The 115343-nt window shown below is 51.7% G+C and carries 106 protein-coding genes, 1 tRNA gene and 2 pseudogenes; 40 read left to right on the top strand and 69 right to left on the bottom strand.

Features of this window, described 5'->3' with window-relative positions; genetic code table 11:
• Positions 1–241 precede the first annotated feature (241 nt).
• The 5 genes from NNO04_RS05325 to NNO04_RS05305 all read right to left on the bottom strand — a co-directional run bounded on the left by NNO04_RS05325 (position 242) and on the right by NNO04_RS05305 (position 3403).
• Positions 242–562: a TA system toxin CbtA family protein gene (locus NNO04_RS05325; protein WP_271443789.1), complete on the bottom strand. Its 321-nt coding sequence runs from the start codon at positions 560–562 to the stop codon at positions 242–244.
• A gap of 36 nt (positions 563–598) precedes the next feature.
• Complete coding sequence (locus NNO04_RS05320) at positions 599–922, bottom strand: type IV toxin-antitoxin system YeeU family antitoxin (RefSeq protein WP_258925794.1); 324 nt, start codon at positions 920–922, stop codon at positions 599–601.
• 12 nt (positions 923–934) lie between these two features.
• The gene (locus NNO04_RS05315; RefSeq protein WP_271443788.1) at positions 935–1405 is read right to left on the bottom strand and encodes a JAB domain-containing protein; all 471 of its coding nucleotides are present in this window, start codon (positions 1403–1405) and stop codon (positions 935–937) included.
• A gap of 70 nt (positions 1406–1475) precedes the next feature.
• Positions 1476–2297 (bottom strand): DUF932 domain-containing protein, encoded by an 822-nt coding sequence (locus NNO04_RS05310; RefSeq protein WP_271443787.1) that lies wholly within the window; start codon positions 2295–2297, stop codon positions 1476–1478.
• A 149-nt stretch (positions 2298–2446) separates the two neighbouring features.
• Positions 2447–3403 (bottom strand): hypothetical protein, encoded by a 957-nt coding sequence (locus NNO04_RS05305; RefSeq protein ID WP_271443786.1) that lies wholly within the window; start codon positions 3401–3403, stop codon positions 2447–2449.
• A 543-nt stretch (positions 3404–3946) separates the two neighbouring features.
• On the opposite strand from NNO04_RS05305, the gene NNO04_RS05300 reads away from it, so the two are divergent.
• Together NNO04_RS05300 and NNO04_RS05295 are read left to right on the top strand one after the other, a co-directional pair.
• Positions 3947–4594 (top strand): inovirus Gp2 family protein, encoded by a 648-nt coding sequence (locus NNO04_RS05300; RefSeq protein WP_271443785.1) that lies wholly within the window; start codon positions 3947–3949, stop codon positions 4592–4594.
• 91 nt (positions 4595–4685) lie between these two features.
• On the top strand, positions 4686–4904 hold the full coding sequence (locus NNO04_RS05295; RefSeq protein ID WP_271443784.1) for a helix-turn-helix transcriptional regulator: 219 nt from the start codon (positions 4686–4688) through the stop codon (positions 4902–4904).
• Positions 4905–5121: 217 nt separating this feature from the next.
• On the opposite strand, the gene NNO04_RS05290 is transcribed toward NNO04_RS05295, so the two are convergent.
• The 10 genes from NNO04_RS05290 to NNO04_RS05245 all read right to left on the bottom strand — a co-directional run bounded on the left by NNO04_RS05290 (position 5122) and on the right by NNO04_RS05245 (position 19212).
• Positions 5122–5907, bottom strand: coding sequence for a hypothetical protein (locus NNO04_RS05290; protein ID WP_271443783.1), 786 nt, complete (start codon positions 5905–5907; stop codon positions 5122–5124).
• A 12-nt stretch (positions 5908–5919) separates the two neighbouring features.
• Positions 5920–6924, bottom strand: coding sequence for a GTPase family protein (locus tag NNO04_RS05285; protein WP_271443782.1), 1005 nt, complete (start codon positions 6922–6924; stop codon positions 5920–5922).
• A 38-nt stretch (positions 6925–6962) separates the two neighbouring features.
• On the bottom strand, positions 6963–7646 hold the full coding sequence (locus tag NNO04_RS05280; RefSeq protein ID WP_271443781.1) for a WYL domain-containing protein: 684 nt from the start codon (positions 7644–7646) through the stop codon (positions 6963–6965).
• An 817-nt stretch (positions 7647–8463) separates the two neighbouring features.
• Positions 8464–9279, bottom strand: a complete 816-nt coding sequence (locus NNO04_RS05275; RefSeq protein ID WP_271443780.1) for a hypothetical protein — start codon at positions 9277–9279, stop codon at positions 8464–8466.
• Between the two features lie 2 nt (positions 9280–9281).
• The gene (locus tag NNO04_RS05270) at positions 9282–11087 is read right to left on the bottom strand and encodes an AAA family ATPase (RefSeq protein WP_271443779.1); all 1806 of its coding nucleotides are present in this window, start codon (positions 11085–11087) and stop codon (positions 9282–9284) included.
• 14 nt (positions 11088–11101) lie between these two features.
• Complete coding sequence (locus NNO04_RS05265) at positions 11102–13090, bottom strand: restriction endonuclease subunit S (protein ID WP_271443778.1); 1989 nt, start codon at positions 13088–13090, stop codon at positions 11102–11104.
• The gene (locus NNO04_RS05260; protein ID WP_271443777.1) at positions 13087–14865 is read right to left on the bottom strand and encodes an N-6 DNA methylase; all 1779 of its coding nucleotides are present in this window, start codon (positions 14863–14865) and stop codon (positions 13087–13089) included. The genes NNO04_RS05265 and NNO04_RS05260 overlap by 4 nt, the downstream gene beginning before the upstream one ends.
• 31 nt (positions 14866–14896) lie before the next feature.
• Positions 14897–17302 carry an EcoAI/FtnUII family type I restriction enzme subunit R gene (gene hsdR / locus NNO04_RS05255; protein ID WP_271443776.1) on the bottom strand — a complete coding sequence of 802 codons (2406 nt, stop codon included), beginning with the start codon at positions 17300–17302 and terminating at the stop codon, positions 14897–14899.
• A 346-nt stretch (positions 17303–17648) separates the two neighbouring features.
• Positions 17649–18929, bottom strand: coding sequence for a tyrosine-type recombinase/integrase (locus NNO04_RS05250; RefSeq protein WP_271443775.1), 1281 nt, complete (start codon positions 18927–18929; stop codon positions 17649–17651).
• A gap of 198 nt (positions 18930–19127) precedes the next feature.
• Positions 19128–19212, bottom strand: a tRNA-Leu gene (locus tag NNO04_RS05245).
• Positions 19213–19442: 230 nt separating this feature from the next.
• Between NNO04_RS05245 and ahr the strand changes: the two genes are divergently transcribed.
• Together ahr and NNO04_RS05235 are read left to right on the top strand one after the other, a co-directional pair.
• Positions 19443–20462 (top strand): NADPH-dependent aldehyde reductase Ahr, encoded by a 1020-nt coding sequence (gene ahr / locus NNO04_RS05240; protein ID WP_271443774.1) that lies wholly within the window; start codon positions 19443–19445, stop codon positions 20460–20462.
• A 134-nt stretch (positions 20463–20596) separates the two neighbouring features.
• Positions 20597–22099: a helicase HerA-like C-terminal domain-containing protein gene (locus tag NNO04_RS05235; RefSeq protein WP_271443773.1), complete on the top strand. Its 1503-nt coding sequence runs from the start codon at positions 20597–20599 to the stop codon at positions 22097–22099.
• A gap of 42 nt (positions 22100–22141) precedes the next feature.
• Here NNO04_RS05235 and lptG read toward each other — a convergent pair whose 3' ends face one another.
• From lptG to NNO04_RS05220, 3 genes are all read right to left on the bottom strand, one after another.
• Positions 22142–23224, bottom strand: a complete 1083-nt coding sequence (gene lptG / locus NNO04_RS05230; protein WP_271443772.1) for an LPS export ABC transporter permease LptG — start codon at positions 23222–23224, stop codon at positions 22142–22144.
• Positions 23224–24324, bottom strand: coding sequence for an LPS export ABC transporter permease LptF (lptF, locus tag NNO04_RS05225; RefSeq protein WP_271443771.1), 1101 nt, complete (start codon positions 24322–24324; stop codon positions 23224–23226). The genes lptG and lptF overlap by 1 nt, the downstream gene beginning before the upstream one ends.
• A 63-nt stretch (positions 24325–24387) precedes the next feature.
• Positions 24388–24438 carry a hypothetical protein gene (locus tag NNO04_RS05220; RefSeq protein WP_223307023.1) on the bottom strand — a complete coding sequence of 17 codons (51 nt, stop codon included), beginning with the start codon at positions 24436–24438 and terminating at the stop codon, positions 24388–24390.
• A gap of 154 nt (positions 24439–24592) precedes the next feature.
• On the opposite strand from NNO04_RS05220, the gene pepA reads away from it, so the two are divergent.
• The 4 genes from pepA to NNO04_RS05200 all read left to right on the top strand — a co-directional run bounded on the left by pepA (position 24593) and on the right by NNO04_RS05200 (position 30199).
• Positions 24593–26104: a leucyl aminopeptidase gene (gene pepA, locus NNO04_RS05215; RefSeq protein WP_162382959.1), complete on the top strand. Its 1512-nt coding sequence runs from the start codon at positions 24593–24595 to the stop codon at positions 26102–26104.
• A gap of 117 nt (positions 26105–26221) precedes the next feature.
• Positions 26222–26665, top strand: a complete 444-nt coding sequence (gene holC / locus NNO04_RS05210; RefSeq protein WP_271443770.1) for a DNA polymerase III subunit chi — start codon at positions 26222–26224, stop codon at positions 26663–26665.
• Positions 26665–29520 carry a valine--tRNA ligase gene (gene valS / locus NNO04_RS05205; RefSeq protein WP_271443769.1) on the top strand — a complete coding sequence of 952 codons (2856 nt, stop codon included), beginning with the start codon at positions 26665–26667 and terminating at the stop codon, positions 29518–29520. Before holC ends, valS begins: the two co-directional genes overlap by 1 nt.
• Positions 29521–29695: 175 nt before the next feature.
• Positions 29696–30199 (top strand): GNAT family N-acetyltransferase, encoded by a 504-nt coding sequence (locus NNO04_RS05200; RefSeq protein WP_271443768.1) that lies wholly within the window; start codon positions 29696–29698, stop codon positions 30197–30199.
• A 35-nt stretch (positions 30200–30234) separates the two neighbouring features.
• Here NNO04_RS05200 and miaE read toward each other — a convergent pair whose 3' ends face one another.
• Positions 30235–30993, bottom strand: a complete 759-nt coding sequence (gene miaE / locus NNO04_RS05195; protein ID WP_271443767.1) for a tRNA isopentenyl-2-thiomethyl-A-37 hydroxylase MiaE — start codon at positions 30991–30993, stop codon at positions 30235–30237.
• Between the two features lie 59 nt (positions 30994–31052).
• Positions 31053–31469 carry a ribonuclease E inhibitor RraB gene (rraB, locus tag NNO04_RS05190; protein WP_162382964.1) on the bottom strand — a complete coding sequence of 139 codons (417 nt, stop codon included), beginning with the start codon at positions 31467–31469 and terminating at the stop codon, positions 31053–31055.
• 98 nt (positions 31470–31567) lie between these two features.
• On the opposite strand from rraB, the gene argL reads away from it, so the two are divergent.
• Together argL and argF are read left to right on the top strand one after the other, a co-directional pair.
• Positions 31568–31663, top strand: coding sequence for a putative translational regulatory protein ArgL (gene argL / locus NNO04_RS22870; RefSeq protein WP_407649620.1), 96 nt, complete (start codon positions 31568–31570; stop codon positions 31661–31663).
• Entirely contained in the window at positions 31633–32637 is a 1005-nt protein-coding gene (argF, locus tag NNO04_RS05185; RefSeq protein ID WP_271443766.1) for an ornithine carbamoyltransferase, read from the top strand. Before argL ends, argF begins: the two co-directional genes overlap by 31 nt.
• Positions 32638–32682: 45 nt before the next feature.
• On the opposite strand, the gene NNO04_RS05180 is transcribed toward argF, so the two are convergent.
• Together NNO04_RS05180 and NNO04_RS05175 are read right to left on the bottom strand one after the other, a co-directional pair.
• On the bottom strand, positions 32683–33135 hold the full coding sequence (locus NNO04_RS05180) for a YhcH/YjgK/YiaL family protein (RefSeq protein WP_271443795.1): 453 nt from the start codon (positions 33133–33135) through the stop codon (positions 32683–32685).
• Positions 33136–33326: 191 nt separating this feature from the next.
• Positions 33327–33416 (bottom strand): annotated as a pseudogene (locus NNO04_RS05175) (hypothetical protein); the annotation flags it as partial.
• Between NNO04_RS05175 and pyrL the strand changes: the two are divergent.
• The 4 genes from pyrL to ridA all read left to right on the top strand — a co-directional run bounded on the left by pyrL (position 33396) and on the right by ridA (position 35437).
• Entirely contained in the window at positions 33396–33497 is a 102-nt protein-coding gene (gene pyrL, locus NNO04_RS05170) for a pyr operon leader peptide (protein WP_042289418.1), read from the top strand. The pseudogene NNO04_RS05175 and the gene pyrL sit on opposite strands and share 21 nt — an antisense overlap.
• A gap of 35 nt (positions 33498–33532) precedes the next feature.
• Positions 33533–34468 (top strand): aspartate carbamoyltransferase, encoded by a 936-nt coding sequence (gene pyrB, locus NNO04_RS05165; RefSeq protein ID WP_192610889.1) that lies wholly within the window; start codon positions 33533–33535, stop codon positions 34466–34468.
• 11 nt (positions 34469–34479) lie between these two features.
• Complete coding sequence (pyrI, locus tag NNO04_RS05160) at positions 34480–34941, top strand: aspartate carbamoyltransferase regulatory subunit (RefSeq protein WP_192610888.1); 462 nt, start codon at positions 34480–34482, stop codon at positions 34939–34941.
• A 109-nt stretch (positions 34942–35050) separates the two neighbouring features.
• A complete protein-coding gene (gene ridA, locus NNO04_RS05155) occupies positions 35051–35437 on the top strand; it encodes a 2-iminobutanoate/2-iminopropanoate deaminase (RefSeq protein WP_000047540.1) in 387 nt (128 codons plus the stop codon).
• Between the two features lie 416 nt (positions 35438–35853).
• On the opposite strand, the gene NNO04_RS05150 is transcribed toward ridA, so the two are convergent.
• The 3 genes from NNO04_RS05150 to mgtA form a co-directional block, all read right to left on the bottom strand.
• Positions 35854–36258 carry a hypothetical protein gene (locus tag NNO04_RS05150; protein WP_271443765.1) on the bottom strand — a complete coding sequence of 135 codons (405 nt, stop codon included), beginning with the start codon at positions 36256–36258 and terminating at the stop codon, positions 35854–35856.
• Positions 36251–36916, bottom strand: a complete 666-nt coding sequence (locus tag NNO04_RS05145) for a hypothetical protein (protein ID WP_271443764.1) — start codon at positions 36914–36916, stop codon at positions 36251–36253. Before NNO04_RS05145 ends, NNO04_RS05150 begins: the two co-directional genes overlap by 8 nt.
• A gap of 132 nt (positions 36917–37048) precedes the next feature.
• Complete coding sequence (gene mgtA, locus NNO04_RS05140) at positions 37049–39778, bottom strand: magnesium-translocating P-type ATPase (RefSeq protein ID WP_271443763.1); 2730 nt, start codon at positions 39776–39778, stop codon at positions 37049–37051.
• 353 nt (positions 39779–40131) lie between these two features.
• Here mgtA and treR point away from each other — a divergent pair, with 353 nt between their 5' ends.
• From treR to treC, 3 genes are all read left to right on the top strand, one after another.
• Positions 40132–41079, top strand: coding sequence for a trehalose operon repressor TreR (treR, locus tag NNO04_RS05135; protein WP_271443762.1), 948 nt, complete (start codon positions 40132–40134; stop codon positions 41077–41079).
• A 142-nt stretch (positions 41080–41221) separates the two neighbouring features.
• The gene (gene treB / locus NNO04_RS05130) at positions 41222–42640 is read left to right on the top strand and encodes a PTS trehalose transporter subunit IIBC (protein WP_271443794.1); all 1419 of its coding nucleotides are present in this window, start codon (positions 41222–41224) and stop codon (positions 42638–42640) included.
• A gap of 50 nt (positions 42641–42690) precedes the next feature.
• Positions 42691–44346 (top strand): alpha,alpha-phosphotrehalase, encoded by a 1656-nt coding sequence (gene treC, locus NNO04_RS05125; RefSeq protein WP_271443761.1) that lies wholly within the window; start codon positions 42691–42693, stop codon positions 44344–44346.
• Positions 44347–44448: 102 nt separating this feature from the next.
• On the opposite strand, the gene NNO04_RS05120 is transcribed toward treC, so the two are convergent.
• Genes NNO04_RS05120 through NNO04_RS05100 form a run of 5 tightly spaced genes read right to left on the bottom strand, consistent with a single transcriptional unit; the run spans position 44449 to position 49632 of the window.
• Positions 44449–44874, bottom strand: coding sequence for an ion channel (locus NNO04_RS05120; RefSeq protein WP_271443760.1), 426 nt, complete (start codon positions 44872–44874; stop codon positions 44449–44451).
• Position 44875: 1 nt separating this feature from the next.
• Positions 44876–45898 carry a DUF2955 domain-containing protein gene (locus tag NNO04_RS05115; RefSeq protein ID WP_271443759.1) on the bottom strand — a complete coding sequence of 341 codons (1023 nt, stop codon included), beginning with the start codon at positions 45896–45898 and terminating at the stop codon, positions 44876–44878.
• 11 nt (positions 45899–45909) lie between these two features.
• Complete coding sequence (locus tag NNO04_RS05110) at positions 45910–47004, bottom strand: HlyD family secretion protein (RefSeq protein ID WP_271443758.1); 1095 nt, start codon at positions 47002–47004, stop codon at positions 45910–45912.
• Positions 47001–48527: an efflux transporter outer membrane subunit gene (locus NNO04_RS05105; RefSeq protein WP_271443793.1), complete on the bottom strand. Its 1527-nt coding sequence runs from the start codon at positions 48525–48527 to the stop codon at positions 47001–47003. Before NNO04_RS05105 ends, NNO04_RS05110 begins: the two co-directional genes overlap by 4 nt.
• Complete coding sequence (locus NNO04_RS05100) at positions 48517–49632, bottom strand: AI-2E family transporter (RefSeq protein ID WP_271443757.1); 1116 nt, start codon at positions 49630–49632, stop codon at positions 48517–48519. The genes NNO04_RS05105 and NNO04_RS05100 overlap by 11 nt, the downstream gene beginning before the upstream one ends.
• A gap of 1056 nt (positions 49633–50688) precedes the next feature.
• Between NNO04_RS05100 and nrdD (NNO04_RS05095) the strand changes: the two genes are divergently transcribed.
• The 3 genes and pseudogenes from nrdD (NNO04_RS05095) (at position 50689) to nrdG (ending at position 53780) form a co-directional block, all read left to right on the top strand.
• Positions 50689–52827 carry an anaerobic ribonucleoside-triphosphate reductase gene (gene nrdD / locus NNO04_RS05095; protein WP_271443756.1) on the top strand — a complete coding sequence of 713 codons (2139 nt, stop codon included), beginning with the start codon at positions 50689–50691 and terminating at the stop codon, positions 52825–52827.
• A 65-nt stretch (positions 52828–52892) separates the two neighbouring features.
• Positions 52893–53048, top strand: a pseudogene (gene nrdD, locus NNO04_RS22865) (anaerobic ribonucleoside-triphosphate reductase); the annotation flags it as partial.
• A gap of 267 nt (positions 53049–53315) precedes the next feature.
• Positions 53316–53780: an anaerobic ribonucleoside-triphosphate reductase-activating protein gene (gene nrdG, locus NNO04_RS05090; protein WP_271443755.1), complete on the top strand. Its 465-nt coding sequence runs from the start codon at positions 53316–53318 to the stop codon at positions 53778–53780.
• Positions 53781–53885: 105 nt separating this feature from the next.
• On the opposite strand, the gene NNO04_RS05085 is transcribed toward nrdG, so the two are convergent.
• From NNO04_RS05085 to pmbA, 11 genes are all read right to left on the bottom strand, one after another.
• The gene (locus NNO04_RS05085; RefSeq protein WP_271443754.1) at positions 53886–55799 is read right to left on the bottom strand and encodes a BglG family transcription antiterminator; all 1914 of its coding nucleotides are present in this window, start codon (positions 55797–55799) and stop codon (positions 53886–53888) included.
• Between the two features lie 25 nt (positions 55800–55824).
• Entirely contained in the window at positions 55825–56565 is a 741-nt protein-coding gene (dagF, locus tag NNO04_RS05080) for a 2-dehydro-3-deoxy-phosphogluconate aldolase (RefSeq protein WP_271443753.1), read from the bottom strand.
• The gene (locus NNO04_RS05075; RefSeq protein WP_271443752.1) at positions 56562–57680 is read right to left on the bottom strand and encodes a DgaE family pyridoxal phosphate-dependent ammonia lyase; all 1119 of its coding nucleotides are present in this window, start codon (positions 57678–57680) and stop codon (positions 56562–56564) included. The genes dagF and NNO04_RS05075 overlap by 4 nt, the downstream gene beginning before the upstream one ends.
• Positions 57664–58797, bottom strand: coding sequence for an amidohydrolase/deacetylase family metallohydrolase (locus NNO04_RS05070; RefSeq protein ID WP_271443751.1), 1134 nt, complete (start codon positions 58795–58797; stop codon positions 57664–57666). The genes NNO04_RS05075 and NNO04_RS05070 overlap by 17 nt, the downstream gene beginning before the upstream one ends.
• Before the next feature lie 44 nt (positions 58798–58841).
• Positions 58842–59486: a DUF4310 family protein gene (locus NNO04_RS05065; protein WP_271443750.1), complete on the bottom strand. Its 645-nt coding sequence runs from the start codon at positions 59484–59486 to the stop codon at positions 58842–58844.
• Positions 59487–59497: 11 nt separating this feature from the next.
• Positions 59498–60274, bottom strand: coding sequence for a DUF4311 domain-containing protein (locus NNO04_RS05060; RefSeq protein ID WP_271443749.1), 777 nt, complete (start codon positions 60272–60274; stop codon positions 59498–59500).
• 22 nt (positions 60275–60296) lie between these two features.
• Positions 60297–60596, bottom strand: a complete 300-nt coding sequence (locus NNO04_RS05055; RefSeq protein WP_271443748.1) for a DUF4312 family protein — start codon at positions 60594–60596, stop codon at positions 60297–60299.
• Positions 60597–60598: 2 nt separating this feature from the next.
• Positions 60599–60961 (bottom strand): SFCGS family glycine-rich protein, encoded by a 363-nt coding sequence (locus NNO04_RS05050; protein WP_002437459.1) that lies wholly within the window; start codon positions 60959–60961, stop codon positions 60599–60601.
• Positions 60962–60971: 10 nt separating this feature from the next.
• Positions 60972–61310: a glycine dehydrogenase gene (locus NNO04_RS05045; RefSeq protein ID WP_271443747.1), complete on the bottom strand. Its 339-nt coding sequence runs from the start codon at positions 61308–61310 to the stop codon at positions 60972–60974.
• Positions 61311–61641: 331 nt separating this feature from the next.
• A complete protein-coding gene (gene cybC / locus NNO04_RS05040; RefSeq protein WP_271443746.1) occupies positions 61642–62031 on the bottom strand; it encodes a cytochrome b562 in 390 nt (129 codons plus the stop codon).
• A 57-nt stretch (positions 62032–62088) separates the two neighbouring features.
• Complete coding sequence (gene pmbA, locus NNO04_RS05035) at positions 62089–63441, bottom strand: metalloprotease PmbA (protein ID WP_271443745.1); 1353 nt, start codon at positions 63439–63441, stop codon at positions 62089–62091.
• A gap of 96 nt (positions 63442–63537) precedes the next feature.
• On the opposite strand from pmbA, the gene yjgA reads away from it, so the two are divergent.
• A complete protein-coding gene (yjgA, locus tag NNO04_RS05030; protein WP_192610868.1) occupies positions 63538–64089 on the top strand; it encodes a ribosome biogenesis factor YjgA in 552 nt (183 codons plus the stop codon).
• Positions 64090–64129: 40 nt separating this feature from the next.
• Here the strand turns inward: yjgA and NNO04_RS05025 are convergent, their stop codons facing one another.
• From NNO04_RS05025 to mpl, 4 genes are all read right to left on the bottom strand, one after another.
• Positions 64130–64654 (bottom strand): GNAT family N-acetyltransferase, encoded by a 525-nt coding sequence (locus NNO04_RS05025; RefSeq protein ID WP_271443744.1) that lies wholly within the window; start codon positions 64652–64654, stop codon positions 64130–64132.
• Positions 64655–64711: 57 nt separating this feature from the next.
• Positions 64712–66055, bottom strand: coding sequence for an APC family permease (locus tag NNO04_RS05020; protein WP_271443743.1), 1344 nt, complete (start codon positions 66053–66055; stop codon positions 64712–64714).
• Between the two features lie 282 nt (positions 66056–66337).
• Positions 66338–68068 carry an amidohydrolase gene (locus NNO04_RS05015; protein WP_271443742.1) on the bottom strand — a complete coding sequence of 577 codons (1731 nt, stop codon included), beginning with the start codon at positions 68066–68068 and terminating at the stop codon, positions 66338–66340.
• Between the two features lie 124 nt (positions 68069–68192).
• Positions 68193–69560, bottom strand: coding sequence for a UDP-N-acetylmuramate:L-alanyl-gamma-D-glutamyl-meso-diaminopimelate ligase (gene mpl / locus NNO04_RS05010; protein ID WP_271443741.1), 1368 nt, complete (start codon positions 69558–69560; stop codon positions 68193–68195).
• A 175-nt stretch (positions 69561–69735) separates the two neighbouring features.
• On the opposite strand from mpl, the gene fbp reads away from it, so the two are divergent.
• Positions 69736–70734, top strand: coding sequence for a class 1 fructose-bisphosphatase (fbp, locus tag NNO04_RS05005; RefSeq protein ID WP_162382984.1), 999 nt, complete (start codon positions 69736–69738; stop codon positions 70732–70734).
• An 86-nt stretch (positions 70735–70820) separates the two neighbouring features.
• Here the strand turns inward: fbp and yjfF are convergent, their stop codons facing one another.
• The 4 genes from yjfF to ytfQ form a co-directional block, all read right to left on the bottom strand.
• Positions 70821–71813: a galactofuranose ABC transporter, permease protein YjfF gene (yjfF, locus tag NNO04_RS05000; RefSeq protein ID WP_271443740.1), complete on the bottom strand. Its 993-nt coding sequence runs from the start codon at positions 71811–71813 to the stop codon at positions 70821–70823.
• Positions 71800–72822: a galactofuranose ABC transporter, ATP-binding protein YtfT gene (gene ytfT / locus NNO04_RS04995; protein WP_271443739.1), complete on the bottom strand. Its 1023-nt coding sequence runs from the start codon at positions 72820–72822 to the stop codon at positions 71800–71802. Before ytfT ends, yjfF begins: the two co-directional genes overlap by 14 nt.
• Positions 72823–72835: 13 nt before the next feature.
• Positions 72836–74338 carry a galactofuranose ABC transporter, ATP-binding protein YtfR gene (gene ytfR, locus NNO04_RS04990; protein ID WP_271443738.1) on the bottom strand — a complete coding sequence of 501 codons (1503 nt, stop codon included), beginning with the start codon at positions 74336–74338 and terminating at the stop codon, positions 72836–72838.
• Positions 74339–74481: 143 nt separating this feature from the next.
• Entirely contained in the window at positions 74482–75438 is a 957-nt protein-coding gene (gene ytfQ / locus NNO04_RS04985) for a galactofuranose ABC transporter substrate-binding protein YtfQ (RefSeq protein WP_192610860.1), read from the bottom strand.
• 308 nt (positions 75439–75746) lie between these two features.
• On the opposite strand from ytfQ, the gene ppa reads away from it, so the two are divergent.
• A complete protein-coding gene (ppa, locus tag NNO04_RS04980) occupies positions 75747–76277 on the top strand; it encodes an inorganic diphosphatase (RefSeq protein WP_162382989.1) in 531 nt (176 codons plus the stop codon).
• A 102-nt stretch (positions 76278–76379) separates the two neighbouring features.
• On the opposite strand, the gene NNO04_RS04975 is transcribed toward ppa, so the two are convergent.
• Genes NNO04_RS04975 through tamA form a run of 3 tightly spaced genes read right to left on the bottom strand, consistent with a single transcriptional unit; the run spans position 76380 to position 82236 of the window.
• Positions 76380–76724: a gamma-glutamylcyclotransferase family protein gene (locus tag NNO04_RS04975; RefSeq protein ID WP_271443737.1), complete on the bottom strand. Its 345-nt coding sequence runs from the start codon at positions 76722–76724 to the stop codon at positions 76380–76382.
• Between the two features lie 2 nt (positions 76725–76726).
• Positions 76727–80506: an autotransporter assembly complex protein TamB gene (gene tamB, locus NNO04_RS04970; RefSeq protein ID WP_271443736.1), complete on the bottom strand. Its 3780-nt coding sequence runs from the start codon at positions 80504–80506 to the stop codon at positions 76727–76729.
• On the bottom strand, positions 80503–82236 hold the full coding sequence (gene tamA, locus NNO04_RS04965; protein WP_271443735.1) for an autotransporter assembly complex protein TamA: 1734 nt from the start codon (positions 82234–82236) through the stop codon (positions 80503–80505). The genes tamB and tamA overlap by 4 nt, the downstream gene beginning before the upstream one ends.
• Before the next feature lie 216 nt (positions 82237–82452).
• Between tamA and msrA the strand changes: the two genes are divergently transcribed.
• Positions 82453–83091: a peptide-methionine (S)-S-oxide reductase MsrA gene (gene msrA, locus NNO04_RS04960; RefSeq protein WP_271443734.1), complete on the top strand. Its 639-nt coding sequence runs from the start codon at positions 82453–82455 to the stop codon at positions 83089–83091.
• 13 nt (positions 83092–83104) lie between these two features.
• On the opposite strand, the gene NNO04_RS04955 is transcribed toward msrA, so the two are convergent.
• Positions 83105–84160: a LacI family DNA-binding transcriptional regulator gene (locus tag NNO04_RS04955; protein WP_271443733.1), complete on the bottom strand. Its 1056-nt coding sequence runs from the start codon at positions 84158–84160 to the stop codon at positions 83105–83107.
• 190 nt (positions 84161–84350) lie between these two features.
• Between NNO04_RS04955 and NNO04_RS04950 the strand changes: the two genes are divergently transcribed.
• From NNO04_RS04950 to NNO04_RS04920, 7 genes are all read left to right on the top strand, one after another.
• On the top strand, positions 84351–85511 hold the full coding sequence (locus NNO04_RS04950; RefSeq protein WP_271443732.1) for a Gfo/Idh/MocA family protein: 1161 nt from the start codon (positions 84351–84353) through the stop codon (positions 85509–85511).
• A gap of 10 nt (positions 85512–85521) precedes the next feature.
• On the top strand, positions 85522–86706 hold the full coding sequence (locus tag NNO04_RS04945; protein WP_271443731.1) for a Gfo/Idh/MocA family protein: 1185 nt from the start codon (positions 85522–85524) through the stop codon (positions 86704–86706).
• Positions 86703–87770, top strand: a complete 1068-nt coding sequence (locus tag NNO04_RS04940) for a Gfo/Idh/MocA family protein (RefSeq protein ID WP_271443730.1) — start codon at positions 86703–86705, stop codon at positions 87768–87770. Before NNO04_RS04945 ends, NNO04_RS04940 begins: the two co-directional genes overlap by 4 nt.
• A 12-nt stretch (positions 87771–87782) precedes the next feature.
• Entirely contained in the window at positions 87783–88805 is a 1023-nt protein-coding gene (locus NNO04_RS04935; protein WP_271443729.1) for a Gfo/Idh/MocA family protein, read from the top strand.
• 78 nt (positions 88806–88883) lie between these two features.
• A complete protein-coding gene (locus tag NNO04_RS04930; protein ID WP_271443728.1) occupies positions 88884–90428 on the top strand; it encodes an MFS transporter in 1545 nt (514 codons plus the stop codon).
• A 10-nt stretch (positions 90429–90438) separates the two neighbouring features.
• Positions 90439–91509 carry a 1,4-beta-xylanase gene (locus NNO04_RS04925; protein WP_271443727.1) on the top strand — a complete coding sequence of 357 codons (1071 nt, stop codon included), beginning with the start codon at positions 90439–90441 and terminating at the stop codon, positions 91507–91509.
• A gap of 148 nt (positions 91510–91657) precedes the next feature.
• Entirely contained in the window at positions 91658–92995 is a 1338-nt protein-coding gene (locus NNO04_RS04920) for a hemolysin family protein (RefSeq protein WP_271443726.1), read from the top strand.
• 80 nt (positions 92996–93075) lie between these two features.
• Here the strand turns inward: NNO04_RS04920 and NNO04_RS04915 are convergent, their stop codons facing one another.
• Positions 93076–93282: a DUF1107 domain-containing protein gene (locus NNO04_RS04915; protein ID WP_192610851.1), complete on the bottom strand. Its 207-nt coding sequence runs from the start codon at positions 93280–93282 to the stop codon at positions 93076–93078.
• A gap of 321 nt (positions 93283–93603) precedes the next feature.
• On the opposite strand from NNO04_RS04915, the gene NNO04_RS04910 reads away from it, so the two are divergent.
• Positions 93604–94161: a YtfJ family protein gene (locus tag NNO04_RS04910; protein WP_271443725.1), complete on the top strand. Its 558-nt coding sequence runs from the start codon at positions 93604–93606 to the stop codon at positions 94159–94161.
• Here NNO04_RS04910 and cysQ read toward each other — a convergent pair.
• Positions 94151–94891: a 3'(2'),5'-bisphosphate nucleotidase CysQ gene (cysQ, locus tag NNO04_RS04905; protein ID WP_271443724.1), complete on the bottom strand. Its 741-nt coding sequence runs from the start codon at positions 94889–94891 to the stop codon at positions 94151–94153. The genes NNO04_RS04910 and cysQ overlap by 11 nt on opposite strands.
• A gap of 188 nt (positions 94892–95079) precedes the next feature.
• Between cysQ and NNO04_RS04900 the strand changes: the two genes are divergently transcribed.
• The 3 genes from NNO04_RS04900 (at position 95080) to NNO04_RS04890 (ending at position 99151) form a co-directional block, all read left to right on the top strand.
• Complete coding sequence (locus NNO04_RS04900) at positions 95080–97023, top strand: bifunctional 2',3'-cyclic-nucleotide 2'-phosphodiesterase/3'-nucleotidase (protein WP_271443723.1); 1944 nt, start codon at positions 95080–95082, stop codon at positions 97021–97023.
• A 262-nt stretch (positions 97024–97285) separates the two neighbouring features.
• The gene (locus NNO04_RS04895) at positions 97286–98110 is read left to right on the top strand and encodes an AraC family transcriptional regulator (protein ID WP_271443792.1); all 825 of its coding nucleotides are present in this window, start codon (positions 97286–97288) and stop codon (positions 98108–98110) included.
• Positions 98111–98185: 75 nt separating this feature from the next.
• On the top strand, positions 98186–99151 hold the full coding sequence (locus tag NNO04_RS04890) for a DMT family transporter (RefSeq protein WP_271443722.1): 966 nt from the start codon (positions 98186–98188) through the stop codon (positions 99149–99151).
• Between the two features lie 65 nt (positions 99152–99216).
• On the opposite strand, the gene NNO04_RS04885 is transcribed toward NNO04_RS04890, so the two are convergent.
• Positions 99217–100788, bottom strand: coding sequence for a methyl-accepting chemotaxis protein (locus NNO04_RS04885; RefSeq protein WP_271443721.1), 1572 nt, complete (start codon positions 100786–100788; stop codon positions 99217–99219).
• A 245-nt stretch (positions 100789–101033) separates the two neighbouring features.
• On the opposite strand from NNO04_RS04885, the gene ytfE reads away from it, so the two are divergent.
• Positions 101034–101696 carry an iron-sulfur cluster repair protein YtfE gene (gene ytfE, locus NNO04_RS04880; RefSeq protein ID WP_271443720.1) on the top strand — a complete coding sequence of 221 codons (663 nt, stop codon included), beginning with the start codon at positions 101034–101036 and terminating at the stop codon, positions 101694–101696.
• 87 nt (positions 101697–101783) lie between these two features.
• On the opposite strand, the gene cycA is transcribed toward ytfE, so the two are convergent.
• Complete coding sequence (gene cycA, locus NNO04_RS04875) at positions 101784–103193, bottom strand: D-serine/D-alanine/glycine transporter (protein ID WP_271443719.1); 1410 nt, start codon at positions 103191–103193, stop codon at positions 101784–101786.
• Positions 103194–103511: 318 nt separating this feature from the next.
• Entirely contained in the window at positions 103512–104132 is a 621-nt protein-coding gene (gene fklB, locus NNO04_RS04870) for an FKBP-type peptidyl-prolyl cis-trans isomerase (RefSeq protein ID WP_271443718.1), read from the bottom strand.
• A gap of 219 nt (positions 104133–104351) precedes the next feature.
• On the opposite strand from fklB, the gene NNO04_RS04865 reads away from it, so the two are divergent.
• The gene (locus tag NNO04_RS04865; protein WP_271443717.1) at positions 104352–105005 is read left to right on the top strand and encodes an OapA family protein; all 654 of its coding nucleotides are present in this window, start codon (positions 104352–104354) and stop codon (positions 105003–105005) included.
• Positions 105006–105047: 42 nt separating this feature from the next.
• Here the strand turns inward: NNO04_RS04865 and NNO04_RS04860 are convergent, their stop codons facing one another.
• The 6 genes from NNO04_RS04860 to NNO04_RS04830 all read right to left on the bottom strand — a co-directional run bounded on the left by NNO04_RS04860 (position 105048) and on the right by NNO04_RS04830 (position 108489).
• Positions 105048–105980, bottom strand: coding sequence for a DMT family transporter (locus tag NNO04_RS04860; RefSeq protein WP_271443716.1), 933 nt, complete (start codon positions 105978–105980; stop codon positions 105048–105050).
• A 137-nt stretch (positions 105981–106117) separates the two neighbouring features.
• Positions 106118–106567 carry a 50S ribosomal protein L9 gene (gene rplI / locus NNO04_RS04855; RefSeq protein WP_192610838.1) on the bottom strand — a complete coding sequence of 150 codons (450 nt, stop codon included), beginning with the start codon at positions 106565–106567 and terminating at the stop codon, positions 106118–106120.
• A 39-nt stretch (positions 106568–106606) separates the two neighbouring features.
• Complete coding sequence (gene rpsR, locus NNO04_RS04850) at positions 106607–106834, bottom strand: 30S ribosomal protein S18 (protein ID WP_002210155.1); 228 nt, start codon at positions 106832–106834, stop codon at positions 106607–106609.
• Positions 106835–106838: 4 nt separating this feature from the next.
• Complete coding sequence (gene priB, locus NNO04_RS04845; RefSeq protein ID WP_042321531.1) at positions 106839–107153, bottom strand: primosomal replication protein N; 315 nt, start codon at positions 107151–107153, stop codon at positions 106839–106841.
• Between the two features lie 6 nt (positions 107154–107159).
• On the bottom strand, positions 107160–107555 hold the full coding sequence (rpsF, locus tag NNO04_RS04840) for a 30S ribosomal protein S6 (RefSeq protein WP_162383006.1): 396 nt from the start codon (positions 107553–107555) through the stop codon (positions 107160–107162).
• Positions 107556–107724: 169 nt separating this feature from the next.
• Positions 107725–108489, bottom strand: coding sequence for a TSUP family transporter (locus tag NNO04_RS04830; RefSeq protein ID WP_271443715.1), 765 nt, complete (start codon positions 108487–108489; stop codon positions 107725–107727).
• A gap of 303 nt (positions 108490–108792) precedes the next feature.
• Between NNO04_RS04830 and yjfY the strand changes: the two genes are divergently transcribed.
• A complete protein-coding gene (gene yjfY, locus NNO04_RS04825) occupies positions 108793–109068 on the top strand; it encodes a DUF1471 family protein YjfY (protein WP_271443714.1) in 276 nt (91 codons plus the stop codon).
• Positions 109069–109215: 147 nt separating this feature from the next.
• Here yjfY and yjfP read toward each other — a convergent pair whose 3' ends face one another.
• Positions 109216–109965, bottom strand: a complete 750-nt coding sequence (gene yjfP, locus NNO04_RS04820) for an esterase (RefSeq protein ID WP_271443713.1) — start codon at positions 109963–109965, stop codon at positions 109216–109218.
• A gap of 183 nt (positions 109966–110148) precedes the next feature.
• Between yjfP and bsmA the strand changes: the two genes are divergently transcribed.
• Positions 110149–110478 carry a biofilm peroxide resistance protein BsmA gene (bsmA, locus tag NNO04_RS04815; RefSeq protein WP_271443712.1) on the top strand — a complete coding sequence of 110 codons (330 nt, stop codon included), beginning with the start codon at positions 110149–110151 and terminating at the stop codon, positions 110476–110478.
• 146 nt (positions 110479–110624) lie between these two features.
• Entirely contained in the window at positions 110625–110900 is a 276-nt protein-coding gene (gene yjfN / locus NNO04_RS04810; RefSeq protein ID WP_271443711.1) for a DUF1471 family protease activator YjfN, read from the top strand.
• A gap of 58 nt (positions 110901–110958) precedes the next feature.
• Here yjfN and NNO04_RS04805 read toward each other — a convergent pair whose 3' ends face one another.
• The 4 genes from NNO04_RS04805 to NNO04_RS04790 all read right to left on the bottom strand — a co-directional run bounded on the left by NNO04_RS04805 (position 110959) and on the right by NNO04_RS04790 (position 114887).
• Positions 110959–112581: an isovaleryl-CoA dehydrogenase gene (locus NNO04_RS04805; protein ID WP_271443710.1), complete on the bottom strand. Its 1623-nt coding sequence runs from the start codon at positions 112579–112581 to the stop codon at positions 110959–110961.
• An 84-nt stretch (positions 112582–112665) separates the two neighbouring features.
• A complete protein-coding gene (locus NNO04_RS04800) occupies positions 112666–113832 on the bottom strand; it encodes a glutathionylspermidine synthase family protein (RefSeq protein ID WP_271443709.1) in 1167 nt (388 codons plus the stop codon).
• 2 nt (positions 113833–113834) lie between these two features.
• A complete protein-coding gene (locus NNO04_RS04795; protein ID WP_271443708.1) occupies positions 113835–114479 on the bottom strand; it encodes a DUF1190 domain-containing protein in 645 nt (214 codons plus the stop codon).
• A gap of 9 nt (positions 114480–114488) precedes the next feature.
• A complete protein-coding gene (locus NNO04_RS04790; protein WP_271443707.1) occupies positions 114489–114887 on the bottom strand; it encodes a DUF350 domain-containing protein in 399 nt (132 codons plus the stop codon).
• Positions 114888–115343 lie beyond the last annotated feature (456 nt).

Genomic DNA, 115343 nt, shown 5'->3' with positions numbered 1-115343 from the left:
GCACAAATCTGCTGGCGACGTTTCTCAGTCTGTGATTGTCTGGAATATCAACCGGTGACAATCCGTTCGATACTAGTCGAAAGGATGAGTTCATTGGGTTCCGTTAACACGTCGGGTTCTGTTTGCATCGTTAATCGTCCATTAAAGCAAACACGCCTGCCGGGAGTGGCAGGCGCATTATGCGATGAATAAAAAAGGTGGGAAGTTCAGAAGTAAAAATCAGGAATGAGACTTGAAGAATTCAAGTATTTATTAATCCAGTAGCTCGCCTGGCTCTAAGAATGTCGGTGGCGGTCAGGAACGGTGTCTGCTCCTGCCAGGTGAATCCTTTGCGATCAATGCGTACCAGTTCATAACGTTCCACTAGGAAATTAACCGCATCGGCGAGCGTGATTCCCGCATCAATATGCTCCTCAATGGCGGCGTCGTTATGGAATGGCGTGTCGTTTAGTGTGAGGCCGTAATGGTGTTCCAGCAGATACGTTAAAAGTTGCTGCCACACCATTACGGGCGACAGGCGTGACGAAACCGGCACCGTGGCCGGTACAGATGAAATGTGCATGGGTTGAGTCCTGAGAAAAGGAGAAGAGAGAAGGTGTTATGGGGTTGGATAAATAGAAATGTAAACGTAGCCGCAGCTACCTCGGGTATCAGCTATACAGGTTAGACTCGCAAGTTGAATGGTCACCTGATGTTGCTGCTGTGGATTTAGCTCGCCAGAACGCAGCATTGCTTCCAATTGACTGATAAACAGCGGGAAAGCTTGATCCAGTTTCTGCAGTTGCTTCGGGGTAAATTCCCCCGTCAATTCAGCCCTGTCAGCCAGATAATGCAGACGGTTGCTTTCCTGGACTAATCTAGCGCCAAATCGTGGGGTGATATCGCTTTGTAGCCCCCATTCATAGGGTGGTGTGAATGGCATGAAAACCTCCGTTTAAAGCAAACCCTGCTCAGCGAAAGAAACCACTTCATTCCCAACAACCAAATGATCCAGCACTCGCACTTCTACCAGTGCTAACGCTTTCACTATCCGCTGAGTAATGTGTTTATCCTGCTGACTGATTTCTATCGTACCTGACCGATGGTTATGCGCCAGAATTACCGCAGCGGCATTGTGTTTTAGGGCCAATTTAACCACTTCGCGGGGATGCACTTCGGTATGGCTGAGTGTGCCGGTAAACAGTGTTTCGCATCCCAGCAGGCAGTGTTGATTGTCGAGATACATCACGATAAAAACTTCACGTTCCTGATGAGCCATCTGTAATTGCAGCCAGGTTTTAGTAAAGCTGGTGGAGGTAAATGGCTCACTCGGTTGACGCTGGTATTTCTCCAGCAGACGTAATGCACGACGAATGACGCGTTGCTCGTTTGCAGGAAATACCGGGGATAAATTAAATACAGACATATTTGTTCCTTGAAACAAAAAGCCTCGCCGGTTTATTGGCAAGGCCTGAGGGAAGGGATAATAAAAAGGTTCATGAGGCAAGCTGCAGCATATTCTCAGCCATCACCCACAGAGCACGGTTAAGCCTCACATCACCGTCGATACTTTTTACAGCGCGTGTATGGGCGTGTTTACCTTTGGTGGTTCGTCCAGACAGACCGCCTTTAATCAGGTTTTCCTGAATGCGCTGATAAGTGGTCCACAGGTCGTTACTTTCATCCTGCCAGCGGCGCGGGGATAGGATCTGCGATTCCGTCACCGGCTGATGCTCTTCACCAAAACGATAAGTTAATGCCGCTTTCGCCATCGCCTGCTGTGCTGTTGGTGGTAACAAAAGCGACTGCATGGCATCGCGCTTCTCTTCTACTCGGTCAAATATCCCCAGCACTTCGTAAGCCCCTTCAATGACTTTTTCCACAACATTGCCTTTATGCGGCACCCGCACCTCACCAAAACTCTCACCGCAAATTAGTCCATTCTGGCAAACCGATCTGAATAATCCCGGTAGCATCTGGTATGAGCTGGAGCCGTCGTGGCTATTAAGCAGTATGATTTCAGGCACCTGCTTGCCAGTGATCTGGCCTTCGCGACGCAGACGTAACATGTGCTTAGTATGTTCGCGTTTGCTCTGGTCTCGGACTCTAGTCTGGCATGCAAAGAATGGCTGAAAGCCTTCACGTTGCAGGTTATCAAGCAGGGTAATGGTCGGAATGTATGTGTACCGATCGCTGCGGGATTCATGCTTTTCTTCGCTGAATACACTCGGCACATAATGCGCCAGTTCATCGCGGGTTAGCGGGCGGTCGCGTCGAACAAGATTGACTGCGCCGAAGCGGCTGGCTAAACGTGTCATTATTAGTTCCTTATTGAGATATGAAAAAAAGACCATGCCTCAGAGTGAGGCATGGTCTTTTCTGAAAGTGAATGGTGAAAAAAGATTGTGTTAAATTCGGGTGAGATCACACGGATAGTACAGAGATAAAAACGACTGTAATTTAAATATTACCAGCCAGCATTCTGCTTCCTGATAGCCCGGTTGAGCGTGTCCAAATCTTGTATAGTTTTTTCTTTTACTGTGTAGGTGGTTCCATTCGGGTCAATAGTGACTGATTTCGGAAAATGATCCTTTATGATTTTAACCGTTGATGGGTGACTAAAAAATCGATATCTGAGACCTGTGCTGCTAATAAAGTCTCCCTCTAATGGGGTAGCCAGTTCATCTGGTGATTGCGGCTCATACAAAACCCCGACAAAAAAACCGCCCCCACGCATGCCTTCCAGACCATTAATATACAACTGGTGTGAATGTTTTTTTCTGTTCCATCCATTTTTGGCCATGTCATGAAATGTTCTGTACTTAATGTTGTTCAGATCGAACAAAAGCGCTTCATCGTCGTTTGATCTTTTAGTATGTACAGGAATCACCTTGCATGAATAATCAATTTTCACTTCGAGGCCATCAGCGGTGTGCTGTCTATATTTTACTGTTACCTTTCCGATGAAAAATAAAAATAACGCCGGTTTGAATTCACTATTATCAGGGACATGAAGTTTTGTCTGTAGGTATGCAATTACTCTTCTGAGTATATCCCTCTTGTTTATCGCTTCCGCAGGCTTTGGCACGTCACTAAACATGATGTAAGGAAGCGTTTCGATAAAACTATCTCTCTGGAACAAACGATGAAACGCATCGGTTACTCCCCTGACTATTCCATCAATAGTCAAATTATTGATTTCAAAACCTGCATTGAAAACCTTTTCCGGCACCAGATTTTTATTCGCCACCAGTTTACCTGAAGGTAAAAGTGAATCGTTTTCCATCCTGTACTTCAAGGCATCCAAAATCATGTCCTGAATCACAGCTGAACTACTACTACCTGTTCTCTTCGCCAGACCCACTATCATCTGATGAAGTTCAGGATAGGAAAGATTAACCGTTATCCTTTTTTTACTTACCATCACACATTCCTTATAAGGTGCAGCACTTTTTAGATTTTAACAGTGCGGCACCTTTTTAAAAACTGCTTTAAATCAAGAGAGTGTTTCATACAAAAGCAACTGCTTTCGGCAATATCCGCTATGGTTGCATGAGCGCCAGTAAAATGTTCATCCGCAAATCGGGGCAAGAAATAGCTCCGTAGTCAGCGTACCGGGATAACTTAAGAGTGGTTTTAGTCCGAATGGGAGGAGTAATAACAGCCAGAAACCCGATACAGCTGGGGTATACGGAGTGACAGGCGGTGACTTCAGTGATTATTTACTGCCGGATACTAATTATATGTTTATTGTTGTTCCCTACAGTATGAACAGTACCTTACAGATATAGGGCATACAGAGATCCACAGGGAAGTGGGTATAGAACCGTTAAGAGAGAGTAAAGCTATCAGCAGAGACTCAAGCCAGTTATAGAGTGAGGCAGTGTTTTCTTTGATCGTCCTGTACCTACGTTAAAAGTTACCAAGGCTCTCATGGGTATGTTACCCACAACATGAGAGCCCTGAAATGATACTCAAAGAATGTAACAGCGAGAAGAATGCTTATCATATGCAGCGTCTTGAAGCGCTGACAGCCTTCGTGATGAATGAACATGCCCGTGTTCTAGCCTTCGGGCTAGATTTAAGCCTGCCGCAGCATAACCAACATAAGGGATATGAATCTGCGGTGATAACCCGTTTTATTGCCTCTCTTAAGGCACAAATAGTCGCTTATCTGAAGAGACGCAGCAGAGAAGGTAAACGCATATACCCTTGCCCGATGTATTACGCATGGGCCAGAGAGTTCGGTGAGCTTAATGGCAATAAGCATTATCACCTGGTGCTGCTGGTTAACCGTGAGGTGTTCAGTTGCATGATGCTGAAACTCGGGGTTAAGGGTACCGGAAGAGGATTATTGCTAACGATGGCAGCTAAGGCGTGGTCCCATGCGCTGAAACTGAAGGGTAAAGCGAAGGAGAAGGTCAGTTATCATCTGGCGGGTGTATTTGAGCTGAACCGCAAAGAGGGAACCCACAGTTCTGATTATGAGGGTTACCTGAAGAGGATCTGCTATCTCGCCAAAAAACGCTCCAAAGAAAATGATGACGGTGAGCGTAATTTTGGCTGTAGTCAGTTTAAGGCCAAAGCGAAAAGTAATTTATTACCGGAGAAGTGATTGTAATGACGGAGCACGCAACATGACCTTAAATCAAAAGGTTAGTTCTGCTCCTGTCTTTTACCCACTCAAAGACAGAAGGACAATCGTCATGAACAATCTTCCGACTCCCGAGACCGAGCTGATGAACGATAAGCTAGTGGACATGATATTTATCACCACATTTACGGGCCTAACCGATAAGTGGTTCTACAAGCTGATTAAGGACGGTCTGTTCCCGAGACCCATCAAGTTTGGCCGCAGTTCCCGCTGGCGGGAAAGTGATGTCAGGCGCTGGCTGATGGAGCGCATAGAAGAATCCCGCAAATAATGCCCTTGAGGCCACTACCACGCGCCCTTATCCGTAACACTAACCCGACACAAGCGCTATGTCAGTAAACGTCTGGCAGGGCTGTTGTTGCGCGTTATTTTTACGGGGCGCTGTAGGGGTGAAATGAATGACATCCCGGTGGGGTTAAACATAATTAAAAGGAGGAAGTGTCGGATAATTGACTGACACTTACTCCCCGGACTCACCATAGTTAAATTTAATTATTGAAGGTCCAGCTGCCGGAATCGGTCGCAATACTGGCTTCGATAATACGGTCACATTTCATATATTTGAACGTGGCCACATCACCGAAATGATATTTGGCTGGCAGGGTTCTGTTACCGATGCTCTCCATTTTACAGTTCCCCCGGTTAACCCGAATGGATTTCAGTACCACGTTGTCATCAGTGATAGTGAGCTGAATAACGCCATATCTGGTATTCCAGCCTTCATTGCTGACTGTGCTGCCGAACTGTACTTTAAACGGAGGTGTTGTAGGTTGCTGTGCCTGCTGTTGTTGAGAAGGTGCAAGTTTATTCGCCTGCTGGCTACCCACGCCATTAATACCGTTCTGGAGGAGATTCCTGGAAACGTTAATCGTACCCGGTTTGCAGGATACGGTGCTGGTTTCCTGCCCGAGTGAATTCATGGCCGTGTAATAAGCATCGCCTGTACCATCATATTCCGAATAATTGACAGCAACAGCGCCTTCGATATCGTCACTTTCTCCGCGCAGAGTGAAAGAAGCGGTTCCCGCCTCTGATTTAGCGATGACAGTTTGCTTCGCCTCACCGGAAGGAATGTCCAGTTTAATGACTGAACCTCCCTCTTCGGAATCACCACCGGGCCTTTCAAAACTGATATAAACAGTATGACTGGCATGACTGAGCGTCATTTGCTCGCCGTTTTCAAGCATGCACTGCAAGTCGTAGCCTCCGCCTGCATAAGCAGACTGGGCAGCAAATAACGATATAAACAATGCAGGAACAACTAGTAGTTTCATTAAATGCTTTCCTTATCCAAAAAAATGGTCCCAGACGTTACCCGCCCACTCAATAACCCTATCTTTCCCCTTACGGGCCAGCTCTTTGACGGGACCAGGTAACGGAACAGAATCAATAACGTCGTCAAGTATTCCGGAGAGCACGCTGGCAAAGCCGCCTTTCGCCTCCGTCTTTACGTCATCGGTTTTGTACTCTTCCTTAAACTGCGAGGCTGTGCTGCTTTTAGCTCGATCAGGCAAAGCGCGGATCATCGTTTCGACAAGACGAAGGATGTTGTAGCCCTCATCGGCGGAAATAGGGATTACCGGATATCGCGTAAAGCCAAAACGTTCAGTAATGTAAGATTCTTTCTTTTCGATGTTAATGCGCTGTGCCGGGGACGGCTGATGCAGGTATGTATCCCACTCACGGAAGGGCTCGATTTTATCAACCTGGTTGAGGACGAACAAAACGCGCTCACCACCACCTGCTGGGAGCAGAACATTGTTGTAGAAATACTCATCTGCAGAAAAAGCTCGATCGTCGCCTTTTATCACCCAGAGGATGAGATCCAGTGAAGGAAGCAAATTGCGGTATAGATCTTCGTACTCTTTATCTCGTAAAACATTTTCACCGACACCAGGGATATCGATGATCTTCAGCGAACGTTTACCAAAGTGTATGCGCAGTTCCTGGACCTCACGCGTACAGGCTTCAACGTCACTGATCGCACAAACTTCGCCCTGGAATAGCGCATTACACACGCTTGATTTACCTGCGCCGGTCTTTCCCATAACACCAATAACGGGTTCATAGTCGATAGCTTCACTGATTTTGTTAACCAGGTTTTCCCGCAGCGACTGAGGGAAAACATCGAGAATATCCCTGATGTCAGGTATGAGCGGCGGGCTGTCGGCTTTTATCGCATTGCTATCATTAAACATGTTGTCCCATACCACTGAAATCCCCCCTTCTCTTCTGGTGATGCCATTAGCATCAGTAATCATCCGGCCTTCGCCCTTTACCGGGTCATCCATAAAGGTCTCCTTGTTTATGTTTAAATGAACGTTGCCAGTTACTCTCTGAAGGTCTGAATAACGTCACTGATGAAACGAAAGTGTGGAAGAGCCGAAATAAATTCCTCACTGGCGGTGAGCGCATCAAGTTCAGGCTTTCTACGAAAAGAGGTATCAAGAACAGTCACAGCGTTAACGTCTTCCATCCGAAACACCTGTAGCTTTCTCGCTCGAGTAGCCACAAGAAACCAGTTTCTTGACTGGAAAATCAGGCGGCGAGGAGCCACTCCTTCGTAGCTTTTACCATTGACTAATAGCGTGACGGTTCGGTAGTCACGGATCGCTTCGGCCAGCTCCAGAAAGCAGGTGGTTTGGGTGATTGGCGATGGCAATCCTCCATGTCCGATAAGACATGGTGAGCACCCAGAGCTACTGGTAATGAGCCGGATTAATCTGCGGTTCTGGGCCGGAATGATCCCCGAAATCCCAGAATTGAGGATAAACGTAAAGGTATTAGGTAAATGCTCTCGACCAGTTCGCCGGATAAGTCGGTAGCACCCATTGGAATGTTCAAGATCTAGATGGATTAGACGCTGCTGAAAATCCCGCTGTAGAGTGCGCTCTGAGACACCAAACTCATTAGCCAGCGCTTTCAGCTCCAAGGATTGGCCAGCCAGTAACCGGCTGATAATGACCGATAGCCTTACAGAAAGACGGTCATAATGATCATGTTGTGTTTTCATGGTGAGAACAGTCCTGAACTCCCAAAATAACCAGATATTGATATGGGAGATTATGACGTACTAGTTCGACACGTTATGTCGTACCAAAGGAAGGTGGATTGAAAAAATGGTAGGGGTAACTACAGCCATCTAATGCTTTGAAATATAAGTTAATTAGTTGGCTCCTGCGCGAAGTCATCATCAAAAAAACGACACAACCTGTCGCATTCCGCATTGTCAGAAAGGGAATATCTGCTGCTCACGAAAATGATTTAGTTCTGAAAATAGTTATAAACTAATACATAACTGTGCATTGATTACATTGCTGTAGCAACTGAAGCTGGTAGTTCTGAGGCTTACTTTTACGAAGGTGAAAGTACGAGGAAATGAAATGATTACAAAAGTGAAGGAGACTAAAATCTGATACAATGAGATTGACATGCGGTAATAACCAGTAACTACCTGATTAGGTCAAAATTCATACACAAAAAGTGCTGGTTACTGATTCACATCTAGCGGCCAGGTCAGAATAATTTACAGACTCGAAATTCACTTGTTAAGCTTTCAACAAGGTATGCCACAGATTATCTTGCCTATAATACTTTTTGCACGAGTGTGCTCAACCGATTGAACTCCACTTTGCTCTAGAACCGCATGGTGATACTAAAATTATGTAATGTGTATAGGCTTAATTATGAAACTACGCTAATTTTGCATTTCACTATATAACATTTTTGTAGGCATTTTTATTAATCGCAAATAACCGCTTGATACTATATCAAGCAATTGCATACTCAACTTATGATTCAAGCGACAAGACACCTTTACCCCTGAACCTTTAGCGTTCAAATACTGCTGCTATTACTGCTTCTGGGGCTTGCTTACGAATACATGCTTCAGCAACCGATGAGAACTCCTGATCGTACCTAACTTTTTCTTTTAAGCGTGCAATCGACATTTCTTTCATCATCCAAACTAGTGCTTGCGCTCCATGTGCTTTAGCACCCCGATAATCTTCAATAGCTGATAGGCACTCATCCCACTTTTTTCCGCGTTTTTGGTTGAGCCGATCAATTCTATTCAGCCCAAGAATTTCGATTGTTTTCTCTGCTTTGAATTTTTCAAATTCATCAATGCCGCCTGCTAATACAGCAATACAACCATCATCATCTCGATCATATGAAATTAACCGAGTCTGATCCGTTAATGGATCAATTAACACAGCTCCTTCCAGTTTTAGTTGCATTTCTAAGCAATGCACTGGCGCGCGGTGCTCCCCATCCATTATTGGAAATTGATCACTTTTCTTGGTATTTATCAAATGCCCAGCGATCACGTAATTTTTCCAGTTAAAGGTAAGCCACCAATAACCATCTTCATAACTCCCATCTAGATTTTTTACACGACCCTTTGGACGGAAATGATCAACGTGAATCGGTGAAATTGATTCCTCTGCTTCGGTATACCAACATTTGTTAGCAAATTGGCCCATAAGCCAATCGCGTATACGAGCATCACGCCAGAAGCCGTCATATTTATCGAGTATTAATTGTCTAGCCGCTTCATCAGCGGCAGCTTTTAATGACGCAGTAATAGCATCAGCCTCGGCAACCCAGTCAGCTGGTGGTGTACCCTTAATAATTACTTTGCGCATGCTTACCTCTTCAACCTTTCAGCCAGCTCTTGAGCAAGTGATGACAAGTCATCCATTCGTTGAGCCTTTACTAACTGTTCCATGATTTTCTCAGCAACGGCATTTTGTTCTTTAAGTTCATCATCACTAAGCAACTCGTCAAGTGGCTTTCTCCTAACCTTGTACATCTGCTCAATAAAAAGCTGATACATTGGGTCGCGATATTCTCTTGAAAAACCTAAGTCATCCAAGCGAACTACTAAATGGTCCAGCTCTTGCTGCTCGTTTTGATTCAAGCCTTCATGTTTACGCTTGGCTAGCAGATCGTTGCGACGTTGAAGAGTATTTAAAGTGTGATGGTCTAGTGTAGAAGGTAAACCAAACATTTCGCTTTTTAGTAAGCCAGAAACTCCCATACCTTGGGGATGCTCGTCAGGTTGTTCGACCAAAGTTCTACCATCAATATTACGAATAATGTGGACCTGTTCTTTTCTGAGTGAACCGATCATCATTGGGTCGTGAGTGGTGATCAATATTTGCGATTCACCTTGTGCAACAGAACCCTTTTCGGAACTTAATACACTCTCAATGTCCTCGAAGTACCGTAATTTCCAGAGGGGATTCAGGTGTGTATCGGGTTCATCCAACAAAAAGAGACAATGGTCATCGCGTGTGATACGCATTAGCCCCAATACGGTAAGCATTTGCAACTCACCCTCAGAAAGGTTAGTAAAACTTACCTTACCGCCGTGTTCATCACTTTTCTTGACCACTATACGTACTTCTTCGATCAAATCACCGATATAAGCTCCTTCAGCGTAGCGGAAGAAGCTATCAGGTCCGCCTACCAACTCTCCTAATTGTTTGAGTTTTTCTTTATTCGGCACAAATAAATACAACTGTCGTTGTTTTTCTGTGCGACCACGAAAATCAATTTGCTTACTAGCCTCTTGTTCAATAGGAGCCCAAGCCACTTGCCAGAGTTTGTCTAGGAACTCACTCACTACGTTGCCGCGCGCATACCAGAAGCGAGGATCTCCTTCATTAAGTTCCGTCTCATCGAATTTACTATTACGACGTTTTTCACGCAGCCGGTGAGGCTCTTTCAAAACAAATATCGCTGATTCTAATGATTCGATATGCAGGTTTTTCAATACCTTTTGAAATATCGGATCATCAGATAGCAAGCATGCCAACAGTACCAATTGGCTATGGCCACCACGACAGTAGAAAAGGCGACGCAGACGATCATCTCCAGCTTGCTTTAAACGTAAATCTCGGCGACGTTTAGCTTCTTCCAGTGCACGAATGTCAGCATCGCTGGCGCTAAAATTCTCCAGCAATCGTTCGGAGAGTACTTCATCAGTAGTTATTTCCTGACGCAATGTAAAACGTCGCTGGTGCTCTTGGAACAATTGCTCTATGCGCTCATTACGACCGGAGTAATAAGCAAAAATATGTGACGGCAATAGTTCACGGTTTCTCAGTAAATAGCCTTGGGATTCACTTATTTCATTAACCCACACATAGGGGCGTTTTTGTTTAGCGGTGTCTGCGTGGATGCGCACAACCTGGCCACGAATTTCGTATTCCAGTGCGTAATCAAAACCAGCATCGCGATCAAGATCGACGTCGCGAAACAAGGTAATTAACGCTTCGATAAAATTTGACTTACCCATGCCATTCTGACCAATCAGAGCATGACTGCGAATGTGTTTAAGTTCGGCGTCAGAGGCTCCCCCCTCCATAGGGTCTAACTTTGAGGCAAAGTTCACTTCTAGATTGCGGAGGTTGCGAAACTGTGGAATAGATATATATCGAAGTTGCATGCAAATTCCCTTTTCTATTTTTCCAACATTTCAGCAGGCTTGGGCTCTTGTAACCAGCCTTGAGCTACTTCAGATTTCAATTGTGCATAGAAAACATCGATTTCACTTCCAAAACGCTGCCATAAATCCTTTGCACTCATCTCACCATTGTGGCGGGCAAGTATGGTGGCCAGTGGTGCCAGGGATTTGACGTCAGGTGTTGTATTCAAGCGTATAGGAGCTAAAAGTTCAGTTATTGGAGCTTTCAAAGGTTCCTCTTCTTGTTCGACGGCAATGCCGGTAAGGGTGGAAACAACGCTTGTAGCAAGATTGGCTGCTATGCATTGCTTCTGAGAAAGCTGATCCGCGTAACGGTCACATATACGGAAAAAATCATCAATAATGGAAACAATCCGGTCTTGTTCAGACTTTGGTGGAACAGGGACAACCAAATCTTCAACACCTCCAACCCGAAGATGCTTAACGGTCATGCCTATAGCTGATTCGATCATCCGAGATTGAAAACTAGGGCTTTGCATGACATAAAGCAGAAAACGATTGTTGAATAAATCATGATATAGGCGAACTAGCATCGAACGCTGTCCGAGGCAAACCTTCTCTCCTTCTGGCACAATGGCGGCTTCTCCCATAGGAGCTTCTCGAGTTAAAAAAATGTCACCACTCTTGGGCGGCATCCGCCTTGACCAGTAATTATAGGTTTCCACAGAAATCTTTCTTGTCTTGGTCAGATCCATGATGCCATTGCGTATGTCAGTTGTGCGAATGAGGTGAATGCCGTCACTGACATATGGTGCCGTTTTGTTGTGGCAATCAACCACTGCCTGCGATACCTGCAGTAAGGATGCCCATTCCCAATGCTTCGGTATGACATCTTCAGGTATGGAGATCCGCTGGATACGCAACTTTTTCAGCATTGCCAAAGCTTCTTTTTGCTCTTGCCCATCCGACAAGTTCGCCCACTCGGTACGTTTAGCCGCAATGCTTTCAAGCAAATCGGCACCGGTTGAAACATTATTATGATCAATGTTCAACAATTCACCGGAAACAGCCAAGTCGAGAATCAACCCCTTAAATGCAACGATATCCTCCGGCATATGAAACATCCGCGCGAAGTTTTTGTCCAGGCGCGACCAAGCGGTTTGTAGTTCGTGTGGACTAGTCGCGCTGGTAACAGCTCGCAATGTGGACTGCCGAAGAGCATTTTGCAGAGTACGGCGAGTTCGCTGTTGTGCTTCCAGCTTGTCACATAAGGCCATTAGTTCATCGACTTTGGCGACAATGCGGGCTTGTTCAGTCGTTGGTGGCAATGGCATGGCGCAAAGTGCGAAGTAATCTGTTGGTAAGCGTTTTTGCCCTGCGGTACCAGTCATGCTGGCCTCGCCCTTTGCCCGAAACAATGGCGAACGTATGAACAGGTACACGTAACTTGGATTTATACATTCACTAATTGGGCGAAAAACATGGAATTCAGTCGAACCTGCACCTAACCCATATTTAAGGCCACTAACAACAGCTGATTTACCGTTTTCAAAACATGGCGTGATTTTGGCGAGTAAGACGTCGCCATTGGCGAAATGGGTATAGCCTTTGTTGATTTCAGACCAAGGCTTTACTTCCCCAACAATTCTCTTCGAGTGTGTTTCAGACACGCCCGCCATGGGAACGAATGTCGCCATAGAAGCGGCTTCAGCTTGATTACGAGGGTTGATTTCACCAAGATCAAGCAATCTACTCCAGCGCCAATTAGATGGAATCTGAATAGTTGGAGGAACAAGGGGAGCTGATTCCAATTTTAGAGTGCGCTTATATTTCTTTTCGCTGATACGCTGCTGGCGGATACGAGCAACATTTTCAAGAACAACATCTGCGTTACCATCTTTCTCTGTCTGAGGAATCAGTCTACCAGTTACGGCAAATTGATAAATCAACTCTCTCAATCGTGCCACGCCCTCTGGCGCATTAGCGATATGACCAAACTCAGCCAAAAACTGTTGTGCATTCATTTGGCATTCTCATCAGAAAAGTGGTGAGCAAGTGCTGCTGCTAGCTCACTCTTAAGCTGATTTTCTGTTTCTTCAATTTCGCCTAACAGCTTTTTGTACTTAATCAAAAGTTCGTCAGGGTCAAGGTTTTCCTCCTCTGGAGCATTGGGATTTTTCAGATCAAGATTAAAAATTGGCCAATAGAGGCGATCACCACTCGCTTGGGCATCACGTGCTTTTAAGCGGAGGCCCTCGCTTTCGTTGCGCAAAATTTCAATATCGTCCTCAACAATTTGTCGCTGAGCCTTATCGTTGATTCCTTTAATGGATTCCCGCAGATCGCGGATACGGTTATCCAACCTACTGGCCTGATTACCCAGTTCTTCGGCATGCTGCCAGTGAGGTTTTGCGGCTGCTTCTGCTTGCTCACGCTTACTCTTGAAATCTATTTTCCAAGCGAATTCGTTTTCGACTCGGTCAGCAAAATCGTTATCTTCGCTTCCCCACCATTCTTGTTCAGGTTTAAATTCTTCTAAACGAATTGGCTTGGTTTTACTGTAACTTTTGTACCCCGGTGGGTACGGGTGTTCGTAAAACCAGATAGTATCGGTATGAAAGTGCTCGCTACCATCAGCAACTGTAACGCCCTTGGTAAAGAAAAGTAAGTTGGTTTTGATAGTGGTATAAGGTGCAAACACCCCTTTGGGCAAACGGACAATGGTATGTAGTTTGCAGTCACGCAACAGCATTTTTTTTAGTGTGCCTTTAATGCCGTCACCAAACAAAAAACCATCAGGAAGAACTACAGCAGCGCGACCATTTTCCTTAAGTAACTTTTTAATAATCAGCGCCATGAACATATCGGCGGTCTCACGGGTTTTGAGGTCCGTGGGGTAGTCACTACCCACACCGTCATCTTCATAGCCACCAAAAGGCGGATTGGTAATTATACAATCAACCTTCTGACTGGCGCTCCAATCGTTCCAACCAATACCTAACGTATTTTTATGCTCAATTTGACTAGGTACATCAATACCATGCAACAACATATTAGTAGTGCAAAGGAGGTGTGGCAGTTGTTTTTTTTCAATACCCCGAATTAACTCTTCGATGGCACGCTTATCCTCACTACTTGATCGAGTAGTTAGCTGGTTTCGGAAGTGGTCTATGGCTGCGGTTAAGAAACCACCAGTACCACATGCTGGGTCCATTACCATTTCACGCTTGTCCAAGCGAGGAGCTACCCGATCAACCATAAAGGCTGTTATGGCTCGTGGAGTGTAGAATTCTCCTGCATTACCTGCACCACGTAAATCATTGAGTAATTGTTCATAAACATCCCCAATATTGGCGCGGGTTTTAAAGTCATGGAAGTTTATGGCGTCTTCGAGCTTCTCGATCACGGCCAGCATCTGTGGGCCGGATTTCATGTAGTTATTAGCATCCTCAAAAACACTGCGGATTACTTTATGCTGAGGACTTTTATTAGCATCAATGTTTTTAAGGGCCGGGAAAAGCTCGTTGTTGACGAAGCTAATCAATTCGCTACCAACAATTTGCGGTTTCTTTTTCCCATCGGCACCGCCTACATAAGCAGCCCAGTTACGCCAGCGGTACTCCGCAGGTAGAGGTGACTTATAAGCAGGATCATCATCCGCCCACTCCTCCTCACGCTGATCGAACACCTTGAGGAACAACATCCATGTGAGTTGCCCAAGACGCTGCGCATCGCCATCTACACCGTCGTCCTTGCGCATAATGTCTTGAATGGATTTGATTGTACTACTTAGATTCATCTTACTATTCGCTTATTGATGACTTGCTTAATCAAGCCTGTTTTTGTTCGGAGATATCGTAGAGTGCTTGTTCCAGCTCTTGTACTGCTTGAACGTACTGCTCTAGGCTACCAAAAATGCCCCGACGGATTTGAGTTTTGCTACCAAATTGGTCAAAAGGGGGCAACTCCAGCACTTTGGCATCTTCTATATCTTGCACGCCATGATCTGCAAATTTTTCAAGTAATGCCTCAAGCACAGCCTTAGCCTGTTCGCCGTACTTACCGAAAACGTCGCGTTTTTTCACGTTGTTCGCTCGTTCACGACGTGTTATCGGCTTTTGGTCGAAAGCGACGTAAGCAACTAAATCAAAAACATCTAATTCGCTGCCATTAGCGACAGACTGTTGCAGTATTTCCAACGGAACGCCACGTTTGGATAATTCCTCTATCACAGCTTCTTTACGCTCTGCCTTACTCCAGCGGCGCAGAAAATCGTGCAGGTCACTGAATTCCTCTTGCAGAGCTTTCTTTATGTCCTTTTTTAGTAGCATACGGAAGTCTTCAGTAATGAGCTTACCGTCAACGTCGAGATACTGTGAACGTTCTACTGCTAAATGGACATCGACATCATCAATTACATACCTAACTTGGGCAAAACTACTACTAGCCGTCTTACCATCTCTGTAGCCAAGATCATAGGGAGGTGTTTCAGGTTCGTCTAGAGGTGAAATGACATCTGGTGGTAACACGGGCTCATCTGGACGGGGTTCGTAGATAATTACAGGTTCGCCATCAAAATCTGGATCAGCAAACAGTCGTGTTGCACCTTTAAAATCCATGATGGTGAAGTACAATTTTTGGTAGTCTTCACGCAAGCGAGTGCCACGACCAATGATCTGTTTGAACTCTGTCATCGAGTTAATGTTTTGATCCAAAACAATTAGCTTACAGGTTTTAGCATCCACACCAGTAGTCAGCAACTTTGAAGTAGTGGCAATAACTGGGTAAGGTTCATCATTGTCGATGAAGTACGAGAGCTGTGCTTTTCCTTCGTTATCGTCTCCGGTAATGCGCATAACGTAACGGCGATTGTTCGCTGCAGCAGGGATAAGTCTTACTAATTCTTGGCGCATCCTTTCGGCGTGATCTTGGTCGTCACAAAAAACAATGGTTTTGGCCATCGGGTCTGTAGCCTGAAGATATTCCCATATCTTTTTGGCTACTAGAATTGTACGATTCTCTAGAACTAAATTGCGATCAAAGTCTTTTGTGTTGTATTGCCGTTGCTCAACCGCTTGTCCAAGCTTATCGATTTTTCCCTTCTCCGGTATGTAACCAACAGCATCAACATCTGTTGCAATACGGATTACCTTATATGGGGCAAGAAAGCCGTCTTCAATACCCTGTTTAAGTGAATAGGTATAAATTGGATCTCCGAAGTAGTTGATATTACTTATTTCTTTTGTCTCCTTCGGAGTAGCTGTCAGACCAAGATGGGTGGCACTATTAAAATATTCGAGAATATCGCGCCATGCGGAGTCTTCTGCTGCACTTCCTCGATGGCATTCATCAATAACCACCAAGTCAAAGAAATCCGCTGGGAATTGCCGATATATTTGTTTCCACTCCTCTTTCCCCGTCACTGCTTGATAAAGGGCGAGGTATATTTCGTAGTTCTTTTTCACTTCACGGTTGGTGACTTTGTGCATGGCTTCACCGAAAGGGGCAAAATCTTGCTGCATAGTTTGATCGACTAAGATGTTGCGGTCGGCCAAGAATAGAATGCGTTTTTTGGATTTTACCTTCCACAAACGCCAGATAATCTGAAACGCAGTGTAAGTTTTCCCAGTGCCGGTAGCCATGACCAGCAACACTCGATCTTTCCCCGTTGCTATGGCTTCAATGGAACGGTTAATAGCTACTCGCTGATAGTAACGAGGTTCTCGTCCACTACCATCAGTATAAAACGGTTGTTCAATCAGTTTGACAACTTCAGGCGCCACTAATCCCTTCCATTGCTGATACAACGGCCATAAATCAGCTAAGGTAGGAAATTGGTTAAGTTGAAGGTTTCGTTCGACAGGCTGAGAAAGTCCTGTACGATCGTGAAGAAGGAATCCAGCACCATTGCTACTAATAGCAAAGGGGGCATCTAACATCTCAGCATAAACTAAAGCTTGTTGCATTCCGTGACCAACAGAAAACTTTGCCTGTTTTGCTTCTACCACTGCAATCGGAACATTAGGCTTTGCATAGAGCACATAATCGGCGCGTTTAGGCCCCCCCCTAACTTGAGGATTTACGATTCGAGACGCCATTTTTCCACGAACCATAACTCGCCCATCAGTAAGGATTACCTCCTCACGGAATTGATGCTGCTGCCATCCAGACTGTTGAATAGCTGGAGTAATGAATTTCGTGCAGATATCACGCTCGCTGAGCTGATGTTTATCCATTTCAGTTTGCTCTCCCAAATCTGGGTTTATGTGCTTTAGGTGAGATAAACAAACTCCAAACATTCAAATTTGACGTTTTTTTGCTGTAGACAATCATGCAAAAAAGCATTCATTCCTCAATCCCTTCATGGTCAGAGTTGCACAAGAGGTAACGCCATTTTATCATCAAGGCGGGATGTACTCGCCTTCTCTAAGTCGACTGGCCGTCATCAGGTTAACAACGTTCCCCTAGTGCGTTAGTTGGATGTTTGACTAAACACAAAATTAAAAAAGATATCTATATGATCATGCTTTCAGATACCCCTTTTTGCTGTATTTTTCTGTTAGGTTGCTTGATTACGATTTTTTATCGATGCTTACTTCTTTGTATTGGATTGTTTGGCTTCGCATATTCAAACGGATTTATGGTCGCTAACTTGTTTGCATCCAGATAATCAGCCCACCACTGCAGCATCAGCCTCCTCTCTCCCAAATGCTCCGCCTTATGGATGTAGGCCGCACGTACAGAGCTACGCTCCTGATGGCTCATCTGCCTTTCTACCGCATCCCTCGACCACAATCCTGATTCAATAAGTGAACTACAGGCCATCGTCCTGAAACCATGCCCACAGACTTCCGTTTTGGTGTCATAGCCCATAACTCGCAAAGCCTTGTTCACCGTGTTCTCACTCATAGGCTTACGCGGATCGTGATCGCCAACGAAGATCAGCTCTCGGTTCCCATTCATGCTTTTGATCTTTTCCAGAATAGCTAAGGCTTGCCGCGACAAAGGAACAAGATGAGGAGTCCGCATCTTTGAACCACGCTGAGAATGTTTAACACCTTCCAGCGGTTCACGTTCACCTGGAATCGTCCACATGGCAGTATCAAAATCTACTTCTGACCAGCGAGCAAAACGCAGCTCGCTTGAACGGATGAAAACCAACAAAGTGAGTTCAACCGCCAGTCGGGTTAACAGTCTTCCAGAATAATGATCAATGCGATGAAGTAATTCAGGTATACGGTTAAGCTCCAAAGCCGCACGATGCTGCCGTTTAGCTGTGGCGACCGCTCCAGCGATCTCTTGTGCGGGGTTGTAATCGATTAAACCACTTTGTACAGCAAACCTCATAATCGCGGTAGTACGCTGCTGTAAACGGGCGGCAACTTCGAGCCGCCCGGATGACTCGACGGCTTTGATGGGTACAAGCAGATCCCGTGTCTTCAATTCAGCAATATTCCGATTACCGATGGCAGCAAAGAGATTATCTTCGAGGCTTTTCAATACACGAGCGCTATGCGATGCCGACCACTTCTGATTGCTGGCGTGCCACTCTCTGGCTACCACTTCAAACGTTATCGCCTCTTGCTCCTGCTCTACCTTAACGGCTTTCTTGTTCTCACTGGGATCGATGCTGTTTGCTAACAGCTTACGGGCTTCATCCCGGCGTGCCCTGGCATCCGCCAGCGAAACTTCAGGATATTTTCCCAATGCCAGCATTTTCTCTTTACCACTAAAGCGATAACGAAGTCGCCAGTATTTTGAACCGTTAGGGTGAACCAGCAAAACCATGCCTTCACCGTCAGTTAGTTTGTAGGCTTTTGCTTCAGGCTTAGCCGAACGAACCTTCACATCACTCAGAGCCATGATGAGTATCCTTTCAAGGGTCCTGTGTGGGTACAAACATTATCGAACCGGGATATACCCGCAGTTGTACCCGCATCAGTAAGTTGATGTAGATTGAATCAGGTTGACTTAGGTTGAGTGAAAAAGCGAGGAAAGCCTTGCGGATACTGGATTTCAGGCACAAAAAAAGACGTCCGTTGACGTCTATTGATGTTCCGATGGTGCCGAAGGCCGGACTCGAACCGGCACGTATTTCTACGGTTGATTTTGAATCAACTGCGTCTACCGATTTCGCCACTTCGGCACTGAAGAGGTATGCGGAAAACGTTGTGGATTATACCTGTCGCGCGCCACCATGCAAGCGGCAGCATGCGCCTCCTTCGCTAAGTGTCGAAATTTTCAGCATTACACGCATTAAAAGCCGTATTCATCACATTTCTCCCTCTCCTCTCACGCCTTACGCCCCCCTTCTGCGAAGCACCCCTGCCGACCATGCTCTACACTTCCAGTTCAACACCCACCGAGGGAAACACGATGTCCATTATAAAAAGCTATGCCGCCAAAGAGGCGGGCAGCGAACTCGAACTTTATGAATATGATGCCGGTGAACTCAGGCCGGAAGATGTTGAGGTGCAGGTCGACTACTGCGGTATCTGTCATTCCGATCTTTCCATGATCGACAACGAATGGGGATTCCCTCAGTATCCGCTGGTTGCCGGACATGAAGTGATTGGCCGCGTGGTGGCGCTCGGCAGCGCAGCTCAGGAAAAAGGGTTGCAGGTCGGGCAGCGCGTTGGCGTTGGCTGGACGGCGCGCAGTTGCGGGCATTGCGATGCCTGTATCAGCGGTAACCAGATTAACTGCCAGGAAGGAGCGGTACCCACGATTCTTAACCGTGGTGGTTTTGCTGAGAAGCTGCGGGCAGACTGGCAGTGGGTTATCCCGCTTCCACAGAGCATTGATATTGAGTCGGCTGGCCCTCTGTTGTGCGGCGGTATCACCGTCTTTAAACCTCTGCTGATGCACCACATTACCGCGACCAGTCGCGTGGGAGTGATCGGCATCGGCGGTCTTGGGCACATCGCCATTAAGCTGCTGCATGCGATGGGTTGTGAAGTCACCGCATTCAGTTCGAATCCGTCGAAACAGCAGGAAGTGCTGGCAATGGGAGCCGATAAGGTAGTGAACAGCCGCGATCCAGATGCGTTAAATGCGCTGACTGGACAGTTTGATCTCATCATCAACACCGTTAATGTCGATCTCGACTGGCAGCCCTATTTCGAAGCGCTGGCCTATGGCGGCCATTTTCACACCGTCGGCGCAGTGATGAAGCCGATACCGGTTCCGGCGTTTACATTGATTGCTGGCGATCGCAGCATCTCCGGTTCGGCCACCGGTACGCCCTATGAACTACGCAAGCTGATGAAGTTTGCCGGACGCAGCAAGGTCTCGCCGACGACAGAGTTGTTCCCAATGTCGCAAATCAACGAAGCCATCCAGCATGTTCGCGACGGCAAAGCGCGCTACCGCGTGGTGCTGAAAGCCGACTTCTGATCCCCGCCTCCGGGTGGCGTTGCCGCCCGTTTATCCCTGTCGCTTCGGAATCCGCTTCGCAAAGTCAGGAATTTCGCGATGTGGAACGCCCGGTGGTTGCCTATACTCCAGGCAGGATAAATGGAGGAAACCTTATGAGCGCACCCTTGTTAATTGCCCGCACGCCAGAAACCGAGCTGTTCTTACTGCCAGGCATGGCCAATCGTCACGGGCTGATCACCGGTGCAACGGGAACCGGTAAAACGGTCACGTTGCAAAAGCTGGCTGAGTCGCTGTCGGAAATCGGCGTTCCGGTGTTTATGGCGGATGTGAAAGGCGATCTGACGGGGGTTGCTGAAGAGGGGGTAGCCTCGGAAAAACTGCTTACCCGGCTTAACAACATCGGTATCACCGACTGGCAGCCACACGCCAATCCGGTGGTAGCATGGGATATTTTCGGCGAAAAAGGTCATCCGGTACGGGCGACTATCTCCGATCTCGGGCCGCTGCTGCTCGCGCGTCTGCTGAATCTGAACGAGGTACAGTCCGGTGTACTTGATATTATCTTTCGTATTGCTGATGACCAGGGGCTCTTACTGCTGGATTTCAAAGACCTGCGGGCCATAACGCAATACATTGGCGATAACGCCAAATCCTTCCAGAATCAGTACGGCAATATCAGTAGCGCATCGGTAGGGGCAATCCAGCGTGGACTGCTGACCCTCGAGCAACAAGGCGCAACCCACTTCTTTGGCGAGCCCATGCTGGAGATCACCGACTGGATGCGCGTCGATGCCAACGGCAAAGGGATTATCAACATCCTCAGCGCCGAAAAGCTTTACCAGATGCCAAAACTGTATGCTGCCAGCCTGCTCTGGATGCTTTCCGAACTTTACGAACAACTGCCGGAAGCGGGCGATTTGGAAAAGCCGAAGCTGGTCTTTTTCTTCGACGAGGCGCATCTGTTGTTTAACGACGCGCCTCAGGTGCTGTTGGATAAAATCGAACAGGTTATCCGCCTTATCCGCTCAAAAGGCGTCGGCGTCTGGTTCGTCTCGCAAAACCCGTCCGACATACCCGACAACGTGCTCGGGCAGTTGGGTAATCGTGTGCAGCATGCCCTGCGCGCTTTCACGCCGAAGGATCAGAAAGCGGTGAAAACTGCAGCGCAGACGATGCGGGCGAATCCGGCATTTGATACTGAAAAAGCCATTCAGGAGTTGGGTACCGGTGAAGCGCTAATCTCGTTTCTTGATGCAAAAGGCAGTCCGTCGGTAGTGGAACGCGCAATGGTCATTGCGCCCTGCTCGCGTATGGGTCCACTCACCGACGACGAACGTAACGGGTTGATTAATCACTCGGCACTGTACGGCAAATACGAGGAAGAGGTGGATAGCGAATCTGCTTACGAGAGGCTGCAAAAGGGTGTGCAGGCCAGCACTGAACAGCAGAACAATCCAACCGTGAAAGGCAAAGAGGTCGCGGTTGACGATGGTATTCTCGGCGGGTTGAAAGACATTTTGTTTGGCAGTACCGGACCGCGCGGCGGTAAGCGTGATGGTGTCGTACAGAGTGTTGCCAAAAGCGCGGCGCGTCAAGTCACTAATCAAATTATACGTGGGATGTTGGGTAGCTTACTGGGCGGGAGAAAACGCTAAGGTGCTACAAGTGCCCTCCCGTGACATGGGAGGGCAACAGGATTATGATCTCCGCAGCATTAACCAGAGGCTAATCAGGAAGAATGAGGCGCTCGGCAACAGTGCGCCAATAATCGGCGGAATGCCGTAAACCAGCGTCAGCGGACCAAAGATCTGGTCAAGCACGTAGAAAACAAAACCAAAGCTGATACCTGTGACAACACGCGCGCCCATCGGAACGCTACGCAGCGGGCCGAAAATGAACGACAGCGCCATCAGCATCATGACGGCCACAGAGAGCGGCTGGAACACTTTACTCCACATATTGAGCTGGTAGCGTCCGGCGTCCTGACCACTCGATTTCAGATACTTCACGTAGCTGTGCAGACCGCTAATGGAGAGCGCATCCGGATCTAACGCGACCACGCCGAGTTTGTCCGGCGTCAGGTTGGTTTTCCAGGTACCGCTCACCGTCTGCGAACCGGTGACTTGCTTAGGATTGGTCAGGTTGGACTCATCGACCTGCGACAGACGCCATACTTTGTGCTCAGCATCGAATTTCGCAGAAGCGGCGTAACGCACCGACTGCAAACGGCGCTGCTCGTTGAAGCCGTAGATACTGATCCCGCCCAACTCCGTGTCGCCCTTAACTCGCTCGATATACACAAAATTGTTGCCGTCTTTTGCCCACAAACCTTGCTGGGTAGAGAGCAGCGAGCCGCCATACATTTGCTGAGCACGATAGTTACGCGCCATCTGCTCGCCCTGCGGAGCAACCCACTCGCCAATTGCCATCGTCAATAACACCAGTGGAATGGCTGTTTTCATGACCGACAGCGCCACCTGCATGCGGGTAAAACCAGAAGCCTGCATCACCACCAGTTCACTGCGCTGCGCCAGCATCCCCAGCCCCAACAACGCGCCTAACAGCGCCGCCATCGGGAAGAAAATCTGCACATCTTTTGGTGCGCTGAGCAGGGTATACATCCCTGCGCCCATCGCATCGTAGTTCCCCTGCCCGGCTTTTTTCAGCTGGTCGACGAACTTGATGATGCCGGAGAGCGACACCAGCATGAACAGCGTCATCATGATGGTGGTGAAAATGGTTTTACCGATATAGCGGTCAAGTACACCAAATGGCTGCATTACACCGCTCCTCTACGCAGAAAACGGGCACGCAGACGGCGTACCGACACCGTATCCCACAAGTTCAGGCCAATCGCTAACGCCAGATATGACAGGTTTACCACCCACATCCAGAGAGCCGGATCCAGTTTGCCTTTACCGCCATTGGATTTCAGAGAGGTCTGCACAAGGAAGAACAACAGATACAGCAGCATCGCAGGGAGCATCGACAGAACACGCCCCTGACGTGGGTTCACCACGCTCAGCGGCACCACCATCAGCGCCATCATAAATACGGTAAATACCAATGTCAGGCGCCAGTGCAGTTCCGCCCGGGCACGATCGGTATTGGCCGACCACAGCGAGCGCATATCCATCTGCTCGGAATCATTGGGATCCAGCGCAACCGCCTGATGCCCAATAATCGCCTGATAGTTCTGGAAATCGGTAATGCGGAAATCACGTAACAACGCGGTCCCTTCGAAGCGTGTTCCCTGATTCAGGGTGACCACCTGAGAACCGTCGCGCAGCTGCGTCAAATGCCCAGAATCAGCCACCACCACGGAAGGACGAGCGTTGCCTTTCGGGCGGATTTGCGCGAGAAACACCTCTTTGAAGTCGCTACCATCGACACTTTCGATAAACAGGACTGAGCTACCATTGGTTGCCTGCTGGAATTGCCCCTGCGCAAGCGCAGCCATACCGGGGTTGGCTTTCGCCTCCGCCAGCACTTCATCCTGATGTTTAGATGATAAAGGTCCCGCCCACATGACGTTGACCGCAGCGACAATACCAGTAAACAACGCCAGTACCATGGCGGCTTTTACCAAAACGGCTTTGCTCAGCCCGCAGGCGTGCATGACCGTAATTTCACTTTCAGTATACAGTTTGCCCAGCGTCATCAGCAGCCCGAGGAACAGGCTGAGAGGCAGAATGAGCTGCGCCATTTCAGGTACGCCCAGCCCCAGTAGCGAGAGCACCAGATTTGCCGGAATATCACCGTCAACCGCCGCACCGAGGATCCTCACTAACTTTTGACAAAAGAATATCAAAAGCAAGATGAAAAGGATCGCAAGTTGGCTTTTGAGCGTCTCCCGTACCAGATATCTTATGATTTTCACTTTTAAATACGCCCGTAAAAACTCGTCTTTTGCAGGATTTTAGCTTGTTTCATGGCTTAAACGTCATTTATTCTCTTGAGTCGTCGAAATCGTCGCTAAGACTATTATACTCAACGGATTCACCTCTCAGAAAATTGTTCTGACGTGCCAATACCGTAATAACGTTAAGATTAACACGAAGTCACCGCAACAGCGGACATGAGTTACGAAAGCTTGCAATTCTATCCGTAGCCACCGCCGTTGTCTTTAAGAATCAGGAGTGTAGTGCATGGAGTTCAGTGTAAAAAGCGGTAGCCCGGAGAAACAGCGGAGTGCCTGCATCGTCGTGGGCGTCTTTGAACCGCGTCGCCTCTCTCCGATTGCAGAACAGCTCGATAAGATCAGCGACGGGTACATTAGCGCACTGCTGCGCCGTGGCGAACTGGAAGGAAAACCAGGGCAGACGCTATTGTTGCACCATGTACCGAACGTGTTGTCCGAGCGAATTCTCCTTATTGGTTGTGGCAAAGAGCGTGAGCTTGATGAGCGTCAGTACAAGCAGGTCATTCAGAAAACTATCAATACTCTGAATGATACTGGCTCAATGGAAGCCGTCTGCTTCCTGACCGAGTTGCACGTCAAAGGTCGTAATAACTACTGGAAAGTGCGTCAGGCGGTCGAGACAGCCAAAGAGACGCTGTACAGTTTTGATCAACTGAAAACCAACAAAAGCGAACCGCGTCGTCCGCTGCGTAAAATGGTCTTCAACGTGCCGACCCGCCGTGAACTGACCAGCGGTGAGCGCGCGATCCAGCACGGTCTGGCGATTGCCGCCGGTATCAAAGCGGCAAAAGATCTTGGCAATATGCCACCGAATATTTGTAACGCCGCGTACCTGGCCTCTCAGGCGCGTCAGCTGGCCGATAGCTACAGCAAGAACGTCATCACCCGCGTGATTGGCGAGCAACAGATGAAAGAGCTGGGTATGCACTCCTATCTGGCCGTCGGTCACGGTTCACAAAACGAATCACTGATGTCGGTGATCGAATACAAAGGCAATCCGTCCGAAGATGTGCGCCCGATCGTGCTGGTAGGCAAAGGGCTGACCTTTGACTCCGGCGGTATCTCCATCAAACCAGCCGAAGGCATGGACGAGATGAAGTACGACATGTGCGGCGCAGCGGCGGTGTACGGTGTGATGCGGATGGTGGCGGAACTTCAGTTGCCGATTAACGTCATCGGCGTGCTGGCGGGCTGCGAAAACATGCCGGGCGGGCGTGCTTATCGTCCGGGCGACGTGTTGACCACCATGTCCGGTCAGACCGTTGAAGTGCTGAACACCGACGCTGAAGGCCGTCTGGTGCTGTGCGACGTGTTAACTTACGTTGAACGTTTTGAGCCAGAAGCGGTGATTGACGTAGCGACCCTAACCGGGGCGTGCGTGATTGCGCTGGGCCATCACATCACCGGTCTGATGTCGAACCATAATCCGCTGGCACATGAACTGATTGGCGCATCCGAACAGGCGGGCGACCGCGCATGGCGTCTGCCACTGGGCGATGAGTTCCAGGAGCAACTGGAGTCCAACTTTGCCGATATGGCCAACATCGGTGGTCGTCCTGGCGGGGCGATAACCGCAGGCTGCTTCCTGTCACGCTTTACCCGTAAGTACAACTGGGCGCACCTGGACATCGCGGGCACCGCATGGCGTTCCGGCAAAGCGAAAGGCGCAACCGGTCGTCCGGTCGCGTTGCTGTCACAGTTCCTGTTGAATCGCGCGGGTTTCAACGGCGAAGAGTAAGTTTGTTTGCCGGATGGCGCTACGCTTATCCGGCCTACAAGCCGCACTAGACCGTAGGCCCGGTAAGCGCAGCGCCACCGGGCAATACGTTTAAATCCACCACAAGAAGCCCCATATATGAAGAATGCAACGTTCTACCTTCTGGACAACGACACCACCGTCGATGGCTTAAGCGCCGTCGAACAACTGGTGTGCGACGTTGCCGCAGAACGTTGGCGCAGTGGCAAGCGCGTGCTGATTGCCTGTGAAGATGAGCAGCAGGCCATTCGTCTGGATGAAGCGCTGTGGGCAAGACCGGCAGACCGTTTTGTGCCACATAATCTGGCGGGCGAAGGTCCGAGAGGCGGCGCGCCGGTTGAAATTGCCTGGCCGCAAAAACGCAACAGCAGCCCGCGGGATATCTTGATCAGCCTGCGAACTAACTTTGCAGATTTTGCCACCGCTTTCACAGAAGTGATAGACTTCGTTCCTTACGAAGATTCTCTGAAACAACTGGCGCGTGAACGCTACAAAGCCTACCGCGTGGCTGGTTTTAACCTGAATACGGCAACCTGGAAATAATGGAAAAGACATACAACCCACAAGATATCGAACAGCCGCTTTACGAGCACTGGGAACAGCAGGGCTACTTCAAGCCAAACGGTGATGAAAGTAAAGAATCCTTCTGCATCATGATCCCGCCGCCGAACGTCACCGGCAGTTTGCATATGGGTCACGCCTTCCAGCAAACCATCATGGATACCATGATCCGCTACCAGCGCATGCAGGGTAAAAACACCCTCTGGCAGGCGGGGACCGACCATGCCGGTATCGCCACCCAGATGGTGGTTGAGCGCAAGATTGCCGCTGAAGAAGGTAAAACCCGTCACGATTACGGACGCGACGCGTTCATCGACAAAATCTGGCAGTGGAAAGCGGAATCCGGCGGCACCATTACCCGTCAGATGCGCCGTCTCGGTAACTCCGTGGACTGGGAGCGCGAGCGCTTCACCATGGACGAAGGTCTTTCCAATGCCGTGAAAGAAGTCTTCGTACGCCTCTACAAAGAAGATCTGATTTACCGTGGCAAACGCCTGGTCAACTGGGACCCGAAACTGCGCACCGCCATCTCTGACCTGGAAGTGGAAAACCGCGAGTCTAAAGGCTCGATGTGGCACATCCGCTATCCGCTGGCCGATGGCGCGAAAACCGCAGACGGTAAAGATTACCTGGTGGTTGCCACCACGCGTCCGGAAACCCTGCTGGGCGATACTGGCGTAGCCGTAAACCCGGAAGATCCGCGTTATAAAGATTTGATTGGCAAATTCGTGGTGCTGCCGCTGGTTAACCGCCGCATTCCGATTGTCGGCGACGAACACGCCGATATGGAAAAAGGCACCGGCTGTGTGAAAATCACCCCGGCACACGACTTTAACGACTACGAAGTCGGTAAACGTCACGCCCTGCCAATGATCAACATCCTGACCTTTGACGGTGACATCCGTGAAAGCGCTCAGGTCTTTGATACCAAAGGCGAAGAATCTGACGTCTACGCCAGCGACATCCCGGCTGAGTTCCAGAATCTGGAGCGCTTTGCCGCCCGTAAAGCGGTGGTTGCTGCCGTTGACGCTCTCGGCCTGCTGGAAGAGATCAAACCGCATGACCTGACCGTGCCATACGGCGACCGTGGCGGCGTGGTTATCGAACCGATGCTGACCGACCAGTGGTATGTGCGTGCTGACGTGCTGGCAAAACCGGCCGTTGAAGCAGTTGAAAACGGCGATATTCAGTTCGTACCGAAGCAGTACGAAAACATGTACTTCTCCTGGATGCGCGATATTCAGGACTGGTGTATCTCTCGTCAGCTGTGGTGGGGTCACCGTATCCCGGCATGGTACGACGAAGCGGGTAACGTCTACGTGGGTCGCACTGAAGATGAAGTGCGTAGCGAAAACAACCTAGCCGCGGACGTTGCGCTTCGTCAGGATGAAGACGTACTCGACACCTGGTTCTCTTCCGCCTTGTGGACCTTCTCCACCCTCGGCTGGCCAGAAAACACCGATGCGCTGCGTCAGTTCCACCCAACCAGCGTGATGGTTTCCGGCTTCGACATCATCTTCTTCTGGATTGCCCGCATGATCATGATGACCATGCACTTCATCAAAGATGAAAACGGCAAACCGCAGGTTCCGTTCCATACCGTCTACATGACCGGTCTGATTCGTGACGACGAAGGCCAGAAGATGTCCAAATCCAAGGGCAACGTCATTGACCCGCTGGATATGGTCGACGGTATTTCGCTTGCAGATCTGCTGGAGAAACGTACCGGTAATATGATGCAGCCGCAGCTGGCGGAGAAAATCCGTAAGCGCACCGAGAAGCAATTCCCGGACGGCATCGAGCCGCACGGCACCGACGCCCTGCGCTTCACCCTGGCCGCACTGGCCTCTACCGGTCGCGATATCAACTGGGATATGAAGCGTCTGGAGGGTTACCGTAACTTCTGTAACAAGCTGTGGAACGCCAGCCGCTTTGTGCTGATGAACACCGAAGAGCAGGATTGCGGTTTCAACGGCGGCGAAATGACGCTGTCGCTGGCGGACCGTTGGATTCTGGCGGAGTTTAACCAGACCATCAAAGCGTACCGCGAAGCGCTGGATAACTTCCGCTTCGATATCGCTGCAGGCATCCTGTACGAGTTCACCTGGAACCAGTTCTGCGACTGGTATCTGGAGCTGACCAAGCCGGTAATGAACGGCGGTTCTGAGTCTGAACTGCGCGGTACCCGCCACACGCTGGTGACCGTTCTGGAAGGTCTGCTGCGCCTCGCGCATCCGATCATCCCGTTCATTACGGAAACCATCTGGCAGCGCGTGAAAGTGATTTGCGGTATCACCGCCGATACCATCATGCTGCAGCCGTTCCCGCAGTACGATGCGTCTCAGGTCGATGAAGCGGCAGCTTCTGACACCGAGTGGCTGAAACAGGCCATCATTGCGGTACGTAACATCCGTGCGGAAATGAACATCGCCCCGGGTAAACCGCTGGAACTTCTGCTGCGCGGTTGCAGCAAGGATGCGGAGCGTCGTGTGAACGACAACCGTAGCTTCCTGCTGAATCTGGCGCGTCTGGAGAGCATCACCGTGCTGCCAGCCGATGACAAAGGCCCGGTATCCGTGACCAAAATCATCGACGGCGCTGAACTGCTGATCCCGATGGCTGGCCTCATCAACAAAGACGATGAGCTGGCGCGTCTGGCGAAAGAAGTGGTGAAGATCGAAGGCGAAATCAGCCGCATCGAAAACAAACTGTCTAACGAAGGCTTTGTGGCGCGTGCACCGGAAGCGGTGATCGCCAAAGAGCGTGAGAAGCTGGACGGTTATGCGGAAGCGAAAGCGAAACTGATTGAGCAGCAGGCGGTTATCGCCGCGCTGTAATCAAATGCCGGGTGGCGCTTTGCTTACCCGGCCTACAGTCCGTTGCAATATCAATGCATTGTGCGTCTTCTGATACGCACAATGCATCCTTCCCTGAATTATCCTCTCTTGCGTTTTCCTGCCCTACGGTGTTATTAACTGCGTATATCCGTCACTATTTATTTCGAGTTTCGCTATGAGTGTTATATCTCCGGTCGCGGCGACCCTGCGTCTGATCACCGCTGACGATAATCCCGCGGTGGCCAGCGTCATCCGTCAGGTTTCTGCTGAATATGGTCTGACCGCCGACAAAGGCTATACCGTTGCAGACCCTAACCTGGACGAACTCTTCCAGGTTTATAGCCAGCCGGGCGCGGCTTACTGGGTGGTTGAACAAAACGGTGAAGTCGTGGGCGGCGGTGGCGTTGCGCCGTTAGGTTGTAGCGAGCCGGATATTTGTGAATTGCAGAAAATGTATTTTCTGTCGTCGGTGCGCGGCCAAGGGCTGGCGAAAAAGCTGGCGCTGATGGCGCTGGATCATGCCCGCGAGCAGGGCTTCAAACGCTGCTATCTGGAAACTACCGCGTTTCTGCGCGAAGCCATCGGCCTGTATGAACATTTAGGCTTTGAGCACATTAGCGAACCGCTGGGCTGCACCGGGCATGTGGATTGCGAAGTGCGGATGCTGAAAAGTCTGTAAATTTGCCCGACGCGGTACGCGTATCGGGCAAGAAATTACATCGGTACGCCGCTATGAAAACGAAACTCGTCGTCCGGCGAGGTGATTAACGCCGCCTCCACTTCACCAAAGAAGCGCACGCGCGGCGTGATATCCGCCTTCGATACCTGCTGCGCCAGTGCCAGGTAATCCTGATAATGACGCGCTTCTGAACGCAGCAGCGAGAGGTAAAACTTCTGCAACGACTCATCGAGATACGGAGCCAGCGCGGCAAAACGCTCGCAGGATCGTGCTTCGATATACGCCCCGCAAATCAGCTTATCAATCAGCGTCAGCGGTTCGTGAGTACGCACTTCTTTTAACATCCCTTTGGCATAACGGCTGGCGGTGATCTTCTCGTACGGGATCTGGCGCGCGGTCATGGCTTCGCGCACCTGCCAGAAGTGATGCAGTTCCTCTTTGATCAGCAGCACCATGCTGTCGATCAACGCCTGCCCCCACGGATCGTCCGTTTGCGGCATCGCGCTTTTGCCGATCTGCTTATGCAGGGCAACAAAATCAGGCTCCGGCCCTTCGCGGAAGGCAAACGCTTCGTAGGGTTGTAACCAGGCGAGCAACGCATCAGCTCCCTGTTTATCCGCAACATATTTACGCACCAGCAGCATCGCCGTTTGCGCCGCTTTCAGCTCACACACCAGGTGGTCGGTTAGCAGTAGCGGGAGATTCGCCGGATCGCGGGCTTTATCGAGCCACGCCTTTGGCGTTGGGCATTGCAAAAAAGAAAGAACCGGGGAGAGAATTTGCGGGTAATCCATTGGCAACCTGTCAGTGAGGTACGACAGCAGGCGCTGCCGTACCGTATCGCATCTGGAACTTAGTGACGCACACCGTCGTCGTCTTCGTCGACGTAGTCTTCATCGTCGCCGTCTTCGCCGTTAGGGTCTTCAAAGTACGTTCCCCAGCCGTCGTATTCCACTTCATACTTCTCTGCCAGATTCATCAGTTGCTCAACCTGAGCGTCGATGAGTTCGGCGTTCAGCGCACATTCGCTGAGAATATCGCAGCAGATGACCGTGTCGCCCTCTTCCACTTCCAGCTCTTCCGGCTCGGTTACTTCATAGCCGAGTTTGAATGCTTCTACTGCGGCTTTTTCCAGCGTTTCAAAGTCATCTGCGGAAAGATGATGCTCGATGGTGTACAGCGCGTCGGGATCGCTGCCATCTTCAAGTAATTCTTCAATAATCAAGCGCGTCTCTTCACGCTGCTCTTCCAGTAGTTCCGGGTTTGCCATGGCTGATTCCTCATAATGTCCTGCCGATACTCTTATTGTCACATACCGCTGACATTGCCTCCACCTTTCCAGCAAAGATTTGTTAAACAGGGTTGCAAATGAATAACCATCCATATAAATTGAATTTTAATTCAATAAGTGGTCTTGACCATGTGAGGGAACCATGTCTGCGTTTTATCAGAAGCATTTCTTGAAGTTGCTTGATTTCACCTCCGCTGAACTTACCACTCTGCTGCAACTCGCCGCGCAGCTGAAAGCCGATAAGAAAAACGGTAACGAAGTGCCAAAACTGACCGGTAAAAACATCGCGCTCATCTTCGAAAAAGACTCGACCCGTACCCGTTGCTCTTTCGAAGTTGCCGCATACGATCAAGGCGCCCGCGTGACTTACCTCGGCCCCAGCGGCAGCCAGATTGGCCATAAAGAATCGATCAAAGATACCGCGCGCGTGTTGGGCCGCCTGTACGACGGCATCCAGTATCGCGGCTATGGCCAGGAGATTGTTGAAACGCTGGCGGCGTATGCTGGCGTGCCGGTGTGGAACGGCCTGACCAATGAATTTCATCCGACGCAATTGCTGGCAGATCTGCTGACCATGCAGGAGCATTTGCCGGGCAAAGCGTTCAATGAAATGACGCTGGTGTATGCAGGCGATGCGCGTAACAACATGGGCAATTCGATGCTGGAAGCGGCGGCATTAACGGGGCTGAATTTACGTCTGGTGGCACCAATGTCCTGCTGGCCGGAAGCGTCCCTTGTGGCGGAATGCAAGGCGATGGCGCAGAAAAACGGCGGTAATATCACGCTGACCGAAGAGATTGCGGCAGGCGTAAAAGGCGCAGACTTTATCTATACCGATGTGTGGGTGTCGATGGGAGAAGCCAAAGAGAAATGGGCGGAACGTATCGCGCTACTACGTGAATATCAGGTGAATAGTGCAATGATGGCGCTGACCGGTAATCCGCAGGTGAAATTCCTCCACTGTCTGCCCGCGTTCCACGATGACCAGACCACCCTCGGTAAGAAAATGGCACAGGAGTATGGTTTGCATGGCGGTATGGAAGTCACCGATGAGGTATTTGAGTCTCCGGCAAGCATTGTCTTTGATCAGGCAGAAAACCGAATGCACACCATCAAAGCGGTAATGGTGGCGACGTTAAGCCAGTAAGTTGAGTACCGGATGGCCCTGCGCCATCCGGTAAATGCGAGGAAATTACTCCACCAGCATTTTCACGACAGCCTTACGCACTTTCGCCGGAGCGCCCACCGCGCACAGCGGCTTATGGACTTCGCCCGGATAAAACACCACGAAATCACCTTCGTTCAGCACAACGGTTTTTTCCTCAATACCTTCGGATAAAAACGCGATGTCTTTGTCCGCCAGCCAGTCCGTCTCCGGCGCACCTGCTGGTTGCGTACTGAACGTCATCCCTTCCTGTCCCTTTAACACGATCTGAATATCAAGATAGCGAGCGTGGAATTCAGCACGGCGCTGTTCAAACGGCTCAGTCATATCCTCTGCAATCAGGTAAAACAGGTGATTGCCGTCAATATCATGCTTTCCCTTTTCGGTCGCTTCCGTCACATGCGTTTTAACGTGTTCAATAGCCTGGCGCAGCTCTTCCGGCAACCAGGATTGCAGATTATGGATATTGCCAACGATCATCATACACCCCATTAATTAAAACATTGTTTCATTTTAATGGTTATACGAAAAAAACGGCGGTCATACCATCGCTATTTCCTCATGTTTTGCGACAGCGCATGTTTTTCGTAATGATCGGCCGCTGAGAACATAACGAATAAAAATTCAATAAAAACGCCATTCCACTCACCTTAATCGTTTTCTTTATTAAAATTGTGCATTAATCGCTTGATCACATAACGGAGCTGAGTATAATCGCGGACAATTTGCCGGGAGGAAGTATGGTCCAGTGTGTTCGACATTCTGTCTTACCGCGTCTGAAAACAGACGCCGGACTGCCGTTTTTCTTTCCGTTGCTCACCTATTCCCAGCCCCTCAATTGAGGGGCTTTTTTTTGCCCAGGCGTCAGGAGATAAAAATGGCTAACCCGCTATATCAAAAACACATCATTTCCATAAACGACCTCAGTCGCGATGACCTTAATCTGGTCCTGGCGACGGCGGCGAAATTAAAAACCAATCCGCAGCCGGAGCTGCTGAAGCACAAAGTGATCGCCAGCTGTTTCTTTGAAGCGTCAACCCGTACCCGTTTATCATTCGAAACCTCAATGCACCGTCTGGGCGCCAGCGTGGTCGGATTCTCCGACAGCAGCAACACCTCTCTGGGTAAAAAGGGCGAGACGCTGGCGGACACCATTTCCGTCATCAGTACCTATGTTGACGCTATCGTCATGCGCCACCCGCAGGAAGGCGCGGCGCGTCTGGCGACCGAGTTTTCCGGTACCGTACCGGTATTGAATGCGGGTGACGGCTCTAACCAGCATCCGACGCAAACGCTGCTGGATTTGTTCACCATTCAGGAGACGCAAGGCCGTCTGGATAACCTGAACATCGCGATGGTCGGCGACCTGAAATATGGCCGTACCGTGCACTCTCTGACGCAGGCGCTGGCGAAATTTGAAGGTAATCGCTTCTACTTCATCGCCCCGGATGCGCTGGCCATGCCGCAGTACATTCTCGATATGCTCGATGAGAAAGGCATTGCCTGGAGCCTGCATGGCAACTTTGAAGAGGTGATGGCTGAGGTGGATATTCTGTATATGACCCGCGTGCAGAAAGAGCGCCTGGATCCCTCTGAATACGCCAACGTCAAAGCGCAGTTTGTTCTGCGCGCCAGCGATCTGAACGGCGCGCGTGAAAATATGAAGGTTCTGCACCCGCTGCCGCGTATTGATGAGATCACCACCGACGTCGACAAAACGCCACACGCCTGGTACTTCCAGCAGGCGGGGAACGGTATTTTCGCTCGCCAGGCGTTACTGGCACTGGTTCTGAATCGCGATCTGGCACTGTAAGGGGAAAAGAGATGACACACGATAACAAACTTCAGGTTGAAGCAATCAAACGCGGCACCGTGATTGACCACATTCCCGCCCAGGTCGGTTTTAAGCTGCTGACCCTGTTCAAGCTGACCGAAACTGACCAGCGCATCACCATCGGTCTTAATCTGCCGTCGGGTGAAATGGGCCGCAAAGACCTTATCAAAATCGAGAACACGTTCCTGACCGATGAGCAGGTAAACCAACTTTCTCTGTACGCACCGCAAGCCACGGTGAATCGCATTGATGATTACGACGTTGTGGGTAAATCCCGCCCCAGTCTACCGGAGCGTATCGAAAGCGTACTGGTCTGCCCTAACAGTAACTGCATCAGCCATGCAGAACCGGTTTCTTCCAGTTTTTCAGTGAAAAAACGCGTAGACGACATTGCACTCAAATGCAAATACTGTGAAAAAGAGTTTTCTCATTATGTGGTGCTCGCCAACTAATTGGGGTTGGTTATGGATTCCCGGCTCCCTATAATGACCGGGAACATGAGGCTGCATCCCTCAAGTGGATTGATGCAGCTTCAATTACCGCTGTAATTCAGGAGATATCATGAGCAAAACTATCGCGACGGAAAATGCACCAGCAGCTATCGGCCCATATGTTCAGGGCGTAGACCTGGGCAGCATGATCATTACTTCCGGTCAGATCCCGGTTGATCCAAAAACCGGCAGCGTACCGGAAGACGTGTCCGCTCAGGCGCGTCAGTCGCTGGATAACGTAAAAGCTATCGTCGAAGCGGCAGGCCTGAAAGTAGGCGACATCGTCAAAACCACCGTGTTCGTCAAAGATCTGAACGACTTTGCCACCGTAAACGCCACTTACGAAGCTTTCTTCACTGAGCACAATGCCACCTTCCCGGCGCGTTCTTGCGTTGAAGTGGCGCGTCTGCCGAAAGATGTGAAGATTGAAATCGAAGCGATTGCCGTTCGTCGCTAAGCGTGTGCAGGACTCTGAAAAACAGGGTCCTTTTTTAAAACTAATCGCATCGTTCGAGCGAAATAGAAACTTGCCTACCCTGATTAATTACAGTGATTGATTCGCGATTAATATCATCTATAGACCAGTTGTAAGACTCGGGGCTTCCAGCCTCATTCTCCTCAACTCTAGAAGATAAACAGGTTATCCCTAATATCCAGCTCCATCTTGATTTATAGATATTTAGATAGACGTTCTCTTGATCCTGAAATCGAGATATGGGCATGCTTTCAAGGGTGTAAAAAACGTCATCCTTAATGATTAACTCAATAAGATGATTATACCGTTGTGCCGTATCTACCGAAAAAAAACATAAAAACAGGCAACAAATCATAATGATACATTTTATCTTTAGCGGTAGTATTTTCAAGCAAACCTCACGAGGCCAAATCATTAATTCCATGAATTATTTCATGATTATTTTTCAGGCATTCAATCGTGATAATGGGTCTTCCTCTCTCTCTATAATCCTTTAAATCCATTATTTTTTGATAAGAATATCGATAAGGTTGAGACAAACTTTTACGACGAAAGTCGACCTGGCTAAGTATGATTTTATCATTCCTGATATCGGCAAAGATGTACAACCCACGCTGGTAAGTCTCATGAGTATATGAAACGCCACCCATATTATTTTGACACCATTTTACTGCCAGAACTTGCGAACTTTCTTTAACAACTTGAAAACAAATCATTACAAGGTGAACTGTATACAAAAGGAATAACCAGAAAATGATATTCGCTGCTTTTGGGAGGTAGCGTGAGGTAAGCGAATTAATCATCCCAGATCACCTCTTTTTCAATTACTCCCTGAATATTATACTCTCTGGCAAGACATTCCTGATGAAACTGCCCCATAAAGCGGTCAGTCACTGGTATAACTCCGCCTAAACGCACTCCTGCATCAGCTTTAGTTATATTCCAGTTATATCTGTCAAAAAATTTAAATTTAAGCTCATAGCGACAACGAGTGTCTCTCATCTTATCAGAAGAATGATAAAGCTCTGTTATAAAGACATAACCTTTTCCCCAGTATTGGTATCCCCCAATGGCATAGAAAAGGTCAGTATTGCTAGATATAAAGTCGCCATGGCTAACTTCTTTTGATACAAAAAAATGTTCACCAGGCGGCAATAATTGACAAAACATTATGGCTTGCTTTAATTCATTTTCATATTCATTTCTTAATGAAGATGATCTTCCCATTAAATCGGAAAGATCAATATGTAAATCATCCCCTGTATTATTTAAATAATGTAAAAGATGATATTGAGCATAAGGATATTTGTATTTTAAGAAGAGATTACCATCCACTGCTCTCTCTAGATAATGTTTATAATGAAAAAAATCATCAGAAAAATGGCCCATACTACACCACGGTCCACTACCTTCATCAATTGTGTATGGAGGGTCATTCTGACCTAATCGATAATTAGACATAATAATCTCCTTTAGCATTCATCGAATAGTAAAGGATGAAAACAAGCTTTAATAATAGAACAGTGCAAATTATATTATTTTCAGAATTCATTTAGGGATAGCATTACGAATAATACTATCCCCTCATGATTCTTACTGCCAGCCGTAACGTCGGCTATAAAATCCTTTCACCCACTGCGTCAGCGTCATATACCCCACCAGAATCGCCACCAGCCACGGGAAATAGCTCAGCGGCAACGCCTGCAATTGCAGATAACTTGCCAACGGAGAAAACGGCAACGCGATCCCGATAACCATCACCAGCAATGTCATCAGCATTAATGGCCATGCGGCGCGACTCTGGATAAACGGCACGCGGCGGGTACGGATCATATGCACAATCAATGTTTGCGACAGCAGCCCCACCACAAACCAGCCGGACTGGAACAAGGTTTGTGCTTCCGGCACATTGGCGTGAAATACCCACCACATTAAACAAAACGTCAGAATGTCAAAGATCGAACTGATCGGCCCAAAGAACAGCATAAAACGCCCAAGATCGGCGGGATTCCAGCGCTGCGGCTTTTGGATCTGCTCATCATCAACGTTATCAAACGGGATTGCCACCTGGGATACATCGTACAGCAGGTTTTGAATCAGTAAGTGTAGCGGCAACATGGGCAGAAACGGCAGGAAGGCGCTCGCCACCAGAACGCTGAAAACATTACCGAAGTTAGAACTGGCGGTCATCTTGATGTACTTCAGCATGTTAGAGAAGGTACGACGTCCCTCAATCACGCCCTCTTCCAGTACCATCAGGCTTTTTTCCAGCAGGATGATATCTGCAGTTTCACGGGCTATATCCACCGCGCCATCAACAGAAATACCAATGTCGGCAGCCCGCAGTGCAGGCGCATCATTGATACCGTCGCCCATAAACCCGACCACGTGCCCTTCACGTTTGAGCAATGTGACGATGCGCTCTTTGTGCATCGGCGTCAGACGCGCGAACAGCGTGGTACGCAGCGCCAGTTTCGCCAGTTCATCATCGCTTAGCCCTTCGATATCGCTGCCGACAACCGCCTCCCCCGCTTCCAGCCCAACGTCGTGGCAGACTTTTGCCGCCACCAGTTCACTGTCTCCGGTGAGGATTTTTACGCTGATCCCGCTGGCTTTCAGCGCGTTCAGCGCTGGTGCAGTGGTCTCTTTCGGAGGATCGAGAAACGCGATATAGCCTTCGAGGATCAGGCAGGACTCATCAATACGTTGATAATCCCCTTCACGCGCGGGCAGGTATTTCGTCGCAACCGCCACCACGCGCAGTCCCTGCCGGTTCAGGGTATCGGTGACCCGCTTAACCCGCCGCAACATATTGTCATCCAGCGGCACAATGGTGCCGTTGTGCCGCACCTGGGTGCAGGCATTGAGGATCTCCTGCAACGCCCCTTTGCACACCAGTTTATGCACACTGGCCTCTTCAGCCACCACCACCGACATCCGGCGGCGTTCAAAATCAAACGGGATTTCGTCAATTTTCTGCCAGCGGCCGGAAAGCTGGCGCGCAGTGGCTTCATCCACGCCCTCCAGTACGGCAGTATCGAGTAAATTCTTCAGACCGGTCTGGTAATGGCTGTTCAGCCAGGCGGAATACAACACCCGTTCGCAGGGTTTTCCCGAGATATCAGTGTGATTCTCCAGCACTATTTTATCCTGCGTCAGGGTGCCGGTTTTATCGGTGCAGAGAATGTCCATCGCGCCAAAGTTCTGGATAGCGTCGAGATGTTTAACAATGACCTTCTGCTTTGAAAGCTTCACCGCCCCACGCGCCAGCGTAGAAGTGACAATCATCGGCAGCATCTCCGGCGTTAAGCCAACGGCCACCGACAGCGCAAAGAGCGCGGCTTCCCACCAGTCGCCTTTGGTGTAGCCGTTAATGAGCAGAACAACAGGCGCCATCACCAACATAAAACGAATCAATAGCATGCTGACGCGGCTAATGCCTTTTTGAAACGCGTTCTGCTCGCTTTCTTGTTCTGTGACTCTTCCCGCCAGTTGACCAAACCAGGTATTGGCGCCCGTCGCCATGACAATCGCCAGCGCCGTGCCGCTCACCACATTGGTGCCCATAAAACACAGCGTGTCGCACTCAAGCGGATTGTTTTGTTGCGGTTCACGCGTTATCGCCACTTTTTCAACAGGCAGCGACTCGCCCGTCAGAGAGGCCTGTGCGACAAACAGATCGCGCGCCTGAAAGACGCGCAGGTCAGCCGGGATCATATCGCCTGCCGCCAGTTTGATGATATCGCCCGACACCAGTTGGTCGATGGGCAGTTCCAGCCAGCCGTTCTCTCCAGTGTCGTTTATCACACGCAGCACCGTCGCTGTATTACTGACCATCGCTTTCAGGGCATCCGCCGCTTTCGTCGAGCGAGCCTCCTGCACAAAATTCAGCAGCGTGGAAATAATGACCATCAACGCGATCACGCTGGCGGCGAACAGATCCTCCGTGGCATAGGAAATCCCACCTAAAATGGTGAGCAAAATATTGAACGGGTTGCGATAACACGTCCACAAATGTCGCCACCACGGAGCAGGCTGCTGAGCCGGAAGCTGATTCTCGCCATACATTTCACGCGCACGCTCAACCTCGGCATGATTCAACCCTTCCGGGTGCGCGTCGAATGTATGCCAGAGCGCTGCCTCTTCCATCACGGCGACCTTCAGACAGCGCTCGCGTAATGAAGGCGGAATTGGCGTACTGGCCACGGTCTGCGCGTTAGGCAACGGATCACGCTGTACCAGACGATAAGGCAAATGGCGGCTCAGCCGGACAAAAAGTAAACGGGTGATATTTTTAAACACAGGCAGTCCCTCCGCGCCCATTAAATCAGGCGCAGAAAATCCGTCAGGCGCGGCAATGCCTTACCTGAGGGTAATGTAAAGAGATGGCAGGGACGTCAGAACGTCACTGTCTTACAGCACCGGTAAGACAGTGAAAAGCAGGCTTACCGGAAAGAAATATTTTGCCCTCGCGAGAGAGGGGTGGGATCAGGATCCATACAGCCTCCGGTAAGTGAATGATGCGCAATGCGCAGAAAACCATAAGGTTTGTCTCTATTATGGCGGTATGATAACTGCAGGTGACTAAACCAGACATAAACCAGACTTTGCCCATTACCTCTCACTTGAGTAAAGTGATTCCTTTTCAAAGACCAGACGTACCACGGGAAAACAGGATGCAAAATCGGCTGACCATTAAAGACATCGCCCGCTTAAGCGGCGTCGGGAAATCGACCGTTTCCCGCGTGCTCAATAACGAAAGCGGCGTCAGCGAACGGACCCGCGAACGTGTCGAAGCGGTGATGAATCAGCACGGTTTTTCGCCTTCTCGTTCGGCGCGCGCCATGCGTGGTCAGAGCGACAAAGTGGTCGCCATTATCGTCACCCGTCTGGACTCGTTGTCGGAAAACCTCGCAGTACAAACCATGCTTCCCGCCTTTTATGAACAAGGCTATGACCCCATTATGATGGAAAGCCAGTTTTCCCCGGCGCTGGTAGAAGAACATCTGGGGATGCTCAGACGGCGGAACATTGATGGCGTCGTGCTCTTTGGTTTTACCGGTATTAGTGAAGAGACGCTCAATTCCTGGCAGCCTTCGCTGGTTCTGTTGGCCCGCGATGCCAAAGGTTTTGCCTCCGTGTGTTATGACGATGACGGTGCCATTAAAACCCTGATGCAGCGTCTGTACGATCAGGGTCACCGGCATATCAGTTTTCTGGGCGTTCCTCATCACGACATCACCACTGGCAAACGTCGCCATGACGCCTACCTGGCCTTCTGTAAAAAACATAACCTGCATCCCGTCGCAGCTCTGCCTGGTCTTGCCATGAAGCAAGGCTACGATCATGCCGTGGATGTCATTACCCCGGACACCACCGCGCTGGTCTGCGCGACGGATACGCTGGCGTTGGGCGCCAGTAAATATTTGCAGGAACAACGCATCGAGGCGCTGCAACTGGCCAGCGTCGGCAATACGCCGCTGATGAAATTTCTCCACCCGGAGATCGTCACCGTCGATCCAGGCTATGCCGAAGCTGGACGACAAGCGGCATTGCAGTTGCTCGAGCAGATCAACGGACGCAGCGATCCCCGCCAGATTGTGATCCCCTCCGTCCTCTCCTGAAGACAACACGAGCACTTTTTGCACGGTAATTTGTGATCTTCGCTGTGTTTCGGGAACGTTCCCATTTTAGAAAATGTAACGAGGATATACTCTTGCGGCAGGTTACGACACAACACCACTTCATCTGCCACGGGGCTAAATGATGAGCAAAGTTAAACAAGCTGATATTGACCAGCTGATAGCGCTGGTTGGCGGGCGCGATAACATCGCCACGGTAAGCCACTGCATTACTCGCCTGCGCTTCGTTCTCAATCAGCCAGCAAATGCCAGACCGAAAGACATTGAACAATTACCGATGGTTAAGGGCTGTTTCACCAATGCGGGCCAGTTCCAGGTGGTGATTGGTACTGACGTCGGCGACTACTATAAAGCCCTGCTGGCGACCACCGGGCAGGCCAGCGCCGACAAAGAGCAGGCTAAAAAAGCCGCCCGTCAGAACATGAAATGGCACGAACAGCTGATCTCCCATTTCGCCGAGATCTTCTTCCCGCTGCTGCCCGCGTTAATCAGCGGTGGTCTGATCCTCGGTTTTCGTAACGTGATTGGCGATCTGCCGATGAGTAACGGTCAGACGCTGGCGCAAATGCATCCGTCGCTGAAAACCCTTTACGACTTTTTGTGGCTTATCGGCGAAGCGATCTTCTTCTATCTTCCGGTAGGGATCTGCTGGTCCGCGGTGAAGAAAATGGGCGGAACGCCAATCCTCGGGATTGTACTCGGCGTGACGCTGGTTTCTCCTCAACTGATGAATGCCTATCTGCTGGGACAACAGGTTCCGGAGGTGTGGGACTTTGGCATGTTCAGCATTGCGAAAGTCGGCTATCAGGCGCAGGTGATCCCGGCGTTACTGGCAGGCCTGGCGCTCGGATTGATTGAAACACGCCTGAAGCGCATCGTGCCGGACTACCTCTATCTGGTGGTGGTGCCGGTGTGTTCGCTAATTCTGGCGGTCTTCCTTGCGCACGCCTTGATCGGCCCATTTGGCCGCATGATTGGCGACGGCGTTGCGTTCGCTGTGCGTCACCTGATGACCGGCAGTTTCGCCCCCATTGGCGCGGCGCTGTTCGGCTTCCTTTATGCCCCGCTGGTGATCACCGGCGTCCATCAGACCACGCTGGCTATCGACATGCAGATGATTCAGAGCATGGGCGGTACGCCCGTCTGGCCGCTGATTGCGCTGTCAAATATCGCTCAGGCGTCCGCCGTTGTCGGCATCATTATTTCCAGCCGCAAACACAACGAACGCGAGATCTCCGTGCCTGCCGCGATCTCCGCCTATCTGGGCGTCACCGAACCGGCAATGTATGGCATCAACCTGAAATACCGTTTCCCGATGCTGTGCGCGATGGTAGGTTCCGGTCTCGCCGGATTGCTGTGTGGCCTGAACGGCGTCATGGCGAATGGTATCGGCGTTGGCGGCTTGCCGGGAATTCTCTCCATTCAACCGAGCTACTGGCAGGTGTTTGGTATGGCGATGGTAATTGTGATCGTCATTCCGATAGTGCTGACCTCTGTTGTCTATCAGCGCAAGTACCGTCAGGGCACGTTGCAGGTTATCTAATTTTTTTGGGGCGCCGTTGCGCCCCATTGCATTTGTTCCAGGAAAAAATCATGAACACCCTTCCCCACTGGTGGCAAAACGGCGTTATTTACCAGATCTATCCCAGGAGTTTTCAGGACACAACCGGAAGCGGCACGGGCGATTTACGCGGCGTTACGCAGCGCCTCGACTATCTGCAAAAACTGGGGGTCGACGCCATCTGGTTGACGCCGTTCTACCTTTCTCCGCAGGTTGATAACGGCTACGACGTGGCTGACTATATGGCGATTGATCCCGCCTACGGCACACTGGATGACTTCGATGAACTGGTCGCACAGGCCAAAACACGCGGTATCCGCATCATTCTGGATATGGTGTTTAACCATACGTCGACACAGCACGCCTGGTTTCGCGAAGCACTCAATAAAGAGAGTCCGTATCGCCAGTTCTACATCTGGCGCGACGGAACGCCAGATGAGCGACCCAACAACTGGCGCTCAAAGTTTGGCGGTTACGCCTGGGACTGGCACGCCGGCAGTGAGCAATACTATCTGCACCTCTTTGCGCCAGAGCAGGCCGACCTGAACTGGGAGAATCCAGCGGTCCGCGCCGAATTGAAAAAAGTCTGCGAATTCTGGGCCGACCGCGGCGTCGATGGCCTGCGTCTGGACGTGGTGAATCTGATTTCAAAAAACCAGGATTTCCCGAACGATCCCGACGGTGATGGTCGCCGTTTTTATACCGACGGCCCGCGTGCGCACGAATTTTTGCACGAGATGAATCGCGATGTGTTTACCCCGCGTGGGTTAATGACCGTAGGCGAAATGTCTTCCACCACGTTGGAAAACTGCCAACGCTATGCCACGCTGGAGGGCAGTGAACTGTCGATGACCTTTAACTTTCACCATTTGAAGGTTGATTATCCGGGCGGTGAAAAATGGACGCTGGCGAAACCCGATTATGTGGCATTAAAAGCGCTGTTCCGCCACTGGCAACAGGGAATGCACAACATCGCCTGGAATGCGTTGTTCTGGTGTAATCACGACCAGCCACGCATCGTCTCGCGATTTGGCGATGAAAACGAATACCGGGTTCCGGCCGCGAAAATGCTGGCGATGGTGCTGCACGGCATGCAGGGCACGCCCTACATTTACCAGGGCGAAGAGATCGGGATGACCAATCCCCATTTCACCCGCATCACCGACTACCGTGACGTAGAAAGTCACAACATGTTTGCCGGGCGACTCGCTCAAAACCACGATGCAGATGAATTGCTGGCTATTCTCGCCAGTAAATCGCGCGACAACAGCCGCACGCCAATGCAGTGGGATAACAGTGAAAATGCCGGTTTCACGCACGGCACGCCGTGGATAAACCTGTGCGACAACGCGGCAAAGATTAACGTTGCGGCGGCGCTGGAGGATAAAAACTCGATCTTCTATACCTACCAACAACTGATTGCGCTGCGCAAAAAAGAGCCGATTCTGACCTGGGGAGATTACCAGGATCTGTTACCGAACAGCCCACATTTATGGTGTTATCGTCGTGAATGGCAGGGGCAACAACTGCTGGTGATCGCCAACCTGAGTCATGAATGTCAGGAGTGGCAACCTGCGCAATTCTGCGGAAACTGGCAGGTTTTGCTGCATAACTACGATGAGGTTGCCCACCATCCAGGCCCCATGACACTCCGGCCTTTTGAAGCGGTTTGGTGGTTGTTGAAATAAAAAATGGGATGCAGATACGATGATGTTATCTGCATCCCTCAGAGAAAGGAGAATGCTCGCTACCGGTACCTATTCCGCGACGAGGCTAGCCACCGGATCGCGTTATTTCGTTTGCCCAAGCAGTTTGCGAACATGATGCTGTAAAACCGCCAGCATGCTGGCACCCGACAGGCCAATCATCATCGCCCCATTCACGGCCTCGAGTACGCCAAACATCTTCCACTTTTCGCTCATCACGATATCGCCATAACCGAGCGTGGCAAAGTTAACACCTGAATGGTAAACCGCCTCTTTGAGCGTTGAAAACTCCCCCAGCCACAGGAACAACATCCCCCATAGCATGATTTGCAGCAGATTCCCCATCAGCACGATGGTAATAATGCCAAACAACGCCAGCACCCCGGCCATCATCCCTTCCCGATGGTGAAACCGTTTGATGTAAAAACGAATACAGCCAATCGAAACCCACGACTGTAAGAGCATATTCAGCAGGATGACGGGCATCCCTGTGACTAAAACCAGCAACATATTAATCTCCTGGAGTGGCTTCAACCGCAGGCCGACCACTCGGACGCCAGCGTTCAAGAATCACAACACATGCCCAACCGTAGAGGGCAACCACAACATACAAAGAGCAACGCATCGCCGACGCCAACCAGACGTCTTTGCCAGCAGCACTATCCTGAATGGCGGGGCCAAACAGGATGAGGCAGGTGACCCAGGCGTTGCTCCAAAAGGAAGGCGTGAACCGGTTTGCCACCAGCCGCACCATGCGTCGTGCCACCCAAAGGCTGACCAGCGCAAGCCACAGCACCAGCATCAAAAGCGAGGGCCAGAGGCTTAAGCCAAACCACAACACCACGGCTAACAGCGCCCCCATCAGGGTCGACAACACCAACTCACGCCCCACCTGTTTTGCCGCCAGCGTGTTGGTCTGTTGCGCGAGCATCACTGTTTTCATCACCGCCGGAATATAGAAAGCGGGGTTACTCAATGCCAACAGCCAGACGGGCAGTACAATAAGCACCGCGCGCAGGGCCAGGTAATGGGGTGACTGCGGTGCAACATAGGCTTTTCCCGCCGATTCTGGTGTTGCCTGCGGAGGAAATACGGCGAGGGCAATCCGGTTAACCACCGTGCCAATGATGATGCCAAGTCCCATCATCTGGGCGATGCCGACGGCAAGCGATTGCTCAATCAGCCCGGCGATGGGAATAAGAGTGACCATCATGGTAAGCAACATCGCCTGAGTGCCTTTCCCGGCAAGCCACATCAGCATCAGTTGGTAAAGCAACAACGCAGTCAACAGCAGCGCAGGCAACGGATAGTGCGTTAACAAAGGCACCATCAGCACGCCACCCATCATCGTTGTCATCAGCACAAGGCCCACGACGATCCCTTTCTTGATGGGTAACGGTTTGCCCTGACAGAGCACAATCCAGGCCATGATGCACCCCAGATGGGGCATAGGCAGTGCGAGGCTATAACAGACCAGCGCGGCAATCGCGGTTCCGCAGCTGATCCTCAGTACCGCACGATCTCCGTTATGCATAGCGCAGCACCTTAGTAGATATACGAGAACAGGCTCATCAACCGTATGTAGACGCTACCTAAAACGCTCATCAAGCCACTGCCATTCGCGTACACCAGCACATCTGCTTGCCCACCCGCCCGTAAACTGTCGACCGGGGGAAAATCATCTTTCGAGAACGCCACCTTGACGGGGAAACGCTGAGCCTGACGTAACCAATCACGGTTATTGTCGATCGTCGGTAATACCCCCGCAGGCTGGCTTTGCGTGGCACTGATGCCATAGCCAATACTGCGCACCTGCCCTTTGTAAATGTGTCCAGGCTGGCTATCGAGCAGAATGGCCACTTCATCGCCAGGCTTCACATTGCCCAGATTGTTCTCTGTCATGTCCGCACTGATCCAGACATCGTTGATGGCAACCAGAGTCATTACCGGCGCGCCCGCGCCAAGGAACTGGCCCACATCGGTGCGCAAATCCGTCACCAGGCCACGGTTGGTTGCCACAATCACGGTATTTTTTCGGTCAAGCTCTGCTTTACGAACCGCCGCCCGCGCACTGAGCAGCTGTGAATTATTGTCCCCTTCAGCCCCCGCCATTTCAGTGGCGCGGCGTACATCCGCTGCCGCTGCCGCCACCTGGCTACGTGCGGTTTCACGCGTCGCTTGTGCCACTTCCAGACGACGAACTGAAATCGTGCCGGGATCTTCGCGGTACAAACGCTCCTGCCGTTCAGCGTCTTTCGCGGCATTCTGGTAAGCGGCTTTCGCGGCCTGTAAACCCGCTTCGGCAGCGGCAATGGCTTCATTGTTTGCCTTGACCGAACTTAATACCGTTTCATAGTCTGAACGCGCCCGTGACAAGGCGATGTCGTAAGGCTCAGGATCAAGTTCAAATAACGGATCCCCTGGCGCCACCTGCTGATTGTCGCGCACATAGACTTTTTGAATTTGCCCGGCGACCTCAGAAGAGATAGGAATAACAAACGCCTGAATTCTGGCTTGCGAGGTATAGGGCGTCAGCCGGTCGGCCGCTAAATACCAGCACAGCAGAACCACAATCACGGCGAGGAGACTTATCACGCCACGACGACTCGCTTGTCCCGCCGGGGATGAGGGTTCGGTCATTGCTTTTTACCTTCTTTGAGATCATCAGTTGCAGCTGGCAGAGGCGCGTCCAGCAGAGGGATCCAGTCACTCCTCTGACGTAAATGCGCATCGGTTTGTGAGTCAACCAACGGGCGTTGTCGCCCGCTTTCCCAACCGCCGCCCAGCGCTTTGTACAGCGTTATCAGGTCACGCATCAGGGCACCACGGCTATTCACCAGCCGCTCTTGTTGATTGAACAAGGCGCGTTGCGAATCCAGTACCCGTTGGAAATCAGCCATTCCTTCCCGGTATTGCGTATTCGCAATCTCCAGAGAACGGGTCGCCGCCTCACCCGTTTGGGTCAGCAGCTCAATTTCGTCGTTGCCATTGGCGTAGGCGATAGCGGCATCATCAACTTCACGGGCAGCCTGAAACACAGTGTCCCGATAGCGTTCATGCAGTTGCAAGAAGCGGGAATCCTGTACCAAAACCTGGTTGCCAAGTCGCCCTTGATCGAGCAAATTCCAGCTAAATGTGGGGCCAGCCGCCCAGGACAACGTGCTGCTCGTCCCACTACGCGCACTGATTCCCACACTGCCAATCAGTGAAATAGAAGGATAGAGCTCACTTTCTGCCACCCCAATAAGCGCCGACTGTGCAGCCAGTTGTCGTTCGGCAACCCGCACATCAGGTCGACGGCGCAACAGATCTGCCGGCAATTCAGACACCAATGCCAGATTGCCCTGTGGAATCACGCCGGTATTGCCTGTCATTTCAGGCAATGGGCCGGGTTTACGCGCAAGCAACACACTGAGCGCGTTTTGACTCTGACGCAGGCTGGTTTCCAGTTGCGGAATACTGGAGAGGGTTGACAGGTATTGGGTTTTCGCTTGCTGCACGTCAAGCTCAGCACTGTTACCGCTGAGGAACAGGCGCTCGGTAATTTGCAGGCTGCGTTGCTGAATTTCGGCGTTGCTGCGGGTAATTTGCAGCCGCGCTTCTAAGGTGCGGATATTCACATACAGTTGCGCCACTTGTGCCGCCATCAGCACCTGAATATCGTCATACTGCGCGAGGGTCGCGAAGTAACTCGCATCGGCAGACTCCACGCCACGGCGGAACTTACCCCAAAAATCGATCTCCCAACCCAGATTAAAATCGGCGCTATAGCTGGTGGTGTCATTGTAACGGCCATCACGACGCGTGCCGCCCGTTATTACATCCCCCGTACCGACAGTCGCCTGCGGCCCCAGCAGGCTTTCGGCAATGCCCAGTTGTGCACGTGACTCAAGCAAGCGCAGGCCGGCAATCTTAACGTCCGGGTTTTTGCGTAACGCTTCATTGATAAGCGCGGTTAGCGTGGGGTCATTGAGTTGCGTCCACCACTGGTCATAATTTGGGGTGGAGGCGTTGGTGGCCATATTTTTGGTCGTCGCCTGCCACTGATCCAACTCAGTAACTTGCGGCGTTTGATAGTCTGGCCCCAGGGTGGTACACGCACTCAAGACCAGGCAGGCGCCTCCTGTTAACAGGAAGCGCCCGAAACGACGGTCATTGAGCATCTTTTCCACTCACCGCTACGCCATCCGGCCCCTGGTTAACCCAGGCCATGAAGATGCGATAGCCGATGGAAAGCAACGTCGCGCCAACAAACATACCGAGAATACCGTTGGCGGCCATACCGCCCAGCGCCCCCAACAGCACCACAGGCATCGGAGCATCAACACCGCGCCCCAGCAACAATGGCTTGAGTACATTATCCGCCATACCGGCAACCAGCAGCAGCACAGTGTAGACAATATTGATAACCGTACTGTGATCGCCTGTCGCCCACATGATGGCAATTGCGGGTGCGGTTACCAGGATAACGGGCACCTGAGCAATACCCAAAATCAACGCCAGGACAAAGAAGATGCCAACCGCAGGAATGCCCGCAATCGCCATCACAATACCGGCCAACAGCGCCTGAATAAAGGCAACCCCAATGACACCCATTGCGACGGCACGGATAGTGCTGGTACACAGTTTGGTCAGCGCAAGGCCGCGTTGTTTATCGGTGATACGGATAGCGATATTTTCAGCACTGCGTGCACCTGGCGCCCCCCAGGCCATCATGATTCCCGCAACGATGAAGGAGAAGACAAAACCAATTAATCCGCCGCCCATGCTCGCCAGAATGCCCAGAACCTGCTTAGCAATATCTCCCAACTGCGGGCGATAGCTGCTGATAAGGCTGGGTAAATCATTCGAAGCCTTAAGCCACAAGGCGTACACTTTTCCACCGACAAGAGGAATAGACTCGATCTTCGCCGGTGGTGGAGAAATCACCAGGCTATCACTTCCCACTTTATCCACAAGGCTGCTTATGCTATCGCCCAGAGAACTGAGCATGGCAACGGTCGGCGCGACAATCAGCAGCACCCCCAGTAACACCATGACCGTCGATGCTCTACCTTGTTTTTCTCCCATTCGGGAAGCAAAACGCTGATGCAAGGGATACAGCGTGACCGCCAAAATAAGCGCCCACAGCAACATATTCATGAAAGGAGAAATGACAGTAAAGCAGAAGGAACCCAGCGCCAGGATCAGCCCAAGTTTGATGAACATATCCAGAAATCTGGCAACCAGTCTTTTTTCAATGACAGTGGATAGTTCGTTATTTTCCATGATGACGTTATTCCAATTGATTGTAACCACGCAGTTATTCCGACCTTGCAAAATTAAAAGCAGGCCCACGGATAGCGGGTATTACATTAAAATAGGTGAAGGATATTTAAATAATAAGAATATATTGATTTGACGTTTAATTAGCCCGACTATTTTTATGATAGAACAAACTACCATGCTTGCAAATAATGCAATGTTGAGTATTAGCAAATAGTTTAATGAACAAAACTAATGGCAAAACCATTTAATATACTGGCATTTTGACTTATCAATGGAACATACAGCATATAAACCATTTAAAACACAGAATTAAATTCTACGCGGCGTAATTTTTTCTTTTGACCAGCATTTATGTAAGTAGTTGTAATACTTTTGAATTCATTAAAAATGCCGCGCAATCTTATCGTAATAGCACTGACAGCCTAACACTCAAAAAATTTTATATGCCAGGTAAAACTTAATTACTTTGGGCTGTGTCCCTAAGCACCAGGATTGTTGTCAATCTCTCTGAAAATGAATCTGAGGGCAATGGAGTGACAGAGGAAACATATTTCACTGAAACCTAAAGCCGCCGCACTGACAAAATGACGGCCTCCCTTACAACATGACACTGGCGGCAACGACAAGCAAGGAAGGAATATCCGACGCAATCTTCTTTAACGGGAATAATCTGGCGCAAGCAGTGTCGAAACCAATGCGTTCTCCAGGATTTACCTTACTGTTTTAGTTGAATAATTAATCAGAATTTTCTGGAAATAATTTACAAAGGCTGTAGTGCCCGTCCTCTGTACGCTCTGGTTTTTACTTTGTCCTACGTCAATAAAATCGTAAACATCCTTGATGCAAATCACTACATATAGAACTTAAAATGCACGCCGACCCAACATGTTGTATTTATCGTCTACAATTGCATCAACCACAACTGACCGTATAGCGCAGCTGTTGTGGATAAAATGGGTCAGGATTGCGGGAAGTCTTTGGATAGAGAGATGAATAAACCAAGGAATGCTTCCCCAGCCTCTGTGGATAACCTGTTCTTATAAATATGGAGTGATCATGACACCGCATGTGATGAAACGTGATGGCTGTAAAGTGTCGTTTAAATCAGAGCGCATCAAGGAAGCCATTCTGCGTGCAGCTAAAGCAGCGGGAGTCGATGACGCAGATTACTGCGCCACCGTCGCAGAAATCGTCAGCAGCCAAATGAATGAGCGCAGTCAGGTCGATATCAACGAAATCCAGACCGCGGTTGAAAACCAACTGATGTCGGGTCCGTACAAACAACTCGCCCGCGCCTATATTGAGTATCGCCACGATCGCGATATTCAGCGCGAGAAGCGTGGTCGCCTGAACCAGGAAATCCGCGGTCTGGTCGAACAAACCAACTCCGCGCTGCTCAACGAGAACGCCAACAAAGACAGTAAAGTGATCCCGACCCAGCGCGATCTGCTGGCCGGTATCGTGGCTAAGCACTATGCGCGTCAGCATCTGTTGCCGCGCGATGTGGTGCAGGCGCATGAGCGTGGTGACATTCACTATCACGATCTCGACTACTCCCCGTTCTTCCCGATGTTTAACTGTATGCTGATCGATCTGAAAGGCATGCTGACGCAGGGATTTAAGATGGGCAACGCGGAGATCGAACCGCCAAAATCCATCTCTACCGCCACAGCGGTCACCGCGCAGATCATCGCCCAGGTTGCCAGCCATATTTATGGCGGCACCACCATTAACCGTATTGATGAAGTGCTGGCCCCGTTTGTCACCGCCAGCTTCAATAAGCACCGCAAAACCGCTGAAGAGTGGCAAATCCCGGATGCTGACGGCTATGCGCATTCCCGTACCGAGAAAGAGTGCTATGACGCATTCCAGTCTCTGGAATACGAAGTGAACACGCTGCACACCGCCAATGGACAGACGCCGTTCGTGACCTTCGGTTTTGGCCTTGGCACCAGCTGGGAATCTCGTCTGATCCAGCAGTCCATTCTGCGCAACCGTATTGCGGGCCTGGGTAAAAATCGTAAAACCGCGGTATTCCCGAAACTGGTGTTCGCCATTCGTGATGGCCTGAACCACAAATTTGGCGATCCGAACTACGACATCAAACAGCTGGCGCTGGAGTGCGCAAGCAAACGAATGTACCCGGACATCCTGAACTACGATCAGGTGGTGAAAGTCACCGGTTCGTTCAAAACCCCGATGGGCTGCCGCAGCTTCCTCGGCGTGTGGGAAAACGAGAACGGCGAGCAGGTTCACGACGGGCGTAACAACCTCGGCGTCATCAGCCTCAACCTGCCGCGCATTGCGCTGGAAGCCCACGGTGACGAAGCCACCTTCTGGAAACTGCTGGATGATCGCCTGGTGCTGGCGCGTAAAGCGCTGATGACCCGCATCGCACGTCTGGAAGGCGTGAAAGCGCGCGTTGCGCCCATCCTGTATATGGAAGGTGCCTGCGGCGTGCGTCTGAAAGCGGACGATGACGTTTCTGAAATCTTTAAAAATGGCCGTGCGTCCATCTCACTGGGCTATATCGGTATCCATGAAACCATCAATGCCCTGTTTGGCAACGAGCACCTGTACGACAGCGAACAGCTTCGTGCCAAAGGCATCGCCATTGTGGAACGCCTGCGCCAGGCCGTCGAACAGTGGAAAAATGAAACGGGTTACGGCTTCAGTTTGTACAGCACGCCGAGTGAAAACCTCTGTGACCGCTTCTGCCGTCTGGATACCGCCGAGTTCGGCGTAATTGCTGGCGTGACGGATAAAGGCTACTACACCAACAGCTTCCACCTCGACGTCGAGAAAAAGGTCAACCCTTACGACAAGATCGACTTTGAAGCGCCGTACCCGCCGCTGGCGAACGGGGGTTTCATTTGCTACGGCGAGTACCCGAACATTCAGCACAACCTGAAAGCGCTGGAAGATGTTTGGGATTACAGCTATCAGCACGTGCCGTATTACGGAACCAACACGCCGATTGACGAATGCTACGAGTGCGGCTTTACCGGTGAGTTTGAGTGTACCAGCAAAGGCTTTACCTGCCCGAAATGCGGCAACCACGATGCCGCGCGCGTCTCGGTTACGCGTCGCGTATGCGGATATTTAGGGAGCCCGGATGCACGTCCGTTTAACGCCGGTAAGCAGGAAGAAGTGAAACGCCGCGTGAAGCATTTAGGGAATGGGCAGATCGGTTAATCCTCAATTTGCGGTAAACAAATGCCGGATGCGACGCTAAAGCGTCTTATCCGGCCTACAACGACTGCCCGAAATGCGGCAACCACGATGCCGCGCGCGTCTCGGTTACGCGTCGCGTATGCGGATATTTAGGGAGCCCGGATGCACGTCCGTTTAACGCCGGTAAACAGGAAGAAGTGAAACGCCGCGTGAAGCATTTAGGGAATGGGCAGATCGGTTAATTTTTCCGACGATGCCTGCTCCTGGCCGGATAAGACACTTTGCGTCACCATCAGGCATCACATTGTTGCCGGATGGCGGTGAAAACACCTTATCCGGCCTACAGCCTGTAGCCCCTGGCGACAATCCCAACCTATGAGTTTCCTCTAAGCAGTTGGTGTTGTAGCAAGGTGGCAAGCGAGTAAGTCTCGGGGAGCTTACATCAGTAAGTGACCCGGGCGCACGAGAGCAGCCAACGCCGCTACAGCGCCAAATGAGACGAGGAAACAATGAATTATCATCAATACTACTCTGTCGACATCGTCAACGGCCCCGGCACCCGCTGCACCCTGTTTGTTTCAGGGTGCGTCCATGAATGCCCCGGCTGCTACAACAAAAGTACCTGGCGCGTGAACTCAGGTCTGCCGTTCACCCAGGAGATGGAAGACAGGATCATCAATGATCTGAACGATACGCGGATCCACCGCCAGGGGATTTCCCTCTCCGGCGGCGATCCACTCCATCCGCAAAACGTCCCTGAGATCCTGAAACTGGTGAAGCGTATCCGCGCCCAGTGTCCGGGAAAAGATATCTGGGTGTGGACCGGCTATAAGCTCGATGAGCTGGACGCCGCACAAAGAGAGGTTGTCGACCTTATCAACGTGCTGGTTGACGGTAAGTTTGTGCAGGACTTAAAAGACCCGGCGCTGATCTGGCGGGGCAGCAGTAATCAGGTTGTGCATCATTTGCGGTAACCCGACTCGTCAAAGCCGTTTGTCAAGTTCATGATAAACGGCCGTTTTTTTCCGTTTCTCGTCGTAATCACTCGGCGCATTACATTCATTTCTGGAAAACGTCTCTCAAAATCGGCTCACACACTCCATCGCTACCGCTTTAAACTCATCAAAGTCCTGACAGGTACAGAGCCTTGCCATGGCGCGTTCGCGCAGAAAAGTGACGAAAATATCGTAGATCGCCATCGCTTCTTCGTATTCGCTTTTACTGATCGCGAGCAAAAAGATCACATGCGCCGTTTCATCCCCCCAGACAATCCCCCGCGGAGCAAGAACCGTGTAAACCACCGTTTTTTTCGCTAACAACCCCAAAGCATGGGGCAGAGCAATGCTGTCACCCAGCATCGTACTGACGATAGCTTCACGTTCGACCACCGAGTCAAGAAACCCGGCGTCCACAAATCCTTCGCTCTGCAATTGACCGCAGAGCGTTTTAAATAGCGTCAGTTGATCCATCTCACCGTCAATAATGCGGAAATGGGTCGCATCGAAGTATTTATTCAGCATCCACGGGCGAGTGCGATCCACCAGTACCAGTTTGCCGATCTGCTCCAGTTGATAGTCGGTGGGGAACGGCGCGATCATCACAACGGGTTTATCTTTTTCACTGATCCGCGCAGTAGAGATAACAAAATCTTCGCTGATGCTCTCCCACTGTTCATACTCCCGTAGCGTTACGGTCCGCGCGATGTCGATCTGCGGATATTTTCTTGCCAGCACCGCTTCGATCATTCGCACCATTGAATTTCCGGTGTCGCAAACCAGCAGGACGCGAGGTTGACGCTGATAGCCAATGTTGTAACTACGCTCCAGCCCAACACCAATATGCAGTACCAGAAAACCGATCTCATTTTCACTGATGGTATACGGCGTGTATTTCCCCCAACCCGACACGGCGGCGAGCGTCATATCCCACGCCATCGGGTAGTGCTGTTTGATGTTTTCCAGCAGCGGGTTAGGGAGCATGATCTGATAGCGAACTCGTGTGATCATGGTTTTGATGTGGGTGAGCAAATCAGCATGCAACTGTTTGTCATTCAACAGGTTGTAGTTGTACTGGGTATTGATAAAACCAAGGATGTACATCACCAGCGCTTCGTCGTCGTCGGCATTAATGGCGCTGGGCGCAATTTCCTGCACCTGTCGTGCTGAGATATGCACCTTCAGCCAGTTTTCTTCCGCCACAGAAAGCGGTTTTCCCGCCAGTCGTTGCAACGCTTCCGCTATCGCCTGCGCCGCAGAACACACATTATCTTCGGTTACTTCGGTGATAAAATCTGACAGCGGAAACCCCTCACCGATCCGCCGCACCGCGACCGCACAATACAGACGCAAAAACAGCTCGCCTTCATCGGTGAGTCGAATGCCGAAACGACTGAAAATATCTTGCAAGATGGGCTGCAACTGCTCAGGCACGCCGACGTTGAGCGCCTCTTCGGTCACCAACGGATTCGCCGGGTCCTGTTGTGTTAACGTCCACAGGAGATCGGTCAGGCAGGCACGGATCGCCGTTTCACTGCCAAATAATTTCATGCCATGCCGTGGTCGCGTTTCCAGCGTCAGGTGATAACGCTGCAGACACTCGCGAACTTCCGCCATGTCGTTTTGCAGCGTCGCGCGACTCACAAACCATTCATCAGCTAAATCTTCCAACTTGAGCGAAAAAGCGGAAGTCAAAAAACGCACCACCAGATAATGTACCCGTTCCTGACTGGTTCGCGGGATACGCAGCACCTTTCTGGGTTGCTGCGTTTGTAACATCTGATAGCTGGTCAGATCATCAATTCTGAGTTGATAACCATTGCCCCGACTGAGAACAAACTGTGCACCGTACTGGGTTAACAAAGCGTTGAGCGCCGTAATATCGGCGCGTACCGTGCGTGTGGAAACCGACAACCGCTGCGCCAGTTCATCCTGCGGCAGCGTCTCGTTTTGCAACATATCAAACAGTTGCGCTAAACGTTGGTTGGGGAATCGCACGTCAGTTTCCTCGTCGGGTTGCCGGTTAACCTACGCATTCCCGGGTAATGGCCAGCAGTTGCCGCACATCATCCGGACGCGTGTTTCCACTCACCTTATCAATAATTGAACTATAGATGTGAGGAATGATTTTGCTAACACCTGCATCAAGAGCTATCTGCAATATCTCGGCGAAGTTTTCCAGATCAATACCGCCAGTGGGTTCCAGCCAGAAGTCATAACGGGCGCAGGCTTCAGCCACTGCTTTGTACTCGTCACGGCACTCCAGCCCCCCCATCGGGAAGTATTTAATTGAACTGCCGCCAAAATCTTTGAGCAGTGCAATGGCTGTCTCTACCGGTACAATGCCATCCGGCGCTTTGCTGCTCAGCGGACCGGTGGAAATCTTCACCATGCCAGGTGTACCGGTAGGCGACACCAGACCGTTCACCACCGTCTCATTCTGCCCTAACCACGCGCGGCTGGTCGCCACGCCGGTAAACACCTGATTAACATGTTGAGGTTGCACCAGGCGGGAAATTTCACTAACCATCGCCGACTGATTCGGATCACCTGCCCCCAGCCCCACGGAGAGGGCGTTATCGATAAGCGCCGCGTATTCGCGCATATCCGCGACGGCACTTTCCACATCCGGATAATTTTTAGAGAGCACGCCGACCAGGACATGACCTTCCGCCGCCGCGTAAATTTCACGGGCATTCTCTTTTGAGCCCGCCAGAACATTCAGACAGACGCGATCGCGGTAAAAGTTTGGTGCCAGCTTCATGCGTTTTCCTCCCGGCGAATCACTTCGCCGATACGGCGCGCCACAATCGCCAGCTGCGCACGATCTACGCTGCGGACATCGGCTTCAATGATCCCTTCATTGGCTTTGTGTCCACGAAAATAAATGGCGTATTCACCCTGTTTGAGCGCTTCAACCAAATCGCCCGTGGAGATGCCAGTTAACGCTTCATCGAATTTAATTTCGGTGCGGGCAATATCGCGCCCGGCGATGTCCCACACCACGCGAGCGGTCACGCCATTAATCGTATTCAGCTCAGCGATAAACGGCGTCATTTTTTCCACCATTTCCGCCCCGCTCTCTTTCTGCGCGGTCAGATACAGTTCGATGGCGCAGGTGAGACCGAGAATGCCCTCTTTACCCACCTTCATTGCCCGACCAATACCCGCCGTCTGGCGTTTCACCCATTCAACGTATTGGGTTTTGCCGATCACCAGTCCGCTGGTCGGCCCTTCAATGGCTTTCGCACCGCTGTAGATAACCAGATCTGCGCCAGAACGGTAGTAGCGCTGCAGATCCTCTTCCGCCGCCGCATCAACGATCAGCGGCAGGTTGTGCTTACGTGCAACCACAACCGCCTGCTCCACGCTGAGCATGCTTTTCTGCACACAGTGGTGAGATTTGATATAGAGGATAGCCGCAGTGCGCGGTGTAATCGCAGCCCCCAGCTGTGCAGCGGAACATTCGTTGGCGTAGCCCGCTTCGACCAGCTTGCCGCCGCCCAGCGCCACCATCGTGCCGACCGGTGCGCCAAAGTTAACGTTATGGCCTTTCGGAATAACGATCTCATTATTTTCTATCGGAGTGACATGCAGGTTTTCCAGCAGCCAGTCACTGTCTTTAACCAGAATGGCGGCGACCGACTGGGCAATCCCTGCTGAGGCGCAAGAGACTACCGTAGCCCCTTCCACATCGAGCAACCTGGCAATGTACTCCCCCGTTTTGTTAACCAAATCCTTCATTTCAAAGTATTGGTTTATGCCATCCATTGTCGCCTGGATGACTTCCGGACGCGGTGTCGATACGCCAAGCGCCGTCATACGGCCAGAAGCATTAATTACCTGTTTTAAATTGTATTTCTCAAAAATCGAAGTCATATTCTTCGCTCCCTTGTTGGGTTACATAGCCCTTGCCCGCACGTACGGCGGCAATTGGCACCAGCATCTCTTCAGCCTGTAAGCTGTCGTTTTCTGAATCCATCAGCACCATCGGCTGGCGCTTAAGCGTAAAGAGGGTCAAATCGGCATCCCTCCCCACCTGAATACGCCCTTTGCTTTTCAGATTCAGGCTGTCAGCGGCATTTGCCGTGACGCAATCAATGACCTGCGGTAGCGACATCCCCATCGCGAGAAATTTCGACATCACATTGGCGAGCGAATGCACCGGACCGCTTATCCGGTTGCGACAATAGATATCGGAGCTGATGGTATGCGGTAAAATCCCTAAGCGGATGGCACGTTGCGCGACCGCGAAGTTCAGGCTGGCGGAACCGTGTCCGACGTCCAGACGCACACCGCGCTGAAGCGCCCGGGTCACCGACGCCCGCAATTCACCACCGGGGGTCAAAATGCGGTTTGGTTTACCGTTGTAACAGTGGGTAATCATGTCGCCAGCGTTCAGATATTCGACAATCTCGTCCAGATCCGGCGGGTTGTTGCCGATGTGCACCATCAGCGGCAAATTGCCGTTCTCTTTTTGCATCGTTTTGGCGTGTTCCAGCGGCGTAATACCGTTTTCTCCCACCACGCTGCTGCTCATCCGCGCTTTCAGGCCAACAATAAAATCGGGGTGACGTTTTACCGCCTGCGTCACCGCATCGCCATCAATGTTGGCCATAACGGCCAGCTCGTTCTGCGCAATCAGCCCGACACGAGAAATATTCAGCAACGCGTAAACGTCGGTCGCTGCTTCGCGAGTCAGCGCATAAAAATCATCAATGTCGTCGGCGCCGGTACTGCCCGCATCCACCACGGTCGTCACCCCGGTAGCAATACCTATGCTATCGGGTTCATCATAGTAAATCGGGGATTTGGTATAGCAGTGAACGTGGGAATCGATCCATCCGGCGCTGACGAAATACTCGCCGTGCAGATCCACGGTTTTGGCGGCCGGCGCGTTAATGTCCCCCACTGCGGCAATTTTGCCGTCTTTCAACGCGATATCACTGACCGTATCGTCAACCAGACGCGCACGGCGCAGGAGTAAATCAAACATATCACTCTCCTGTCAGGACGGGTGTTTGCCACCCGTCAGAGGATTTAGCTAATAGCAATCGGGAAGATAGAGCCTAAAATCATCGCGCCGAGGATCGCGCCACCGGTGATCGGCTTCTGCCAGAGGTAAAACAACAGCGCCCCAGCCAAAGAACCAATACCAATAGGAATAGATGCGGTCATCGCGCTGAGGATAATCAACGGTCCGAGGAAACGGCCAGAGGCATTACCGGCACCCATCATCACATCCGCCCCGTAGGTGGAATCGCTTTGGTTGATGGTAAATTTGCGCGCCAGAATAATGATGTAGCCAATTGCCAGACCAATCACCAGACCAGTCGCCAGGGAGGCGATAAAGTTCGCCACCGGGAAGATGATCCCCGCCCCCAGCAACAGTGCCGGCACGCCTAAACCCACACCAGTCTGGATCGCGCCGCCGATATCCAGAATCCCCACCAGCGACCCTTCGATGATGCGGGCAAACAGGAAACTTGCGCCAAACGCCGCCACCGCGCCGTAAACACCGGTATCCATCCCTGCTTTCAGCATGGCCACAAAGGCCACTTCATTAAACGCGCCAATCCCATAAAGATAGTACATGTGTGTCCCGGCAAACACGCCGGAGGAGAGCAGACCAACAAAGATCGGAAACGACCAGTCGGCATACCAAAAACCTTTATTCTGTTCCATGGTGGTCTCCGTTATTTACCGCTAAGCGAGTTGTGGATCAGTTCGAGCCAGTTCGGCACGGTCATGTGGAAGGATTCGATCATCTTCATGTCGAAACCACGGAAGAAACCGCTCAGCACAAACAGCGCCACAATAGCCACCATCATCACTTTGGTAACGTGGTTCCAGCCGCTCTCTTCAACGCCTTTGCCGATCAAAATACCCAGTACCAGCCCTGGTACGGCGTTCCCCATGATCAACTGCGCCGCGCCGCCAAAGACAGTGGCCCAGAAACCTGATTTCTTACCGGCATCGATGGCCGCCAGCCAGAAGATCACGGGCATCACGGTGTTGACCAACAGGTTGGCCGCAGGTACCAGTACCTTAACTGCAGTTACCTGAAGCGCTGCTGGTACCGAAGAGGCGGTGAGGTTAAGGAAGGTCACAACGATCATGCCGATAATGCCGCAGGCGATCGCCATGCGCTTAGGATCGTGCAACGTCTCTCCGATGTTGCGATTTTTCACCATCAGCGCTGCCGCACCCCAGTTGGGGATGATGCGGTGGTCGACGTCCTGAGTGAATGCCCCCGCCGCAACGGAAGAGGCCCAGGCATTGAAGAAGAACCCCAGACCAAAAGAGAAATGGGAAGCGGGATCCCCTTCACAGGAGTTCAGTTCTCCCAACGTACGAAATGCGCCCATCCCCTGTGTGGTAGGCGCATGAAACATGCGTGCAGCTCCAGCGCCGACACCGACGCCGACTAAACCGCCGATAATGAGCGATTTTATTAATATAATCAGGAACATTAGTCTGCCCTTCTAGTAAGAATCAGCGTTGTGCGACAAAGTCCACCTTGTCCAGATTGATGGCAGTCACGTTAACGGTCACATCCAGCTCCACGCTGTAGGTGTGCCTTTCCCGGCGCAAAAAGAAGAACAGAAACGCTTCTTTTCGCACCGCTTCACGCGCCTGAACAACCTGCACATCCTGTGGCTCAATACGCAGTAAGATATGCGGCGATGCCTTCATCACCGCTGCCTGAACATGATTCAGCGCATCAGCAAAGGCGCGCGATTTGGCTTCGCCTTTACCGGTGACTCTCACCGTGGTGGTGAATTGTTCTTTCATACTTAAGCGCCGTGTTTCTTCTGCCACGCCTGTACCAGGCGCTCGCCAAGTTCCTCTTTATCCATAAAGCCGAACCCCAGCACATTGCAGCCTTCGTTGATGGCGGTGACGCCTTCTTCAACTGAACGCATGCCGTATTTGGCTTTGTAGCCGTATTTGGTCTGCGCCGTAATCGCACCCGCGCCGCCGCTGCCGCAAAAAGAGATACCAAAGGTCGCGTTTTCCGCCTTCATCACATCACCCAGTTTCATGTCTGCTGCGACGCCAGGCACGACAACCGCACGACCACCGGCTTTCTCGACACCTGCCGCCACTTTCTGGCCTTTACCCAGACGATCGCCAATCACGACTGTAATCTGTTCCATTATTTGCTCCTTAAAGATTGTCTTTTGCGACTTCAAAATGTACTGACAGCAGCCAGGCTTCTTCCTCAGGAAGATTGCCAAACGCGGCGACCACATCGTGGGCAAGCGCCATCGAATCGGCTGAGATTTCATCAAACAAACTGGCATCCACTTCCGGCAGAGGCTCGCCCGTCACCGACCGGTGCGCCATGGCGCGAACATGAGACGTCAGCATTTGTTCCTGTACGGCGTTGGGAATGATGTGGTGCTCGCTGAGCAAGGCATACACCTGCGCCAGCATGCGATCGGCCAGTTCGCTAATCTGCGCCACCTGTTCCCCCGTGTTGGTCATTACTGCTCCGTTATTCACTCGTCATACCCCATTAATGTCTCTGGGATAAAACTAACGGTGGAGGTTAATAGTTTGTAGCGAGTTGTTTTCCACTTCGAAGTGGAAAGACGAGTGGCAGGGGTGATCTGTTCCACAGAAAAGGCGGTTTTGCTGATTTATCGCTGGATTAGTGTGACGCGCTCCTCAGAAAGAAGAGGGGAAAGGCACAGTCAAAGAACAATCTTGAGATTTTTTAAAGTGAAAAAGTGTGACAGAGATAGGGGTTACTTATGAGTCAAATGCAGTTGTCAGGTGGCGATGCAAAGCGTCTTATCCGGCCTACGGTGTTCAGTAGGCCGGTAGTCAAAAATTAACGAAACTTCTTATGGTTCTCGTTGCGGGTAGTTTTGAATTCTTCTGCCGCCGCTTTCGCCTCTTTCACTTTGCCTTCATTCGCCAGTTTTAGCGCCCCGTCGATCTGACCAACCAACGTCTCTAAGCCTTGATGGAAATCTTTCATTTCCGGGCTATCGGGAGATTTGTTTTCCAGTTTCGGTGGTGTGGCTTTTTGGGCATCCAGCGCAGCGGCACGCATTTTGGTTAACGCATCTTTCAATTCCGTTGCGTTATCCGTTTTCTCGACCACTTTCAAATTGTCGCTGAGGATCCCCATGTCATCTTCAAGATCGGCCGCAAACACATTGGCCGAGCTCAGCACGAGAGATGACACAGCCAGCATCGCTAACAGGTTTTTACGCATTGCTCACTTCCTTTTTATTATTGAAGTTTATGGCGCGGCAGGTCGCGCCATTTGAGACTACTGCCCGGCGATTTTCATCTCCGGTAACAGCACTGAACCACACTGTATATTGCTACGCATTTCAATATCATTACCCACGGTCACAATATTGCGCCACATCTCTTTTAAGTTACCGGCAATAGTTATCTCGCTCACCGGATACTGAATTTCACCGTTTTCGACCCAGAAGCCCGCCGCACCGCGGGAATAGTCGCCGGTAATGCCGCTCACGCCTTGTCCCATCAGCTCCGTCACCACCAGACCCGTTCCCATCTCTTTCAGCATCTGCTCAAAGTTCAGGCCCTGTCCGGCAATACGCCAGTTGTGAATGCCGCCCGCGTGTCCGGTGCTTTTCAGCCCTAATTTACGCGCCGAATAGTTGGTCAGCAGCCACTGGGTCAGTACGCCATCTTTCACGATGTCGCGACGCTCCGTACGCACGCCTTCGCTGTCGAACGGTGAAGAGGCCAGCCCTTTTCGCAGATGCGGATGCTCCTCAATGGTCAACCACTCTGGCAGGATCTGTTTGCCCAGCGAGTCGAGCAGGAAAGTGGACTTGCGATACACCGAACCGCCCGCAATGGCGCCCACCAGATGGCCAAACAGCCCGGTCGCCACTTCATTGGCAAAGATGACCGGCGCTTTCATAGTGGACAGTTTGCGCGGCGCCAGGCGAGATAAGGTACGACGAGCGCACTCCTCCCCCACCCATTCCGGCGTTTGTAAATCGCCCAGGGCGCGGCCAATGGTATACGCGTAATCACGCTCCATTTCGCCATTCTCTTCTGCGATAACACAGCTGGAAAGCGAATGACGGGTGGAGCAATAGCCCTGCAACATGCCGTGGCTGTTGCCAAACACTTTAATGCCGTAGTGGCTGTTAAAGCTGCCGCCTTCGGTATTGGTGATACGTTTATCCGCCTGCAGGGAAGCCTGTTCGGCGCGCGCCGCCAGTTCAATGGCTTCATCCGGGGAGACGTCAGCGGGGTGGAACAGATCAAGGTCCGGCGCGTCAAAGGCCAGCAGTTCTTTGTCTGCGACGCCTGCACACGGATCCGGCGACGTATAGCGAGCGATATCCAACGCCGCCTGAACGGTGCGGGCTATCGCCTGTGGGCTTAAATCGGTGGATGACGCGCTGCCTTTACGGTTCTGGTGATACACGGTGATGCCCAGAGCGCCATCACTATTGAATTCTACGTTCTCCACTTCACCATAACGGGTGCTAACGCTGATACCGGTCGTCTTACTGACGGCGACTTCCGCACCATCCGATTTGCCTGACGCTAACTCCAGTGCTGTCGATACCGCTTCTTCCAGAATCTTACGCTGCGCTTCAACTTGTGAGATTACTTTCATCGCAAATGCCATAATGTAGAGAGAGTTTCTCTGAAGTCTAACAGAGAACCGTTTTTCAGTGCGCATCTTAACTGGTAACATTAGCCTCTTTTTTTTAAGGAGCCTGACATGACTAAGCAGCCCGAAGACTGGCTCGACGACGTTCCCGGTGATGACATCGAAGACGAAGACGATGAAATTATCTGGGTCAGTAAAAGTGAAATTAAACGTGACGCCGAGGAGTTAAAACGCCTGGGTGTGGAACTGGTGGAATTAGGGAAAAACGCGCTGGATAAAATCCCGCTCGATGCGGACCTGCGCGCAGCCATTGAACTGGCCCAGCGTATTAAAATGGAAGGCCGCCGCCGTCAGTTGCAGTTGATTGGTAAAATGTTGCGTCAGCGCGATGTGGATCCGATCCGCCAGGCACTGGATAAGCTGAAGAATCGCCATAACCAACAGGTCGTGCTGTTTCACAAGCTTGAGCAACTGCGCGATCGTCTGATCGTTGAAGGGGATGATGCGGTTGAGGAAGTGCTGAACCTGTGGCCAAACGCCGATCGTCAGCAACTTCGTTCTCTGATTCGCAATGCCAAAAAAGAGAAAGAAGGTAACAAGCCACCGAAGTCGGCACGCCAGATCTTCCAGTATCTGCGTGAACTGGCGGAAAGCGAAGCGTAATTCCGCCCTGGATGCCTCAGCAAAGCTGGGGCATTATTTTTTATAGCGCCATGACGCGGTGGCATAAATCCGCATTGAAGCGAGCATACTGCACTGCCTCTATCGGCTCCGGATAACTCAGCACAATGAGCTCATGCCCGGCCATTCCCGGATGATACGCCGGATGCGTGTGCGGCCAGGGATTCGCAAAAAACCCCATTGATTCGTAAAACCGCAGCCGTTTTTCGGCGATTTCCGTCGTCAGTGGATCTATCTCCAGAATCGTCATTGGCGAACGCGCAAGGATCTGCCCGAGCAGGATTTTGCCATACCCCTGCGAGCGCAATGCCCCATCAATCGCCAGATGCTCAACGTAAACGTAGTCGTCAAAGCTCCAGCATCCGCTCAGGCCAATAAACTGTTCCTCTTCAAACCACCCTTCAAGGGCGTAATGCGGGCTGGCAATGGCCTGTTGCTTTGCGTGCATCTCCCGCTGTTCGTGCCAGGGGAAAGCCGTTGAGTACAGCGCGTCCAGGCGCTGAAAGAGCGGGGATTCTGTCGAGGTTATTTTTTTACTGGTCAGCATATCAGGTGATAAAAAAGTGAATGAAAACCCGCGCACCAACGTGCGCGGGAGAGATGATTAATCAATCAGGTGAGCGATTTCATCATAATCAACGGACGGCGGCGACTGGCGTAATCCGCGCGTCATATACAGCAGCCAGGCAAACCCGCCCGCCAGCCACACGAGGCCCACTTTTAACGCATCCGGCGCCAGGTTCGTCCACAGCCACACCGACATCCCTACCCCCAGTAACGGCAACAGACCATAGTGAAACAGCGCAGCGGCGCCACGGCGTTGTTCATTGATCAGAAAGTGTTTGATGACGCTGAGGTTCACAAATGTAAACGCGACGAGCGCCCCGAAACTGATCATCGAAACGACAAGATCCAGGCTCAACTCCAGCGCCGTCAGGGATACCAGCGCCACAAAAATAATCGCCCGATACGGGGTATGGAAACGCTTATGCAGATGGAAAAAGATTTTTCTCGGCAAAACGCCTTCACGTCCCATGGCGTAGAAGATACGCGATACGCCGGTCTGCGCCGTCATTGCAGAGGCATAAACGCCGGTCAGGTAAGCCGCCATAAAGAAGTTGTACATCCATTTGCCGCCGACTTTTTCCGACACCACCAGGCTTGCGGTATCCTGAACCGGGATCAGCGATTGCCAGTCCGGGTAGATCAAATGCGCGGCATACGACACGGCGATAAAGATAACGCCAGCCAGCAGGACGGTAATGATAATGGCGCGAGGTAATGTCCGTTTCGCATCATCAGCCTCTTCCGCCATTGTCGCGATAGCGTCAAACCCTAAAAACGCCAGGCAAAGTACCGCCGCACCGGCCAGCAATCCGCCCAGATGCCCGCTGTCCACTAACAGAGGACGCAGCAGCGCATCCGGACTCAAATCAGCCTGGCTAAAAGAAAGGGCGATAAACAGCACGATAAAAATTAACTGTGCCGCGATTAAGGTGAAATTAACGGAGGTCATCAGTCGTACGCCAAGAATATTCAGTAGACTGACCGATATAATAGATGCCAGAACAAAGACAGGCGCCGGGATCGCCGGGAATGCCTCATGCAGGAAGATGCCTAAAACAAGATAATTCAGAATTGGCAGGAATAAATAATCCAGGATCTGCGCCCAACCCACTAAAAATCCCATTCTGCCGCCAAAGCTACGCTGAACATAGGAATAAGCAGAACCGGCCAGCGGCAACGCGCTGGTCATACGACAGTAACTCAACGCAGTAAACAGAATCGTCGCAATCGTCACGAGATAGGCGACAGGCAAATGCCCTTCACTGAGGACAGTCACCTGTCCGTAGGTGGTAAATACTCCCAGCGGAACCATATACGCCAGACCAAATGCGACCAGGGCCGGTGTTTTAAGCACTCTTCGTAGCTGATGTTTTTGTGGCATTCCCGTATCATCTCCTGGCGCTGTTAACAGGCACCGTTGAAAGGTTTATTTATAATCAAAAAAAGACCGCGGATTTTTACATATGGGTAAGATTTTGAAAAGCATAATAAGCGTTCTATTCAATTAAAATTATTTACTTTAATTTTATTAACTTATTTCACATGTAAATTTATAGAACGTCGAAAACAAAATGGACTCGACGTTATTTATTCTGCTTAAATACAATTCCATAAATAGAACAGCCTGTTTCCGTAACAGAAACAGGCTGTTTATTTCACACTATCAGGCGTCCTGCCAAACCACTTTACCGCCGACAACCGTACGCAGCACCCGCGTTTTGAATAAGGTTTCCGGAGGATTACTGAAAATATCGTCTTTCAGGACAATCAGATCGGCCAGCTTGCCAGGTTCGAGAGAACCCACTTCACGATCGCGGGCAATCATATAGGCAGCGTCGATCGTGGCGGATCGCAATACTTCTGTCAGGGTTAAATTGCGGTCATTATCAAGACGCGGGCCCGCAGGATTGCCTTCGGCATCCCACGCCCGGCGCGTCATAGCAATTTGCAGGTTATACCACTCATCAAGACGGTCTATTGGCCAGTCACTGCCATACGCCAGACGCGCGCCAGCGTCCAGGAATCGCCCTTGCGGTTCAAGATGCGGGAATCGCTCTTCACCCAGCATGGCGCGTTCTTCTTCAATCAACACCGCCGGTAATCCCGCCCACTGATAGGAGAGGACCGCCGTAACATCCAGTTCAGCAAAACGGGCATACTGATGCGCCGCCGCAAGCTCATTGTGCGCAAGACCCGGACGGACGTCCTTCTGCGGCCAGGCCTGACGCATCTCCTGCAACGCATCCAGCGCCATCTCTATCGCCCCTTCCGCCACCGTATGCATATGCGGGTGAACGCCGGTACGTCCGCACTCCTTAATCAGCGCATTAAATACCTCGGGGGTGAAGTAGAGATCGCCGTAGTCTTCTGTCGGCTGCCAGTCAGGTTGCGCGTGCGTCCCGCGGTTTTTACGGTAGGGCTGCAGCAGCGATGCGGTCATGGTCGGGGGCTGGAGCACGCCATCAACAAAAAACTTCACATGGCTGACGCCAAAACCAGGCGCGGGCTGCCACACAGGATCATTCCAGCGTTGGTTAAAGTCGACAAGTTCATCCAGCGCGCGGCCGGCATCCTGTGGACCCGCAACGCTGTCCGGCGTAATTTCACGCGCGCCGCACATCCGCAGGGTTAACTCGCCGCTATCACGCAGAGCGGCGAACGCCTTAAGTTGCTCTTCGTAAACCCGGGTATCCATGACTGTGGTTACGCCTTGCTGATTCAGGACCCGCTGAACATGACGGGCAATCAGAACGCACTGTTCCGGCGTACCGGTTGGAATGCTGTCGAAAGCGCGCATGGCTGGCGCATCTTCCAGAATACCGTTTAAACGCCCCTCTTCATCCCGGCCGATTTTGCCATCCGCCGGAACCGGGGTCTCTTCAGTGATGCCCAGCATCTCCAGCGCACGGCTGTTGGCCGCCAGCGTATGGCAGTCATTGGAAAAAAGCACCACCGGGCGGCGCGTGTTCAACGTATCCAGCGATTGACGGCACATGTCGGCACCGGCTGGGATCATCGCCTGACGCTGCCACGCACGCACGGATAACCAGTCGTCTTCTTCTTTCAGCGGGTCATCATCAAGATGCTTCTGAATCAACGCCAGCGTCTCTTCTACAGTCAGCGCCGCATAGTTCAGATTACAGCCACGCAGCTGCTTTCCCCCCCAGAATGGATGCATATGACTATCGATAAGCCCTGGCAGTACAACCCTTTTTTCAAGGTCGATCACTTCCGTTTGCGCCCCCGCCAGCGCCAGCAGTTCATGACTGCTGCCGACCGCGGCGATATAGCCTTGTTTGATGGCGATAGCTTCACAAAATTGATCGGACTTATCTGCCGTATAAATTTTACCGTTATGGTAAATCACATCGGGATTCAGGGAGTCAGGCATCATGAAGGGTGTTCCGGGATCCGTTATTCATCGTAAAACGAGTAAAAAAAAGCCTTCGCGACCAGGGCGAAGGAATAAAAAAGGCCAGCAGGATTACGCTGGCCATCATGACATTACGTTCTGTTGATCACTGCTGCGCTTTCGCCGCGAGTTTGTCTAACAGTTTTTGATGGATCCCACCGAATCCACCGTTACTCATCACCAGAATATGGTCGCCTGGCTGGGCGGTTTTCACCACCATATCCGCCAATGTATCCACATCTGAATGCCAGTGCGCAGGCTGTACACACGCTTCTGCGACTTCCGCGACCTGCCACGGAATATGTTGCGGTTGCAGCAAGAACACTTCATCCGCACGTCCTAACGACGGCGCCAGATCGTCTTTGCAGACCCCCATCTTCATGGTATTCGAGCGAGGTTCCAGTACCGCGATGATCCGCGCTGTGCCGCCCACTTTACCGCGCAGAGCGGCAAGGGTCGCGAGAATGGCCGTTGGATGATGCGCAAAATCATCATACACCGTCACGCCATTGGCCTGCCCGCGCAGTTCCAGGCGGCGACGCGCATTGACAAACGATCCCAGCGCGTTAGCCGCATCAGCCGGCAGCACGCCCACGTGACGCGCGGCGGCAATCGCCATCAACCCGTTATGCATGTTGTGTTCGCCGACCAGCGCCCACTTCACTTCACCGACTTTCTCACCGTCCAGCCACACTTCCCACTCAGACGCTTCGGTGTTCAGTTTTTTCGCCTGCCAGTGGCCCTGCTCGCCGACCAGTTCCTGTTCACTCCAGCATCCCATTGCCATCGTCTGCTTCAGGTTGATGTCGTTTTCAGGCCAGATGATCTTCCCTTGCCCAGGGACGATTCGGACCAGATGGTGGAACTGTTTCTGGATCGCTTTCAGATCGTCAAAGATATCCGCGTGATCAAACTCAAGGTTATTCAGGATCAGCGTACGTGGGCAGTAGTGAACGAACTTGGAGCGTTTGTCGAAGAACGCACAGTCATACTCGTCAGCCTCAATGACGAAGAATTCGCTCTCACCGAGGCGAGCGGAGACATCAAAGTTGCCCGGCACGCCACCAATCACAAACCCCGGTTTGTAACCGCAGACCTCCAGAATCCAGGTCGCCATCCCCGCCGTGGTGGTTTTGCCGTGCGTTCCCGCCACCGCCAGCACCCAACGATCGCGCAGAACAAAGTCATGCAGCCACTGTGGGCCAGACATGAAGGGAATGTTTTTTTCCAGCACCGCCTCAACGCAGGGATTTCCACGGGTCATGGCATTGCCAATGATGACCAGATCCGGCTGTGGGTCGAGCTGGCTGGCATCGTAACCCTGAATCAGAGAGATACCCTGATTCTCAAGTAAGGTACTCATCGGCGGATACACATTGGCGTCCGAACCCGTTACTTCATGACCGAGCGAGCGCGCCAGCATCGCCAGACCGCCCATGAAAGTGCCACAAATTCCCAAAATATGAATGCGCATACGTCACTATCCTTTTTTAATCTGGGGGCCATTTTACGCACATGTTATGCGACTGAGAAATGTATTTCAGGCGATTCCGTAGTTTGCTGGCGCGATTCACCTAAGCGCAGCCCACGTAATATTTGTTAAGATTGCCTCGGTCGCTTTACTCCACATTGATTGCAGGGAAAGTGTTATGAAAACGTTAGGTGAATTTATTGTCGAAAAGCAGCACGAGTTTTCTCATGCTACGGGTGAACTCACTGCTTTGCTGTCGGCGATAAAACTGGGCGCCAAGATCATCCACCGCGATATCAACAAGGCCGGACTGGTCGATATCCTGGGTGCCAGCGGTGCTGAGAACGTACAGGGCGAAGTTCAACAAAAACTCGACCTGTTTGCGAACGAAAAACTGAAAGCTGCACTGAAGGCGCGTGATATTGTTGCTGGTATCGCCTCTGAAGAAGAAGATGAGATTGTCGTCTTTGAAGGGTGTGAACACGCGAAGTATGTTGTCCTGATGGATCCGCTGGATGGCTCTTCCAACATCGATGTTAACGTCTCTGTCGGCACAATTTTCTCCATTTACCGCCGTGTTACGCCTGTTGGCACACCGGTGACCGAAGAAGATTTCCTGCAACCCGGTAACAAGCAGGTCGCTGCGGGCTACGTCGTTTACGGCTCCTCAACCATGCTGGTCTATACCACCGGTTGCGGCGTACATGCCTTCACCTACGATCCTTCTCTCGGCGTTTTCTGCCTCAGCCAGGAACGTATGCGTTTCCCGGCAAAAGGAAGCACCTATTCCATTAACGAAGGCAACTACATTCGCTTCCCGATGGGCGTGAAGAAATACATCAAGTTCTGCCAGGAAGAAGACAAACCAACGCAGCGCCCGTACACCTCGCGCTATATTGGTTCCCTGGTGGCGGATTTCCATCGTAACCTGCTCAAAGGCGGGATCTACCTCTACCCAAGCACCGCCAGCCACCCGGACGGGAAACTGCGCCTGCTGTACGAATGCAACCCAATGGCTTTCCTGGCTGAGCAAGCCGGCGGCAAAGCCAGCGACGGTAAAGAGCGCATTCTGGATATCACCCCGGAAAGCCTGCACCAGCGCCGTTCGTTCTTCGTGGGTAACAACCATATGGTTGAAGACGTCGAACGCTTTATCCGTGAGTTCCCGGACGCGTAATTCCTGTCATTGAAAAGGCCCGATGGCGCTTCGCTTATCGGGCCTGTCTCTGATGTCGAACTGTAGCGTTAGCGCCGCCCGGCACGTTATGGCTTCGTCGCCACGCGCATTACCACCGCATTCTGCCGATTCTCCCACAACACCGTTAAACCACGCTGTAACGCAATAAAAATAAACAACAAAATGCCGATAGCGATTTTCGTCCACCAGGAACTGAGCGTCCCGTCAAAATTAATGTAGGTCTGAATCAGCCCCTGGATTGCCACGCCGAAGAGTGTGCCTAACACCGTCCCTACGCCGCCGCTCAGCAGGGTGCCGCCAATAACCACCGAGGCGATAGCATCCAGCTCGACGCCAACACCCGCCAGCGCGTAACCGGCCTGGGTATAGAGCGAGAACACAATACCGGCGAGCGTCGCCAGCCCGGTCGAGAGCATATAGATGCGAATGGTCATACTGCGCGTTGAAATCCCCATCAGATTCGCTGACGTCGCACTCCCACCAATGGCATAAACCTGATTCCCAAACCGCGTACGATGAGCCAGAAAAATGCCTATCACTACCACCGCCAGCATCAGTAACCCCATCGCGCTCAGGCGACCGCCACCGGGGATTTTCCACGCCAGGCTTGAGAGCGTGTCATACACAGGATGGTTGATCGGAATTGACTCTTCGGAAACCAGATAGCTGACGCCGCGCAGAAAAAACATTCCCGCGAGGGTAATGATAAACGCGGGGATTTTCAGCGCATCAATCAGCAGTCCCATGAATGCCCCAAACCCACAGCCCATCGCCAGTATCAGCGGAAACGCCAATAGCGGCGAAATCCCCCAGTCACCGATGGCTTTCGCGAGGAACACGCCGGTGAAAGCGATCACCGACCCGACGGAGAGATCGATCCCACCGGAGAGGATCACGAAAGTCATTCCGACGGCAATAATCCCCAGAAACGCGTTATCGGTCAGGATGTTGCAGATCACCCGCGTGGAGGCGAAACCGGGAAACTGCGTCAGGCACCAGAGATACCCCAGCACAAAGACCCCAAGGGTGATCATTAACGGCAAATTACGTTTTATCATGACCACGCACTCCTTTTATCACGCTGATAAAGCGCTGAGACTGCACAATCAGCACGCACAATACGACGATGGCTTTAACGACCTGATTCATCTCAGGTGGAAAACCGGACAGCAAAATCCCGGTATTCATCCCCTGGATAATCAACGCGCCTATCACCGAAAGCAGCAAATTAAACCGCCCTCCCATCAGCGAGCCGCCACCAATCACCACCGCCAGAATGGCATCCAGTTCCAGCCATAACCCGGCGTTATTGGCGTCTGCTCCACGAATGTCAGCGGTGACAATGATACCGGCGATGGCGGCGCACACGCCGCTCAGAACATAGGTGAGCATGACAATAATCCGCGTGTTTACCCCGGCATTTTTGGCCGCCCGAATGTTGATCCCCACGGCTTCAATAAACATCCCCAGCGCCGTTTTGCGGGTCAACAGCCAAAACAACACCAGCGTGCACACGGCGATAATGACCGGCGTCGGCAACAGCAACAGTGAGCCGCTGCCAAACCACGAGAGATCCGGCGCATTGAAGGTCACAATCTGTCCAGAGGTGATCAGTTGCGCAACCCCGCGCCCGGCGACCATCAGGATCAGCGTTGCGACAAACGGCTGGATTTTAAGGAGCGCCACCAGAATACCGTTCCATAACCCCGCCAGAATCCCCGTCCCCAGCGCAGCCAGCAGAACGACGGGCAAACTGTGCCCGGCGACCGTCATGGCGGCAGTGGTCGCCCCGGCTATCGCCATCACAGCCCCAACAGAAAGATCGATCCCCCCGGTGGCAATCACCAGCGTCATGCCGATCGCCAACAGCGCCACTGGCGCGGCGCGGTTCAAAATATCAATCGGGCTACCGAAGAGTCGGCCATCCTGCAATATCACCTGCCAGAAGTGCGGCGCCACAACGCTATCCACCAGCAGCACCAACGCTAACGCCACCAGTTGCGGCATCCCCGTCGACCAGCGAAAGCGCTTTTTCGGCGGGGTAGAGTGAGGGAGAGATTGAGGCATCACCATGATCTCCTTAGGCCGCAATGGCGTTCATGATTGCCGGTACGGACAGTTCTGCCAGCGGGATCTCCGCCACGTGTTTGCGATCGCGCATGATAATGACGCGATCCGCGTACCCCACCAACTCTTCCAGTTCGGATGAAATCACCAACAACGCCAGACCGTCTGCGCACAGTGTTTCGATCAGGCGGATGATCTCTGCATGGGCGCCAACGTCGATACCGCGCGTGGGCTCATCGAGGATCAGAAACTGCGGTTTGGTCAGTAGCCAGCGTGACAACAGCACTTTTTGCTGATTGCCGCCGGAAAGATATTCAATCGGCTGATCGGCGCTCGGGGTACGAATACCCAACTGGCGAATAAAGCGTTCAGCAATGTCATTTTGCTCTTTGCGGGGAATCGGTCGTAACCAGCCGCGCTGCGCCTGTAAAGCCAGAATAATATTCTCCCGTACGCTGGCAGCCGCAATAATGCCATCCGTTTTCCGGTCTTCCGGGCAGAAGCCGATCCCCAGACACGACGCCTGGTGCGGCGAGCGCAGCGTTTGCTGTTTGCCTTTGAACATCGCGCTGCCGCTGTCTGCGGGTTTGATCCCAAAGATCACCTCTGCGGTTTCCGTACGCCCTGATCCTAAAAGTCCCGCCAGACCGACGATCTCCCCAGGGCGCACTTCCAGATCAAAAGGTGCGATAGTCCCCTTTTTGCCATAGTTTTTGAATGCCGCTACCGGTTTGTCACTCAACAGGGTTCTTCCCGCGCGCTGCAAGGCATGGGTATCTAACTCACGCCCCAGCATCATTTTCACCAGTTCGATCTGCGGGAGTTCGCGCGTTTCACGGCAGCCGACAAAGCGACCATTGCGCAGTACGGTGATCCGATCGCTGACCTGATACACCTGGTCGAGAAAATGCGTCACGAAGATCAGGCTGACGCCGCGATCGCGCAGATGGCGCATCAGCCCAAACAGCATTTCAACTTCCTGGGTATCCAGACTGGCGGTCGGTTCGTCGAGGATCAGCACCTTCGCAGAAAGATCGATGGCCCGACAAATCGCCACGATTTGCTGCATCGCCACAGAAAAGCGATTAAGCGGTTCGCGGACATCGAGGGAAAATCCGTAAGAGGCCATCAACTCGGTGGCGCGCCTTTCCATCTCTTTGCGCCGCAACAGGCCAAAACGACGAGGTTCGCGTCCGATAAACAGGTTATCCGCCACCGACATGTTCGGCAGCAGATTCACTTCCTGATAGACCGTACCAATACCCAGCTGTTGGGCATGGGCGGTATTTTTAGGCGAGATCGTCTGGCCTTCCAGCCAGATCGTGCCGCGTTCGGCATGGTACACACCGGTCAACGCCTTGATCAGCGTCGATTTCCCCGCGCCGTTTTCCCCCAGCAGCGCCATAATTTCGCCACGACGCAGGCTAAAATCGACATTATCCAGCGCGTTGACGCCGGGAAAAAATTTGCTTAATCCCTCTGTTCGGAGGATTTCCTGGTGTTGGTCGGTGGTCATGGTATTCCTCCGGTACACAGCGCGGCGCCCCGTAGGCCTGGTTCAGCTGGGTTTGTAGGCCGGATAAGACGCTGTGCGTCGCCATCCGGCATTTCAACGCCTGATGGCGCTGCGCTTATCAGGCCTACAGAGAGTACGCGAACTCAATAGCCCATATTTTTCTTCTTCTCTAACTCTTCTTTGGCGGTATCCGGCAGATAGAGGACCGATTTAGTAATGGTCAGCTTCTCAGGCATAGTGCCGTCTTTCTTATATTTTTCCAGCGCGTCAAAGGCTGGCCCCGCCATGTTCGGCGTCAGCTCAACGCTGGCGTTCGCTTCACCGTCAATCATCGCTTTATAGATATCCGGAACCCCGTCGATAGATCCGGTAAGAATGTCTTTGCCTGGCTTCAGACCCGCTTCTTTAATCGCCTGAATCGCGCCGATCACCATGTCATCATTGTGGGCGTAGACCATGCAGATGTTCTTGCCGTTGTTTTCCGCCTTGATAAAGCTTTCCATCACCTCTTTACCTTTACTGCGGGTAAAATCGCCAGACTGCGAGCGAATGATTTTGATGTTTGGCGCTTTGGCGATGGCTTCGGCAAACCCTTTCTTGCGATCGATCGCCACGCTGGCGCCGACTGTCCCCTGCAGTTCCACCACGTTACACGGCTTACCGTTCACCTCTTTAATCAGCCAGTCGCCAATCAGTTGCCCTTCCAGCACGTTGTTGGCAGTTACGGTGGTCATATAGAGAGATTTGTCTTTGACATCAATGGAACGATCGAGCAGAAACACGGGAATACCGGCATCTTTAACTTCTTTCAACACCGGTTCCCAACCCGTTGCCACCACCGGCGCGATGAAAATCGCATCCACGCCCTGGGCGACAAATGAACGCACCGCTTTAATTTGGTTTTCCTGTTTTTGCTGGCCGTCGGCGATTTTTAACGTCACGCCGCGTTTCTGAGCTTCACTTTTCGCCACGTTTGTTTCAGCGGCGCGCCAGCCGGATTCAGAGCCGACCTGCGAAAATCCTACGGTTAAAGGAGCGGCCATCGCCATAGACGACATAGCTGCCGAAACTGCTGTAACTAAAAGTAAGCGCTTCCACATAAGTGCGTCCTCGTCGGGTGAGTTATCGTTGATTAACAAACAGTCGCGGAAAAACTATAGACAATGGAACATGTAACGAATTGCGTTACATCACACTTCAAAAAAGTAAATAAAACGTTAATCACAAGTTTGTAATCGCTTCCATTCACTTATGAAAAATGCAGCTGTTGTTATGGATTTTCCTGTCATGCAAACGCGCTAAAAACAGCAAGGGATCATGGATGGAAACGAAAACAAGCGAAGACTTTCGCCACGAGTTGGCTATAATACTTGCCACTTGTTTGCCATACATTTTAAAGGAAACAGACATGAGCTTACTCAACGTCCCAGCGGGTAAAGACCTGCCTGAAGATATCTACGTTGTTATCGAGATCCCGGCGAATGCCGATCCGATCAAATACGAAATTGACAAAGAGAGCGGCGCACTGTTCGTTGACCGTTTCATGTCTACCGCGATGTTCTATCCGTGCAACTACGGTTACATCAACCACACCCTGTCCCTGGACGGTGATCCGGTAGACGTACTGGTCCCGACTCCGTACCCGCTGCAGCCGGGTTCTGTTGTACGTTGCCGTCCGGTTGGCGTACTGAAAATGACCGACGAAGCCGGTGAAGATGCGAAACTGGTTGCGGTACCGCACACCAAGTTGAGCAAAGAATACGATCACATCAAAGATGTGACCGACCTGCCGGAACTGCTGAAAGCCCAGATCACTCACTTCTTCGAGCACTACAAAGACCTCGAAAAAGGCAAGTGGGTTAAAGTTGACGGTTGGGACAACGCAGAAGCCGCGAAAGCGGAAATCGTGGCCTCTTTCGAGCGCGCTGCGAAGAAGTAATTTTTACTGCGAATTAAAAAACACTGCTTCGGCGGTGTTTTTTTATGCATGCAAAAACAGTCAGCGTAAAAAACAACGCCACCCGAAGGTGGCGTGTTCATCTTAGTACAGGTCTTTATCTAACCAGTTGCCGCTTTCTATTAACGTTAAACCATCAACCGGACGTTGGTACACATACATCCATGCACTCCCGTACGGCGTCTGGATCAACTGCCGTGCGTATTCACCGCCCCTGGTGCGCAAGGCATCAAGCTCGGCCAGCGTAGCATTATCAATACGATAAACTTCACCGTGTACCGTTCCGTTTCCCGGAACTGCGGCTGGATAGTGGCCCAGACTGTACAACTGGTAATTATCGATACTGTAGTTGCCCAGCAACTGGGCGTTGGTCATCCAGTGGCTGTTGCCCTGTTTGCGTCGTAAACTGCCGTAGACAAATATTCGCATTGCTAAAACTCGAACTGATAGAGCAAATCCAGTGCCTGATCTACGCCAGACACCGCTTCCAGATATAGCTTGGGCATCAGACGATAACGTAGCGTGAGTGTCGCTAAAGAGTCAAATATACCCACACCATATTTCACCTGCAGACCTGGCAGTACATACCCGCTGACCACCACCTGGGATGAGTCGCCTACCCCCTGCGTGTCCAGCGCCAGATTGCTTACGCCAAATGTCTCCCCGATTTTACCCACAACCTGACCACTTTGTGCAACCCCCAGACCAATAAGCATAGACGTCATCGCTGCACTGTCGCTTTGATCGCTGTCCAGCCCCTGTCCGCGCAGCAGATAAGAGAGCGCTTCTTGCTGGGACATTGCCGGGTCAGAGAAGATCTCCGCCTTCGGTTCATCGGCCGTTCCGGTAACACGCACTCCGGCGATCACATCGTTTTCGGTAGCCTCTGGATTACGGATAGCTTCGATGTTGAGCAGCGGCTGGTCCGGAGGACCCGAGAACAACAGTTCACCTTTACGCACAATCAAATCCTGACCATAGGCATGGAAGCGGCCTTCCGGAATGTTGATCTGCCCGTTCAGTCCCAGGCCTTGTTTGTCCTGTGCCACTTTCAGATCGCCAGTCAGACGTGCTTTCAGCCCAAACGCACTCATACGCACGTTATTGCCGACATGGATAGTCAGGTTGCTGTTGATCGGAATCGAGGCGCTCTGCGGGTTCTCTGGTTGCAGGTTATTGTTGAGCATCACCTCATCGCTGGAGACACCTACCGCACTTTCCGGTAGGTCATGCACGACAATACGCGCCCACGGCACATCCACCCGACCATCGAGGGTGAACAGACTCGGCGTGGCCTCAAACACCACATCCGGCGAGACATCGAGGCGTACCATCGGCGGTACAGTGATCCGCACCCGGCTGCCTTTAGCCGCAACCCGCGCACGCCAGTTGTCGATCTGGCTCCAGTCCGCATCGCCGCTCAGGTTAATTTTCCCCTGGTGGGTACTCACTACCCCGGCGAGTGTGGAACGTGTTCCGTTGAAGTTCATCGATATCTGGCTCGGCTGCATATCAAACGGCATAAAGTTGCCGTCGACATCCAGACTACTGAGTTGCAATCGTCCAAACATCTGCGGGCTTTGCACATCACCGCCTAAGCGCAGGTTGGCATTCAGCATTCCCGTTGCTTTCTCACCCCGCGAGAAAATAGGGTTCACCATCGCCAGATTGAAATTACGAATATTAACGTTGCCGCCCAGATTGCGTCGGCCCTGTGGGTCAGTCACCTGCAGTTGCCCGTCTAACTGACCGTTGTTGGTCAGGCGAATCAACCAGCCCAGCTCCGCGCGATTGTTGTGGAGATCGGCAGTCAGGTTCAGCGTGTCAAACGCGACCGGCAGCGGCGCGTCGTTGACGGTCTGCGTCACCTTCACATTACGGCCATTGAGCGTAATCTGCCCCTGAGGTAACCCTTCTTTGGTGGTATCCCAGGCCACATCGGCCTTGCCGCTAAATACGCCGCTCGCCTGGGTGGTATCCGGCATAAACGGTTTCAGCATCGCGAGGTCAAAACGGTTAAGGTTGACCACCGCCCGCCCTTCTGCGCCCGCATCAATGGTTTGTGGCACGCACAGTTCAGCATTCGGGTTCATCCAACAGTGCGGCCCAATACTGATTTTCTGTTCCTGATTACGATAGTCCAGCGCGATAGCGCGGTTCAGAGACCACGGGCCAACCGGCGTCTGAAAGCGTGTATTACTGAGGGCGCCTTTCCAGCGCTCTTCCTTACGGTCAAAGCTTCCCGCCAGGGAGAGCTGTCCGGAGACGGGCTCACCCTGAATCCGCAGTTGCAGTTCGTGTTGCTTTTCACTGCCTTTGGCACTCAGCGTCACAAGATTGATATTGACGTCAGGCTGTACGATTCGCTCTACGCGAAGGTTGAGGCTTCCAGCAATCTGGTCGGTCGATTTGACATCGCCTTCTACACGTACCTGCGCCACCGACAATTCCTGCCAGCGCAGACCGCGTGCCGTGATGTCCGCCAGCAGTTGCGGCGCGTCAACCGTACCGCGTACTTTTACCAACCCTTTTGCCGTCCCGCCCAGCCCCGGCAGCGCATTGTCGAGACCCGGCGCATCGATGGTGGCGTCAAGATTGAGATCTTTTACCCCCAGCTCGCCTTTCACATCCGCACTGTTCGGCCCCAGTTCCAGATGCAGACCCGGAATAATCCACTGCAGGTAGCTGTTGCCCTTCAGTGAACCGTTCACGTTAAGTTTGTTCTGCTTCACGTTGCCGGTCAGTTTGAGTTCTGGGACTTCCATCTGCCAGGTTCCGCCGTACAGGCTTCCCCGGGTTTTAATCAACCCATTGATCTTAGATGGCCAGTCAGGGATCTCTTTTGCCGTATTGATACCATCCAGCGTCAGTTCACCGCGCCAGCTGATCGCCTGCTGCCAGTCGAGCAGCGCTTTCAGTTCGGTTTTTCCTTCCAGCGCCGCAACGGTAAGTTTATCGAGATTGATTTGCTGCTCGTTGCCTTTCGCATCCAGAGTAAGGGTGGCCGGAGGCAGATCCTGCCCCTTCACCGCCGTACGCATCGACAGCGTATAGTCGGTCATCTTGCCGGTGAGCTTGAGTTTAAGATCGTCGGCCTGAAACTGTTTGTCGCCGGTAAACGGCCAGTAGAGTTGCTGGCTGACGATCTCCAGATTCAGCGGTAATCCCGCCTCTCCCAGGCGTGTCTGACCACGCAGAACCATATCGACCGGGCCTGAAAGATTAACGCCAAGCTCCAGTTGCTCGCGCAGCGCGCCGCCCACTTTTAGCTTCACCTTTTCGCCTTTGAGCGGGTCGATATTCAGCGTACTGTTAAGGGTGAAATCTACTGGCCAGGTGTCGCTCAGTTGCGCGCTGCCGGTAGCATTGACGCTCCCCTGGCTGGAGTCGATATCCAGCGCATCCAGCTTCATGTTGCCATCGATGCTGCTCACCTTCAGCAGCATAGTGTGTACCGTCAGATCGGTATCCCCGGTAATACGCAACTGCTCGCCGCGAAATTCTTCGATGTTAAGATTGAGCGGCAAATGCACATCGGTCATTTCCGGTAGCACCGGTTTGGAGAACAGATCTTTCAGCGTTTCGCCCAGCGGTTTTTCATTTGGCTGCGGGTTTTGGATCTTCGGCTCAACCACCTCTTCTTTCGCGACTTCCGCCACTTTTGGCAAGGCGATGAGCAGTCCCTGAAGCGATGTCGGCTTCAGGGTCAGGGTTTTCTCCTGCCAGTTCAGGCCGGAGGTAAAATCCAGCACTGAGACCGTCGTGTCATCAATTTTGAGGTTGATGTTATTGAGCGCCACGCGTGAAAGGGTGATCGGATAAGGCGTAGAAAGGTTCAGCGGGCCGCTGTCCTCTTCTTCTGCTACCGGTGCAGAAGGCGGCATTTTTTTACTGTCGATGGCAACACGAATGTCTTTCAGCGACAGATCGTTCACGCACAGGCTACTGTTCCACAGACAGTCGAGTTTGACCGCCAGATGTACCTCTCCGGCATTCACCGCCACGCCGGGCTGCTCGTAACGAAGATTCTTCAGAGACAGATCACGCCAGCCTCCCGTGACCTGACCAATCTCCAGCCCCGGCACCCAACGATTCGCCGCATTGAAGATCAAATGCAGCCCCGTCGTGGTGCCCACCAGAAACGCCACTGTTCCCAACAGCAGCAGAATAAAAATCAGTACCCCGAGGCTTATTTTCTTCCATAGACTCATAATTCTGGCCCCAGACCGATGTAAAACTGCATACCATTTTCTTCTTTATCGCCGACGGGAGCGGCGATATCGAGCTTGATGGGCCCGACGGGAGACTGCCAGCGTACACCCACGCCCGCGCCCGTTTTGAAGTCGCTTTTACGAATATCGCTGACCGCTTCGCCGCTATCGACGAACACCGCGCCCCACCATTTTCCGGTGACGTTGTACTGGTACTCCAGCGAGCCGGTCGCCAGCTTCGAGGCCCCTTTCAGGTCGCCGTTGCTGTATTCTGGCGAGATAGATTTGTATTTATAGCCGCGAATACTGCGATCGCCCCCGGCGAAGAAACGCAGATCCGGCGGCACTTTGTCAAAGTCGCCGGTTTCGATCCACCCCAGATTGCCGCGCATCACAAAGCGATGGCGATCGTACAGGGTGCGTATCCAGACGTTTTGCAACTGGAACACCGAGAAATCCACATCGGAACCCCAGGCGGTATTCGAATAATCAATGGAATAGCGCTGCGAATCCCCCCACGTCGGCATCAGACCGCCGCGTGAGCGCGTTCTGCTGATCATCACCCCAGGATAAAGCAGCATGGTGGTGTCCGTGACTTCCCCTTGGGTAAAGTGGTCAAGACTCCAGCGCAGATTGATGGCGCGCTGCCAGCCGCTGGAAAGATCCCAATAGCGGGAAACGGCAAGCGTGGTGGAGTCTGATTCGGTATCGTTGAGATCCGTGCGCTTAAAGCCGCCCTGTACCAGATAATATTGCTCCAGCGGGTTCTTCAGCAGCGGCATTTTATAACTGAAATCAAGCACCTGCTCGGGCGCAGAGATACTGGTGCTGGTCGTCAGGCTGTGGCCGTAAGAGTTCATCCACGGTTTTTTCCACGTGGCTTTCACGCGCGGCCCAACGTCGGTTGAATAGCCCACACCGGTTTCAATGGTGTTTTCTACGCGCGGTGACACAACGCCTTTCAGCGGCAGGACTTTCGTTTTGCGGGCCTTATCAAACTCAGGCGCGACAACCACGGAATTAAACCATCCGGTGGCTGAGAGGCGGCGGTTCAGCTCCGCCAGATCTTTCGACTGGTACTCATCGCCCTCTTTGAACGGCACCAGATGTTGCAGGTATTCATCACGAATCTGCGAACCTTCAAACGTGACATGTCCGAAGCGGTAACGTTCACCGCTATCATAGTCGATGTCCCAGAACGCCTGATGACGATCCAGCGCGATACCCAACTGGCTCTTATTAAATTCGCTGTCGAAATACCCTTTACGCAGCGCGACGCTGGTTAACGACTTTTTGAAGTTGTCATAGTCACTGTGATCCAGCACGGTTCCCAGCGCGGGTCGCGTTTTCAGCAAGGCCAGATAATCTTTATCGGTCCGCGCGCCACCGCGTAAAATGACCTCAGTGCCGCCAATCAACACCGGCTGACCCGGCGTGACTTTAGCAATTAATACCTGACGCCCTTTCGCCGGAGGCGGACGTAAATCAAATTCAATGGTCGGCTCATAATAGCCCAGCGCTTTTAACCCTTCGCGGATAGCATCATCAACGCGCGCGCGAAAGCGCCTGTCGGGCGTGACTTCGTCACCCTGAATCGTCGACAGTTGGGCACGGACGTTTTTTTCCAGCTCTCCCGATAAGCCTTCAACCTGTAGACGGACATTCGCGGCGACGGCAGAGCCACTCAAGCATAGCAAGCCGACCCAACATAACTGACGGATATGTGGCACATTTTCTCCTGAATATCCTTTTTTTCCTGGCCCTGGAAAAAGAACGCTACACCATCCAATGGCTTAACAAAAAATCAACAATAAAGGTTGAAAAAACAGACAACAACCCAAATTTTTCTTATGTTTACTTTAGACACATTCACAATAGTTATTGTGTGCAAAGAAGCGTCTTGTTACAACCTTAAACCAAATGACAGTTTTTGGGAGGACCGCACCATGAGCATATTTGATAAAAAGCATTTGGTTACTGAAGCAGATGCTTTGCCCGGGCGCAATACCCCGATGCCGGTAGCCACTCTGCATGCGGTAAACGGACACTCCATGACAAATGTGCCTGAAGGGATGGAAATTGCCCTCTTTGCCATGGGCTGTTTTTGGGGCGTTGAGCGTTTATTCTGGCAATTACCGGGGGTATATAGCACGGCGGCGGGGTATACCGGCGGCTATACGCCAAACCCCACCTATCGGGAAGTCTGCTCCGGGCAAACCGGTCACGCCGAAGCCGTTCGTGTGGTTTACGATCCCAGGGTTATCCGTTATGAGCAGTTGCTACAGGTTTTTTGGGAGAATCACGACCCGGCGCAGGGTATGCGTCAGGGCAACGATCAGGGGACACAATACCGTTCCGCCATCTATCCGCTGACGCCGGAACAGGACGCCGCCGCTCGCGCCAGTCTTGAACGCTTTCAGGCGGCGATGGCTGCAGAAAATGACGATCGCCGCATCACCACCGAAATTAGCCGCGCCACCCCGTTTTACTACGCCGAGGATGACCACCAGCAGTATCTGCACAAGAATCCCTACGGCTACTGTGGCATTGGGGGAATTGGGGTCTGTTTGCCGCCAGAAGCATGATGTTGTCGGTCGCTTAACGCGACATCGTCATGCGAGCGGCATGCCGTGTTGCGTTAGCTACCGTGCCTCTATCGGAAACAATCCCCTTGAGCAGTAAATTAAATACCGGCGCACAGGGACGATTAAGCCGGTTTTGTAACAAATGTACCGCTTCTATCCCCAACGCCCGACAAGGGAGCACCATACTGGTGACGGTGGAAATAATGTCCGTCTCAAGTTCCTGAACGCCTGTCGTCATCAGCGACATCTCTTCCGGTATCTGCACACCCATACCGTCCAGCACTCGCTTAACGCCCACGAACATTGAAGTACCGGCGCAGAAAATCACTTCCGGCCACGCGTCGCGCGGGGTGCTTTGCATCCACCCCGCAAAGGCTTTTTCCGACTCTTGCTCGGAAAATCCTTCCGTGACCAGCAGATCGCGTTGGACATCAAACGGAATTTGATACTGCCGATACACGTCTTTAATCCCTTCCAGTCGCCAGTATAACGTCTCGCGGCGCAGACTCGTGACGTTGAGGATACGTCGATGCCCCTGCTCAAACAAATACTGCGCTCCCCGATTGCCGATCGCCCAATGATCGGGGGAGACGGCATCAAGCAGCCCTTCTTTGTCCTGCGAGTTGATCAGTACACAAGGTTTATCCAGCGACTGAGCCAGCTTATGAATCGTCGAGTCATCAACACCAATAATAATGATCGCATTGATGTTTTTGTTGTTGGCCCTGGCCATGAACGTCTTAATATCCGCCCGTTGTTCGTCCAGGCCGCAGTAGCTCAAATACACATCATGCGGCGCAACCGCCTGCGCAATGCCACGCGTCACCTCAAGATAAAAGGGATCGCCGTGCGCCGTAAATGTACGCTGCGGGGCGAATACGGCAATGCCGTTAATCAGGAGTCGACCACTGGCCAGCGAATCCAAAACCCCTAGCTGACGCGCACATTTGAGGATCGCCACACGTGCTTTATCACTGGTATAGGATTTTCCGCTGAGCACCCTTGAAACCGTACTCACCGAAAAGCCGGTTAAGGCGGAGATTTCATCCATTTTTAGCTTGCCGGACATTTTGTGACCTCACTCGCAATCTCTTTTTGCAAATATTTGCAAACGTAGCTAACTGATTTTATGACTCATTTTTGATTAGCGTTCTAACTTATTTCCCCGTCCTGCAACCACTCTCACAAAATCACGTTGTCGGTATTCCTGGTGTTTCTTATGTTCCGCTTATCCCTCATTGCACCTGAAAAGGTATGACATGAAAAAAGTACGTTTTGGCATTATTGGGGTTGGAAATATCGGCTCCCATCATGCCCGCTATTTGCTGGCCGGTACGGTACAAGAGGCTGTACTCACTGCCGTTTGCGACAATAACCCTGATAAACATACGACAATCCGCCAGTTGGTCGGCGAAGAGGTTGCATTGTTCAGCGATGCGCGTGAAATGCTGGAGAGTGGCTTGATTGATGCCGTCATCGTGGCAACCCCTCATTACGACCATCCGGCGCTGTCGATGATGGCCATGCGCCTTGGGATCCATACGCTGTGCGAGAAACCCGCCGGCGTCTATACCGCTCAGGTAAAGGAGATGAACGCCTGCGCGCGCAATTGCGACGTGGTGTTCAGCATGATGTACAACCAGCGGCCTAACCCGCTGTATCAGAAAGTCAAAGACCTTATCGACAGCGGCGAACTAGGTGAATTGCGTCGCTCTAACTGGATAATCACCAACTGGTATCGTTCGCAGAGTTATTACAACTCTGGCGGTTGGCGCGCCACCTGGAAAGGCGAAGGTGGCGGCGTGCTGCTCAATCAGGACCCGCATCAGCTCGACTTGTGGCAATGGCTGGTCGGTATGCCGGTTCGACTACGCGCTTTCTGCCAGTTTGGCAAGCACCGACAGATTGAGGTGGAAGACGAAGTGACCGCGTACGCAGAGTTTGCCAACGGCGCGACCGGTGTATTCATCACTACCATTGCGGAAACGCCAGGAACTAACCGGCTGGAGATAACTGGCGATCGCGGCAAAGTCGTGGTGGAAGAAGGCCGTCTGCGCTTCTGGCGACTGCGCGAATCCGAAACTGACTTTAACAGACGCTGGCAAAACGGTTTTGGCGAGCCGGAATGTTGGGAGGTTGTCGTTCCGACAGCGCCAGAATGCAGCGAACATCATGTCATTACCCGCAATTTCACCGCAGCCATCCTGCATGGCGAGGCGCTTATTGCCCCCGGTCTGGAAGGCATTCACGGCCTGACACTCTCTAACGCCATGCATCTCTCCACCTGGACAGATGACTGGGTCGAACTGCCGATTGATGAACAACGTTACGTCCAGTTGCTACAGGAACGTATCGCGTCATCGGTAGAGAAAACGACGGTAAGCCGCACGCTGGACGCTTCCGGTAGCTGGCAACGTTAAGGAGAACACCATGTTAAATATTGCCATTGTCGGCACTGGCAACATCTCCCACAACCATATACAGGGCTGGTTGCAGTTCCCTGAGCGCTGCCGGATTGTTGCGCTGGTCGATATCTACCCAGAAAAAGCGCAAGAGAAAAAAACGCGTTATAGCCTGACCGACGCCCAGGTCTTCAGCAATCATCAGGCGATGCTGGAAACGGGTATCGACATAGACATTGTGGATGTTTGCACGCCGCCCTATGTACATGCGGAAATCACCATTGACGCGCTAAATACCGGAAAGCATGTGCTGTGCGAGAAACCAATGGCCGCCTCGCTCGAAGAGTGTGATGCCATGATCGCTGCACAAAAGGCCAGCGGAAAAATCTTATCCATCATTGCGCAAAATCGCTTTACCGACGCCTTCTGGCGTTTAAAAGCCGCCGTTGACTCAGGTCTCGCGGGCAAGATTTGCCACGCTCAGGTGGACTCGTTCTGGTGGCGCGGACACTGCTATTACGATTTGTGGTGGCGCGGGACATGGGAAAAAGAAGGTGGCGGTTGCACACTCAATCACGCTGTGCATCACATCGACGCCATCCAGTGGATACTCGGTTTTCCCAGTGAAGTAGTTGCAATGATGAGCAATGTCGCTCACGACAACGCCGAAGTGGAAGACCTCAGCGCAGCCATCTTCAGCTACCCAGGCGGCGCGTTGACCCAACTGACCGCCTCCGTCGTGCATCACGGCGAAGACCAGAAGATTGTGATTCAGGGTGAGAAAGCGCGCATATCCGCGCCCTGGAAAGTGTTTGCCAGCCAGTCAGCAGATAACGGTTTTCCACAGCCGGAAAACCATCGCGCGCTGGAAGACGATCTGGAAACGTTATTTCACACCACGCCACAACTAAAATGGACGCTGCATACCGGGCAAATCGAGAACATGCTAAGCGCCATTGAGCTGCACACGGCACCGCTGGTGGATGGTCAACAAGGGAAACATTCGCTGGAGTTAATCACCGCCATCTATAAATCGGCGATGACCCGTACGGTGGTGACGCTGCCCATTCTGAGTACCGATGATTTTTATCGCACGGGCGGTCTTCTTCATCACGCTCCGCATTTTTATGAGAAATCAACCTCCGTAGCTAACTTCACCGAAACAGGCACCATCCCTCTGGACAAAGATTTGGATTCAGGAGAGTCGCAATGAACAAGAAAGACGGAATGAACTATGCCCCGACTGGCAAACCACAGCCCGTGGTTAAACCGGGGGAATTTGTCTTTGCCGCCGCCGCCCTCGATCACGGTCATATTTATGGCATGAGCAACGGACTTATCGACGCGGGCGCCACCCTGAAATGGGTCTACGATCCCGAGCCGCATAAAGTGGATCTTTTTCTGCAACAGTATCCGCAGGCACAGGTTGCCGACTCGCTTGAGACGATCCTGAATGACGCAAGCGTCAATCTGGTGGCTGGCGCCGCAATCCCCTCTGAGCGCTGTCCGCTGGGTTTAAAAGTGATGGACGCAGGCAAAGATTATTTCACTGATAAAGCGCCACTGACCACGCTGGAGCAACTGGAAGACGCCAAAGCAATGGTGGCAAAAACAGGGCGTAAGTATGCGGTGTATTACAGCGAACGTCTGCATGTAGAGAGCGCCGTGTTCGCCGGAGAGTTGGTGAAGCAAGGGGCGATTGGCCGCGTCATCCAAACGCTGGGTACCGGTCCGCACCGCGAAGGTACTGGCCGACCGGACTGGTTTTATGAACGTCGCTACTTCGGCGGCATCCTTTGCGACATTGGTAGCCACCAGATCGAGCAATTTCTGTTTTACACAGGTAACCACGAGGCGCATATCGTCGCCAGCCAGGTGCGTAACGTCAATCACCCGCAATATCCGCAATTTGAAGATTTTGGCGATGCGATGCTGGCAGGTGAGAACGGCGCGACAGGCTATTTCCGCTGCGACTGGTTTACCCCAGATGGCCTCTCCTCCTGGGGCGACGGCCGCCTGACGCTGCTGGGTACAGAGGGATATATCGAGATCCGTAAATATGTCGATATCACTCACGGTGAACAGGATGTGGTCTATTTGGTGAATAATGAGGGCGAATTCCGCTATCCCGTCGCGGGTAACGTCGGCTTCCCCTATTTTGGCGAGCTGATCCTCGACTGTATTCACCGAACCGAAAACGCTATGACCCAGGCCCATGCGTTCAAAGCCGCAGAATTGTGCGTAAAAGCGCAAATGCTGGCGAACGCATCGTCATAACCGGAGGGGCTGATGCAAAACCTTAACGCCGCCATTATCGGTGCCGGCGCGATTCATGGTTGCCACATGAACGCGCTTAAACAGCTGCCGGGAGTCACGCTGAAGGCGCTGGTCGATATCAATAGCAACATCGGATCAACACTGGCAGAAACCTACGGATGCCGCTTCTATCAAGACTATCGTGAGATGCTGCTGGATAACGAGATCGATGTGGTGCATATCTGCACGCCCCATTTTGAACATAAAACAATGGTCATCGCCGCGCTTGCTGCGGGTAAACACGTCTTTTGTGAGAAACCGGTGGGACTCACTGGCCATGAAGCCGCCGAGATAGCGGAGGCGCTGCGCTGCGCGCCAGGCTTGCTGGGCGTCTGCTACCAAAACCGACTTAACCCAACAAGTCTGCGGATCCGCGAGGAGCTGGCGCACGGTACGCTCGGCAACATGCTCAGTCTTAAAGCCGTACTCACCTGGGCGCGTTCGGAAGCTTATTACACCGAAAGCCCGTGGCGTGGGCGTTTCGCCCATGAAGGCGGCAGTCTGCTGATTAACCAGGCGATTCATACCCTGGACCTGATGCAGTGGTTCGCTGACGGGGTGTCGCGGCTGAAAGGTGTGGTGGATAGCAGCGTGTTAGCGGAGGTGACGGAAGCAGAAGACAGCGCGATGGCCGTCATGCTTTTTAACAATGGCGCACGCGGCCTGTTCTACGCGAGTAACTGCAACACCGTCGACTCACCGCTGCTACTGGAGATACAGTGCGAAAAAGGTCTGTATCAGTTGACGGACAACACCCTGTGGCGAGTCACAGGTGAGGAGCGCGTAAAACTGGTGAGCGATGCCTCACCAGAGGGGAAGACCAAAAGTTACTGGGGTCGCGGCCATTATCAGGCTATCCGTCATTTTTATGATGCTATATCACACCCGGGTCAGACAGAATTTACCGATATTCATGAAGCGAAAAAATCACTGGCGCTTGTGGAGGCTATTTATCGATCGTCTCAAATACGACAATGGATAACAATTAACGGCTAAAAAACATTTTATTCCAGATAGAAACAATCCTCCGAATAAAAACGGAATTTTATTACACTATGAAACTGGAAAATAATTATGGTCAAACCTACTGAACGCAGAGTCGGCTATGGTGTGGCAATTGGCTACGGCGTAACTGATTTATTTGGCGGAGGCGCATTCGCCATTATTGGCACCTGGCTTTTATTTTTTTACACCACTTATTGCGGATTGAGTGTAATCGAAGCGGGTTCAATATTTGCAATTGCCCGTGTTATTGACGCCCTTTTAAGCCCGATAATGGGTTATGTCACCGATAACTTTGGAAACACCTGGCTTGGGCGAAAATTTGGTCGTCGCCGCTTCTTTTTATTACTCAGTTCCCCTTTAATGTTTCTGTATGCTCTGCTGTGGCTGACCGACATGGGCTACTGGTATTACCTGGGAACCTATTTATCCATTGAACTTCTGTCAGCCATGGTACTGGTGCCGTGGGAAACCCTGGCGGCGGAGATGACTAACCGCTATGAAGAGCGAAGCCGCCTTTCTGGCGTACGCATGATCTGCTCGCAACTGGGCGGTTTTCTTGCGGTATCAGTGCCCGGAATCATTATGCAATTCACCGGAAAAGATAACCCATTTACCTACACATTGACTGGACTACTATTTTCAACGGTATTTTGCATCGCTGTCTTCACCACCTGGCGCTGTACCTGGGAAGCAAAAGATGTGCAGGAAGAGTCATTTCACATCAATCTCCAGCGCACGGGTGGGTTATTTAACCATCTGAAATACCTCGTACTCGATCTCTTTTCTTCGTTCAAAATACGGGCATTTCGATTGCACATTATTATTTATATTTTTTCTTTCACTGCGATGGATGTTTTTGGCTCAGTATTTACTTACTATGTCATTTACTGCCTGAAGCAGGACGCATCGTCTGTATCAGGTTGGTTAAGTATCGCTGCCTTCGCCTCTGTTCCGGGGACTTATGGCTTCATGTTATTACTAAATAAACTTAACATTACGCCATCTGCTGCGCTGAGGTTGTCTTACGGATGTATATTTGGCGTGCTCACCTTCTTGTTTATCACTTATTACACCAACATTCAGGTGCCTACTACTTTATTTTCTGCTGTCTTTATTCTTCTCGGCGCTGCACGCTCCGGCCTCTATTATATTCCCTGGAATATTTACAGTTTTATCCCCGATATTGATGAAATGGTGACTCAGCAGCGTCGTGAGGGGATTTTCGCAGGCGTCATGGTACTGACGCGTAAAAGTACTGTGGCGATCGCCATCCTGATGATTGGCATCGTATTGGAAGAATGTGGTTTTGTGAAAGGAAACGGTGCACAGCCGGAAAGCGCATTACACGCCATTATCGGCCTGATGATCTTTGCCACTGCTGCGCTGCTGGCCGTCAGTTTCTGGGTCACCTTCAAATTCAAATTGACGCGGGAAACACATCAACTTTTGCTGAAAGAAATCGCACGCCGCAAGCTGGGCGGAAATGGCACCGACTGTGATGAGAAGACCCAGGCCGTGATTCTACAGCTCACAGGTTATGAATATGACGAAGTGTGGGGTGGCGATGCAACACGCCGCATAACAGGAAATATCGGTCTTTCCGGTGCAAAATAGGAAACACAGCATGTATCAACCCTGGAGCATTGTTCGGGCAAACATGTGGTACCAGCAGCAGCGATGGGGCTGTGGTTTCAACTACTTACCCCGTACGTCGGTCAATTGGCTGGAAATGTGGCAAGCAGAAACATTTGATCTCAGAACCATTGAGCAGGAGCTAACCTGGGCAGGCACTTACGGGTATAACCGGTTGAGGACGAATTTACCTTTTACCGTCTGGCAGCATGACCGAAATGGGTTGATTAACCGTATCGACAGTTTCCTGGCTATTGCCCATGCTCATGGGATCAAGGTCATGCTGACTTTGCTGGATGACTGCGCATTCTCAGGCGACGAACCGTTTATTGGGCAACAAAAATCCCCTGTTCCCGGTATTCACAATAGTCAGGCGTCGGGCAGTCCTGGACGCGGGAAGGTTATCGACAGGCGCAGTTGGCCGCAGATCGAAGCCTACGTGCGGGATATGATCCGCTATTTTCGCCACGATCCTCGCATTCAGATCTGGGATTTATACAACGAACCCGGTAACGGCGGCATTTTTTGTGGTCAGCATGAAAGTGCCCTCTACGATGACCTGCTGGAAATCTATGCGCTTACTTTGCTGTTTAATGTCTTCCGGTGGGCGAGAGAGGAATCGCCTTCCCAACCGTTAACCGTCGCGGCCTGGCATATCGACAATCGCGAGGCCTGTGAAACGGCTTTTACCCATCCGATTGATGTCGCGGCACTGCACCTGTCGGATGTGATTAGCTACCACGCCTACGTCAACACGCCAGGCCAGCGGTCAATCCTGTCTCAGCTTGCTGCCTTCGGGCGTCCCATTTTCTGTACAGAATGGATGGCGCGCCATGTCGGGAGCCGAATAGAAACGCAATTGCCACTGTTTCATACACAGCGCATCTCAAATTATCAGTGGGGACTCGTGCAGGGTAAAACACAAACCTGGCTACCCTGGCCAGATATCGCCTTCGATGAATATCAGGATTCGTTATGGTTTCACGATGTACTGACGCCTGACGGTCTTCCCTTTAGCGAACAAGAGATGGCGCTGGTCAGTAAACTGAGCGCAATGGGCTAAACTGACCCTCTGGCGGCATTACAGTACCTTACGCTATACTAGCGACTGAAATTGCCGGCTCACTTCCTTCGGGCCGGTTTTCAATGTGTATTTCACACGGATTTATCAACTCCCTTCCGAGGATCTGACCTGAACGGTCGGATAAGATATGTTAAACAGTATTTTAATCATACTCTGCTTGATCGCTGTGAGTGCGTTCTTCTCGATATCCGAGATCTCGCTTGCCGCCTCACGTAAAATTAAACTTAAGTTGTTAGCGGATGAAGGCAACATCAACGCGCATCGCGTGTTGAAAATGCAGGAAAACCCGGGAATGTTCTTTACCGTGGTGCAAATTGGCCTGAACGCGGTCGCCATTCTCGGCGGTATCGTGGGCGATGCCGCATTTTCTCCGGCATTTCATTCCCTGTTCTCTACCTATTTCTCAGCCGAACTGTCCGAGCAACTGAGCTTTATTCTCTCTTTCTCGCTGGTCACCGGTCTGTTTATTTTGTTCGCGGATTTAACCCCGAAACGCATCGGTATGATTGCGCCAGAAGCTGTGGCTTTGCGTATCATCAACCCGATGCGCTTCTGCCTGTTTGTGTTTCGCCCGCTGGTGTGGTTCTTCAACGGTCTGGCGAACATGATTTTTCGCATCTTCAAATTGCCGATGGTGCGTAAAGACGACATTACCTCTGATGATATCTATGCCGTCGTTGAAGCCGGTGCGTTGGCAGGCGTACTGCGTAAACAGGAACACGAATTGATTGAAAACGTGTTCGAACTGGAATCTCGCACCGTGCCCTCTTCCATGACCTCGCGTGAAAACGTGATCTGGTTTGATCTGCATGAAGATGAACAGAGCCTGAAAAACAAAGTGGCGGAGCATCCGCACTCGAAATTCCTGGTCTGTAACGAAGACATCGACCACATCATTGGCTACGTTGACTCAAAAGACCTGCTCAACCGCGTGCTGGCGAACCAGAGCATGGCGCTAAACAGCGGCGTCCAGATCCGCAATACGCTGATCGTTCCGGACACCTTAACCCTCTCTGAAGCGCTGGAAAGTTTCAAAACTGCGGGTGAAGATTTTGCCGTTATCATGAACGAGTACGCACTGGTGGTAGGTATTATCACCCTCAATGATGTGATGACGACATTAATGGGCGACCTGGTGGGCCAGGGTCTGGAAGAACAGATTGTCGCGCGTGATGAGAACTCATGGCTGGTTGATGGCGGTACGCCTATTGATGACGTCATGCGCGTGCTGGATATCGACGAGTTTCCACAGTCAGGTAACTATGAAACCATCGGCGGCTTTATGATGTTTATGCTGCGAAAAATCCCGAAACGTACCGATTCGGTGAAGTTTTCCGGCTACAAGTTTGAAGTGGTGGATATCGATAACTACCGTATCGATCAGTTGCTGGTTACGCGACTCGGCACGAAACCCACAACGCTGACGCCGAAACTGCCCGATGCTAAAGAAGAGAACGCGGCATAATCTCCACGCCTTAGAAACATCAACGGCTCCTGTTCAGGAGCCGTTTTTTATACTGCTTTAGCTATCGCATAGCACTTCGGTTAAGCCATCTCAGTTTGCAGACGCAAAACTTGACGGTTAACTTCAGACATCACAGAAAAATGCTGCTTGTCCTTCACTTTTGGGACAAGAATCTTACCTTTATCAAACTCAAAAGCGCCTACATCCTTGATATATAACCGTCCACGAAACAGGATCTTCACGTACTTCGCCACCTGCAGCGGGTTGTACCGTTGGAAAATTTTCATTGTTGTCTCCTGCTGAGCATTACGCCTTTGCGGTGCCACAATCAGCCCAACTGTTCTAAGGCGCAAATTTTAATGCCATATGACTATAGACTATCTCGACGATGTTTCCAGCGCGTATAAGTTTATTTACCTTTCCATTACACTTATTCAGAATTATCGTTTCAACGACGCGCTGGATTCAGTATAAGCCTTCATTTTTCGCAGGATTTGTGCGCCCGTCCGCAAACTGGCATTGCGTTTGCGGGAAAAAGCATCATTCGCACATATGATTAAATCTCAGACCCAAGTGGTCGGATCACCTTCAAATAATAAGGAAACACCATGACCCTACGTAAGCTTCTGGCGCTCTCATGCCTGTTACTGCCGATGATGGCCTCCGCACATAACTTCGAAATGCACCAGCGCGTGCAACCAGTGGGGATCGCCGATCGCGGTGAATTGATTCTTGATAGTGATAAGTTTAGCTACAAAAGCTGGAATAGCGCGCAGTTGCCTGGGAAAGTACGCATTCTGCAACACATCGCCGGACGCACTTCTGCCAAAGAGAAAAACGCGACGCTGATAGAAGCCATCAAAGCGGCGAAGCTGCCTCACGACAAATACCAGACTACCACCATCGTTAACACGGATGACGCCATTCCTGGTTCCGGTATGTTCGTGCGCAGTAGCCTTGAGAGTAATAAGAAGCTCTACCCCTGGTCGCAGTTTATTGTCGACAGCGACGGCATTGCGCGTAAAACCTGGCAACTGGATGAAGAGAGTTCAGCTATCGCCGTACTCGACAAAGACGGGCGGATTCAGTGGGCAAAAGATGGCGCATTAACGCAGGAAGAGGTGCAGCAGGTGATCGCCCTGCTGCATACGTTACTCAGTAAATAGAGACCCGGAAGCCGGGGTTGAGGAAGGATTCGCGCGGCGTGTAATTCAGTGGTTTACCCTGCCAGTCGTGAATATGCGCCCCGGCCGCAGCGGCAACAGCATGGCCCGCAGCGGTATCCCAGACGTTCGTGGGGCCAAAGCGTGGATACAGCTGAGCCTGCCCTTCTGCCACCAGGCAGAACTTGAGGGAAGATCCGATCGAGGTGGTCTGGTGCTCGCCCAACTGCTGCAAATACTCTTTCAATTCGCTGTCTGCATGCGAGCGGCTAATTACCACCAGCGGCGGGCGGGCGTCACGTACCTGAATTTGTTTACGCGTACCGCACTCTTCTTTCCAGGCTTTTCCTTCTGCCGCGCTGTACATCACCTTCATAACAGGAGCATAAACCACGCCCAATACCGGCTTACCCTTGTCGATCAGCGCAATATTAACAGTGAACTCCCCGTTACGTTTAATGAACTCTTTCGTGCCATCCAGTGGGTCTACCAGCCAGTAACGCTGCCAGTGCTGGCGTACGTCCCAGCTCTGCGGGTCTTCCTCAGAGAGAACCGGAATATCCGGCGTCAGCGCCTGTAATCCTTCAACTATCACGGCATGCGCGGCAAGATCCGCCGCAGTGACTGGAGAATCATCCTGTTTGCTGGTGATCTCCATCGGTTTGACTCCATCGTAGATTTGCATAATGGCATCACCCGCATTCCGTGCAAGCTGGCATACATGTTCTAACATTCTCCACCTCGTTTGTGGCCGTGGCGTTAACTCGTTGTTTTACTTATACCCTATCGTCAGGGGATCCGCCAACTGTGATAGCGACTGCGGTTTTGGCGGGTAAATTCATGGCATGATTCACGATTCTGTAAGCAAGAAGATATAGATACATTTTCTTTTGTGGCTTAGATCTTAAAAGGATGCCCCTGATGATTAAGTTTAGCGCAACGCTCCTGGCCACGCTGATCGCTGCCAGCGTGAACGCGGCGACCGTCGATCTGCGAATCATGGAAACGACTGATTTGCATAGCAACATGATGGATTTCGATTATTACAAAGATACCGCGACGGAAAAATTCGGCCTGGTTCGCACGGCAAGTTTGATTAATGCCGCCAGAGATGAAGTGAAAAACAGCGTGCTGGTTGATAACGGTGATCTGATTCAGGGGAGTCCGCTGGGCGATTACATGGCGGACAAAGGTCTGCAAAAAGGTGATATTCATCCTGTCTACAAGGCACTGAATACGCTGGATTATGCCGTCGGAAACCTTGGCAACCATGAATTCAATTACGGCCTGGATTATCTACACACCGCGCTGTCTGGCGCTAAATTCCCCTACGTAAACGCCAACATCATCGACGTTAAAACCCAGAAGCCGCTGTTTACCCCTTATCTGATCAAAGAGACGGATGTCATCGATAAGGACGGTAATAAGCAAACGCTCAGAATCGGTTATATCGGTTTTGTGCCGCCGCAGATCATGACCTGGGATAAAACCAACCTCAGCGGCAAAGTGACGGTGAATGACATCACCGAAACCGCCCGCAAGTATGTCCCCGAAATGCGCGCCAACGGTGCCGATGTGGTGGTCGTGATTGCACACTCCGGTCTTTCAGCCGATCCATACCACAGCATGGCGGAAAACTCGGTTTACTACCTCAGCGAAGTCCCGGGCGTGGATGCCATTATGTTTGGTCACGCGCACGCTGTCTTCCCGGGCAAAGATTTCGCCAGTATTAAAGGCGCAGATATCACTAAAGGTACCCTTAACGGTGTTCCGGCCGTTATGCCGGGCATGTGGGGCGATCATCTGGGCGTGGTGGATCTGGTGCTGAACAACGACAGCGGGAAATGGCAGGTGACACAGGCGAAAGCCGAGGCCCGTCCGATTTATGACGCGGCGGCGAAGAAATCGCTGGCAGCGGAAGACAGTAAGCTGGTGGATATCCTGAAAGCCGATCATGACGCCACTCGCAAATTTGTCGGCAAACCGATTGGTCAATCCGCAGATAACATGTACAGCTATCTGGCGTTGGTACAAGATGATCCGACCGTTCAGGTCGTGAATATGGCGCAAAAAGCCTACGTTGAACACTTTATTCAGGGCGATCCGGATCTGGCAAAACTGCCTGTGCTTTCTGCCGCCGCACCGTTTAAAGTTGGTGGTCGTAAAAACGATCCAGCCAGCTTTGTGGAAGTGGAAAAAGGGCAACTCACCTTCCGTAACGCCGCCGACCTCTACCTTTACCCCAATACCCTGGTGGTCGTAAAAGCCAGCGGCAAAGAGGTGAAAGAGTGGCTGGAATGCTCGGTAGGACAGTTTAATCAAATTGATATCCACAGCAGCAAACCGCAGTCGCTGATTAACTGGGATGGATTCCGCACCTATAACTTCGATGTGATTGATGGCGTTAATTACCAGGTGGATGTTTCACAGCCCGCCCGCTATGACGGTGAATGCCAGACCGTCAACCCTAACGCAGAACGCATCAAGAATCTGACCTTCAACGGCAAACCGATTGATCCGAACGCGACGTTCCTGATCGCCACCAATAACTATCGCGCTTACGGTGGTAAGTTCGCGGGCACCGGCGAAAATCATATCGCTTTTGCTGCGCCGGATGAGAACCGTGCGGTGCTGGCAGCCTGGATTAGCGCGGAAACAAAGCGCGCGGGCGCAATCCATCCGGCAGCAGACAATAACTGGCGTCTGGCCCCCATCAACAGTAAGACGACGCTGGATATCCGTGTTGAGACATCCCCAACCGATAAAGCCGCCGCGTTTATCAAAGAGAAAGGACAGTATCCGCTGAAAAAAGTCGCCACCGATGATATCGGTTTTGCGATTTACCAGGTGGATTTGAGTCAGTAACGCTCCCTTCATTGCCGGATGGCGACGCCAGAGCGTCTTATCCGGCCTACAGAGCAGTGCTTTTTGTAGGTCGGATAAGCAAAGCGCCATCAGGCACTTTATCGCTGACCTGCTCACCCAGCACTGGGGGGCTGTTCGATGACGGCCATAACTGACGGAGAGCGTCAAAAGCCTCCTGTAGGTGTTAAAAATTAGTTAATTGCAGTGGCATCCCCGGGAGTCATCTCTGATAATGAAACGATGGTTCCTGGGGAGAGACACCGTGCAAGGCGTACCCGAACAGTTTATTGATGAGAAAGACAGCGCCCGTTTTCGCCATCTGGCGCAGGTTCCCGGCGTTGAACTTTATCATGCCCACATTTCGCGTTACGCCTTTGAACCCCATACCCATGAAGCGTTCGGTATCGGTGCGATAGAAGCCGGAGCCGAACGCTTTCGCTATCGCGGTACACAATATGTTGCCCCCGCGCAATCCGTCGTCACGATGAATCCCGATGAGCTGCATACCGGTGAGGCCGACACGGCGGACGGCTGGCGCTACCGTATGATCTATCTGGAACCCGATCTGCTGGAAGAGGTGACCGGGATCCGTCACTGGTGGTTTCAGGACGTTACGCGCCACGATCCGTTACGATCGCGCCAAATTTGTACGCTGATCCAGGGACTCTGGCACGCGGACGATCCGCTGGCGCAAAAAGGTCTGCTGCTCTCCCTTATCGACACTTTCCAGCCCCTGGCGCGTCATGCACCGACGCTGCGCGAAGGCGCACATCGTTTTGATCGCGTACGCGAGTATCTGCATGATAATTATATGCATCCTGTCACGCTGGATGAGCTGGCGCGCGTCATGTCGCTAAGCCCCTGGCATTTTCAGCGCCAGTTCAAAGCCCATTTCCACGTGACGCCGCATCAAATGCTGATGGCAATTCGACTGTGGCGGGCAAAGACATTTCTCACCCACGGTATGCCCGCAGCAGAGGTGGCTGCGGCCACCGGGTTGACCGATCAATCCCATCTCACCCGGACATTTACGCATCGCTACGGCATCACCCCGGTACGCTACCAAAAGCAGGTGTTCTCCGGCTAATCAGCAATCTCATACAATACGGGCGCGTATTCCCTGCCTACACTTCTCACTACGTTCAATAATGTGGATATAAAAATGATTAGCGGTGTGTTGTATGCCCTGCTGGCGGGGCTGATGTGGGGACTGATTTTTGTCGGGCCGTTGATCGTACCGGAATACCCGGCGGTATTGCAGGCGATGGGGCGTTATCTGGCACTGGGGTTGATCGCGTTACCCATCGCCTGGCTTGGTCGCGTGCGCCTTCGCCAGTTGACGCGTAAAGACTGGCTGACTGCGCTGGCGCTGACGATGATGGGCAATCTGATTTATTACTTCTGCCTGGCAAGCGCGATCCAGCGCACCGGCGCTCCCGTCTCAACGATGATCATCGGAACGCTGCCGGTGGTGATCCCGGTATTTGCCAACCTGCTTTATAGCCAGCGCGACGGCAAATTATCCTGGCTACGCTTAACGCCCGCACTGGTGTTGATCGGCATTGGGCTACTCTGCGTGAATGTTGCGGAGTTGGATCAGGGAATGCCCGATTTTAACGGCTGGCGCTACGGTTCAGGTATCGCCCTGGCGCTGATCTCTGTGGTGTGTTGGGCATGGTATGCGCTGCGTAACGCCCGCTGGTTACGCGAGAATCCGGATAAACACCCGATGATGTGGGCAACGGCGCAGGCGCTGGTCACACTGCCTGTTTCTTTGCTTGGGTATGTCGCGGCTTGCCTCTGGCTCAGTGGGCAAACACCCATTTTTGAACTGCCCTTTGGGCCGCGCCCAGTGGTGTTTATCGGCCTGATGGTGGCCATTGCGATCCTCTGTTCATGGGTAGGCGCATTATGCTGGAACGTGGCCAGCCAACGCTTGCCAACGGTTATCCTCGGCCCCTTGATTGTCTTCGAGACATTAGCGGGTCTTCTGTACACCTTTATTCTGCGGGAAGAAATGCCGCCACTGCTGACGCTGAGCGGGATTGTATTGCTGGTGATTGGGGTGGTGATTGCAGTAAGAGCAAAACCGGAGAAGCCGGGCATCATCGCGGTTTCAGAGTCGTGATGTTGCCAGAGAGTGTGGCGTTTATACGGCCTACGACGTCATAGCGCGTAGGCCGGATAAGATGTTTACGCCGCCGTCCGGCGCGAAACGTTAAACACGGCGACCGTCTGATTCAGACGTGCAGCCTGCTCTTCCAACGCTGCAGCAGCAGAGGCTGATTCTTCCACCAGCGAGGCGTTCTGCTGCGTCACGCGATCCATTTCTGCAACCGCCTGACCGACTTGATCGATGCCCCGGCTTTGCTCGTCAGATGCGGAAGCAATTTCACCCATGATGTCGGTGACTCGGGTGACTGCACTCACAATCTCCGCCATAGTTTCACCGGCTTCATTCACCAGCGCCGCGCCTGCGCTCACCCGATTGCCAGAGTCGTCGATTAACGCCTTAATCTCTTTTGCCGCCTGCGCGCTACGCTGCGCCAGGGTACGCACTTCGCCTGCAACCACGGCGAAACCGCGCCCTTGCTCTCCCGCCCGCGCCGCTTCCACCGCCGCATTCAGCGCCAGAATATTAGTCTGGAACGCAATGCCGTCAATCACGCTGGTGATCTGGGCAATTTTGCTGGAACTGGTGGCGATTTCATCCATGGTACGCACCACGCCATCCACCACCTTACCGCCTTTCTGCGCCGTCTCAGAAGCATTGCGCGCCAGATTGGTCGCCTGACGCGCATTGTCCGCATTTTGCTTCACGGTCGCAGTAAGCTGCTCCATACTGGCCGCCGTTTCTTCCAGTGATGCCGCCTGCTGTTCTGTCCGTGAAGAGAGATCGTTGCTGCCCGCTGAAATTTCCCCTGCGCCGGTATAGATGGTATCGGCCCCGTCGCGTACCACGCTGACGGTGTTCGCCAGCGCCTGCTGCATCTCGTGAAGATTACGCGCCAGCAGCGCCATTTCGTTGCTGCCTTCCGTCTGAATGCGGTGGGTCAGATCACCCGCCGCAATATGGCGAATATGCGCCATCACATCATGCAGCGGTTTCAGCAACACACGCTGCATGGCAATCCAGCTGATGACGATCACCGCCACGACCGCCAACATAATGAGGGTCAGGATCCACAGGATACGCTGATAGTCGTTTTCGTTATCCCGCATCCCTGCATTTGCCAGTTCAGCCTGCGCGGTACGCCACTCGTGGTAAACCGCCTGCATAGCCGTCTGTTTTTGTTCGGCATTCTGCCTGAACATCTCTTCCAGCTTACCTTCAGCCAATAGAATGTTCATTTTCGCCAGCGTGGCCGAGTAGAGGCCGTATTGCTCTTCCAGCCTGTCAGCCAGTTTTTCATCCAGACCCGGCGTTTCCGGCAATGCGTAGTAGTTGTCGTAATGACGCTTTGCCTCTGCCAGCATACGGTTCGCGGCATTCACCAGTTCATTCAACTGCCCGCCATTGATCTGATTGGCCATATTACCTTGCAGCCGCAGCATACCCCGGTTGAGCGTCACGCGCGCCTGGTTCAGGCTGATCCACGCATCGGTAAATTCCGCCACGTTCTGGCTGGAAAGTTGTGACACGGTGAAGTTTTGTTTGTCGTGGTTGAGCGCACCGATAAAAACGCCTGCGGAAATGATCTGCATCGCGCCCAGAGCGAGTAGCACGATTATCAGTAAGGTGATGACTTTGATCCGTTTGAACATCTGTTGCCTTTTCTTATGCAAGGATTGCCTGAGGTCTAACTATCGGCAGTGCCGCCAGCTTATTTAATCCTGCCGTCGGCGACCAAAGCGGATTTTCAGTTCTTTTTAATAAGATTCAGCATCTTAAGAGAATAAGAAAATTTCGTGACAATCATCACACTTCATTCTGACTCGAAAGAGGTATATCTTCGCCTTAAAGATGTATTTAATATACATCTTATATTACTGAGAATGAGGTAACAGCTATGTCTTATCGCGATCAACCTTTAGGTGAACTGGCGCTCTCGATCCCTCGCGCTTCGGCGCTGTTTCGTAAGTACGATATGGATTACTGCTGCGGCGGTAAGCAGACGCTGGCGCGCGCGGCCGCGCGTAAAGAGCTGGATGTCGACGCTATCGAAGCGCAACTGGCAGCGCTTGCTGAACAGCCGATTGAGAAAGACTGGCGTACCGCAGAACTCACCGAAATCATCAACCACATCATTGTGCGTTATCATGACCGCCACCGTGAGCAACTGCCGGAACTGATTCTGCAGGCCACCAAAGTAGAACGCGTACACGCCGATAAACCCAGCGTTCCGAAAGGTCTGGCGAAATATCTGACCATGCTGCATCAGGAACTTTCCAGCCACATGATGAAAGAAGAGCAGATCCTGTTCCCGATGATCAAGCAGGGAATGGGAAGTCAGGCGATGGGCCCGATAAGCGTAATGGAAAGCGAGCACGATGACGCAGGTGAGCTACTGGAAGTGATCAAGCACACCACCAATAACGTCACACCACCGCCGGAAGCCTGCACGACCTGGAAAGCGATGTACAACGGTATTAATGAATTGATCGACGATTTGATGGAACACATCAGTCTGGAGAACAACGTTCTGTTCCCGCGTGCGCTGGCTGGAGAGTAAAAAAATGCCCGGTGGCGTTACCGCTTACCGGGCCTACATTTCGAGCCTTTCCAGGCCGGATAAGCGAAACGCCATCCGGCTATCGGATTAACGTACGCCAGCCATACGTTTCTTGCCAATAAACAACCAGCCGAGACCCAGCGCGATGAACCACAGCGGTGTGACGATCAGCGCCTGACGGGTATCCTCTTCCAGCGTCAGCAGTACCAGCACGAACACGAAGAACGCCATGCACACCCAGCACATCATCTTGCCCCACGGCATCTTGTAAATCGATTTCTCATGCAGATGCGGACGCTGTTTGCGGTACACCAGGTACGAGCACAGAATGATGGTCCAGACGAACATAAACAGAATCGCCGACACGGTGGTGATCATCGTAAATGCACCAATCACGCTCGGGTTAACGTACAGCATCACCACACCGCCCAGCAGGCAGATACAGGAGAAGGTCAGCCCTTTTGCCGGAACAGCACGTTTAGACAGCTTCGCAAACGCACTCGGCGCAACCCCTTCCTGCGCCAGGCCGAATAACATACGGCTGGTGGAGAACACGCCGCTGTTCGCGGAAGATGCAGCGGACGTCAGCACCACAAAGTTAATCAGACTGGCAGCAGCAGGCAGACCAACCAACACAAACAGTTCCACAAACGGGCTCTTGGTCGGTACGACTGAGCTCCACGGCGTCACCGACATGATGATGATCAGCGCGAAGACGTAGAACATGATGATACGAATCGGAATCGAGTTGATTGCGCGCGGCAGGGATTTCTCCGGATCTTTGGTTTCCGCCGCAGTCGTCCCCACCAGCTCAATACCCACGAAGGCAAATACCGCTATCTGGAAACCGGCAAAGAAGCCGCTTAAGCCTTTCGGGAACCAGCCGCCGTCATTCCACAGGTGAGTAAACGAGGCTTCTACCCCGGTTGGCGACTGGAAGTGCATCATCACCATCACCAGACCGACAACGATCAGCCCCACGATGGCAACAATTTTGATCATCGCAAACCAGAACTCCATCTCACCGAACATTTTTACGGTGGCAAGGTTGAGGCTCAGCAGCAGGATAATCACCGCCAGTGAGGCCACCCAGTCGGAAAGCCCAGGGAACCAGAATTGCGCATAGGCGGTAATGGCGACGACGTCGGCCATCCCGGTAACTACCCAGCAGAACCAGTAGGTCCAGCCGGTAAAATAGCCCGCCCACGGTCCGAGCAGGTCAGAGGCGAAATCACTGAAGGATTTGTATTCCAGATTCGAGAGCAGCAATTCTCCCATTGCGCGCATCACGAAAAAGAGCATAAAACCAATGATCATATAAACGAAAATGATCGAGGGCCCTGCCAGGCTGATGGTTTTACCGGACCCCATGAACAAGCCAGTGCCAATAGCGCCGCCGATGGCGATAAGCTGAATATGACGGTTTGTGAGATTGCGCCGTAGCGACTGTTCAGACGAAGCCTCTTCAACGGCTCCGACTTTTACCTGATCTACCATGTTTTTTCTTCCTGTACCTGTCTGTGTTGTTAGGCTCTACGGCCTTTAATGTGTCTGTCGTACATCTATGCTACGACGAACCCGTTATCGGGACTCATCGATATTAGGTAAGAATTGGCGGGATGAATACTAAGATTTAAATAAAATGTTAATTTTGTGTTTAAAGTGAGTGTCATATCACTCTAACAACGAGAATCAGTTCACAAAAATACACGCAGATGGCACATTTGCAAAATAAAATATCGACTTCTCTCTAATTGTAGGTTTTTCACTCTTTTTTTTGTCCCCCTCAATGAAGAGGGGAACAGAAGTCACTGCTTACAGAATTTCCAGCAGCTCTACTTCGAAAACCAGCGTGCTGAACGGAGGGATAGACGCGCCAGCGCCACGCTCACCGTACGCCAGTTCCTGAGGAATAGTCAGTTCCCATTTGGAGCCAACTGGCATCAACGTCAGCGCTTCGATCCAGCCAGGGATCACACCATTAACCGGGAATTCAGCCGGTTCGCCACGCGCAACAGAACTGTCAAACACGGTACCGTCAATCAGTTTACCGGTGTAATGCACACGTACACGATCGATACGCGCCGGGATAGCGCCTTCACCCTGGTTGATCACGCGGAATTGCAGACCGGACTCCGTACTGTTCACACCGTCTTTCTCACGGTTTTCTTCCAGGTATTTCACACCATCAGCGGCCATAGCCTGGAAACGTTCGCGACGCACCGCATCGGCACGTTCGTGGATCTCGCGCAGCGCGCGGTGAACCACATCAACAGGCACTGCCGGGTGTTTGCCTTCCAGCGCATCAGCAATACCTGCCACCAGCGCTTCAGGCAACAGCCCTTCCAGACCAGATTCGCTCAGTTGCTGGCCTACCTGCAAACCAATGCCGTAGCTTGCTTGCGCTTCGATAGTGTCAAAAGTCGGGGTTGCCATCATATTTCCTTTCATCGGATATCAAGAAGCGGGAAGCATATCAGCCACGCTGCATCCGGTAAAACTTTGTCTCGGGAAGAGATGACAAATCGCAGGGAAACATAAACAATAGGTATATCCCGCACTGAAGTCACGAAAGCGGGCATTATGACGAACATCATAGCGTTAGCCATCTATACTCTATGATCGAGGAACGATAAGCGGAGCAGGAGGAAAGCCATGCCCGGGCGCTTTGAACTAAAACCAACCCTGGCGAAAATCTGGCATGCACCGGACAATTTTCGCATCATGGATCCACTGCCGCCTCTGCACCGTCGTGGCATCATCGCCGCAGCCATTGTGCTGGTAATCGGCTTCCTGCTTCCTTCTAACGACACCCGCGAGACGCCAGTCGTCACGCGAAACGCCCAGTTGGATCTCCAGTCGCAGTCGCAACCGCCCACGGAAGCTCAGCTTCAGGCGCAGCTGGTTGCCCCGCAAAATGATCCAGGGCAAGTCGCCCCCGTCGCCCCAGAACCTATTCAGGACGCGCAGCCAGAGGAACAAACGGTGCCGCAGACACAAGCGCCGGCGCAATCCCAACCCTTCCAGCAGGACAGCGGGATTGACCAGCAGTGGCGTTCTTATCGTGTGGATTCAGGGAAAACCCTGGCGCAAGTGTTTCGCGATCATGGGCTTCCGCCCACGGATGTCTACGCTATGGCACAGGCAGAGGGCGCAGGTAAACCGCTCAGCAACCTTAAAGATGGTCAGATGGTACAGATTCGCCAGAACGCTAGCGGCGTGGTCACAGGCTTAACCATTGATACCGGTAATAACCAGCAAGTCCTGTTTACCCGCCAGCCAAATGGTAGTTTTATTCGCGTGCGGTAAATGAGAGCCCGGTGGCGCTAACGCTTGCCGGGCCTATCATGTTCAGACGTTACGAATCTTATTCACCCACCAAATCCCCGAGCACACCAGCACCAGCGCCAGTGCATATCTCCACTCCAGGATATTTTCTCCGAGGAAGATAGCCGACAGAACCGCACCGGAGACGGGGATCAGAAAATTAAACGGGGCAATCATCCCCACGCGGTTGTATTTGAGCAAAATGCTCCACAGCGCAAATGCCACCGACGAGAGCAGCGTCAGATAGCCCAGGATCGCCACAGAAGAGACTCCGTGTACGGTCAGTGAGCCCCCGCAAGCATAACCGCCAACGACCAGTGCCAGACCGCCGATCCCTAACTGATAGCCCGTCATAACCGTCGGGTCTACCGTCTGAGAGATTCGTTTACCGTAAAGCGTCGCGGCGGAAAGAATAAAGGCCGCCATCACCACCGAGCCATCTCCTGACAAACTAAAATTAAAGTCCATCAGGCCGTTGTTGAAGTTGACCACCATCACGCCCATAAATCCCAAAATGCAACCGAGCGTTTTGTTATAGCTGAGTTTGTCATTCTGATAGATGAAGTGCGCCAGCAGCACGCTAAAAAAGGTGCCTGTCGCATTCATGATCGACCCTTTTACGCCCGTCGTGAAGGCGAGGCCAATATAGAAAAAAATATATTGCAGCGACGTTTGCGTCAGCCCCAGCATGGTTAACTGACCAAACTGTTGCGGACTTAAGCGGGCAATGGGTTTTCGCTGCACCATCGCCAACAGCAGCAATAACATGCCCGCAAATAAAAATCGGTAGCCAGCAAAAACGATTTTTGAGGGGATATCATCCGTTGCAATCTGGAAGATCTCATACCCGCTCTTTATCGCCGGGTAAGCGCTTCCCCATAGCAAACAACAAAAGGCGGCACTCAGGTAAACCACATTTTTCCGGGCAAACAGAGGCTGTTGGTGGGTAAAGTCCATTCCAATATCACTTTGAAATTACGTTTTATTTTTTGATTATCCCGAAAAGGATAAAGAATAGCCAGAGAGAAACGGGCGAGCTGAAAAGCAAAACGCCGGCACAGGGCCGGCGTTTCGTCGTGGTGATGAGTAATTAATTACTCAGCAACAACGTTTACAACCAGTTTAGCGAAGACTTCGCTGTGAACCTGGAAGTCAACTTCGTGCTCACCAGTGGTACGCAGAACGCCGTTCGGCAGACGAACTTCGCTCTTAGCAACAGCAACGCCAGCTGCAGTAACAGCGTCAGCGATGTCGCGAGTACCGATGGAACCGAACAGTTTACCTTCGTCGCCTGCTTTAGACGCGATGGTTACGGTTTCCAGTGCGTTGATTGCTTCAGCACGTGCGTTAGCAGCGGTCAGAACGTCAGCCAGTTTAGCTTCCAGTTCAGCGCGGCGTGCTTCGAAGAATTCAACGTTTTTCTTGGTAGCAGGAACAGCTTTACCCTGTGGTACCAGGAAGTTACGAGCGTAGCCCGCTTTAACGTTAACCTGATCACCCAGGCTACCCAGGTTTGCTACTTTATCAAGCAGAATAACTTGCATTACCTTATCCTCTTAAAGTCGTTAATAGACAGCGGCCGATTACTGATGACGATCGGTATACGGCAGCAGGGACAGGTAGCGAGCGCGCTTGATGCAGCGAGCCAGCTGACGCTGGTATTTTGCACGAGTACCGGTGATACGGCTCGGGACAATTTTACCGCTTTCGGTAATGTAGTTTTTCAACGTTGCGATGTCTTTGTAATCAATCTCAACAACGCCTTCCGCGGTGAAACGGCAGAACTTGCGACGACGGAAATAACGTGCCATATGGCTAGTCTCCAGAATCTATCAATTCAATCTGCTCGGCATGCAGAACCATTTTGCTCAGGCCGTTCTTTGCCTTATGGCAAGAGATGAACCCCTGAACGGTTACTGCGCTACCGACCGTTATACTGTGAGTAATGGCCTGGTTTTCGTGTCCGCTAACAATAACGGGCATTTGACACCACGCCTGCCGGTGGAAACCGGCTTCCTCCTGCACAGAACGATGCTCAAGCACGAACTGGCAATGAGGAATTCCTGATGGGCTGACCTTGCGAAGCGGCGTCCTGCACACTGTGCCAGATAACACCAGACGGTTGGTCATCAGAAATTACTCTTCAGAATCCCCAGCTTCAGCATCATCTGCGGTTTCGTTTGCGAAATCATCGCGACGTTCACGACGCTCGTCTTTCGCTTTAACCATCGGAGATGCTTCGGTAACAGCGTGCTTAGTACGCATTACCATGCTACGGATAACGGCATCGTTGAAGCGGAAGTTTGTTTCCAGCTCATCGATCACTTCCTGCGGCGCTTCAACGTTCATCAGAACGTAGTGAGCTTTGTGCAGTTTGTTGATCGGGTAAGCCAGCTGACGGCGGCCCCAGTCTTCCAGACGGTGGATCGTGCCTTCTGCTGCAGTGATTGCACCAGTGTAGCGTTCGATCATACCCGGAACCTGTTCGCTCTGGTCAGGATGGACCATAAAAACGATTTCGTAATGACGCATCGAATTGCTCCTTACGGATTATTCAGCCTCCTGTCTGGGTCAGCCGAGGCCCATGGAGGCAAGGAACGTGTTAAAGGTCGGCTGAAAAATGACGCGTCATAATACTGGCGGCGGCCGGTAAACTCAAGGTGATTGTACGATTATTTATCAGCGTGCCCTGATCGTGCCGTCAGTACATGTCCAGCAGCATCTTAGCGCTGATGCAGATGGAGACAATCACAATCATCGGCCTGATAACTTTCTTACCTCGCGTCAGCACCACCGTCGCGCCCAGGCGAGCACCGAGAGACTGTCCGGCAAACATCACCAACCCGAGTGACCAAATCATTTTCCCTCCGGCGATGAAGAACATAATGGAGGCAATGTTAGACGCAAGGTTGATGAAATTAGAGTGGATCTGCGCCTTATCAATGCTGTATCCCCACATCAGGATGTAGCACAGCGTGTAAAACGAACCGGCCCCCGCACCGAGAAATCCATCATAAAATCCGACACCGCCGCCGCAAATCAACGAAAAAAGAAACAGCGATACCTTCTGCCTCTTTTTCGGTTCACTCAGGTTGGGGGCAAAAATGAAATAAATGGCAACGGCGATAATTAACACTGGCAACAGCTTTTTCAGCAGTTCAGGCTCGATAAACTGGATCAGCGTTGTCCCCACTGCAGCACCGGCAAAAGCGGATAAAAACACATATTTATGCTGTTGAACGTCAATATGACCCTGACGCAAAAAATAAATACCCGAGGTAAGTGAGCTGCCCAGTGCCTGAAGTTTATTAGTGGCTAATGCATTGGCGGGCGGCAAACCAGAAATCAGCAACGCACCGATAGAGAGAAAACCACCGCCGCCCGAAACCACATTAATAAAACCTGCTATTAGCGCAACCATAAACATGATCGTGAAATAGCTGAAATCCATGAATGAAGTATCCATTAGTTTTTGCCTTAATATCATAAAGTTATCTTTATGCTTGCGATCACTATAAGGGGCGAATTTCGGCATTAAAATTGATTATTGCGTAAGTGTTCATTCTTAAAAGACAGGTATTTTTTTGAGCGTAACGGCATGCGCAAGTGACTTATAAATGAAGATGAATAAGTCAATGCGGTAATTTTTTGAACAACTGCATCAGAAATGGTCGCTATCCCCTTCTCAAGTAGCGATTAGAATTAAATCAGAAGCAATCCATTCACAGGAGATATCGCCAACCAGACACAGCAGTCGAGGAGGTACAGTATGCGAGCCCGTGTTTTGACCTTTCTGGCTGCACTTTTGCTCAGTGCAAATGCAACGGCAGCCATTAAAATCGATAATCAACAAGCCAGGAATATGGATGATGTGCAGAGCTTAGGCGTGATTTACATTAATCATAACTTCGCCACTGAAAGTGAAGCAGATCAAGCTCTGAACGAAGAAACAGATGCGCAAGGCGCAACGTACTACCATGTGATCCTGACCCGGGAGCCGGGTAGCAACGGTAACATGCACGCCAGCGCAGACATTTATCGCTAGCCATTCAGAAACAACCAACGAGAACATTGCCATAGTTTGATTTGCCCCCTCTTCAGGGGGCTTTTTTTGGGTGCTGTCACCCCGGAATCAGAGCCGAACGGGTCGATTGCAGTAAATTGTTCAGCCGCGCCGTTCAGATAGACGTGTTTAAAGATGCTGGCGAAAAAAGGAGACCGTGGCTGCCAGGGCTTCTGGCGTAATACGGTGGCGTACTCCCGCTTGCCATAAACAGGTCAGATTCTTATCCAGCCCCCGTTGGCTCAACGCTTGCTGCAAGCGTAATGATTCCGTGGCAGGAACCACATCATCTTCCTGCCCATGCCAGAGCAGCAGCGGTCGATTTGCCACATGTGCCAGTTGATCCGTCACTTGCCACTCGGCCAGCGGAGCAAGTATCTTGTCGAATTCGGCCAGTTGCGAAGGTGTTTCCAGTGAGGATGGGAGAAAGAGCGTTTGCGCCAGTTGGGTGAAATACCCCGATCCCATCAGACTGGCGACGCATTTCACCTCTGGATGACGCGTCATAATACCCAGCGCGGTCATACCGCCCATCGACGCCCCGCCCACAGCCAGACGTTCGTTCAAAATCCAGTTTTCCGCCTGCGCTGCCGCACGTAACGCAGCAAATTCCTGCATATTTTGCTGCAGAATTTGCCAGAATTGCCAGCTTCGCCACTGTGCATCACCAGTAAATCGCGCGCCGTGTTCCGGCGCATCAGGCATAATAACCCGATACCCAGCCTGTGCCAGTGCAACTGCGAAGTAACTGTAAACGAGGCTGGAAGAGGTGAAACCATGATAAAAAATGAGACAAGGCAGCGGTGTCTCACGTTTTCCCTGCGGAAACGCATGAAGAACGGGAATCTCTGCCAGGTACCGTGTTTCAATCTCTATCATTTTTACACCTCTTTTATTCTGGTATGCCACGGCAAAATTCATAGCGCAAGTTTATGCGTTCGACAATGATTCACAATGTTGAGAACTGGGTTACGCTTTCGCAACATTTTCATTCGAAAATCGCGTGAGAGATAACAATTCGGGAACATTCCCCCTAAAGGGAAATTAATAAGGCACTACACTATGGCTATCAGGAAACGAGATAGAGTTATGCGCCGGTTTGCCTCTTTGATGCTGGTTTTGTTCTTAAGCGGCTGCAGTGTACTTCAGGGTACGCCGCAACCTGCACCACCCGTCACTGACCAACCTCAGGAAATTCGCCGCGACCAGTCACATGGTTTGCAACGAATGGGGACGGTGAGCGCCCTGGTTCGGGGTTCCCCGGATGATGCCGTGGCGGAAATCAGAGCAAAGGCCATCGCCGCCAAAGCAGATTATTACGTTATTGTGTTGGTCGATGAAACCATCGTGACAGGTCAGTGGTATTCGCAGGCCATTTTATATCGTAAATAACAGTAGATTGATTTTTAGTCAGTTTTACATTGCTTTGCGTGCCTATGCGTTTACCTGTGCACAATAAACCGACAGCAGGGTGCTGGAGGTTTATTACCGCGACGGAATGCCCTACCCAGGTGGGGAAACGTAAAATGGAGCTGACGATGAAACAATCTCTTGCCTTATCCTCACTGCTGCTTCCTGCCGGACTGGTGAGTACTACGGCACAGCCTGCCGAATTCGCCAGTGCTGACTGCGTCACAGGCCTGAATGAAATTGGCCAGATTTCCGTCAGCAATATTGCAGGGAACCCGCAGGATGTGGAACGTATCGTGGCGTTAAAAGCCGATGAGCAAGGCGCCTCCTGGTACCGGATTATTCAGATGTACGAAGATCAGCAACCTGATAACTGGCGCGTACAAGCCATATTGTATGCCTGATTCTTCACGTATGCCGGGTAACAGCGTTTTCGCTGAACCCGGCCTACGCGTCTCGCCTCTAACGTAATCCCCCTGTCGCTCTCAGGAGCAAATCGTTCTGTACCTGAGCGGACAAGCGCGCCACACCGCGTGTGTCCAGCATCATCTGACACCAGGCCTGTGCCACTGGCGGAGATGCATACCGCAGCATTTGCGCCCCACAGCCGAGCAGGAAGAGTTGCTGCGCTACCTCCCGCCCGTGTTCTTCAGAAGGCTTGCGTAATCGCTGCTGGAGTTGACGTACTGCGCGATCGTAATAACGATCCTGGCCTTTCACTTCGGCAAAGGCATCGGCCAGCAACTCGTAAACACCGCTTTGTTTGCTCAACACCCGAAGCACGTCCAGGCACATGATATTGCCTGAGCCCTCCCAAATACTGTTCACCGGCATTTCCCGGTACAAACGCGGCAACTCACTCTCTTCGCAATAGCCTATTCCACCGAGCACTTCCATCGCCTCTGCGACAAACGAAATACCGCTTTTACACACCGCGAACTTCGCGGCAGGCGTGAATAAACGTGCCCAGAGCGCTTCTTTCTCATCGCGGCGACGATCCCACGCACGTGCCAGTCGAAACAACAACGCCGTCTGGCCTTCAAGCTGTAACGCCATACGGCTCAGAACCTGACGCATCATCGGTTGTTCAACCAGCGGTTTGCCAAATACCTGCCGTTGATGAGCGTGATAGATCGCGACAGAAAATGCCCGTCGCATCATCCCGTGGCTACCCAGCGCACAATCAAAACGCGTCATTCCACCCATCTTCAGGATATGCCGGATCCCCTCGCCCTCTTCGCCTAATAGCCAGCCAATGGCATCCTGAAACTCCACTTCGCAACTGGCGTTAGAACGATTACCCAACTTGTCTTTCAGCCGTTCAAAACGGATGGCATTTCGCTGTCCATCAGGTAAAAAGCGCGGAACAAAGAAACAAGAGAGTCCGCCTTTTGCCTGAGCCAAAACAAGATGCGCATCGCTTTGCGGAACGGAGAAAAACCATTTGTGCCCCACCAGCCGGTATGCGCCATCGTCAAGGCGTTCCGCAGAAGTGGTGTTGCTCAGAACATCAGAGCCGCCCTGCTTTTCCGTCATTCCCATGCCAATCAGCAGACCGCGCTTTTGCCCGCCAGGCAGAAGGTGAGAGTCGTAGCGATCGCTACCAAGAGGCGTCTGCCAGTTTTGAAAGGGTGCAGGTAACATCTGTCGCAGCAGCGGTGTCGCCGCAAAGGTCATCGTGATAGGGCAAAGCGTTCCCGCTTCCACCTGGGCATGCAGCATAAAGCGCGCCGCCCGGGCAACAAACGCCCCCGCTCTGGCATCCTCTTCCCAGGCCAGATTATGTACGCGGTTCGCGCACAACCCCTGCATCAGCAGGTGCCAGGCCGGGTGAAAACGCACATCATCCAGACGCTGTCCTTGTGGGTCGTAGCGCAATAATTCAGGGGGATACTGGTTTGCCAGACGCCCCAACTCCAGTGATTCAGCGGTGCCTAGCTGTTGACCAATGCTGGCGAGCAAATCGCTATCCCAGCCAGCGCCTTCACGGGTGACGGCTTCGCACAGCGCGCCATCAGACAGAAATAAGTTGCTGTTATTGAGTGGAACGGGTTGATTAAAAACGGTATGCGTTTGCCAGTGCATTGTGTCTCCCTCCTTCAATGGCAGTGACTGTAAGTATGGTCAGTACCGCGCCAGTGACTGAGGAGGGAGATCACAAAAGCGGGATCACCCCGAGATATAATGGGGGACGAAACGCGAAGTATCTTTAGTAATCAAAGTATTATCTTCTCTGATTCCCATACCAGACGCCTCGTCATCTACGATCCAACTGCCGATCAGCGTGTAACTCTCGCCAAAACGCGGCAACGGTTGAAACGCCTGGTAGATCATCGGTTCATCCGCGTAATCGCCATCGGCATGCTCAATAACGTTATTCTTGCCATCAAAGAGGGTGACGTTACCGCCTTCACGAGAGTAGATAGGTTTACGCACGTAGCTTTCACCGGGCGCAATCTGCGGTTTCTCCTCGTCAAACCAGGCCGGTAACAGGTTGGGATGGTTGGGGAAAAAGCGCCACAGCAGCGGCATCAGCCCTTTATTACTGAGAACGCTCTTCCACAGCGGTTCAACCCACTGTTCGCGGCGTTTTCGTAGCAAGGGACCGTAATCGTCGCGCATCATCCACTCCAGCGGGTAGAGCTTAAAAGCACGTTTAATCACGTTATCGTCGAGGTCGGTCAGCACACCACCGACGCCAAGACCGAGTTCCTCAACATAGATAAACCGCGTCTCTTGTCCGGCCTGCTGCGCGCAATCCTGCAGATACAACACAGTGGTGCGATCTTCATCGCTTTCTTCGCAACAGCAGAAGTAGAACGGCTCCCGGCTGTAAAGTTCACCAAAGCGGGAAATCAGACGTTCCTGAATCGCGTTGTACTGATCGACATCGCGCGGGATCATGCCGTTGCGCCGGGCATCTTCCAGCCACAACCACTGGAAATAGGCAGACTCATACAACGAGGTGGGCGTATCTGCGTTGTATTCCAGCAATTTGACCGGGGCGTTGTTACCGCACCAGACAAAATCCATCCGTCCGTACAGCGAAGGATCGCGGCTACGCCAGCTTTCTGCGATAGCATCCCAGTACAGGGGCGGGATCGCCAGTTGCTGCATAATGTGTTCGTCATGAACTGCCCGCTCAACCACGTCCAGACACATCTGATGGAGCTCAGCGGTCGGTTTTTCGATCTGCTCTTCAATCTGCCGCAGTGTAAACCGGTATGCCCGGCTCTCATCCCAGTAAATTTCGTTGTCGATAATATGAAAATCGAAACCGTGATCGCAGGCGATCTTGTCCAGATCTCTGCGCACAGGAACAGCATGTCGCAGCATGGTTAACCTCCACTGGAACCATGTGAGCTAAAGAAGCGGCCAAATCCCCCACGAGATTCCGTCGGGACCCTCGGCGCTATGGCATGGTGGGAGGTATCACGATAGGTGGTGGCATTTCTTTTACCGTCCCAGACATAATTACCCGAGGCAGCCCGCCATGCCGGGCGAGAGACATACGAAGAACCACCGCTGCTGTAAACGTACTGTTCATCGCGTTCATTACGAATCGAACGGCTGAGCAGAAAACCGGAGATCACGGGGATCCAGCTATGATCAACGCTGTCAAAATAGCAGTTTAAATAGAGTGACTGACAGTGTTCCTGGCTCATGTTCGCGGGTACATCTGCGTAAAAGTTGGCCTTTGCGTTATTCCAGCCATCTGCACACACGTTGGCGCTATTCCCGTCATCGATGCAATCACTCACCGTAGAGTAATAAACACCTTCGCCATCGTTATCCGCACTCCCCTCATCACCACAGCTTTTGAGGCCGAAAAATGCGGCACCGCCCATGATCGCCAGCGTCAGATATTTGCCCCCATAGCTTTTCTGTTTTGGCTGGGAAGCGCTAAGCGGATTCCCGCTCTGCAGGGTGTCAGTACGCTTCGCTGCCGTTTTATGCTGCCTGGATTTACGTTTTTTCGCCATGATCGTCCATTACCATGTCATGCAGGCGGCGTTGAAAATTCCCCCTGCCAGCGCGGCAGTACCCATGAACATTCCCGCCGCTGTATTGTGATTAATAATTTTTTCGCTCAGTGTCGGCATATACAAACGCACGCCACCGTAAACCATCAACTGGACAACCAGCGCAATTCCGCCCCAGGCAAAGTAATCCGGGATGCTGACTGAATTGATTGCCGCACTGGATAATGGAATGACGTAACCGAGCAATGTCCCGCTAAACGCCAGCGATGCTGCTGTATTACTGTTTTTAATCAACTGCCATTCATTGTGAGGCGTAATTTTTGAATAAATAAAAAGGAAAAGTATCACCATCGCTGCGCCGATAAAAAAATAAGCGCAAAAAGCCACTAATGAATCCAGTATATGCATTATATTCTTCCTGAAATTAATAAATAAAGTGTTTAAATATCAATAAGATAACAACAACAGGCAGACAACTTTCACACCTGATGTTCCACTGTCATTACTCTCTCAACGTCCCGTTACTGGGCGTTAACTACGCAAGGCGATTGCCGCAATGACTTATTTTAATAAGTAAAGCGTGCTCATTATTTACTGTAACCATATTCTGAGAAGGGGAATTCAGTAGCGCATTGATTCGCGCCGGAGTTGTCCATGCCATACATTCTTCCATAAATTGACGAGATAATGATGAATACAGTAATGCTCAAATTTACGGCTCATATTATCCGTTTCAGATAAATAAATATCCTCCGGCATAGCCGGAGGTTTTTCAAATGCGCCTGTAAGGCTCTGTTACCAGCCGCGCCCTAACAGGCGCATACGATCTGACATTTGCATCCAACTTTGTTACTTACGGCCCGT

It is taken from the genome of Citrobacter sp. Awk 4 (assembly GCF_028069725.1).
Lineage (GTDB): Bacteria > Pseudomonadota > Gammaproteobacteria > Enterobacterales > Enterobacteriaceae > Citrobacter_D.
Note: the sequence above shows the minus strand (reverse complement) of the source record. Positions and strands in the feature narration are given on the sequence as shown.

Bases quoted from the DNA above. Each gene is read 5' to 3' on its own strand.
- NNO04_RS05325 (WP_271443789.1), bottom strand. From the start codon at position 562: ATGCACATTTCATCTGTACCGGCCACGGTGCCGGTTTCGTCACGCCTG.
- NNO04_RS05320 (WP_258925794.1), bottom strand. From the start codon at position 922: ATGCCATTCACACCACCCTATGAATGGGGGCTACAAAGCGATATCACC.
- NNO04_RS05315 (WP_271443788.1), bottom strand. From the start codon at position 1,405: ATGTCTGTATTTAATTTATCCCCGGTATTTCCTGCAAACGAGCAACGC.
- NNO04_RS05310 (WP_271443787.1), bottom strand. From the start codon at position 2,297: ATGACACGTTTAGCCAGCCGCTTCGGCGCAGTCAATCTTGTTCGACGC.
- NNO04_RS05305 (WP_271443786.1), bottom strand. From the start codon at position 3,403: ATGGTAAGTAAAAAAAGGATAACGGTTAATCTTTCCTATCCTGAACTT.
- NNO04_RS05300 (WP_271443785.1), top strand. From the start codon at position 3,947: ATGATACTCAAAGAATGTAACAGCGAGAAGAATGCTTATCATATGCAG.
- NNO04_RS05295 (WP_271443784.1), top strand. From the start codon at position 4,686: ATGAACAATCTTCCGACTCCCGAGACCGAGCTGATGAACGATAAGCTA.
- NNO04_RS05290 (WP_271443783.1), bottom strand. From the start codon at position 5,907: ATGAAACTACTAGTTGTTCCTGCATTGTTTATATCGTTATTTGCTGCC.
- NNO04_RS05285 (WP_271443782.1), bottom strand. From the start codon at position 6,924: ATGGATGACCCGGTAAAGGGCGAAGGCCGGATGATTACTGATGCTAAT.
- NNO04_RS05280 (WP_271443781.1), bottom strand. From the start codon at position 7,646: ATGAAAACACAACATGATCATTATGACCGTCTTTCTGTAAGGCTATCG.
- NNO04_RS05275 (WP_271443780.1), bottom strand. From the start codon at position 9,279: ATGCGCAAAGTAATTATTAAGGGTACACCACCAGCTGACTGGGTTGCC.
- NNO04_RS05270 (WP_271443779.1), bottom strand. From the start codon at position 11,087: ATGCAACTTCGATATATATCTATTCCACAGTTTCGCAACCTCCGCAAT.
- NNO04_RS05265 (WP_271443778.1), bottom strand. From the start codon at position 13,090: ATGAATGCACAACAGTTTTTGGCTGAGTTTGGTCATATCGCTAATGCG.
- NNO04_RS05260 (WP_271443777.1), bottom strand. From the start codon at position 14,865: ATGAATCTAAGTAGTACAATCAAATCCATTCAAGACATTATGCGCAAG.
- hsdR (WP_271443776.1), bottom strand. From the start codon at position 17,302: ATGGATAAACATCAGCTCAGCGAGCGTGATATCTGCACGAAATTCATT.
- NNO04_RS05250 (WP_271443775.1), bottom strand. From the start codon at position 18,929: ATGGCTCTGAGTGATGTGAAGGTTCGTTCGGCTAAGCCTGAAGCAAAA.
- ahr (WP_271443774.1), top strand. From the start codon at position 19,443: ATGTCCATTATAAAAAGCTATGCCGCCAAAGAGGCGGGCAGCGAACTC.
- NNO04_RS05235 (WP_271443773.1), top strand. From the start codon at position 20,597: ATGAGCGCACCCTTGTTAATTGCCCGCACGCCAGAAACCGAGCTGTTC.
- lptG (WP_271443772.1), bottom strand. From the start codon at position 23,224: ATGCAGCCATTTGGTGTACTTGACCGCTATATCGGTAAAACCATTTTC.
- pepA (WP_162382959.1), top strand. From the start codon at position 24,593: ATGGAGTTCAGTGTAAAAAGCGGTAGCCCGGAGAAACAGCGGAGTGCC.
- holC (WP_271443770.1), top strand. From the start codon at position 26,222: ATGAAGAATGCAACGTTCTACCTTCTGGACAACGACACCACCGTCGAT.
- valS (WP_271443769.1), top strand. From the start codon at position 26,665: ATGGAAAAGACATACAACCCACAAGATATCGAACAGCCGCTTTACGAG.
- NNO04_RS05200 (WP_271443768.1), top strand. From the start codon at position 29,696: ATGAGTGTTATATCTCCGGTCGCGGCGACCCTGCGTCTGATCACCGCT.
- miaE (WP_271443767.1), bottom strand. From the start codon at position 30,993: ATGGATTACCCGCAAATTCTCTCCCCGGTTCTTTCTTTTTTGCAATGC.
- rraB (WP_162382964.1), bottom strand. From the start codon at position 31,469: ATGGCAAACCCGGAACTACTGGAAGAGCAGCGTGAAGAGACGCGCTTG.
- argL (WP_407649620.1), top strand. From the start codon at position 31,568: ATGAATAACCATCCATATAAATTGAATTTTAATTCAATAAGTGGTCTT.
- argF (WP_271443766.1), top strand. From the start codon at position 31,633: ATGTCTGCGTTTTATCAGAAGCATTTCTTGAAGTTGCTTGATTTCACC.
- NNO04_RS05180 (WP_271443795.1), bottom strand. From the start codon at position 33,135: ATGATCGTTGGCAATATCCATAATCTGCAATCCTGGTTGCCGGAAGAG.
- pyrL (WP_042289418.1), top strand. From the start codon at position 33,396: ATGGTCCAGTGTGTTCGACATTCTGTCTTACCGCGTCTGAAAACAGAC.
- pyrB (WP_192610889.1), top strand. From the start codon at position 33,533: ATGGCTAACCCGCTATATCAAAAACACATCATTTCCATAAACGACCTC.
- pyrI (WP_192610888.1), top strand. From the start codon at position 34,480: ATGACACACGATAACAAACTTCAGGTTGAAGCAATCAAACGCGGCACC.
- ridA (WP_000047540.1), top strand. From the start codon at position 35,051: ATGAGCAAAACTATCGCGACGGAAAATGCACCAGCAGCTATCGGCCCA.
- NNO04_RS05150 (WP_271443765.1), bottom strand. From the start codon at position 36,258: ATGATTAATTCGCTTACCTCACGCTACCTCCCAAAAGCAGCGAATATC.
- NNO04_RS05145 (WP_271443764.1), bottom strand. From the start codon at position 36,916: ATGTCTAATTATCGATTAGGTCAGAATGACCCTCCATACACAATTGAT.
- mgtA (WP_271443763.1), bottom strand. From the start codon at position 39,778: ATGGGCGCGGAGGGACTGCCTGTGTTTAAAAATATCACCCGTTTACTT.
- treR (WP_271443762.1), top strand. From the start codon at position 40,132: ATGCAAAATCGGCTGACCATTAAAGACATCGCCCGCTTAAGCGGCGTC.
- treB (WP_271443794.1), top strand. From the start codon at position 41,222: ATGAGCAAAGTTAAACAAGCTGATATTGACCAGCTGATAGCGCTGGTT.
- treC (WP_271443761.1), top strand. From the start codon at position 42,691: ATGAACACCCTTCCCCACTGGTGGCAAAACGGCGTTATTTACCAGATC.
- NNO04_RS05120 (WP_271443760.1), bottom strand. From the start codon at position 44,874: ATGTTGCTGGTTTTAGTCACAGGGATGCCCGTCATCCTGCTGAATATG.
- NNO04_RS05115 (WP_271443759.1), bottom strand. From the start codon at position 45,898: ATGCATAACGGAGATCGTGCGGTACTGAGGATCAGCTGCGGAACCGCG.
- NNO04_RS05110 (WP_271443758.1), bottom strand. From the start codon at position 47,004: ATGACCGAACCCTCATCCCCGGCGGGACAAGCGAGTCGTCGTGGCGTG.
- NNO04_RS05105 (WP_271443793.1), bottom strand. From the start codon at position 48,527: ATGCTCAATGACCGTCGTTTCGGGCGCTTCCTGTTAACAGGAGGCGCC.
- NNO04_RS05100 (WP_271443757.1), bottom strand. From the start codon at position 49,632: ATGGAAAATAACGAACTATCCACTGTCATTGAAAAAAGACTGGTTGCC.
- nrdD (WP_271443756.1), top strand. From the start codon at position 50,689: ATGACACCGCATGTGATGAAACGTGATGGCTGTAAAGTGTCGTTTAAA.
- nrdG (WP_271443755.1), top strand. From the start codon at position 53,316: ATGAATTATCATCAATACTACTCTGTCGACATCGTCAACGGCCCCGGC.
- dagF (WP_271443753.1), bottom strand. From the start codon at position 56,565: ATGAAGCTGGCACCAAACTTTTACCGCGATCGCGTCTGTCTGAATGTT.
- NNO04_RS05075 (WP_271443752.1), bottom strand. From the start codon at position 57,680: ATGACTTCGATTTTTGAGAAATACAATTTAAAACAGGTAATTAATGCT.
- NNO04_RS05070 (WP_271443751.1), bottom strand. From the start codon at position 58,797: ATGTTTGATTTACTCCTGCGCCGTGCGCGTCTGGTTGACGATACGGTC.
- NNO04_RS05065 (WP_271443750.1), bottom strand. From the start codon at position 59,486: ATGGAACAGAATAAAGGTTTTTGGTATGCCGACTGGTCGTTTCCGATC.
- NNO04_RS05060 (WP_271443749.1), bottom strand. From the start codon at position 60,274: ATGTTCCTGATTATATTAATAAAATCGCTCATTATCGGCGGTTTAGTC.
- NNO04_RS05055 (WP_271443748.1), bottom strand. From the start codon at position 60,596: ATGAAAGAACAATTCACCACCACGGTGAGAGTCACCGGTAAAGGCGAA.
- NNO04_RS05050 (WP_002437459.1), bottom strand. From the start codon at position 60,961: ATGGAACAGATTACAGTCGTGATTGGCGATCGTCTGGGTAAAGGCCAG.
- cybC (WP_271443746.1), bottom strand. From the start codon at position 62,031: ATGCGTAAAAACCTGTTAGCGATGCTGGCTGTGTCATCTCTCGTGCTG.
- pmbA (WP_271443745.1), bottom strand. From the start codon at position 63,441: ATGGCATTTGCGATGAAAGTAATCTCACAAGTTGAAGCGCAGCGTAAG.
- yjgA (WP_192610868.1), top strand. From the start codon at position 63,538: ATGACTAAGCAGCCCGAAGACTGGCTCGACGACGTTCCCGGTGATGAC.
- NNO04_RS05025 (WP_271443744.1), bottom strand. From the start codon at position 64,654: ATGCTGACCAGTAAAAAAATAACCTCGACAGAATCCCCGCTCTTTCAG.
- NNO04_RS05020 (WP_271443743.1), bottom strand. From the start codon at position 66,055: ATGCCACAAAAACATCAGCTACGAAGAGTGCTTAAAACACCGGCCCTG.
- NNO04_RS05015 (WP_271443742.1), bottom strand. From the start codon at position 68,068: ATGATGCCTGACTCCCTGAATCCCGATGTGATTTACCATAACGGTAAA.
- mpl (WP_271443741.1), bottom strand. From the start codon at position 69,560: ATGCGCATTCATATTTTGGGAATTTGTGGCACTTTCATGGGCGGTCTG.
- fbp (WP_162382984.1), top strand. From the start codon at position 69,736: ATGAAAACGTTAGGTGAATTTATTGTCGAAAAGCAGCACGAGTTTTCT.
- yjfF (WP_271443740.1), bottom strand. From the start codon at position 71,813: ATGATAAAACGTAATTTGCCGTTAATGATCACCCTTGGGGTCTTTGTG.
- ytfT (WP_271443739.1), bottom strand. From the start codon at position 72,822: ATGCCTCAATCTCTCCCTCACTCTACCCCGCCGAAAAAGCGCTTTCGC.
- ytfR (WP_271443738.1), bottom strand. From the start codon at position 74,338: ATGACCACCGACCAACACCAGGAAATCCTCCGAACAGAGGGATTAAGC.
- ytfQ (WP_192610860.1), bottom strand. From the start codon at position 75,438: ATGTGGAAGCGCTTACTTTTAGTTACAGCAGTTTCGGCAGCTATGTCG.
- ppa (WP_162382989.1), top strand. From the start codon at position 75,747: ATGAGCTTACTCAACGTCCCAGCGGGTAAAGACCTGCCTGAAGATATC.
- NNO04_RS04975 (WP_271443737.1), bottom strand. From the start codon at position 76,724: ATGCGAATATTTGTCTACGGCAGTTTACGACGCAAACAGGGCAACAGC.
- tamB (WP_271443736.1), bottom strand. From the start codon at position 80,506: ATGAGTCTATGGAAGAAAATAAGCCTCGGGGTACTGATTTTTATTCTG.
- msrA (WP_271443734.1), top strand. From the start codon at position 82,453: ATGAGCATATTTGATAAAAAGCATTTGGTTACTGAAGCAGATGCTTTG.
- NNO04_RS04955 (WP_271443733.1), bottom strand. From the start codon at position 84,160: ATGTCCGGCAAGCTAAAAATGGATGAAATCTCCGCCTTAACCGGCTTT.
- NNO04_RS04950 (WP_271443732.1), top strand. From the start codon at position 84,351: ATGAAAAAAGTACGTTTTGGCATTATTGGGGTTGGAAATATCGGCTCC.
- NNO04_RS04945 (WP_271443731.1), top strand. From the start codon at position 85,522: ATGTTAAATATTGCCATTGTCGGCACTGGCAACATCTCCCACAACCAT.
- NNO04_RS04940 (WP_271443730.1), top strand. From the start codon at position 86,703: ATGAACAAGAAAGACGGAATGAACTATGCCCCGACTGGCAAACCACAG.
- NNO04_RS04935 (WP_271443729.1), top strand. From the start codon at position 87,783: ATGCAAAACCTTAACGCCGCCATTATCGGTGCCGGCGCGATTCATGGT.
- NNO04_RS04930 (WP_271443728.1), top strand. From the start codon at position 88,884: ATGGTCAAACCTACTGAACGCAGAGTCGGCTATGGTGTGGCAATTGGC.
- NNO04_RS04925 (WP_271443727.1), top strand. From the start codon at position 90,439: ATGTATCAACCCTGGAGCATTGTTCGGGCAAACATGTGGTACCAGCAG.
- NNO04_RS04920 (WP_271443726.1), top strand. From the start codon at position 91,658: ATGTTAAACAGTATTTTAATCATACTCTGCTTGATCGCTGTGAGTGCG.
- NNO04_RS04915 (WP_192610851.1), bottom strand. From the start codon at position 93,282: ATGAAAATTTTCCAACGGTACAACCCGCTGCAGGTGGCGAAGTACGTG.
- NNO04_RS04910 (WP_271443725.1), top strand. From the start codon at position 93,604: ATGACCCTACGTAAGCTTCTGGCGCTCTCATGCCTGTTACTGCCGATG.
- cysQ (WP_271443724.1), bottom strand. From the start codon at position 94,891: ATGTTAGAACATGTATGCCAGCTTGCACGGAATGCGGGTGATGCCATT.
- NNO04_RS04900 (WP_271443723.1), top strand. From the start codon at position 95,080: ATGATTAAGTTTAGCGCAACGCTCCTGGCCACGCTGATCGCTGCCAGC.
- NNO04_RS04890 (WP_271443722.1), top strand. From the start codon at position 98,186: ATGATTAGCGGTGTGTTGTATGCCCTGCTGGCGGGGCTGATGTGGGGA.
- NNO04_RS04885 (WP_271443721.1), bottom strand. From the start codon at position 100,788: ATGTTCAAACGGATCAAAGTCATCACCTTACTGATAATCGTGCTACTC.
- ytfE (WP_271443720.1), top strand. From the start codon at position 101,034: ATGTCTTATCGCGATCAACCTTTAGGTGAACTGGCGCTCTCGATCCCT.
- cycA (WP_271443719.1), bottom strand. From the start codon at position 103,193: ATGGTAGATCAGGTAAAAGTCGGAGCCGTTGAAGAGGCTTCGTCTGAA.
- fklB (WP_271443718.1), bottom strand. From the start codon at position 104,132: ATGGCAACCCCGACTTTTGACACTATCGAAGCGCAAGCAAGCTACGGC.
- NNO04_RS04865 (WP_271443717.1), top strand. From the start codon at position 104,352: ATGCCCGGGCGCTTTGAACTAAAACCAACCCTGGCGAAAATCTGGCAT.
- NNO04_RS04860 (WP_271443716.1), bottom strand. From the start codon at position 105,980: ATGGACTTTACCCACCAACAGCCTCTGTTTGCCCGGAAAAATGTGGTT.
- rplI (WP_192610838.1), bottom strand. From the start codon at position 106,567: ATGCAAGTTATTCTGCTTGATAAAGTAGCAAACCTGGGTAGCCTGGGT.
- rpsR (WP_002210155.1), bottom strand. From the start codon at position 106,834: ATGGCACGTTATTTCCGTCGTCGCAAGTTCTGCCGTTTCACCGCGGAA.
- priB (WP_042321531.1), bottom strand. From the start codon at position 107,153: ATGACCAACCGTCTGGTGTTATCTGGCACAGTGTGCAGGACGCCGCTT.
- rpsF (WP_162383006.1), bottom strand. From the start codon at position 107,555: ATGCGTCATTACGAAATCGTTTTTATGGTCCATCCTGACCAGAGCGAA.
- NNO04_RS04830 (WP_271443715.1), bottom strand. From the start codon at position 108,489: ATGGATACTTCATTCATGGATTTCAGCTATTTCACGATCATGTTTATG.
- yjfY (WP_271443714.1), top strand. From the start codon at position 108,793: ATGCGAGCCCGTGTTTTGACCTTTCTGGCTGCACTTTTGCTCAGTGCA.
- yjfP (WP_271443713.1), bottom strand. From the start codon at position 109,965: ATGATAGAGATTGAAACACGGTACCTGGCAGAGATTCCCGTTCTTCAT.
- bsmA (WP_271443712.1), top strand. From the start codon at position 110,149: ATGGCTATCAGGAAACGAGATAGAGTTATGCGCCGGTTTGCCTCTTTG.
- yjfN (WP_271443711.1), top strand. From the start codon at position 110,625: ATGAAACAATCTCTTGCCTTATCCTCACTGCTGCTTCCTGCCGGACTG.
- NNO04_RS04805 (WP_271443710.1), bottom strand. From the start codon at position 112,581: ATGCACTGGCAAACGCATACCGTTTTTAATCAACCCGTTCCACTCAAT.
- NNO04_RS04800 (WP_271443709.1), bottom strand. From the start codon at position 113,832: ATGCTGCGACATGCTGTTCCTGTGCGCAGAGATCTGGACAAGATCGCC.
- NNO04_RS04795 (WP_271443708.1), bottom strand. From the start codon at position 114,479: ATGGCGAAAAAACGTAAATCCAGGCAGCATAAAACGGCAGCGAAGCGT.
- NNO04_RS04790 (WP_271443707.1), bottom strand. From the start codon at position 114,887: ATGCATATACTGGATTCATTAGTGGCTTTTTGCGCTTATTTTTTTATC.